This is a genomic window from Parvimonas parva (assembly GCF_016552165.1).
In the GTDB taxonomy this organism is placed as follows: Bacteria; Bacillota; Clostridia; order Tissierellales; family Peptoniphilaceae; genus Parvimonas; species Parvimonas parva.
The window spans coordinates 1-115,343 of the sequence record NZ_JACVDA010000001.1; the positions used below are offsets into that span (position 1 = coordinate 1).

Annotated in this window: 93 protein-coding genes, 1 rRNA gene, 1 riboswitch and 1 other annotated feature (1 of these 96 running past the window's edge); of the genes, 31 read left to right on the top strand and 63 right to left on the bottom strand. The window is 29.9% G+C overall.

The genetic code is table 11. From position 1 onward, the window contains the following. The 18 genes from IBJ83_RS00005 to IBJ83_RS00090 all read right to left on the bottom strand — a co-directional run. Window positions 1–267 (bottom strand): 16S ribosomal RNA (locus IBJ83_RS00005); the annotation flags it as partial. A gap of 464 nt (window positions 268–731) precedes the next feature. Next, window positions 732–2,222, bottom strand: coding sequence for a glycerol kinase GlpK (gene glpK / locus IBJ83_RS00010; RefSeq protein WP_201274835.1), 1,491 nt, complete (start codon window positions 2,220–2,222; stop codon window positions 732–734). Between the two features lie 8 nt (window positions 2,223–2,230). Further along, a complete protein-coding gene (locus IBJ83_RS00015) occupies window positions 2,231–2,890 on the bottom strand; it encodes a hypothetical protein (protein ID WP_201274836.1) in 660 nt (219 codons plus the stop codon). Window position 2,891: 1 nt separating this feature from the next. Continuing rightward, on the bottom strand, window positions 2,892–3,743 hold the full coding sequence (locus IBJ83_RS00020) for an ATP-binding cassette domain-containing protein (protein WP_201274837.1): 852 nt from the start codon (window positions 3,741–3,743) through the stop codon (window positions 2,892–2,894). Between the two features lie 2 nt (window positions 3,744–3,745). Beyond that, window positions 3,746–4,432: a 5'-methylthioadenosine/adenosylhomocysteine nucleosidase gene (locus tag IBJ83_RS00025; RefSeq protein WP_201274838.1), complete on the bottom strand. Its 687-nt coding sequence runs from the start codon at window positions 4,430–4,432 to the stop codon at window positions 3,746–3,748. Window positions 4,433–4,741: 309 nt separating this feature from the next. After that, window positions 4,742–6,529, bottom strand: a complete 1,788-nt coding sequence (locus IBJ83_RS00030) for an oligopeptide ABC transporter substrate-binding protein (protein ID WP_201274839.1) — start codon at window positions 6,527–6,529, stop codon at window positions 4,742–4,744. Between the two features lie 543 nt (window positions 6,530–7,072). Continuing rightward, window positions 7,073–8,839 carry an oligopeptide ABC transporter substrate-binding protein gene (locus IBJ83_RS00035; RefSeq protein WP_201274840.1) on the bottom strand — a complete coding sequence of 589 codons (1,767 nt, stop codon included), beginning with the start codon at window positions 8,837–8,839 and terminating at the stop codon, window positions 7,073–7,075. Between the two features lie 580 nt (window positions 8,840–9,419). Further along, window positions 9,420–10,334 carry an ABC transporter permease gene (locus IBJ83_RS00040; protein ID WP_201274841.1) on the bottom strand — a complete coding sequence of 305 codons (915 nt, stop codon included), beginning with the start codon at window positions 10,332–10,334 and terminating at the stop codon, window positions 9,420–9,422. A gap of 16 nt (window positions 10,335–10,350) precedes the next feature. After that, on the bottom strand, window positions 10,351–11,307 hold the full coding sequence (gene opp4B / locus IBJ83_RS00045) for an oligopeptide ABC transporter permease (protein WP_201274842.1): 957 nt from the start codon (window positions 11,305–11,307) through the stop codon (window positions 10,351–10,353). Between the two features lies 1 nt (window position 11,308). Next, the gene (locus IBJ83_RS00050; RefSeq protein ID WP_068473234.1) at window positions 11,309–12,244 is read right to left on the bottom strand and encodes an ATP-binding cassette domain-containing protein; all 936 of its coding nucleotides are present in this window, start codon (window positions 12,242–12,244) and stop codon (window positions 11,309–11,311) included. After that, on the bottom strand, window positions 12,244–13,248 hold the full coding sequence (locus IBJ83_RS00055; RefSeq protein WP_201274843.1) for an ABC transporter ATP-binding protein: 1,005 nt from the start codon (window positions 13,246–13,248) through the stop codon (window positions 12,244–12,246). The genes IBJ83_RS00050 and IBJ83_RS00055 overlap by 1 nt, the downstream gene beginning before the upstream one ends. 531 nt (window positions 13,249–13,779) lie before the next feature. Beyond that, entirely contained in the window at window positions 13,780–14,217 is a 438-nt protein-coding gene (locus IBJ83_RS00060; RefSeq protein ID WP_201274844.1) for an MOSC domain-containing protein, read from the bottom strand. Then, window positions 14,198–14,701, bottom strand: coding sequence for a cyclic pyranopterin monophosphate synthase MoaC (gene moaC, locus IBJ83_RS00065; protein WP_201274845.1), 504 nt, complete (start codon window positions 14,699–14,701; stop codon window positions 14,198–14,200). Before moaC ends, IBJ83_RS00060 begins: the two co-directional genes overlap by 20 nt. 1 nt (window position 14,702) lies before the next feature. Continuing rightward, a complete protein-coding gene (gene moaA, locus IBJ83_RS00070) occupies window positions 14,703–15,644 on the bottom strand; it encodes a GTP 3',8-cyclase MoaA (protein WP_201274846.1) in 942 nt (313 codons plus the stop codon). Window positions 15,645–15,666: 22 nt separating this feature from the next. Beyond that, entirely contained in the window at window positions 15,667–16,710 is a 1,044-nt protein-coding gene (locus IBJ83_RS00075; protein ID WP_201274847.1) for a sulfate/molybdate ABC transporter ATP-binding protein, read from the bottom strand. Window positions 16,711–16,729: 19 nt separating this feature from the next. Continuing rightward, window positions 16,730–17,392 carry a molybdate ABC transporter permease subunit gene (gene modB, locus IBJ83_RS00080; RefSeq protein WP_068473250.1) on the bottom strand — a complete coding sequence of 221 codons (663 nt, stop codon included), beginning with the start codon at window positions 17,390–17,392 and terminating at the stop codon, window positions 16,730–16,732. A 46-nt stretch (window positions 17,393–17,438) separates the two neighbouring features. After that, window positions 17,439–18,272, bottom strand: coding sequence for a molybdate ABC transporter substrate-binding protein (gene modA, locus IBJ83_RS00085; protein ID WP_201274848.1), 834 nt, complete (start codon window positions 18,270–18,272; stop codon window positions 17,439–17,441). Window positions 18,273–18,472: 200 nt separating this feature from the next. Next, entirely contained in the window at window positions 18,473–19,162 is a 690-nt protein-coding gene (locus IBJ83_RS00090) for a Crp/Fnr family transcriptional regulator (RefSeq protein ID WP_201274849.1), read from the bottom strand. A 190-nt stretch (window positions 19,163–19,352) separates the two neighbouring features. Continuing rightward, window positions 19,353–19,579, top strand: a binding site (T-box leader). A gap of 78 nt (window positions 19,580–19,657) precedes the next feature. Here IBJ83_RS00090 and brnQ point away from each other — a divergent pair. After that, entirely contained in the window at window positions 19,658–20,989 is a 1,332-nt protein-coding gene (gene brnQ / locus IBJ83_RS00095; RefSeq protein ID WP_201274850.1) for a branched-chain amino acid transport system II carrier protein, read from the top strand. A gap of 153 nt (window positions 20,990–21,142) precedes the next feature. On the opposite strand, the gene IBJ83_RS00100 is transcribed toward brnQ, so the two are convergent. From IBJ83_RS00100 to IBJ83_RS00110, 3 genes are read right to left on the bottom strand one after another with little or no spacing between them, the layout of a single operon-like run. Further along, window positions 21,143–22,036 (bottom strand): DMT family transporter, encoded by an 894-nt coding sequence (locus IBJ83_RS00100; RefSeq protein ID WP_201274851.1) that lies wholly within the window; start codon window positions 22,034–22,036, stop codon window positions 21,143–21,145. Beyond that, a complete protein-coding gene (gene thiI, locus IBJ83_RS00105; protein WP_201274852.1) occupies window positions 22,026–23,198 on the bottom strand; it encodes a tRNA uracil 4-sulfurtransferase ThiI in 1,173 nt (390 codons plus the stop codon). The genes IBJ83_RS00100 and thiI overlap by 11 nt, the downstream gene beginning before the upstream one ends. Continuing rightward, on the bottom strand, window positions 23,198–24,334 hold the full coding sequence (locus IBJ83_RS00110; protein ID WP_201274853.1) for a cysteine desulfurase family protein: 1,137 nt from the start codon (window positions 24,332–24,334) through the stop codon (window positions 23,198–23,200). Before IBJ83_RS00110 ends, thiI begins: the two co-directional genes overlap by 1 nt. 288 nt (window positions 24,335–24,622) lie before the next feature. Between IBJ83_RS00110 and IBJ83_RS00115 the strand changes: the two genes are divergently transcribed. Then, window positions 24,623–25,072, top strand: a complete 450-nt coding sequence (locus tag IBJ83_RS00115; protein WP_201274854.1) for a hypothetical protein — start codon at window positions 24,623–24,625, stop codon at window positions 25,070–25,072. Window positions 25,073–25,538: 466 nt separating this feature from the next. Here the strand turns inward: IBJ83_RS00115 and IBJ83_RS00120 are convergent, their stop codons facing one another. From IBJ83_RS00120 to IBJ83_RS00130, 3 genes are all read right to left on the bottom strand, one after another. Then, complete coding sequence (locus IBJ83_RS00120; protein ID WP_201274855.1) at window positions 25,539–25,715, bottom strand: hypothetical protein; 177 nt, start codon at window positions 25,713–25,715, stop codon at window positions 25,539–25,541. Between the two features lie 139 nt (window positions 25,716–25,854). Further along, on the bottom strand, window positions 25,855–29,169 hold the full coding sequence (locus IBJ83_RS00125; RefSeq protein WP_201274856.1) for a leucine-rich repeat domain-containing protein: 3,315 nt from the start codon (window positions 29,167–29,169) through the stop codon (window positions 25,855–25,857). A 178-nt stretch (window positions 29,170–29,347) separates the two neighbouring features. After that, window positions 29,348–34,258, bottom strand: coding sequence for a S8 family serine peptidase (locus IBJ83_RS00130; RefSeq protein ID WP_201274857.1), 4,911 nt, complete (start codon window positions 34,256–34,258; stop codon window positions 29,348–29,350). Between the two features lie 430 nt (window positions 34,259–34,688). On the opposite strand from IBJ83_RS00130, the gene IBJ83_RS00135 reads away from it, so the two are divergent. Further along, window positions 34,689–36,539 (top strand): SHIRT domain-containing protein, encoded by a 1,851-nt coding sequence (locus IBJ83_RS00135; RefSeq protein WP_201274858.1) that lies wholly within the window; start codon window positions 34,689–34,691, stop codon window positions 36,537–36,539. Window positions 36,540–36,647: 108 nt separating this feature from the next. Here IBJ83_RS00135 and IBJ83_RS00140 read toward each other — a convergent pair whose 3' ends face one another. The 15 genes from IBJ83_RS00140 to IBJ83_RS00210 form a co-directional block, all read right to left on the bottom strand. After that, window positions 36,648–37,694 carry a Fic family protein gene (locus IBJ83_RS00140; protein ID WP_201274859.1) on the bottom strand — a complete coding sequence of 349 codons (1,047 nt, stop codon included), beginning with the start codon at window positions 37,692–37,694 and terminating at the stop codon, window positions 36,648–36,650. A 688-nt stretch (window positions 37,695–38,382) separates the two neighbouring features. Beyond that, on the bottom strand, window positions 38,383–38,976 hold the full coding sequence (locus IBJ83_RS00145; RefSeq protein ID WP_201274860.1) for an AbiV family abortive infection protein: 594 nt from the start codon (window positions 38,974–38,976) through the stop codon (window positions 38,383–38,385). A gap of 412 nt (window positions 38,977–39,388) precedes the next feature. Beyond that, window positions 39,389–40,102 (bottom strand): restriction endonuclease subunit S, encoded by a 714-nt coding sequence (locus tag IBJ83_RS00150; RefSeq protein ID WP_201274861.1) that lies wholly within the window; start codon window positions 40,100–40,102, stop codon window positions 39,389–39,391. A gap of 58 nt (window positions 40,103–40,160) precedes the next feature. Continuing rightward, on the bottom strand, window positions 40,161–41,510 hold the full coding sequence (locus IBJ83_RS00155; protein ID WP_201274862.1) for a restriction endonuclease subunit S: 1,350 nt from the start codon (window positions 41,508–41,510) through the stop codon (window positions 40,161–40,163). A gap of 143 nt (window positions 41,511–41,653) precedes the next feature. Continuing rightward, window positions 41,654–43,639, bottom strand: coding sequence for an N-6 DNA methylase (locus IBJ83_RS00160; RefSeq protein ID WP_201274863.1), 1,986 nt, complete (start codon window positions 43,637–43,639; stop codon window positions 41,654–41,656). Between the two features lie 268 nt (window positions 43,640–43,907). Further along, window positions 43,908–44,675 carry a SigB/SigF/SigG family RNA polymerase sigma factor gene (locus tag IBJ83_RS00165; protein WP_068473269.1) on the bottom strand — a complete coding sequence of 256 codons (768 nt, stop codon included), beginning with the start codon at window positions 44,673–44,675 and terminating at the stop codon, window positions 43,908–43,910. A gap of 4 nt (window positions 44,676–44,679) precedes the next feature. Next, window positions 44,680–45,027, bottom strand: coding sequence for an ATP-binding protein (locus IBJ83_RS00170; RefSeq protein ID WP_201274864.1), 348 nt, complete (start codon window positions 45,025–45,027; stop codon window positions 44,680–44,682). Between the two features lie 2 nt (window positions 45,028–45,029). Next, complete coding sequence (locus IBJ83_RS00175; RefSeq protein WP_201274865.1) at window positions 45,030–45,335, bottom strand: STAS domain-containing protein; 306 nt, start codon at window positions 45,333–45,335, stop codon at window positions 45,030–45,032. Between the two features lie 11 nt (window positions 45,336–45,346). After that, window positions 45,347–47,776: a DNA gyrase subunit A gene (gene gyrA, locus IBJ83_RS00180; RefSeq protein ID WP_201274866.1), complete on the bottom strand. Its 2,430-nt coding sequence runs from the start codon at window positions 47,774–47,776 to the stop codon at window positions 45,347–45,349. 9 nt (window positions 47,777–47,785) lie between these two features. After that, the gene (gene gyrB, locus IBJ83_RS00185; RefSeq protein WP_201274867.1) at window positions 47,786–49,702 is read right to left on the bottom strand and encodes a DNA topoisomerase (ATP-hydrolyzing) subunit B; all 1,917 of its coding nucleotides are present in this window, start codon (window positions 49,700–49,702) and stop codon (window positions 47,786–47,788) included. Further along, window positions 49,695–50,795 carry a DNA replication/repair protein RecF gene (recF, locus tag IBJ83_RS00190; RefSeq protein WP_201274868.1) on the bottom strand — a complete coding sequence of 367 codons (1,101 nt, stop codon included), beginning with the start codon at window positions 50,793–50,795 and terminating at the stop codon, window positions 49,695–49,697. The genes gyrB and recF overlap by 8 nt, the downstream gene beginning before the upstream one ends. Window positions 50,796–50,797: 2 nt before the next feature. Then, a complete protein-coding gene (gene yaaA, locus IBJ83_RS00195) occupies window positions 50,798–51,019 on the bottom strand; it encodes a S4 domain-containing protein YaaA (RefSeq protein ID WP_201274869.1) in 222 nt (73 codons plus the stop codon). 9 nt (window positions 51,020–51,028) lie between these two features. After that, window positions 51,029–52,135, bottom strand: a complete 1,107-nt coding sequence (dnaN, locus tag IBJ83_RS00200) for a DNA polymerase III subunit beta (protein WP_201274870.1) — start codon at window positions 52,133–52,135, stop codon at window positions 51,029–51,031. 375 nt (window positions 52,136–52,510) lie between these two features. Next, the gene (gene dnaA, locus IBJ83_RS00205) at window positions 52,511–53,926 is read right to left on the bottom strand and encodes a chromosomal replication initiator protein DnaA (RefSeq protein ID WP_201274871.1); all 1,416 of its coding nucleotides are present in this window, start codon (window positions 53,924–53,926) and stop codon (window positions 52,511–52,513) included. A gap of 749 nt (window positions 53,927–54,675) precedes the next feature. Continuing rightward, window positions 54,676–55,317, bottom strand: coding sequence for a hypothetical protein (locus IBJ83_RS00210; RefSeq protein WP_201274872.1), 642 nt, complete (start codon window positions 55,315–55,317; stop codon window positions 54,676–54,678). Between the two features lie 934 nt (window positions 55,318–56,251). Here IBJ83_RS00210 and rpmH point away from each other — a divergent pair. The 6 genes from rpmH (at window position 56,252) to mnmE (ending at window position 59,862) form a co-directional block, all read left to right on the top strand. Beyond that, the gene (gene rpmH, locus IBJ83_RS00215; protein ID WP_068473295.1) at window positions 56,252–56,386 is read left to right on the top strand and encodes a 50S ribosomal protein L34; all 135 of its coding nucleotides are present in this window, start codon (window positions 56,252–56,254) and stop codon (window positions 56,384–56,386) included. A gap of 67 nt (window positions 56,387–56,453) precedes the next feature. Further along, window positions 56,454–56,795, top strand: coding sequence for a ribonuclease P protein component (gene rnpA, locus IBJ83_RS00220; protein ID WP_068473299.1), 342 nt, complete (start codon window positions 56,454–56,456; stop codon window positions 56,793–56,795). An 8-nt stretch (window positions 56,796–56,803) separates the two neighbouring features. After that, entirely contained in the window at window positions 56,804–57,004 is a 201-nt protein-coding gene (yidD, locus tag IBJ83_RS00225) for a membrane protein insertion efficiency factor YidD (RefSeq protein ID WP_068473624.1), read from the top strand. A 9-nt stretch (window positions 57,005–57,013) separates the two neighbouring features. Next, window positions 57,014–57,712, top strand: coding sequence for a YidC/Oxa1 family membrane protein insertase (locus tag IBJ83_RS00230; protein ID WP_201274873.1), 699 nt, complete (start codon window positions 57,014–57,016; stop codon window positions 57,710–57,712). 16 nt (window positions 57,713–57,728) lie between these two features. After that, window positions 57,729–58,406 (top strand): RNA-binding cell elongation regulator Jag/EloR, encoded by a 678-nt coding sequence (jag, locus tag IBJ83_RS00235; protein ID WP_201274874.1) that lies wholly within the window; start codon window positions 57,729–57,731, stop codon window positions 58,404–58,406. Window positions 58,407–58,491: 85 nt separating this feature from the next. After that, window positions 58,492–59,862 carry a tRNA uridine-5-carboxymethylaminomethyl(34) synthesis GTPase MnmE gene (gene mnmE / locus IBJ83_RS00240; protein ID WP_201274875.1) on the top strand — a complete coding sequence of 457 codons (1,371 nt, stop codon included), beginning with the start codon at window positions 58,492–58,494 and terminating at the stop codon, window positions 59,860–59,862. An 80-nt stretch (window positions 59,863–59,942) separates the two neighbouring features. Here mnmE and fni read toward each other — a convergent pair whose 3' ends face one another. From fni to IBJ83_RS00255, 3 genes are read right to left on the bottom strand one after another with little or no spacing between them, the layout of a single operon-like run. Continuing rightward, entirely contained in the window at window positions 59,943–60,953 is a 1,011-nt protein-coding gene (fni, locus tag IBJ83_RS00245) for a type 2 isopentenyl-diphosphate Delta-isomerase (protein ID WP_201274876.1), read from the bottom strand. 11 nt (window positions 60,954–60,964) lie between these two features. After that, window positions 60,965–61,954: an LCP family protein gene (locus IBJ83_RS00250; protein WP_201274877.1), complete on the bottom strand. Its 990-nt coding sequence runs from the start codon at window positions 61,952–61,954 to the stop codon at window positions 60,965–60,967. Window positions 61,955–61,966: 12 nt separating this feature from the next. Beyond that, entirely contained in the window at window positions 61,967–62,509 is a 543-nt protein-coding gene (locus IBJ83_RS00255) for an isochorismatase family protein (protein ID WP_201274878.1), read from the bottom strand. Between the two features lie 291 nt (window positions 62,510–62,800). On the opposite strand from IBJ83_RS00255, the gene IBJ83_RS00260 reads away from it, so the two are divergent. The 4 genes from IBJ83_RS00260 to IBJ83_RS00275 all read left to right on the top strand — a co-directional run bounded on the left by IBJ83_RS00260 (window position 62,801) and on the right by IBJ83_RS00275 (window position 66,770). Next, a complete protein-coding gene (locus IBJ83_RS00260; RefSeq protein ID WP_201274879.1) occupies window positions 62,801–64,552 on the top strand; it encodes an NTP transferase domain-containing protein in 1,752 nt (583 codons plus the stop codon). A 1-nt stretch (window position 64,553) separates the two neighbouring features. Continuing rightward, on the top strand, window positions 64,554–66,080 hold the full coding sequence (locus tag IBJ83_RS00265; RefSeq protein ID WP_201274880.1) for a BCCT family transporter: 1,527 nt from the start codon (window positions 64,554–64,556) through the stop codon (window positions 66,078–66,080). A gap of 180 nt (window positions 66,081–66,260) precedes the next feature. Next, window positions 66,261–66,542: a BrnT family toxin gene (locus IBJ83_RS00270; RefSeq protein WP_201274881.1), complete on the top strand. Its 282-nt coding sequence runs from the start codon at window positions 66,261–66,263 to the stop codon at window positions 66,540–66,542. 12 nt (window positions 66,543–66,554) lie between these two features. Further along, window positions 66,555–66,770 carry a BrnA antitoxin family protein gene (locus tag IBJ83_RS00275; RefSeq protein WP_057257280.1) on the top strand — a complete coding sequence of 72 codons (216 nt, stop codon included), beginning with the start codon at window positions 66,555–66,557 and terminating at the stop codon, window positions 66,768–66,770. A gap of 70 nt (window positions 66,771–66,840) precedes the next feature. Here IBJ83_RS00275 and IBJ83_RS00280 read toward each other — a convergent pair whose 3' ends face one another. The 15 genes from IBJ83_RS00280 to IBJ83_RS00350 all read right to left on the bottom strand — a co-directional run bounded on the left by IBJ83_RS00280 (window position 66,841) and on the right by IBJ83_RS00350 (window position 82,989). Then, on the bottom strand, window positions 66,841–68,628 hold the full coding sequence (locus tag IBJ83_RS00280; RefSeq protein ID WP_201274882.1) for an MBL fold metallo-hydrolase: 1,788 nt from the start codon (window positions 68,626–68,628) through the stop codon (window positions 66,841–66,843). A gap of 134 nt (window positions 68,629–68,762) precedes the next feature. Next, the gene (locus tag IBJ83_RS00285) at window positions 68,763–70,757 is read right to left on the bottom strand and encodes an ABC transporter permease (protein ID WP_201274883.1); all 1,995 of its coding nucleotides are present in this window, start codon (window positions 70,755–70,757) and stop codon (window positions 68,763–68,765) included. Continuing rightward, window positions 70,747–71,511: an ABC transporter ATP-binding protein gene (locus IBJ83_RS00290; protein WP_201274884.1), complete on the bottom strand. Its 765-nt coding sequence runs from the start codon at window positions 71,509–71,511 to the stop codon at window positions 70,747–70,749. The genes IBJ83_RS00285 and IBJ83_RS00290 overlap by 11 nt, the downstream gene beginning before the upstream one ends. A gap of 163 nt (window positions 71,512–71,674) precedes the next feature. Continuing rightward, complete coding sequence (locus IBJ83_RS00295) at window positions 71,675–72,325, bottom strand: MmcQ/YjbR family DNA-binding protein (RefSeq protein ID WP_068473337.1); 651 nt, start codon at window positions 72,323–72,325, stop codon at window positions 71,675–71,677. A 520-nt stretch (window positions 72,326–72,845) separates the two neighbouring features. Then, on the bottom strand, window positions 72,846–73,124 hold the full coding sequence (locus IBJ83_RS00300) for a GIY-YIG nuclease family protein (protein WP_201274885.1): 279 nt from the start codon (window positions 73,122–73,124) through the stop codon (window positions 72,846–72,848). A 9-nt stretch (window positions 73,125–73,133) separates the two neighbouring features. Further along, window positions 73,134–73,739 carry a hypothetical protein gene (locus IBJ83_RS00305; protein ID WP_201274886.1) on the bottom strand — a complete coding sequence of 202 codons (606 nt, stop codon included), beginning with the start codon at window positions 73,737–73,739 and terminating at the stop codon, window positions 73,134–73,136. Window positions 73,740–73,756: 17 nt separating this feature from the next. Continuing rightward, the gene (locus tag IBJ83_RS00310; protein ID WP_201274887.1) at window positions 73,757–74,659 is read right to left on the bottom strand and encodes a sensor histidine kinase; all 903 of its coding nucleotides are present in this window, start codon (window positions 74,657–74,659) and stop codon (window positions 73,757–73,759) included. A 3-nt stretch (window positions 74,660–74,662) separates the two neighbouring features. Next, complete coding sequence (locus IBJ83_RS00315) at window positions 74,663–75,340, bottom strand: response regulator transcription factor (protein WP_068473343.1); 678 nt, start codon at window positions 75,338–75,340, stop codon at window positions 74,663–74,665. A gap of 285 nt (window positions 75,341–75,625) precedes the next feature. Continuing rightward, entirely contained in the window at window positions 75,626–77,362 is a 1,737-nt protein-coding gene (locus tag IBJ83_RS00320; protein ID WP_201274888.1) for a Na+/H+ antiporter NhaC family protein, read from the bottom strand. A gap of 101 nt (window positions 77,363–77,463) precedes the next feature. Beyond that, window positions 77,464–77,634: riboswitch (Lysine riboswitch) on the bottom strand. A 221-nt stretch (window positions 77,635–77,855) separates the two neighbouring features. Continuing rightward, a complete protein-coding gene (gene pta / locus IBJ83_RS00325) occupies window positions 77,856–78,827 on the bottom strand; it encodes a phosphate acetyltransferase (RefSeq protein WP_201274889.1) in 972 nt (323 codons plus the stop codon). 9 nt (window positions 78,828–78,836) lie between these two features. Then, window positions 78,837–79,715: a diacylglycerol/lipid kinase family protein gene (locus tag IBJ83_RS00330; protein ID WP_201274890.1), complete on the bottom strand. Its 879-nt coding sequence runs from the start codon at window positions 79,713–79,715 to the stop codon at window positions 78,837–78,839. Beyond that, a complete protein-coding gene (locus tag IBJ83_RS00335; RefSeq protein ID WP_201274891.1) occupies window positions 79,712–80,212 on the bottom strand; it encodes a DUF4446 family protein in 501 nt (166 codons plus the stop codon). Before IBJ83_RS00335 ends, IBJ83_RS00330 begins: the two co-directional genes overlap by 4 nt. Continuing rightward, window positions 80,212–81,360: an aminotransferase class V-fold PLP-dependent enzyme gene (locus IBJ83_RS00340; protein ID WP_201274892.1), complete on the bottom strand. Its 1,149-nt coding sequence runs from the start codon at window positions 81,358–81,360 to the stop codon at window positions 80,212–80,214. Before IBJ83_RS00340 ends, IBJ83_RS00335 begins: the two co-directional genes overlap by 1 nt. 1 nt (window position 81,361) lies before the next feature. Next, a complete protein-coding gene (locus tag IBJ83_RS00345) occupies window positions 81,362–82,195 on the bottom strand; it encodes a ParB/RepB/Spo0J family partition protein (protein ID WP_201274893.1) in 834 nt (277 codons plus the stop codon). Then, window positions 82,195–82,989, bottom strand: coding sequence for a ParA family protein (locus IBJ83_RS00350; protein WP_201274894.1), 795 nt, complete (start codon window positions 82,987–82,989; stop codon window positions 82,195–82,197). Before IBJ83_RS00350 ends, IBJ83_RS00345 begins: the two co-directional genes overlap by 1 nt. Before the next feature lie 355 nt (window positions 82,990–83,344). Here IBJ83_RS00350 and IBJ83_RS00355 point away from each other — a divergent pair, with 355 nt between their 5' ends. Beyond that, on the top strand, window positions 83,345–84,586 hold the full coding sequence (locus tag IBJ83_RS00355) for a C40 family peptidase (protein ID WP_201274895.1): 1,242 nt from the start codon (window positions 83,345–83,347) through the stop codon (window positions 84,584–84,586). 204 nt (window positions 84,587–84,790) lie between these two features. On the opposite strand, the gene IBJ83_RS00360 is transcribed toward IBJ83_RS00355, so the two are convergent. The 3 genes from IBJ83_RS00360 to mnmG are packed head-to-tail and all read right to left on the bottom strand — an operon-like array spanning window position 84,791 to window position 88,311. Continuing rightward, complete coding sequence (locus IBJ83_RS00360) at window positions 84,791–85,708, bottom strand: DMT family transporter (protein WP_201274896.1); 918 nt, start codon at window positions 85,706–85,708, stop codon at window positions 84,791–84,793. A 10-nt stretch (window positions 85,709–85,718) separates the two neighbouring features. Continuing rightward, window positions 85,719–86,432 (bottom strand): 16S rRNA (guanine(527)-N(7))-methyltransferase RsmG, encoded by a 714-nt coding sequence (gene rsmG / locus IBJ83_RS00365; RefSeq protein ID WP_201274897.1) that lies wholly within the window; start codon window positions 86,430–86,432, stop codon window positions 85,719–85,721. Further along, window positions 86,425–88,311, bottom strand: coding sequence for a tRNA uridine-5-carboxymethylaminomethyl(34) synthesis enzyme MnmG (gene mnmG / locus IBJ83_RS00370; protein ID WP_201274898.1), 1,887 nt, complete (start codon window positions 88,309–88,311; stop codon window positions 86,425–86,427). Before mnmG ends, rsmG begins: the two co-directional genes overlap by 8 nt. A 221-nt stretch (window positions 88,312–88,532) precedes the next feature. Between mnmG and IBJ83_RS00375 the strand changes: the two genes are divergently transcribed. Further along, window positions 88,533–95,207: a S8 family serine peptidase gene (locus IBJ83_RS00375; RefSeq protein ID WP_201274899.1), complete on the top strand. Its 6,675-nt coding sequence runs from the start codon at window positions 88,533–88,535 to the stop codon at window positions 95,205–95,207. Window positions 95,208–95,286: 79 nt separating this feature from the next. Here the strand turns inward: IBJ83_RS00375 and IBJ83_RS00380 are convergent, their stop codons facing one another. Beyond that, window positions 95,287–95,835: an RNA polymerase sigma factor gene (locus IBJ83_RS00380; protein ID WP_201274900.1), complete on the bottom strand. Its 549-nt coding sequence runs from the start codon at window positions 95,833–95,835 to the stop codon at window positions 95,287–95,289. 210 nt (window positions 95,836–96,045) lie between these two features. On the opposite strand from IBJ83_RS00380, the gene rpiB reads away from it, so the two are divergent. The 4 genes from rpiB (at window position 96,046) to IBJ83_RS00400 (ending at window position 100,197) form a co-directional block, all read left to right on the top strand. Beyond that, window positions 96,046–96,477 (top strand): ribose 5-phosphate isomerase B, encoded by a 432-nt coding sequence (gene rpiB / locus IBJ83_RS00385; RefSeq protein WP_201274901.1) that lies wholly within the window; start codon window positions 96,046–96,048, stop codon window positions 96,475–96,477. A gap of 8 nt (window positions 96,478–96,485) precedes the next feature. Further along, window positions 96,486–97,445, top strand: coding sequence for an NAD(P)H-dependent glycerol-3-phosphate dehydrogenase (locus IBJ83_RS00390; RefSeq protein WP_201274902.1), 960 nt, complete (start codon window positions 96,486–96,488; stop codon window positions 97,443–97,445). Window position 97,446: 1 nt separating this feature from the next. Then, window positions 97,447–97,872 carry a hypothetical protein gene (locus IBJ83_RS00395; protein ID WP_231698815.1) on the top strand — a complete coding sequence of 142 codons (426 nt, stop codon included), beginning with the start codon at window positions 97,447–97,449 and terminating at the stop codon, window positions 97,870–97,872. A 237-nt stretch (window positions 97,873–98,109) separates the two neighbouring features. Further along, window positions 98,110–100,197: a serum opacification factor gene (locus IBJ83_RS00400; protein ID WP_201274903.1), complete on the top strand. Its 2,088-nt coding sequence runs from the start codon at window positions 98,110–98,112 to the stop codon at window positions 100,195–100,197. Window positions 100,198–100,419: 222 nt separating this feature from the next. On the opposite strand, the gene IBJ83_RS00405 is transcribed toward IBJ83_RS00400, so the two are convergent. Next, window positions 100,420–101,580, bottom strand: a complete 1,161-nt coding sequence (locus IBJ83_RS00405; RefSeq protein WP_201274904.1) for a CD0519/CD1768 family membrane protein — start codon at window positions 101,578–101,580, stop codon at window positions 100,420–100,422. A 498-nt stretch (window positions 101,581–102,078) separates the two neighbouring features. On the opposite strand from IBJ83_RS00405, the gene IBJ83_RS00410 reads away from it, so the two are divergent. Continuing rightward, entirely contained in the window at window positions 102,079–106,344 is a 4,266-nt protein-coding gene (locus tag IBJ83_RS00410; protein WP_201274905.1) for a leucine-rich repeat domain-containing protein, read from the top strand. Between the two features lie 85 nt (window positions 106,345–106,429). Here the strand turns inward: IBJ83_RS00410 and IBJ83_RS00415 are convergent, their stop codons facing one another. Beyond that, window positions 106,430–107,116 carry a lysoplasmalogenase family protein gene (locus IBJ83_RS00415; RefSeq protein WP_201274906.1) on the bottom strand — a complete coding sequence of 229 codons (687 nt, stop codon included), beginning with the start codon at window positions 107,114–107,116 and terminating at the stop codon, window positions 106,430–106,432. Between the two features lie 246 nt (window positions 107,117–107,362). Between IBJ83_RS00415 and IBJ83_RS00420 the strand changes: the two genes are divergently transcribed. The 11 genes from IBJ83_RS00420 to pyrF form a co-directional block, all read left to right on the top strand. After that, window positions 107,363–107,548 (top strand): hypothetical protein, encoded by a 186-nt coding sequence (locus tag IBJ83_RS00420; protein WP_068473402.1) that lies wholly within the window; start codon window positions 107,363–107,365, stop codon window positions 107,546–107,548. 10 nt (window positions 107,549–107,558) lie between these two features. Beyond that, window positions 107,559–107,774, top strand: coding sequence for a DUF2922 family protein (locus IBJ83_RS00425; RefSeq protein WP_068473406.1), 216 nt, complete (start codon window positions 107,559–107,561; stop codon window positions 107,772–107,774). A gap of 48 nt (window positions 107,775–107,822) precedes the next feature. Beyond that, window positions 107,823–107,957: a YvrJ family protein gene (locus IBJ83_RS00430; protein WP_082713903.1), complete on the top strand. Its 135-nt coding sequence runs from the start codon at window positions 107,823–107,825 to the stop codon at window positions 107,955–107,957. A gap of 8 nt (window positions 107,958–107,965) precedes the next feature. Beyond that, window positions 107,966–108,751, top strand: a complete 786-nt coding sequence (locus tag IBJ83_RS00435; protein ID WP_201274907.1) for a peptidoglycan amidohydrolase family protein — start codon at window positions 107,966–107,968, stop codon at window positions 108,749–108,751. 149 nt (window positions 108,752–108,900) lie between these two features. Continuing rightward, window positions 108,901–110,442 (top strand): C69 family dipeptidase, encoded by a 1,542-nt coding sequence (locus tag IBJ83_RS00440; protein ID WP_201274908.1) that lies wholly within the window; start codon window positions 108,901–108,903, stop codon window positions 110,440–110,442. 145 nt (window positions 110,443–110,587) lie between these two features. Next, entirely contained in the window at window positions 110,588–112,135 is a 1,548-nt protein-coding gene (locus IBJ83_RS00445; RefSeq protein ID WP_201274909.1) for an ABC-F family ATP-binding cassette domain-containing protein, read from the top strand. Between the two features lie 162 nt (window positions 112,136–112,297). Next, window positions 112,298–112,492, top strand: a complete 195-nt coding sequence (locus IBJ83_RS00450; RefSeq protein WP_068473420.1) for a hypothetical protein — start codon at window positions 112,298–112,300, stop codon at window positions 112,490–112,492. Between the two features lie 63 nt (window positions 112,493–112,555). Next, the gene (pyrB, locus tag IBJ83_RS00455) at window positions 112,556–113,476 is read left to right on the top strand and encodes an aspartate carbamoyltransferase (RefSeq protein ID WP_201274910.1); all 921 of its coding nucleotides are present in this window, start codon (window positions 112,556–112,558) and stop codon (window positions 113,474–113,476) included. Beyond that, a complete protein-coding gene (locus tag IBJ83_RS00460; RefSeq protein WP_201274911.1) occupies window positions 113,476–113,919 on the top strand; it encodes an aspartate carbamoyltransferase regulatory subunit in 444 nt (147 codons plus the stop codon). The genes pyrB and IBJ83_RS00460 overlap by 1 nt, the downstream gene beginning before the upstream one ends. Continuing rightward, window positions 113,903–115,090, top strand: a complete 1,188-nt coding sequence (locus tag IBJ83_RS00465; RefSeq protein WP_201274912.1) for a dihydroorotase — start codon at window positions 113,903–113,905, stop codon at window positions 115,088–115,090. The genes IBJ83_RS00460 and IBJ83_RS00465 overlap by 17 nt, the downstream gene beginning before the upstream one ends. Continuing rightward, window positions 115,090–115,343, top strand: partial view of an orotidine-5'-phosphate decarboxylase gene (pyrF, locus tag IBJ83_RS00470; RefSeq protein WP_201274913.1) — the start only. It continues 601 nt past the right edge of the window; only the first 254 of its 855 coding nucleotides appear in the window; the start codon lies at window positions 115,090–115,092; the stop codon falls past the right edge of the window. Before IBJ83_RS00465 ends, pyrF begins: the two co-directional genes overlap by 1 nt.

The window sequence follows — 115,343 nt, forward strand, 5'->3', positions numbered from 1 at the left end:
CAACTAGCTAATCAGACGCGAGCCCATCTTACACCGATAAATCTTTGACCCCTTTACCATGCGGTTCTGTGGTCTCACGCGGTATTAATCGTCGTTTCCAACGGCTATCCCCCTGTGTAAGGTAGGTTGCTCACGCGTTACTCACCCGTTCGCCACTTTCATTCTATTTCCTATCCCGAAGGCTATTCCATAAAAATCACGTTCGACTTGCATGTGTTAAGCACGCCGCCAGCGTTCGTCCTGAGCCAGGATCAAACTCTCTATTAAAAGTTCGTCTGCTCTCGCTGACTTTTTGTTACACCAAATTATTGTTTTTCTTTGTACTCTCAAAGTTTCTATCACTGTTTACTTTTCTTGGTTCGTTGTCACTATCATTGCGACCTCTATATTATATCACTAACTTTTTGTCTTGTCAATACCTTTTTAAAAGTTTTTTTAAAGTTTTTTAAAGTTTTTTAAAGTTTTTAAAAAGTTTTACTAACAAGTTATTAATTCTATAACTCTTAAAGGCCTCCCCTCAAGTGCCTTAATATTATATCAGCCTTTACTCCTTCCGTCAATGCTCTTTTGGCATATTTTTTATCCTTTATTAAATTTTTTATGCTTTTTATTAAATTTTTTTTATGAAATAACATGGTTCTAGGGTGCCTTACTTTGTTTGTGCCTAAAGTTAAAGAAACCAATACTATAAACATCAACTAAAAAACGAGATGATTTACATCTCGTTCGTTTTAATCCCAATTTAATGTTCTTGATACAGCTTTATGCCAGCCTTTCAATTTTTCATCTCTAACCGTTTCATTCATTTTCGGTTCAAATTTTCTATCAAGTTCCCAAATTTTCTTTATTTCATCTGTACTTTCCCAAAAGCCGACTGCAAGTCCTGCAAGGAATGCACAGCCCATTGCAGTTGTTTCTAAAACTTTCGGTCTTGTAACTTCCGTATTCAACATATCGGATTGAAATTGTAATAAAAATCCGTTGGTGCTCGCTCCACCGTCAACTTTCAAATTTTGTATCTTTATATTTGTATCTTCTTCAATGCAATTAAAGACGTCAACGCATTGGTAGGCTATTGATTCCAAAGTGGCACGAATAATATGCTCTCTTTTCGTTCCCCTTGTAAGTCCGAACATCGCTCCTTTGGCGTTCATATCCCAATATGGAGCTCCAAGTCCGGTAAATGCCGGAACTATGTAAACTCCTTCAGTATCGTCAACTAAGTTTGCATATTGTTCGGATAGACTTGCATCGTAAAGCAATCTAAGTTCATCTCTTAACCATTGAATCCCTGCTCCTGCGATGAATATGCTTCCCTCTAAGGCATATGTTACTTCTCCGTTCAATCCCCAAGCAACTGTCGTTAAAAGTCCTTTTTTTGACTTCATCACTTCTTTTCCTATATTCATCAAAAGGAACGCTCCTGTTCCGTAAGTTATCTTCGCCTCAGCTTTTTCAAAACACGCTTGTCCGAACAATGCAGACTGTTGGTCGCCGATTACAGATGCAATAGGAATTTTTGCCCCTCCAAATGTGTATTCATCTGTATGTCCATAAACTTCACTTGAATTTTTAACTTCAGGTAACATCGCTTTTGGTATATTTAAAATCTCCAAGATTTCATCGTCCCATTGCAATGTATTTATATTGAAAAGCATAGTTCTTGAGGCGTTGGAAAAGTCGGTTATATGCACCTTACCTCTTGTCAAGTTCCAAACTATCCAAGTATCAACTGTACCAAAAAGAAGTTCTCCTCTTTCAGCCCTTTCTCTTGCTCCCTCTACATTGTCAAGAATCCATTTTATTTTTGTAGCCGAAAAATAGGCATCAAGTTTTAATCCGGTTTTTTCAAAAATTAAATCTTCATATCCCTTTTCTCTCAAATCCTCGCAAATCTCGGCAGTTCTTCTACATTGCCAAACAATCGCATTATATACAGGCTTTCCGGTTTCTTTTTCCCAAACAATCGTCGTTTCTCTTTGGTTTGTTATCCCAATCGCACGAACTTCTGTCGGTCTTATAAAGTTTTTTTCCAAAACTTCCCTACAAACTCCCGATTGTGTCGCCCAAATATCCATTGCATCGTGTTCAACCCAGCCGGCTTTTGGAAAAATTTGTCTAAATTCCTTTTGTGAAACGCCCTTTATATTTCCTAAATTGTCAAACAAAATCGCTCTTGAACTTGTCGTTCCTTGGTCAAGCGCTAATATATATCCGTCCATAAATCCTCCTAAGCTCTTATATCAACCTTCAAAATTATTCTTTTATTAATATAAGCAAGAAAAACTTGCAAAACAAAAACAACAACTAAAATCACAATTGACACTATATCATTATAGTACTTTTGAATAATTGGATAAATAAATCTATATGAATAGGCCAAGGCGATAAAAATAAAAGAGTAAATGTATCTATAAAAAGTTTTATTTATGCCTTTTCCCTTTTTTATAGAGATACTTTTGTAAATCAAATTCAAAAATGTAGATATTTCTGATACAAAATTTATAGAAAAATACACAACAGCCAAACGAATAATAGTGCCGGTATCTGTAATGTTAGAAATCAAATCTCCATAAAAAATTTCATACAAAACAAAAAGCAAAAAGAACAAAATATCGTAAATTATACAACTTAAAATCCTGATAGTACTTATCCTTTTTCTGCTACAACCATTTATAAACAAGTGATTGACTATATTTTTCTTCGAGAAGATATAAGTCAAAAAGCTTGCAACAAGTATCACCCAAAAAATTTCCACATCAAAATTGACATCTATATTTAAAAATTTAGTAAATTTTAAAAATACCAATTCAAACAAAACAGAAACTAAAATTCCCATTAAAAAAGTTTTAAATAGTAATTTTAAAGAAAGTGAAAGTCCTTTTTTCATACTAATGACCTCCTTCAACCATAGTAATAGCCTCGTAAATCTCTTTTAAAGATACAGTCCTACTACCATGCGCTCTAAGTTCGTCCTCATCTTTTGCTAAAATGTATGCAATTTTGAGTTTAGAAAAGTTTTTGAGAGTTCTAATCGCCAAGACATTTTTATCCTTAACAGCTGTACTTATGAGGTCAAGAGAGCCGGAAATCGAATAAACCATCTTTTCAAGCCTTTCACGACTTTCAAAAAGCACAACCTTTTTATCCTTTATTATAATTATATAGTCAAGATAGTCGAAGAAATAATTTACATTTTTGCTATGAATTATTGGAGTGTAGCCATTTCTCTTAACATTCCCCATAAGAATATCGCTAAGTTTTCTAATATCAAGACTTGAAAGTCCGATTTCAGGCTTATTGAAAAGCAAATATTTCTTTTTCATACAAATCGTAACGATAGTTTTAAAAATCGTACAATTTTGAACATTTTCCTCAGCCTTAAATTTCTTATCCAGCTCCAGCTTAAAAGAATCACAAAGCTCCAAAGCATAAGCCAAATCAAATTCATCATTAAAATCAGCAATAAAATTCAAAACCTGTCTTAGAGTGTATCCACTATAAAACTCCATTTTAGGACACATATATATCAAATCACGAGCATCTTCAGGCTCTTTCTCATCGATTAAAATAGTTCCATCATCTTTTAAAGTGTAATTACATAAAAGATTGAAAATCGTAGTTCCACCGGAATTAATCCTACCTAAAATGCCGTAAGCCTTCCCCTCTTCAATCTGTAAATTAAAATCCTCAATAGCAACAAATTTACCATAATTCTTTTTTAAGTTTTTAATTTCAATCATAGCTATATTTCCTTTATAATGTCTAAAATAATACTTTTAACCACCTTACTTGACTCTGCAACAAAAGTTTCAAAATCGCAGTCTGCCTCCTCATTTGCATTGTCGGAAATAGAACGCAAAGCCAAATACTTAACATTATTCAAATGGCAAGTATGCACGATTGAACAACTTTCCATTTCACAACAAAGTGAGTTAAAGTTCTTTTTAATTCTATCCTTTATTTCTTTTTTAGCAACAAAAATATCTCCCGTCGCTATAATCCCTTTAAAAATCTTGTCCTCAGACAAAACCTTTTTAGCCTTTTCATAAGAAAGGTCAACAAGCCTTTTATCTGCAATGAATTTAACGTCCCTAAGAGCAGGAATTTGTCCCATAGTGTAGCCTGCCTCAGTACAGTCAAAATCGTGGTAAAAATATTCAGTCCCTATAACCAAGTCCCCAATCTTTACAGCATCATCAGTAGAACCGGCAACTCCTATATTTATAATCGTATCAGGAGAAAAATTATCTATCATACTTTGAGTGTATATCGCAGAATTTACCTTACCAACACCACAAATACCAAGAACAACGTCCTTATCATAAATATTTGCAAGATAAAAAGTAAAACCTTTAACCACCTTCTTAGTTTCAATTTTATCTATAATTTCCATTAACTCCTCATTAAGAGCACTTATAATCCCTATCATATTTCCTCCTTGTATTCTTAATATTACTAATCATATTTTAATTATATCACAGTTTTCTTTTATACAATTAATTCAAAGTAAACTGATGAAATTAAAATAGGATTATTTCATAATCCTATTTTAATTATATCACAGTTGAAGTCTATAAAAAAGGGATATACATTGATTTTTTAGGCTTTTTTGATTTTTTTGTAGAAATTGGATATCTAAATTTTCACCTCATAGCATATAGCAAAGCAAAGTCCCCAACTTTAGCCAATTTCCCACAAAAAAAGTGCAGAATAATCTGCACTTTTAAAATTTTATTTTCTATTTATCCACTTCTGGAGCGTCTTTAGTTAATTCAATATCAGAAATTCTAAATGGAGCTTTATCTTTTTCTGGTAATGATACATCATGCTTTTTAACTCTGTTGTTTACAAATGCTTTTGTAGTGTAAGAGAAAGTTGGAATTACGATAGCTTCGTCAGCAACTAAGTATTGGCTAATTGCTTTGTAATGGTCTAATCTAACCTTAGGGTCAACATTGTCTAAAGTAACAACATCTTTTAATAATTTATCCAATTCAGGAGAAGCAAATCTCATCATATTGAAATTTTCATGTTTTCCATAGAATCCTGAAGGGTCAGGGTTAGTACCTGTATTCCAAGCTGCCATGTACATATCGATTTCTGGGTCATCAGCCATAAGCTTATCATAGAATGAGTTAAATTCGATTAATCTTCCTGTTGTAAGTTCAACGTCTAAACCGATTGATTTCCATTGTTGTATAAAGAAAGTAACAGTTGGTTCTTGAGTTGCTCCAGCTTGCATTGCAGCAAATTTAATCTTTAATGGTTTACCATTTTTATCTTCTCTTATTCCATCACCGTTTGTATCTTTGTATCCTGCTTCATCAAGAAGTTTTTTAGCTCCTTCTAAATCATAAGGGATACCTTTGAAGTCTTTATCATAAATTGTAGAAAAGAATGGTGGAATGATTTGGTATAGAGGATTACTTAAATTGTTAAGTAATTTCTTATTTATAGTATCTCTATCAACAACCATTGCCATTGCTTTTCTTAAGTTCTTATCAGCCATTTTAGCATTAGGGTCTGTTACAACTTCGTTCTTTTCTTTGTCCCATTTACCTAATTTGAATGAAATGTATTCATATCCACCTGCATAGTTAGTAGCAATTTTACCATTCTTTAATGATTTGAATTTTTCATATAAAGCTGAACCGAATGTATCGATAATATCATATTCACCGGATTTTGTTGCAGCAACTACTTGAGCTGATGGAACTAATTTAATTTGAAGTTTTGGAGTTTTTGGTTTTCCAAATGCATAATATGGGTTAGCTTCAGCTATAACTTGTTGTCCGGGTACGATTTCTTTAATTACATAAGCACCACATGATAAAGGATTCTTTCTTGTAGCGTCATGAGCTTCTTGTTCTTTAACAGGAATATCTTTAAAGATATGGTCTGGAACCGGGTTAAAAGGTATGCCTTTGCCCCAATATATTGAATGGTCAAATTCAATAAAGTTGATTTCTAAGTGTTTGTCATCAAGAACTTTAACACCAGATACATTATCTGCTTTTCCTTCATGATATTCTTTCATACCAACAACATTTTCGTAGTCAGAACCGAAACGAACACCTGTATAGTCTTTATGACCAATGATTAAGTAATATCTTAAAAAGTCCTTTGCAGTAACAGGAACACCATCACTCCAAGTCGCTTTTTCATGAATTGTAAGAATTGCTTTCTTTTCTTCCGGTTTGTATTCAAGCTTACCTTGACCGGTATCTCCATTTTTGAAGTCGGGGTCTGAATCAAAGAATCCTGCTTGACCTACCAATTCCATAATACGCATATCAAAACCGTCTTGAGCATAAGCCTCATGAAATACGCCTTTGAAAGGTGATTCTCCAATGATACCAATCTTTAAAGTACCATTTTCAATAGCAGTTCCTTCGTTTTCAACAACCGGATTTGGTTTAAATCCTTCAGCTTTCTTTTCTTCTTTTTTTCCGCCTTTAGCTCCACAACCTGAAAGTATCATTAAACTAGCTAAGGCTAAAGCTGTTAATTTTGATGCTTTTTTCATCATCATTCCTCCTTGAGAAAAATAAATATTTTCAAGATAAATCGTTTTCTAAGTTGTATAATACAAAAAAATCATACATACACATTAGATGAGCTAAAATCAACATCTAACAAACATATCTTATCTTTACATCAAAGATTATATCATATAAAAAATTAAAATAAAAGGCTTTTCCCGAAAAAAATAAAATTTAATCAATATTTTAAATTTGACTACTGTATTATCACTTAACTTAATCATTTAGATTTCTATTTTAAGTGCAAAAATTTAATAATAATAATGGCTTAATTTCAACGTTACAAATGTTTGTGTTTTTGTCAATTTTTTACAAAAATAAAATTTCTTTATTTTTTATAATCATTACATTTTTTTAACATTTATAACCGATTAACGTTATCATATATGATTTTAAAAAGTTTATATTCGGAAAATATTTTTCTAATGTAAAAAATAGGTTATTTAACTGATATACTCTCCTTAAGTTTAGCCAATTTTCCACAAAAAAAGAAACCACTTTCGTGGTTCCTTTTGGCCTTATTTTATTTATTTAACAGGTGCGTCCGCTGTTAATTCAACATCGAATAAACCAAAGTTCTTACCAGGAGTTGTATCCCATTTCTTAACTCTGTTATTTACAGCAACGATACCTTTTCTGAATAATGTAGGTACTACCGGTACATTTTCAAACATATAATTTGCAAATTCTTTGTATGCTTTTGATCTGTAATCTTTATCAACTGCTTCAAAAGAATTAATCTTATCTAAGATTTTATCTAATTCAGGAGTTGCAAATCTTGGGTAGTTAAATTGAGCTTTTCTTCCATAAAGACCTGTTGGGTTAGGGTTTGAGCCGGTTCCCCAAGCTGCTTGGTAAATATCTATTTCAGGGTCATCAGCTTTAACTTTTTCATAGAATGAGTTAAATTCTATAAGTCTTCCGGTAGTAAGTTCAACATCTAAACCAATTTGTTTCCATTGTTGGATATAGTATTGAGCTATAGGTTCAGCGATAGCACCACCAGACATTGAAGCGAATTTAATCTTAAATGGTTTGCCATTTTTATCTTCTCTTATTCCATCACCATTAGTATCTTTGTATCCTGCTTCATCAAGAAGTTTTTTAGCTTTTTCCATATCACAAGTATATCCTTTTAAAGACTCATCATAGAATTCTTTAAATTCAGGAATCATAAGTTGTGTTGCGTTTCTTCTTAAACCTTGGTAGAATTTTTCACCAACAGCGTCATTGTCAATCGCATAAGCCATAGCTTGACGTAATTTAACATCTGCCATTTTAGCATTAGGGTCTGTTACAACTTCTTCTTTTTCTTTATCCCATTTACCTAATTTAAATCCTATATAAGTGTAAGATAACTCATCTTTAACACCGATTTTAACATTCTTTAAATCTTTAACTTTGCTGTAAAGGTCGGAATTTAAACCAACAGTTAAATCATATTCACCTGATTGTAAAGCTGCAACGATTTGAGCTGATGGAACAATCTTCCAAACAACAGTTTTAACCTTTGGAGCACCTTTATAGTAATGAGGGTTAGCCTCAAAAACAACTTGTTGTCCCGGAACTACTTCTTTAATGTAGTATGGTCCAGGAGAAAGAGGATTCTTTCTAGTAATGTCATGTTCCTCTTGTTTCTTAACAGGAATGTCTTTTAACTTATGACTTGGAACAGGTTCAGGTGGAATTCCACCACCCCAAAGGATACTAGGGTTAAAAACTTTGAATGTAAGTTCAAATTTCTTATCACTTATAGTTTTAAAACCTGAAATTTCTTTTGCTTTTCCGTCGTGATATTCAACGATACCTTCAAGATTTTGCATATCATCGTCAAAACGAACGCCTGTATAATCTTTATCAGCTAGAATTTTGTAATATTCTAAAAAGTCTGCTGACGTTACAGGAGTACCGTCATTCCAAGTATATTTTTCATGAATAGTTACGATTGCTTTTCTTTCTTTTGGTAAAAATTCAATATCGGCTCCACCGCCATTTACTAATCTGTAGTTTTCATCAACAGCGAAAGTTCCATTTGTTGAGTATGTTAAAATTTCCATATCGGGATTACCACTGGCAAATGCTTGATGGAAAATTCCAGTAAATGGTGAATCACTTATGTATGCAATCTTAAGAGTTGCATCTTTAACAGGTGTTCCTTCATTTTCAACAACTAATTGATCTTGAACACCAACTTTTTTCTCTTCTTTCTTCTTTTCTCCAGTTTTACTACCACAAGCAGTAAATAAAAATGTTGTTGCTAAGGCCAAAGCAACGACTTTAGATAATTTTTTCATATCTTAATCCCCCTTTATGTATTAACACAATTTCATCGTGATATGCAGAAATCGGTAAAATGCGTTATCAACATCTCACTTTATTGTGTTTTATAGAAGATATAAAATTAAGAAGTATTTTACACTTCTTTTGTATTTCTTCTATTTAACTTTATCATATTATACTACAAATAAATATTTTTTGCAATACCTTTTTGAAAAAAATTGTAAATTTTTTTAACTTTTCTTTTATCTATGGAATAAATTAGAACAAATATTTGTTAATGTTGTGGTTTTTAGAACTTTAGTAAGGTTTTTGAGGTTGAAGTTAGGTATAAATTCATGTTTAAGTGATACAACTTTTTGGACAAGTATAATTCCGATTTAATTGTAAGGCAACAAATCTTTTGGATTTTTACCCTAGTTGTGTTCTATCATCAATTTTTATCTTAAATTATGTGTTCACTGCGTAGTAGGGATTTCATTTACCCTTCCACCATTTATACAAAGGTAATGGAATGTATCTAAATATATAACTTAAAAATGCAACAAAAAAGTCGTTGTTTCCAACGACTTTTTAAACTTTTTATTATCTTTATTTCTAACCTAATCTTTGTTTTGCATCTGATGCTCTTCTTAATGCTTGTCCAGCATAGTTGATTGAAAGCATTAGTACGAGTACTAACATTGATGCAGGGAACCAGATATACATTCTATCTCTTAATATTGTAGGGTCTAGCGCCTTATTAATAAGAGTTCCAAGTGATGGTGTTCCAGGTGGCAAACCGAATCCAAGGAATGTAAGTCCAATTTCAATACCCATATTTCCTGCTAATCCTAAGATTGCATCAATGATTAGGATTGAGCTGATATTTGGTAATATTCCTCCAACCATTATTTTCCATGATGGTGTTCCCATTGTCTTTGATGCGCTTATATAGTCACGTCTTCCTTCTGAAAGGGCTTTTGACCTAACAAGTCTGGCAATACCACACCAATAGAATACACTCATGATGAATACAAATGTAACCATATTGTATGATGGAACTAATGTTACGAATACGATGATAATCATAAGAACTGGTAATACTTGGATAAAGTCTATAATTCTCATTATGATATTATCTACTATACCACCGTAGAATCCGATAATCAAACCAACAATTATACCTGTAACTGTTGTTAAGAAAGTTACTGATGAACCGATGATGATTGAGTTTCTAGTTCCGATGAAAAGTTGTCCTAGAAGTGGACGTCCTGCTTGGTCAGTTCCTAAGAAGTATCCTTCTTCTCCAGGTCTTAAGAATGAGTCCATAAGGTTTACTCTCATAACATCTTCTAAGTTGAAGAACAAACTTCCGATAAATACTGTTAATAGTATTAATACAAACACTCCAAGTGAAAATGTTGCTAATTTATCTTTTCTAAATTCCCTAACAATTACTTTAAATGCACTAGGTGTAACATTTTTCTTATCTAGGGAAGTATCTTTTTTCATTTCTTTTTCTTTACTCATTTTATCACTCCCCCTATTATTCTATTCTTATTCTTGGGTCAACTATACTCATAATGATGTCTGATAACAAACTTCCTAGTAAAGTTAAAAATCCAAAAATCATAATCAATGCTGTTAATACTGAATAATCTCTTGATAGTACAGCTTCGATGAATAATTTACCCATTCCAGGATAACCGAATATTGTTTCCATAAATACAGAACCTGAAATCAAACCAGTTATTTGAAAACCGAAGAATGCAGCGATTGGTAAAAGTGAATTTCTAAAGATATGATGTGAATACACTTTATCGATAGGTACACCTTTACTTCTTGCAGTTCTTACATAGTCAGAACTCTTTGCATCTATAATTTCATTTCTTAAATATTGAACAGTTCCTGTTGTAGCAATTAAAGCGTAACAAATTGCAGGTAACAACATATGATGTAATCTATTTAATATATAAGAAAAACCTGATAATCCCGGGTCAACTGAACCTGATGCTGGGAACCAATGCAATGTATATGCAAATAACAGAATCATTAACAAATAGAAAATGAATCCAGGAATCGCATAGGTTACAAAGTTGTAGAATGTAACTGCTTTATCAAATTTTGAACCACTATATCTACCTGATAAAATACCTAGTGGTAATGCTAATGTGTACATAAATATCAAACAAAGTAATGCTAACCAGAAAGTATTTCCGATTCTTTGTCCTAAAAGAGCTGATACAGACATTTTAAATGTATAGCTTGTACCGAAATCTCCATGGAACATATTTGTAATCCATCTCCAATATTGTTGGTACCATGGGTCATAGAAACCATATTTTATTCTTAATGCTTCTATTTGTTTAGGGTCAGTTGTCGGAGTAATCATTCCTGTGAATGGGTCTCCCGGCATTAATTTAGCTAAAATAAACACTAAAATACTTAATATTACTAATTGAGGTATCATTAGAAGGAATCTTCTTAATACGGTTTTCCACATATTATTTTACCTCCTTTTTTGCTACATAGTGAGTATCTGAAAGTTTAATTAAGTCGAATACTTTACCATTTTCATCATAATACTCTTTTTCTAAAGCTTTATATTCTTCTTCTACTTTTATTCTGTTAGCGATTAATTCGTCTTTAACTCTTGGGTCAGTTCCAGGGATTGCAGCGATTAATCTCTTAGTGTAGATATGTTGTGGATTTTTGTAGATATCTTCCTTTGTTCCTCTTTCAACAAGTCTTCCTCTGTACATAATGTTGATATAATCACACATATGTTTTACAACCCCAAGGTCGTGAGAAATGAAAAGGTAAGATAAACCTAAATCCTTTTGAATCTTTTTCATAAAGTTCAATACTTGCGCTTGAACTGAAAGGTCAAGTGCTGAAACAGGTTCGTCAGCGATGATAAGTCTAGGATTTAAACTTATAGCTCTGGCAACACCTATTCTTTGTCTTTGTCCACCGGAAAACTCGAATGAATATTTATACAAAGCATCTTCCGGCATACCAACTATATCTAAAAGTTCTAAAATTCTCTTTCTTTCTTCAGTTACAGTCATCTTTTCAAAGTTTCTTAAAGGTTCTCCAATGATGTCTATAACTCTTTTCTTAGGGTCTAAGCTCGCCATATTATCTTGGAAAATCATTTGAACATCTCTTGTAAATTCTTTATCTTTTCTTACCATTCTTTTAGTAAGGTGTTTTCCGTCAAAAATAATTTCTCCACTTGTAATCTTTTCAAGACCGATTATAGATTTACCGATAGTACTCTTACCACTACCACTTTCTCCTATAAGTCCATAAGTTTTTCCCTTTTCAATAAACATATCAACACCGTCAACAGCATAAACATAGTCTATAATCTTATTGAAAAAACCTCCCCTGATTGGGTAGTGAACTTTTAGGTTTTTAATTTCTAAAAAGCTCATTAATTATCCCCCTTTTCATTAAAATGAAAATTTTTGTAACAAGTACATCTTACAAAATGTCCCGGTGCAACTTCGTGCATTGTCGGATTTTCTTCGTGTTCTTCATCTTTTATCCAAGGGATTCTAGCTTTAAATCTACAACCTTGTCTTGGTAAATTTTTAAGTGAAGGAACCATTCCCTGTATAACATATAAATCTTCATCATCTGCATCCATTTGAGGAATACTGTTTAATAAACTTCTTGTGTATGGGTGCTTTGGATTTGTAAATAGCTCTAAAACAGGTGCCTGTTCAACAATTTGTCCTGCATACATTACACAAACTCTATCTGCAAGTTGAGCAACAACTCCCAAATCGTGAGTAATCAAAATAATTCCGGCATTAATTTCCTTTTGAATAGAAACCAAAAGGTCTAGTATTTGTGCTTGAATTGTTACGTCAAGTGCAGTTGTCGGTTCATCGGCTATAATAATCTTTGGCTTACAAGCAAGTGCAATAGCGATGATAACCCTTTGTCTCATACCACCTGATAATTCATGTGGATATTGTCTAGCAACACGAGGAGGATTAGGAATACCTACTTGTTCAATCAATTCTAAAACTCTAGCATTTCTCTCTTCAGCATTCATTTTTGTATGATAAATCAAACCTTCCTCGATTTGTTTTCCAATTCTTTGTAAAGGATTTAAAGATGAAAGTGGATCTTGGAAAATCATTCCAATACCTTCTCCTCTAATTTCATTAAATTCTTTTTCTGACAAACCTACTAAATTCTTTCCTTCAAAAATAATCTCGCCTGTTGAACGAGTGAAGTTCGGATTATGTAAACCCATAATAGTAGTAGCTAAAGTTGATTTACCACAACCACTTTCCCCTACTATCGCTAGTACTTCATCAGAGAATAATTTCATATCAACGCCATCTACTGCGTCAAAATATTCATCACGGATTCTAAAACTTGTATGTAAGTTCTTTACTTCCAAAAGTAATTCTTTTTCATCCATTGATACTCTCCCCCTAAACTTGTGTTTTAGTATTATTCTCTATAAAATCATAAATACATTCAAAGCATTACTACATTTACGTAACAAGCTAAAGTTAAAAGAAATAAAAACTGAACTAAAATTTAAAAAATAAAAATTTTAGCAAAAAAATAAATTTCTTTAAAAGATAAAAATTAAATCGTTTTTTATCAATAAATGTATTTATGTTATAAATTTAGTTATAATTATACAATATTTATGAAGAATAATCAAGTACCTTGAAAACATTTTTAAAGTTTATTGTTCAAAATAATACATACTTTTCCATTTGTATATTTATTCATTTTTGCCCTTGATTTTTAGAAAAAAATTCATTTCTAATATCAATTTATCTAACTAACAAGCAACTTTCAACGGTTTATCTTGGTGCAATGTAAAAAGTTTTTTGAATAAAATTACAAATTGAAAAAATTTACACAAACAAGATTATAAAAATTTTTTTATTTTAAAATTTAGTTCTATATTAATTTATCTATACAAAAAAAGAACTGCCTAAACAGTTCCTTCTACGATTTGAATTTTATCTTCTGCTTTTATTTTCCCACCTTTGATTACTTTTGTAAAAATTCCCTCTCTCGGCATTACACAGTCGCCAACCAAATGTCTGATTTCACAGCCTAGATGGCATTCCTTTCCTATTTGTGTAACTTCAAGAGTACATTCGCCAATTTTTAAAATCGTTCCTATCGGTAATTTATACAAAACAATTCCTTCCGTTAAGATATTTTCTGCAAAATCTCCTGCTGAAAGTTCGGGAAGTTTCTTTTTCATTTCTTCCATACTTTCAACTCCAAGCAAACTTACTTGTCTATGCCATTTTCCTGCGTGAGCATCGCCGTCTATTCCGTAATCTTCTATTAATTCTATGTACTCTACGGGATGTTTTTTCGTTCCCTTTTTTTCGCTTATACTAACTGCTAAAACTTTCATCTTTCCCCCTTATAAAATCTCCACTTTTACCACCGGATTTTTCCAACAGTTTTATATCCGTTATTTCAATATCTCTTTGAACAGCCTTACACATATCATATATCGTCAAAGCTGTAATCGAAACGGCAGACAAAGCCTCCATTTCAACCCCTGTTTCTCCGACACATTTTGTAGTCGCAATGATTTCTATCTCAAAATTTTCGTAATTCATATTAAATTCAATATCGACACCGACCAAGTTTATCGGGTGGCACATTGGAATAATATCGGAAGTTTTTTTTGCTCCCATAATTCCAGCAACTTGTGCAACGGCTAGAACATCACCCTTTTTCGCCTTTTTGTTTACAACGATATTAAAAGTTTCTTCATTTAATCTAACTTTTGCAAATGCCTTTGCAATTCTTTTTGTCTTTTCCTTTTCGCCAACATCGACCATTTTTGCACGACCTTGATCATTAATATGAGTTAAAACTTTTTCTTCCATTCTATCCTCCGATTTTGTTCATATCTCTTGTACTTTCACTTTTTCCATCTTCAAGATGATGTTTTTCAGGTTTTTCGTAAATTCCTTTTTTAAAAATTTCTTCTAATTCTTTGCCACTAAGCCCTTTAAGATTTATTTCATCTCTTGAATGTAGGCAAGGCTTTAGTTTCCCGTCGCTTGTAAGTCTTATACGATTGCAATCTTCACAAAAAGAGCAACTTATTGGACTTATAAGACCGACTTTCCCCTTATAGCCTTTTATTTTATAAATTTTTGCAACGCCTGACACTCCTTCAAACTCCAAATCAGGAATTTTATCTAAAACAATCTTGTTTGAAATGAATTTATCCTTACTCCAATTTGCACTTTCACCTATTTGCATAAGCTCAATGAAACGCACTTCTATATCATAATCTTTGGTTAAATTCACAAAATTTTCTACCTCATCATCATTAAAGCCACCGATTAGAACGACATTAAGCTTTACCTTAAAACCTTTTTCAATCGCATAAAAAAGACTCTCCATAGCTTTGTCAAAATCATTTCTTCGAGTTATATCATTGTACTTCTCTTTTACCAAAGTGTCAAGACTAAAATTTATTCTTCTAACCTTATTTTCAAAAAGTTCATCTGCCATAGCTTTTAGATGAACTCCATTTGTCGTTATTGCAATATCTTCTATTTTATCAATTTTAGAAATTTCTTTACACAAATTAATAAAACCGCGACGAACCAAAGGTTCCCCGCCTGTCAACCTAATTTTTTTTATTCCGTTTTTCGATGCTATTTTAACTATTTCAACAATTTCTTCAATGGATAGAATATCACTATGACAAAGCCTTTCAACCCCACTTTCGGGCATACAGTATTTACATCTAAGATTACACAAATCGGTAACTGAAATTCTAAGGTAGGTGATATTTCTTCCAAATCTATCTTTCATATAATCTCCTATCTCGATTTATTTAATTATTTTTCTCTTCAAGCAAAATTAAATCTTCTTTTTTAAAAGTTATAAAAAGATTTTTTTCGTTTTCAACCTTTTTCCAAATATCCTTTGTTACTTCAACCCTTATGGATTTTCTTGCACCTTTTTTACGAACTAGGATTATATAATTAAATACATCTTCAATAACCTTATCAACTTCAACTTCAAATGAATTTTTATCTGACTTTATAAATTCAATAAAGTGAGCACGAATTCCTAAAAGTTTATGATTTTCTAAAATTGCATCGCTAGTTTCAAGTTCAACATTCCAATCTTTTGCAAAAAGTCTATTTTCTGAAATTCTTTCAATTTCGGAAAAGTTTTTGCAACCTGAAATAAGGCAGGACGAAAAAGTTTTTGGATTTTTAAAAAGCTCTTTTTTTTGCATAAGCTCTTCGCTTTTTCCACTTGACATTACACAAATTTCCTTACAAAGTCTATAGACTTCTTCTCTACTATGTGAAACTAAAATTGTAGGAATTTTATATTTTCTTAACACTTCCCCAACTTCCAATTCTATTTTCCATTTCAAATAGTCGTCCAAGGCAGAAAAAGGTTCATCTAAAAGTATAATTTCCGGCTTATTTATAAGTAATCTCGCAAGAGCAACTCTTTGCTTTTCTCCACCAGAAATTTCATAAATTTTTTTATCTTTTAAATGAGAAATCCTCATCTCTTCAAGTTTTTCTATAATGAATTTATCAAAATTCTCTTTTTCTCTTATACCCACTTTAATATTTTCATATACATTCATATTTGGAAAAAGGGCATAATCTTGAAATAAATAACCTATTTTTCTATCCTTTGGAGAAATATTTATCTTTTTTTCAGAGTCGAATAGTACTCTATCATTTAATATAATTCTTCCTTTATCGGGTTTTTCAATTCCTGCAATACATTTTAAAGTAAGACTTTTTCCACTTCCTGACGCTCCCAAAAGTCCCATTATTTCATTGTCAAATTCAAATTTCGTTCTTAAATTAAATTTTCCAAAATTCTTTTCAATATCAACATAAATCATAAATTACTCCAATTTTTATTTAATCTTTAACCGCTTTCTTTTCCAACATATTTATAACGACAAGAACTGTAAATGAAATTACAACATTTACAAGCACCCATCTATAAGCCAAAGCGTCATTTCCCGTTCTCCAAAGTTGATAAACAGTTGTTGAAATTGTTGCCGTATCGTTTGGAGTGTAGCCTGAAACCATACTTGTCGCTCCATATTCTCCCAAGGCTCTTGCAAAACTTAAAACAAGTCCCGCTAAAATACCCTGTTTACAATTAGGTAAAGTAATTCTCCAAAAAATCCAAGTATTACTCTTTCCAAGTGTTTGAGCAACATATTTTAAATTCATATCGAAATTTTGAAAAGAACTTCTGGCTATTCTATACATTAGAGGAAAAGTTACGACTACAGTTGCAAAGATTGCAGAATACCAGTTCATAACAAGTCTTATTGAAAATTTTTCCAAGAAAAAACTTCCGATTGCACTTCTCGGAGATAATAATCTCAAAATGAAAAATCCGATAACCGTCGGTGGTAATACTAAAGGAAGTGTTAGGATAACATCCAAAATTCCCCTTACAAATCTATTAAGTTTTGAAATATAATATGCCAAGAATATACCGATAAAAAAAGTTATCACAGAAGATATTAATGCAATTCTCAGCGAATTTAAAAGAGGATAAAGATCCATAAACACTTCCCTTTCGTACTACTATTTTTTAAAAATATTTTTTAAATTATTTTGCTATTGCAAAGCCAACTTTTTCAAAAATTGCCTTACATTCATTGCCTTTTAAGAATTCTAAAAATTCTTTAGCTTCTTTTGCATTCTTAGAATTTTTCAAAACTGCTGCAGGATATAAAACAGGAGTCTTAATCATTCCTTCTTTTGCAGTAGCAACAACTTCAAGTCCTGCTGAATAAGCATCAGTTGCATAAACTATACCACAACTTGCAACGCCTTCTTTAACCCAAGTTGTAACTTCTTTCACATTGCTACCTAAAGTAACTTTTGGTTGAATTTTTTCCCAAATGTTTAAATTTTTCAAAAGTTCTTCGGAATATTGTCCAACAGGAACATCAGAGTTTCCAAGCGCAATTTTTGTGATATTATCATTTGCTAAATCTTCAAATTTTTCAACTTTTGCAGGATTTCCCTTAGCAACTGCAAGTACAACTTTATTTTCTAAAAGATTAAATCTACTCGCCTCATCAATAACAACTTTCGCGTCCGCTGTTTTAGTTTTATCTAAAGCATTCATTTGTTTTTGAGCTGCTGAGATAAAAATATCAGCTTGTGCACCTTGTTCAATTTGTTTCTTTAATGTACCTGAAGAATCAAAAGTATAAACTAATTCAATATTCTTATGTTTTTCTTCATATACTTTTTTGATTTGTTCCATTGTTTCAGTCATTGAAGCTGCAGCAAAAACTGTAATTTTTTTCTTTTCAGTGCCTTCTTTTTTTTCAACCTTTGTTTCTTTCTTAGGTTCTGCTTGTTTTGGAGAACAAGCTCCTAACATTCCAACTGCCAAAGTCAGAACTAAAAATTTTTTTAAAAATCCCTTCATATAAATCTCCTTTTAAAATTTATTTGACTTTTATTAGTCAACTAAATTTTAACACCTAAAAAGAAATAAGTCAATAACTAAGGTTGAGTTATCTTAAAAAAAATCTAACGATATTTGTAAAAATAATCAATCAGTAAATTTTTTTATTTCTTTCAGAAATACTATTATCATTTTTTTACAAAAAAAGAGATAATTTTCCATTATCTCTCTAGTATATTTTTTAAGTAATCTACATCTTTTATTAGTATTTTTTTTGTTTCGATAAGCTCGATAACTCCATTTGCATTTAGTTCTGCAAGTTTACGAGTTACGGTTTCTCTTGTTAGTCCTGCAAAGGATCCCATATTTTCACGGCTTATATTTAATTCCAGTAAAATTCCGTCAATTTTTTTTACACCAAAATTTCTTGCAAGGCTTAGCAATAGAGATGCAACCTTTAGCTCTGCTCTATTTTCTATAAGTCTTGTTACCAAATCTTCTGCATGTCGTATTCTTAAAAATGACTCCTCTAAAAATTTTATCGTAACCTTTGGATATTTACTTATAATTTTGTCAAAACATTCCCTTGAAAGTGAAATTACCAAAGTATCCTCAATAGCTTGTCCGTAGTAAATATATGCTGTCCTCTTTAAAAGATTAAGTCCACCGATGAAATCATCTTTTTGATAAATATATAGCATTTGCTCAATCCCTGAATTGCTTATAGTAAAAACTTTTATCTTCCCACTTGCTATAATATACATTGTTTCAGCCTTATCTTCCGGTTTAAACAAAAAAGCATTCTTTTTATATTTTAATATATTAAGTTCTTTTTTAAAATCATCAATTTCTTCATCAGATAAATCAGAAAAAATATTCAACTTTTGTAAATTTACATCTTGTTTCTTCATTTAAACCTCCTAAAACTTTTGTGTGTCAATAATTTTATCACTAAATACAAATAAAATCAACAGATGAACATAAATTTTCACTTTATAAAAATTAAACCAAAGTATCAATGTAATATTGTTAAGTTATTTTTAAGAAAATCACAAAAATATATTGACAAATATTTTTTTAAGTGGTAAAATATCTAACATAATAATAAATTTGAAAGAAAGAGTAGAAAATTGAAAGTTTCAGAGAGTTAGTGTTTGGTGAGAACTAATACGGAAGATTTTTGAAAATCATCTTTTTTAAAGGATTCGTGAATTAAGTAAGGAATCCCGCAGTGGTTTGCGTTACAAAAACCCGACATTGTTAGATGTTTGAGTGTTTCATTTTTTGAAAAAATAAGGTGGTACCGCGGAAAATATTTCGTCCTTTGTTCTATTAGAACAAAGGACTTTTTTATTGCGAAGAAACAACAAACAATACAATTTCAAATTCAAATTCAGGAGGTTTTTATGAAAAACAATTTATCAAAACAACAATTTTTTAGTGTAGCAATAATGCTATTCGGTTTATTTTTCGGAGCAGGAAATTTAATCTTCCCTCCTCTTCTTGGAAAGCAAGCGGGAAGTTCTGCTTTTCAAAGTCTAATTTTCTTCGGTATAACTGCCGTTGTATTTCCAATCTTGGGTGTTGTATGTGTCGCAAAGACAAAAGGTCTTTCAAATCTTGCCGGAAAAGTTGACAAATACTTTGCGATAATTTTTACAACAATGATTTATATGGCAATAGGGCCTGGACTTGGAATACCAAGAGCCGGAAGTTTACCTTTTGAAATGGCAGTTGCTCCATTTTTACCGGAAAATGTTTCAGTAAATCTTTCAAGACTTGTTTATACTTTTGTATTCTTCTTTGTCGCTTATTTGGTTTGCTTAAAGCCAAGCAAATTAGTTTCAAGAATGGGAAAATTTTTAACACCCTCTCTTCTACTTTTAATAACTATAATGTTTTTAGGCGTACTTTTTAAAAATCCAAATGCCGTAACAAGCCCTGTTGGAGATTATGCAAATTCTTCAACTGTTAAGGGATTTTTAGAAGGCTACAATACAATGGATACAATCGCAGCGTTAAACTTCGGTCTTGTAATCTCTCTTGCGATTAAATCTTTTCAAGTTGAGGACGAAAACAAAGTTGTAGGTTATACTGTTAAGGTTGGTTTGGTGTCCGGCGCTTTCCTTTTTGTAATCTACGCAATGCTTGCATACATCGGAATGACAACTTCAGGCTTGACTGAAAATGCAAAAAACGGTGCTGAAATCTTAACAACTGTTTCTCAATATGTTTTTGGTAAATTTGGAATTGTATTACTTGCAAGTATCTTTACTCTTGCTTGTCTTACAACTTGTATCGGACTTATAACAAGTATAAGTAAATATTTTGAGGGCTTAACAAAGGAAAAAGTTTCATATAGTAAATGGATAATTTTTTGGACTTTAGCATCATTTTTAGTTGCAAATTTTGGACTTAACACTATCCTAAAAGTTTCCGTTCCGGTTTTAATTGCGATTTATCCTGTTTCAATAACTTTAATATTACTTGGACTTACTGAAAAATATTTTTCATACAATAAGTTCACATACAGACTAATCTGTTATGTCGTAACATTCATAGCCGTTGTAGAATCCCTACAAAGCGTAAATATAAACCTACCTCTTATTACAAATCTAGTTTCAAGACTTCCGCTTTACAACTTAAGTCTTGGCTGGGTTATCCCGATGATAATTGCCTGGTTTATAGGACTTAGCTCAAAAGTTTTGGAAAGCAAAAGCGACAAAGTTTTTGAATAAATGAATTACTATTCAAATAAAAAGAAAGTTTTTATAGAAGATATTTTAAAAATAACCGAATTTACTAAAACTTTCGGTAGAAAAATATATTACAAAAGGGGTCGAAAAGACCCCTTTTTGAGTATAAAATTAAATTATTCACTAGATTTCCTATTACTTTCCTCTCATTCCTAATTTCAAGATGAAAACTGTTGATATTATAAATGCAAAGCCGACAAAGTCGATTAATTGTAATTTTAAATTCAAAAGCACCACGCTAAATAAAATTGCAGACAACGGCTCGCAGGTATTTAAAAGACTTGCATTTATCGGGCCTATGAGATTAACTCCGCTCATATAAAGGAAAAATGAAATTACCGTTCCAATTACCACAAGTCCTAAAAATGCCATTATTGTTAAAAAATCCAATTCAACAGCAATATTCCACGGTCTTAAAATCAAACTCAAAAAAACTCCACCAAAAAACATTGCATAACTTAAAACAGAAAAGCAATTATGTTTTTTTAGTAGCACAACCGGTGTTAAGCTGTAAGTTACAAGTCCAACTCCTCCAAGAAGTCCCCAAAACAAAGCATTCGGATTTATGGAAAGACTGTTGATATTCCCACGTGTTGCAACTAAAAACGTTCCGATTAATGCAAAAACTAGGGAAATACTTTCAACCTTGCTTGGAAATCTTAAATTTCTTATACAAACATAGATAACCAAATAAGACACTCCCAAATATTGCAAAACTGTTGCAGTTCCTGCATTTGAATAGGAAATTGCCATAAGATAAGTAAATTGGGCTCCGACAAGCCCTGATATTCCAAAATTTATAAGTCGTAAAATGTCTTTTTTATCTTTTAAAGGCTCAAAAGTTTTTTTACCGACGACAAAAAGTGAAATTACAAATAAAATCACAGATGCCGTTAAAAGTCTTACCGGAGCAACCCAAAGTGGAGAAATTTTTTTAACAGAAAACAAATAATCTCCACAAAATCCAGAAAATCCCCAACAAATCGCCCCTAAAATCGTATATAAAAAACCTTTCGTATTATTGTTCATTTATTTCATACACTTTCTTATTTGCCAATGCTTCATCAATAAGTTTATCAACTTCTAAAAGAGATAAACTGTTATTTATATCTTCAATCTTTGGTTTTGTTACCGGATGTTTTGGTAAAAACACAGTACAGCAATCCTCAAAAGGCAAGATGCTTGTTTCGTAAGTGTCTATCGTTCTTGCAATATCAATGATTTCAGTTTTATCCATTGCAATTAAAGGTCTTAAAATTGATATTTCAGTAGATTTATCCACAACTGTAATTCCTTGAATAGTTTGACTTGCAACCTGTCCAAGACTTTCTCCTGTAATCAAAGCGTGATAATTTTGTTTTATCGCAAGTTTTTCAGCTATCTTCATCATAAAAATTCTACCTAAAATTGTAATTTCCTTTTCAGGACATTTACTTGCAATCTCTTTTTGAATAGGTAAAAGATTTATGCTTGTCATTGAAAATTTCCCAACATAATTTGAAAGAATTTTTGCAAGGTCCTTAACCTTTTCTTCGCCTCTTTCACTTGTGAACGGATAAGAATGGAAGTGTATCGCGCCGATTTCCATACCTCTTTTTCCCATAACAAAACCTGCAACGGGACTGTCGATACCTCCTGAAAGAAGTAGAAGTCCCCTACCACTTGAGCCGATTGGAAGTCCACCAAAACCTCTATATCTCTTAACATAGACATAAGCATATTCCTTAACATCAACATAAACAGGCATTTGTGGATTATGAACGTCAACCTTTAAAATATTGCCAAAATTTTTAAGAATTACACCACCAAGTTCTCTTGAAAGTTCCGGAGATTTTGGAGTAAATTTCTTATCAACTCTATTTACGAAAACCTTAAAAGTTTTTTCCTCACATATTTTTAAATCACCTATTAAAGTCTTTGTTGCCTCTTTTATACTCTCTACATTTTTTTCACAACGTAAAACTTCACAAATATAAAAAATCCCAAAAACTTTTTTTATTTGCTCAATCATTTCATCAAAAAGCTCTCTATCAGCCTTGATATAGACTTTTCCCTGCTCCTTGTAAAATTCTTCAACTTCAAAATCCGCTATCGCCTTTTTTATCTTTCTTATAATTCTATTTTCAAAATCTTTTCTATTATCGCCCTTTAAAGTAAGCTCTCCGAAGCTTACGCTAATTAAATAATCCATTATCTTCCCCTTCTCATAATCATTCTAATTTCATCAATATATTTTTTAAGTTTTTCTATAAAAATTTTAATTTCTTCCTCCGTATTGAACTCCGAAAGAGAAATCCTTACAACTCCGTCATTATATTTATTATCAAGACCTATTCCATCAAAAGTTCTACTCTTTTTACCCTTGCTACAAGCAGAGCCTGTTGAAATATAAATCTTTTCGCTTTCCAAGAAATGTAAAAGCACCTCACTTCTAATATTTTCAAAAGCTACCGTTACAATATTTGGAACGCCATTTTCATTAGTCAAAAATTTGTGATTTTCGATTTCTGAAATACCCCCTATTAAAAGTTCTCTTAGATGATGCAAATATTCTTTTCTTTTTTCAAGATTTTCATACATAAATTCAGTCGCAACCTTTAAACCCATTATACCCGCTACATTTTCAGTACCTGAGCGAAAGTCCTTTTCTTGACCTCCACCCAAAACAAAAGGTCTTAAATTTATATTTTTATTTACAAAAATTGCACCAATTCCCTTTTGAGCATGAATTTTATGCCCACTCAAAGTTAAAATATCAATCTTTGATTTTCTAACATCAATATTAACCTTACCAAAGGCCTGGGCAGAATCGACATGAAAAATACATTTCTTATTTTTTTCCTTAATCGCCTTTCCAATGCCTTCAACATCTTGAATAACCCCAAGTTCATTATGAACATAAGCAATTGAAACAATTTCTGTATTCTCGTCAACAAGATTTTTTACACTTTGAATATCGATATAGCCCCTATCATCAAGCTTTAAAGTCCTAATCTCTTTTTTCTCTTTTAAAGACTTAAACACATTATAAACAGAAGAATGTTCAATATCTGTTGAAACAATATTCTTTCCCTTTGCACTTGAAATCGAGCCAAAAATTGCAGTATTATTACCCTCTGTCGCACAAGAATTGAAAAAAATTTCCTCACTCTTTGCATTTATGTACTTCGCAATTACTTCCCTACAAGAATTTATATCCCTCGAAACAGAATAACCGAAATCATAAAGAGATGACGGATTCCCATAATTTTCTTTTAAATATTTTACCATAATATCTATAACTTCATCGCGAACTTTCGTAGTCGCGGCATTATCTAAATAAATCATAACAACTCCTTAAAAACATACTTCTTCTTATATTATTGTAATATAAATCCGTAAAATAAGCAATGAGTTACAAGATAAATTTATTCAATTAAAATAGTTGTTTTTTTCCTACATTTATGATATAATTTAGTTATAGTTAACAATAGGAAAAAGTCCTTTAGTATCTTTGAATTAATATATTAGGAGCTTAATATGAAATTAAGTATTAGCAGGTATAAAAATGGAGATCGGTATTTTTCAAATTTACAAATTTTAATTTATATGTTAGTTTAGAAAAGGAGTAAAATTATGAAAAAGAAAATCTCAACATTATTAATAACAAGTTTATGTTTAGGAATAGTTGTTCCTAGTTTAAAAACTAATGCAACAGAAACAAATGAAAACAAAAACGTAGTGTTAAGAGCATACGAAAATTGGGAAGATGGAGATATTGATGATGGAAGTTTTAGTAGTATAGGCTCATCTTCTGTACTTGCTGGAATTATTTCTGGAATAGTTCTTGGTGGCCCTGTTGGAGTTGCAGTTGGTGCTATAATCAGTGTTTTTGGATTAAATGCTCCCGTTACTTGTTACTATCGAAGAATTACTCAATATAAAATAAAAAACGGAAAGATGTATCGTAGATATAAAACAACTTTTTATAAAGATTCTGGACACTATGAATATATTTGTGGTCCTTTATATTCAGAAGAATTTGAAATTCATAATGGATATAGTGAAATTTATGATGAACAATAAATAAAAATAGTTAAAGGAATAAAAAATGAAAAGAATTAGTACAGGAGATTTATACAAATCATTTTTAGTTGTATTGTTTTCTGGTTTTATAATTGCGTTTTTACATTTACTAAATGTGAATAAATTTTATATTACTATTATAGCTGTAACTTGTATTTGTATAAGTTCCTACTTAGTATTTTTTACCAAAATAGGGAAATTTAAAATATTTAGAAATAAATCTTTTGAAAAATACTATGAAAATTATAGTATATCCGGAAGGCTCTTGATTTTAGGGATTATATTTTTCTTTGTATATATCAAAAATACCAATGGATTTTCTCTATTAGGAGTAATTTTTATACTGATAGGTTTAATCTTTCCTTATTTTTCAAGAAAAAATTGGGATAAATAATAGCGTGGTGCCCACCAACCTTGTTGTTTCACAATAACAATAGACTGAGTTAAACTCAGTCTATTTTTATTACTAGTCAACTAATACACTATTATAATCAAATGTGTATTCTACATTGTTGATTTTTATTGTCTTGTCTTGAACGATTATTCCGCCTTTTTCAGCATAATACCATTTTTCTTTAACAAAAACCCATTCATCATCCCTAGCATTAGTCAATCTATCCCTAACTTGTTTTCTTGCAAACATAGTAGGTCTAACACAAAGATTGTCCAAAACTTTGATTTTGTTACAATCGACTGTACGATATTCAAGAATTGTACTCTACTTCGCTTAAGCCAATTCCCCCACAAAAAAAGTGGCTACATCGTAACCACTTTTTCAAAAACTATTTATTTGTTCTTTTTTTGTTAACAACTAATGCTATTCCTAGTGATGCAACCGCAACGGCAATTAACCCTAAAACATTTGTATCAATATTTGTTTTCTTAAGTTTATCTTGTTCTCCGGAATCTTTTCCACCATCTTGTGGTTTTCCACCATCTTGTGATTTTCCGCCGTCTTGTGGTTTTCCACCGTCTTGTGATTTTCCACCATCTTGTGGTTTTCCATCATCTTGTGGTTTTCCACCGTTTTGGTCATTGTCCTCAGGTTTTTTATCGTCTTCCGTTTTCTTAGATTCTTCTTTCCCATAAGAAACTGCATATTCTGAAAAATGTTTTGTTTTAAACATTACATTCTTATCATCTTGAGTAAATTCAATATTTTCAAGAGTACCTTTATCATTTACATAATAAACTGCTTTTGCAGTCTTTCCTGTAGCTTTTACTATTGAAACATTGTATTCACCTTGAGGAACATTAACCTTATTTCCATTTTTATCAACAAAGTAAATGTCGTATAAATCAACATCTAGGTCTTTTAATTTTTCAACTTTATTCTTATCTTTTAATTCAGCTTTTAAAGTCCAATCTTCCTTTAATTCTGAGCCTGAAACTCTAACTGTAACTTTTTTACCCGTTTTATCAGTTATGTTTGCTTTTTTAATTTTACTATAATCCTGGCAAGCATCTTTTATCGCATTATAAATACCTTCTCTGTGATATTTTGCTTTTTCAACATTTACTATATTTCCAACTGTATCAACTGTTTTAGATAAAATATCTTTATAACCAATACCCTCATAATCACTTAGAGTGTCGATAGCAAGCAAGTGATAACCTGCGTTGTCCTCATCTACATTTTCAATAGCAATACCATGTTCAGACTTTTGTCCTTCACCAATTGTATAACTCATATCTAAAACATATAGAATTTTTCCATCCTTATCAAAATAAACATTTACTCCAATCCAATAAGAAGGAATAGGAAGTGGACTTTTCAATAAATGTTTCCCTTGAACCATAGTACAAGAAGAAATTTCTCCCGTATTATTTACAAGATCAGTTAAAAGTTTAAGTTCTTTTTCTAATCTTTTTACTTTCCTTTGTGTTAATGCACTATTTGCATAATTTTTTTGTGCATAATCTATTTTATCTTGAAGTAATTTATTTTTTTCTTTATCAGTTGATTTTGAAATACTTTCTTTTGCTTTTTTTACTAAAACATCAATATTTGATCTGTCAATCAAAAAGTTAGTTTCAAAAACAAATTTAAGCATCTCACCTTCTCTTAACTTTTCTTTAGCTAAAAGATTTTCACCTTCTTTTTTAATTTCTAAGAATAATTTTTTAGTTTCATCTTGTAAATTATCCAAATTTATTTTTCCAAGTTTTTCCAAAGTTTTATTTAATTCACTTTTATCTGTTGCCAACTCATCTAAATTTACTACAAAATTTTCTCCATCAGGAATTTTATTTGTATTTTTGTCTGAAAGTTTAATAATAACTTTCTTTAAAGTATCATCCCCAACATTTTCACTAAAAGCATTAAATGCAATTCTCTTTATACTATTTGGAATTTCTATTTTTTTGATTTCATTTTTTCTAAAAGATTCCTCTCTTATTTCCTCAATACTATTAGGAAAAGTAATATTATTTATTAAATTTCCAGCAAAAGCCTGAACTCCAATAACTTTTAAATTTGGAAGAGTTGACAAATCTAAATTTTCAATAGCATTACCTAAAAATGCCATTTCTCCAATTTCTGTAAGTTTATCAGACATTGAAAAAAAATTTTTAACTTTATTTTCTCTAAAAGCGGAAAAGCCAATTTTTTCAACATTTGAAGGTAAAAATACCGTATCAATATTATTTATATGAAAGGCTGCATCGTCAATGACTTTTAAATTATCATTCAAACTTAACATTTCTATCTTGTTATTCATAAATGCGCCTTTTCCGATATAAACTAAACTCTCATTATCTTGAACATCAAGTTCTGTTAAATTATTTGATTGGAAAGCAAAATCTCCTATTTTTTCTATATGAGTTGGAAGTTTAACACTTTCCAAATCATATTTTCTTAAACTTTCATTTCCAAAATCTACATTTCTAAAAGCATCTTTTTCAATCTCAGTAATTTTTACACCATTATTTTCTGTTGGAATTTCTAATTTTTTATTTCTTCTAACCTTTATTTTACCTCTTTGTGAAAAACCTTTAACAGCATTTCCTTCTTTATTGTATTCAAAATCTTTATTTTCCCAAATATTATAATTCATATCAAGTTTTTGCACTTTTTTATCATCACTTGGATCAACATAAAAAGAAGCTCCTGATAAATTATGTTTATTATTTTTTCCCTTAGTCCAAAGAGTAACAATATAACCATAATTTTCATCACCATAGTTACTATTAAAAGCATCTGTTGCTATCTTTTCTATACTATCAGGAATATTTATTGTTTCAATTTTATTATCTTCAAAAACTTTTTCGCCTATTATCTTTATCTTTTCACCCATAAATTCAACATTAGAAATAGAATTACCTTTAAAAGTTCTTTCTCCCAAATTTTCCAAATTTGCAGGTAAAATCAATTTTCCGGATATCGTACTATCCATAAAAGCAGAATCTCCTAAAGACTTCAAACCCTTAGGCAACTCTAAAGCACCTGAAATAGCAATATGAGCAAAAGCATAATCACTTATTCTTTCAATAGTTGATGCAATTTTAAGACTTGATAAATTTTTATTGTAAACAAAAGCATCTTGTCCAATGAATTTATAACCTTCAGGAATAACAACTGACTTTAATAATGTATCATTAAAACTATAACCTAAATTTTTAATTTCGTAGCCGTCAACATCTTTACTTGACTTTTTTCCTCCCTCTTCCTCTCTATCTAAATAGTTAGGAATCTCTTCATTTTTCTTAGGATAAAACGCAAAACTTGAAATTTTTGTAATTTTTACACCATCTTTTTCACTTGGTAAAACAAGATTTCCGTCTAACTTTAATTTTTCAAGTCCTAGCTTTGAAAAACCGTAAATAGTATCATTCTCGATAACAAAGTCTTTAACACCCCATTTTTTAGACTCTGCATTTTCCTTAGTTTCAACTTTTCCTCCACCTAAATTTTCATTAGGCTTTTCCTTTCCCTTATCTTTTTTTTCTTTATGATCATCCTCTCCAAACAAATCAGAAATTTCATCATATCCTTTATCTCTATTGTTCTCTTGAGCTAAACTTTTAAAAGTAAAATTTGGAACAATTAAAGAAATAACGAAAACTAAAGCCACAAATTTTTTAAAAAATTTTTTCATAAATCCTCCTAATTAATAACGCTAACCATAATGATAAATCATTTGATAAGAAATGTCAATATCTATTAACTTTATAAAAATATTATTAAGGAAAAATTTAAAATCCTAAATTGCAAGAATAAATCAGCCACATTAGCCCACAAAAAAAGTGGCTACATCGTAACCACTTTTTCAAAAACTATTTATTTGTTCTTTTTTTGTTAACAACTAATGCTATTGCTAGTGATGCAACTGCTAATACAACAAAACTTAAAACATTTGTATCAACATTTGTTTTCTTAAGTTTATCTTGTTCTCCGGAATCTTTTCCACCGTCTTGTGGTTTTCCATCATCTTGTGATTTTCCACCGTCTTGTGGTTTTCCGCCATCTTGGTCAGCGTTTTGTCCTGAATTTCCATTATCTTGTGGTTTTCCACCATTTTGGTCAGCATTTTGTCCTGAATTTCCATTATCTTGTGGTTTTCCACCATCTTGTGGTTTTCCACCTTGTTGGTCATTGTCCTCAGGTTTTTTATCGTCTTCTGGTTTCTTAGATTCTTCTTTTCCATAAGAAATTGCATAGTCTGAAAAATGTTTTGTTGTAAACATTACATTCTTATCATCTTGAGTCATTGTTCCTTTTAGGCTTTCAAGTTCGCCTTTTTCATTTACATAGAAAATATCGTCAGCTGTTTTTCCTTTAGTCTTAGCGATTGAAACTTTGTATTCTCCTTTTGGAACTGTAACTTTTTTTCCCATTTTATCAACAAAGTAAATGTCATATAAATCAACATCTAGGTCTTTTAATTTTTCAACTTTATTCTTATCTTTTAATTCAGCTTTTAAAGTCCAATCTTCACTCACATGATATCCTGAAACTGAAACTTTTTTAGTTTTATCAGTTAATTTTACTGCTTTTTTAATTTTAACAATTTCTCTAACTTTATCATTTGAAACTGTAATTTCAAAAGCATCTCTGTCAACTGCATATCCTTCTGGAACTTCCACTTTGACATTATACTTTCCATTTACAACATCAACATAGAACACTTTTTTATTAAACTTACTTTGTTCAAGTTTAACTTCTTCTTTTGAATCAGCATTTACCAAAGTAACCTTAACACCTTCAGGTAATTCATCTAATCCTTCAAATCCAATATTTACAACATCTTTAATCATTTCTTGAGCTTTGAAAATTACTCTCTTAGGTTTATTCTCTTCAACTGTAAATTTAATTGAAGTTGTTTCAAATTTTAAAATATCATCCATTGTTGTTAATTCAACAGTGTATTCTCCAACAGGTAGAACAGTCATAATATCTCTATGGAAATTAATTCCTTTTAGATTTCCTTGGTCAACTGCAGGTGATTCATATAATTTTGTATATTTCTTTATACTATCACTTTCAAGAACTTTTCCGTCTTTATCTTTGATTACATATGATGCGCCGGGTCCCATATAGTTATCTGGATAGTTATTAATTTGTAATCTGATATTAACTTCTCCATATCCTTTTTCTATTACTTCTTCTTTTTGTCTTGTTTCAAATACGACTTCAGCAATTTTTCCTTGTTCAACTGTTACATTTTTTGTATTTTCTTTTAGTGGCTCATAAACATTAGGTATTTCGGAAATAGAAATTTGATGAGTTCCTGGAGAAATATTAACTAATTCATTAATATAACTAAAATTACCCATTTCATACCATGCTTTACCCTCAACATTTATACCAACTTTTTCTCTCCAATTAATTTCAATTGGGAACATATTTAATTTTTCTGAACCTTCTATATGTTTTCCTTCAAAATCTTTGTAATTTGTTACTCTAAAAATTGGCTTAATATTTGCACCAAAATCTTGTGGAACAAATTGTGGATCAACATATTCTGAACCGTCTAAATTAAGAGATGCCATATTTCCGGCATAGTCAAATGTATGAATATAAATATTCTTATGGTCAATTCCGTTTGGAACTTCAAAATTACCATCAGCATTTGATTCTATCCAGCACATTTTTCCATCTGAATCAATATATCTCAAGACAGTTTCTTCAACACCACTTAAATTATCTGTAATTTCAGGTTTGTAGATATTTCCTTCTACTTTTGGTGTTGCAATCTTTGGAGCAGTAACATCAAGCTTAACTTCAAATTCTAATTTTTGGTCAGTCATAGCCTGGCCACCAACTTCAGAATTTGCCATAACAACATATTTATATTTTCCTTCAGGAAGTGGTTTATTATTAACCATTCCGTTCCAGTAAGTTGCCTCTATGAAAGTAGATTTTGGAACTTTTGGATTGTAGTTATTGCTGTTCTTTGCTCCATATCCTGAGCCATTTTTGTAAACTAATTCATTATTTTCATTAAATACTTCAACTCTAACATATTGTGAATTTCTAAAGAATACACCTTTGAACATAGCGAAGTCTTTGTTATTATCTCCATTTGGAGAAATTGCTAAATTATCTTTTGAAAATTCAAAATTTCTAACATTGAATCCTAGAGGAATTTCCCCCATATTTCCAACAAAATTATACATTTGTCTGTTATTATCTTCCCATTGTTTTGCTCTTGCAAATGGATTGTTTTCGACAGTTATAAGTGAAGTAAAGTTTCCGGTAAATACATTTTCTTGCATTGTATAAATTGGTAATTCTTTGTTTTTAATGTTAAAATCATAAACCGGTTTTTCCCAAAGAGGTACATTTGCCCATTTTCCTTTGAATCCACTAAATGGAATACTGATTTCTTTTCCTCCGTCTTTTGCGTCATTGAAGAATACAAAGCCTTCTAAGAAATATCCTTTTGGCATCTCTTTAATTAATTGAGCATCAAAACTACTTGCATCAACAGTGATTGTTACATTTACAGTTTCTCCACCTTTAACAGTAATTTCTTTTCCTTCAATTGTATCTAAAGTCTTTGTCTTTAAAGCAAATCTTCCATTTTCAGTAGCATCTGTACCTAAAACAGTTTTATATTTTAAAGTTTTTGTTTCTTTTCCAATATTTACAACTTTTAAATTAATATCAAATTTACTATCAACGTCATGTAACCAAACTTTCGGATTATCTTTGCTATCAACAACATAAATTTCACTACTTGTTGCTTTTTCAACATTTATAGCACCAGCACCTTGTTTTCTAGGAGAAACATAATTTTCAGTTCCTTTTTCCTTAACAGGATCAGCTGTACTCATCATCATAGCTTTTAAAATATCATACTCTTTTTCTCCGGTAATTTCAGGATGTCTTTTATTCAAACTTTCTCTTACAAGAGTAACAGCACCTGCAACATGAGGAGTTGCCATTGAAGTACCATTCATAGACATATAGTTATTATTATTTATTGAAGAATAAATAAGTCCGCCCGGAGCAGTTATATCCGGTTTAAAAGTACCGTCAGATGCCCAACCATAAGATGAGAAATCTGTTAATTCTCCACCTTTTGCATAAGGTACGACAGTTAATTGTCTTACAAATTTAACTTTTTTATTTATATTAGTTTTTAACAATTCTCCGGATTTATTTCCAACAAATACAGAAGGAATTTTAACTTGAGGTCTTTGTTGTCCAAAATCCATAAGCATAATATCGTCTCCACCTTGCTCGTGGTTATATATTATAACACCCTTAGCGCCATGTTTTTCAGCTAAAATGATTTTATCTGCAAAACTTTTAACCCCTCTTTTTACAACAACTATCTTATCTTTAACTTCTTTATTAGCATAGTCAGATTCTTCATTTCCAAGACCAACTTCAACCATATCATAAGTTTGTTCAGCTTGTCCCGGTGCAATGAAATCTTTATTTTCATCTAAATCACCTTTATCATCAACACCTTTGATGAAATCTGCTGTTCTAATTAAACCGTCAACACCTTCAATAGTGATTGTTCTAATTCTTTCAACAGTTGTATTCATAGCTGCAACGGCTAAAGAATCTTTTGCAACTGCAGGACTTCCAACAGTACCATAGTCAGGATTTGTTACAGGAGGCTTTTCAGTAAATGCACCGAAATGTCCGTCATTACCTGCCGCAATAGCAACGATAACTCCCATTTTTCTTGCAAACGAAATTGCTTTATCCATTGCCTTACCAACAGATGCAATTGAACCGTTAGCAGCTCCTAAACTCAAGTTAATACTATCTGCACCAAGTTTTACAGAGTCTTCAACAGCCTTTGCATACATATGTGAAAAAGTAGTTTCTCCTTGGAACACACCCATAAAAATAAGTTGTGCCTCAGGAGCTGTTCCTATAATTCTTTCTTTTTTACTATTTCCATTTTCATCATTAAATTCCTTTTCTTCTTTAGGATTACCAACAGAAATACCTGAAACATGCATACCATGAGAATCTTCTTTAATAGTTTCCTTTACATTTGTTCCGTTTGTATTGTAATTGTGTGCATAAACAACCTTATCATTTCTCCAACTACCATAATTAATACCAACTTCTTGCATTTTCTTTTCCATAGAATCTTTAGTTGGATATTTTCCTTTTGAAACATCAGTAACTCTTAAAATTTCATGGTCAACATCAAGACCCGTATCTAAAACAGCTACAACTCTACCTTGACCATTGTATTTTTTTCTAAGCTCATCAGTAACTTTCATCAAATTGTTTGAATCAATACTTCTTTTTCTTCTCTTAGGTCCAAATTCTTGACTGCTCTCTTTAACAGTAGGTTTTGAAAATTCATTTGAAATTTCAACTGATTCAACTAGAGCCATTTTTTCAATAGCTTTAATATTTTTTACCTTAGTCTTTAAAGCAATACCGGCGAATAATAAATCGTATTCATAAAGAGTTTCATAGCTTATATCAGCCTTTTTTAACTCTGCTTTAAAAGAATCCAGTAATACTTTTGATTTAGATTCCCTTGATTTTTTTCCTTCAGGCGTACTCAAACTAGCAAAATCTACATTTGAATCATCCTTTAAAACAACTATGTAAGACTTTTCAGCATTTTCATCCGGAACATACTTACTTTCTGTTTTACCAATTTTTGTGCCTATATTAACATTTTCATTTGCAAAAACAGCAGATGTACTACTTAACAATAATGAAAATGCTAATAACAGCGTCAAAAACCTTTTCTTCATAGAAAAATCCCCCTTAAAATAAAAATAATTAATTATGTTAATCCTAACACTTTAACAGTATAACATATTTAATTACTTTTGTATATACCATTTAAAGCATTTTTGTAAGAAATTATCAAACTACTAATATTTCTAAATTGCAAGAATAAAAAGTTGAACAAATAGCAAAAGAACTTAAAATTTCAAACTATGAATGTAAAAAATTATATAGCGTAGAACAAACTTTTAAAATACAAACACTTTGTGATTGTATATAACTATGTTATAAAGTTGAAGAAAATATAAAAACAAAACAAAACAAAACAAAGAAATATAGAATTTGAATTAGAACTTTTAATATCAAAAACGATAATTGGATAATTAAATTTATAAAATCTCTTGACAAATATATATATATAATATATTATATCTTATACATAAGGAGGAAATAATGAAAAAATTTAAAAGTTCACTAATGCTTATACCTTTAATTTTGACAACTGTAGCTAGTAGTAGTAACGCAAAAGAAATAAAAGAAAATAATATAGTTTTAAAAGATACAGTTAAAGATGAAAAAATAAATAAAAATAATGAAATAACTTGGGAAAAAGACGACTTTTTTACAACAAATAATGGAAAAACTTTAGGTGGAAGAGTTGAGATTCAAACACCACAAGGAACAGAAAATGTTACTCGTTATGCTCTAACAGATAAAGGAAAAGAAAAACTAAAAAAAAATCATCATGTAGTTATTCCAGAAGGAATAGAAATCATAGATTCTGTCGCTTTTAAGAGACCTGATCAAACGCCAGATGATGAATATATAGAGAGCGTAACTTTTCCAAGCACTCTTAAAAAAATAGGTTATGGAGCTTTTTTCTCTCAAAAAATAAAAGGAACTTTAGAAATTCCAGAGGGAGTTACTGAAATTTCTCCTGTTGCTTTTTCAAGCAATCAAATAGAAAAAGTAATACTTCCTTCTACTTTAGTTAATAATGGCTGGCATGGTATTTCTAATAGAGCTTTTCAAAATAATAAAATTAGAGAAGTTGTCTTAAACGCAAACTTTAAAAATGTAAAATTTCAAATAGATAAAAATGATAAGAATTATATGTCTGCAGGTCCTTTTGATAACCAAAATCTTGGTGAAATAACTGCTTCTGTTGGAAGTGAATTTAAAATGCCTTTTGTTATAAATCAAATTGGAGAAAGTGATATTCAAAGCATAGGTGGTTTTATGATAAATGGCAAACCTACTAGAATAGAAGATTGTGATTTTCTAACTAAAAAAGATGGTAAATATATAGTTACAAAAGCCGGTAAATATCAAGCACAATTTATATTTTACGATTCACATGGGAACCATCTACAATTTGGAAAAACACGCCCCGTTGCAACTATAAATTTTACTTATAACATAGTGCAAAATAACACAGTAACATTTACAGATGGTGATAAAGTTATTAAAAAAGTAGAAGTTGAAAATGGAAAAAGTATAGATAGTGATAATATAACAGAAGATAAAGGTCAAATGCCAAACAATCCAGCTAAAGAAGGATATACTTTTAAAGGCTGGAATACAAAAAAAGATGGAACAGGACAAGATTTTACAAAAAATACAAAAGTAACACAAGATATTATAGTATATGCAATTTATGATAAAAATACTTATGATGAAAATACTTATAAAGTAAATTATAAATTCAAATCAGAAGATGAAAAAAATTTGCCACAAGAAATTTTAAATTTATTACCAAAAGATGAAAACGAATATAAAAAAGGAACAAAAATAATACCAAAAGAGCCAAAAGAAAAAGAAATAAAAGTAAAAGATGAAAAATGGACATTTCTTGGATATAATAAAAAAGAACAAACAATAGAAGATAAAGATATAACTTTTACGGGTACATGGAAATGTACTAAAATAAAACCTATAAGTGTCTTAAATCACGCACCAGAGCTTGTTGTAATGGATAAAGAAATAACTGTTGGAGAAAATTTAGATCTTAAAGACTTAATAATAAAAGCAACAGACAAAGAAGATGGAGATTTAAAAGATAAAGTTAAAATACTAGATGATGGAGGATTTAACAAAGATAAAGTAGGAGTTTATAAAATTACATTTAAAGTAACAGATAAAGAAGGATTAAGTGTTAAAAAAATTTCCACAGTAAAAGTTGTAGAAAAAAAGATAAAAAATAAAAAAGAAAAATTACCAAAAACATCTATTTCTACATTTGGAGTATCTTTAACAGCTTTAAGTTTACTTGGATCTATAGTTTCTAAAAAGAAAAAAAGATAATTTAAAAACACCTACCGTCTATAAAAGGTAGGTCTTCATAGTGCAGACAAAGCATTAGTTTTGTCTGCACTATGAAAGCAACTGTTTCCGTTGATTTTCAACTTTTTACTATTTTAATCTTATATATTTTGTAGCTCTGCCTATTCCCTCTCTTTGGATTTCTCCTTCATCTACTAATTTTCTTAAAGAGCCCTCGATAGAACTTAAACTTAGAGTTGGGCAAAGCTCTCTAATATCTTGCTTTGTAAATCTTCCGATTTTCTGTGAAATTGCTTTTCTTACAAGCTCTATTGCAGGAAGCTTTTCTTCCACAATAGAAAATCTATCTTCAAATTCCTTATATCCTGCAAGAATTATACCTAATAAATATTTCATAAATAGAAAAATATCCTCATTTTCTTCATGCCAATTTAATCCTGATTTTTGAAGTGCTTCATAATAAGCTGATTTATCCTTTGCAATCAAAGCCTCTAAAGATATATATTTACCTACACAAAAACCGCTTCTATAAAGTAAAAGGGTTGTAAGTAATCTGCTCAATCTGCCATTTCCATCATTAAATGGATGAATACATAAAAAATCGTGAATAAAAATTGGAATAGCAATAAGCGGATCTATATTGAAATTTCCAATAACCTTATTGTACTCATTACATATATTTTCCAAAGCTTCAGGTGTTTCAAAAGGTGAAAGAGGTGTGAATAAAATTTCTGACTCTCCATTTGAATAATTTATAGTAATGTAATTTTGAATATTCTTAGTCTTTCCTGCAAGTGGATTATCCATATATTTAAACATTATTTTATGCATTTGCAAAATATAATTCTTTGAAATTGAAATGACATCAAAATTTTCATGAATAATATTAAGAACATCTCTATACCCAGCAATCTCCTGTTCATTTCTATTTCTTGGAGTCGTCTTTTCTTCAACTAACTTTTTAAGTCTTGCACTTGTCGTAACAATTCCCTCAATCTCATTTGAAGCCTCTGTACTTTGCATCTTTGCAATTTCAATAAGCTTATTTAATTCTTCAGGTCTTTGCTTTAAATACAATTCCTGTTTTCCTTGATACTTATAAATTGAAGCTACTAAAGATAGAATTTCAGAATCCCATTTTTTATCTTTAATTTTGGAATAATTAAAATTTCTCATTGAATTTCTCCTTAAAATAATTTTATCCCTTAAAATATATCATATTTTAAGGGATAAATCAATATTTAAGGGCAAAATTTTTATAAAAATTAATATACAATTTTTGAAGCTTATTAACTTTTAACGTCTAGCTATTAAACGAAGACTATTCTCTTATACGTCATCTCGACTGTAACGAAGCGAAGCTGAGTGTAATGAATCTAGCCCTAACTTAGATTATTTACTTGTAAATAATCTAAGTTAGGGCTAGATTCGCTTCGTTTCGCTTTGTTCAACTCCGGTCGAGATGACGTGTTGGGGGAGCCTTTATTCGCATAGTATTATGACGTGAAATATTTATTTAAAATCAACTATCTTCCCCCAAATAAAAAATCAACAGATTTCCGTTGATTTTTTATTTGATTACATACTCATTCGTTTGCACGATTATTTCCTATAAATAAATATATTGACATTTTGAAATATATTGGCATTTTGATACTTGCAAGTAGTGTATTTTTTCAAGTATCTTTTTTTAAGTTCTTATATTTTCGCACTATCCCTTAAATTTTAAATAATAATAGCTGCATGTTATTATTAATACTTACAGATACCAAATTGTCTAGAAATTCAAGTGGATTGATAAATCTACAAACTGATATTTTTATTTTTGTCATTAACTAATAAAAATCTATATGTGCAACAGAATTTATAATTTAGCAATATTTTCGAAAAGTATATCTGTTTTCTTTGACTCTTCCATGGAATAAGATGTATATCCTACTAGATTGTCATTAAATGATTCAATTGCAAATAAAAGCATATTTCTCGAAAATTCTTGGGAAATAGTATCTTGTGGTATTATTATATCATTATTCTCTCTATCACAATAAATAGCTTTTTCTCTCAATTCTTTTAATTTGCCAGAATAAGCTAATTCAAATATTTTTTCAAATTTCTCAATTGAAATTCCTTTATTAATTCTATCAGACATACTAATTGTATAGTTAGCTCCTACAATCTGTTTAGACTTATGGTCTCTAAGTTTATCTTTTTTTATAAAAGAATCTGAAGGTTTGATATAAATTCCCATGTGAACTTTACCAACTTCCTCAATAATAGCAATAGATAAAAAAGCAGAACTCGTAAATGAATTGTTTTTGTATAGAATGTATGAATCTGAAATCAAATTTGAAATATGCTTAATACATTTATTTAATTCTTCAGTTGTATCAATAAAAAAATTACTATTGCCCTCAACTATTGCTTTCACTTTTTCAATAGAAGTTTTTTTATCTGGCATTTACATTTTACCTCCATAAAGTCTTTTTTTAGAATTTTTTTATTTCTTATCTATATTAGAAAACTACCTTCTGTTATTGAGTAATTCTAAGGTGCTAAAGCTAACATATGTGAAAATTTTTCCAATAAGTAAGATGTGCTTCTTTAATCAAAGTAGGAGAATACTCGTCACCAGAATACTCTTCTTTCTTTTCCTTTGAATCTTTGATTAATCCTTTAAACGAATTTTTAAAATAACCTATAATTTTCTCCTTTGTAATTTATTAAAAACTTATAAGAAGTATATCACAATAATTGTGTAGATTCAATGGTTTTTGATATTAAAATAAATTACTCATTTTCAATTATTTTATTATCTGTCTATACAAATTTTTTATAAAAAAAGAGATAACATTACTGCTATCTCTTTAATTTTATTTAGAGTTTAAATAGTAAAGAGCTTTTTCTTCTCCACATTCAATCGCCATTTCTACCGACTTAACTGCTTTTTCCAAAATAGATTTACTTTCACTCCTTAAAGTTTCACTCTCTATTAATAGCTTGCTTATTTGCTCCTGTTTTTTCTTTTCGACAATCGGGATGATTACATTTTCTATTTCGCTCTTTTTCCAATGGTTAATGATTGAACCCCCAGCATCCTTTTCTGCTTGCATTTTGACAGCTACAGAATTTAGAACTAACGTCAGATAATCAGGTAGCACTCTCTTATCCTTAACATTGAGGTGTAGTATGGCAGATGATGTGATAATATCCTCGTCTTTATTCATCTTGTAGGCTATGCCGACAGTTCCATCTTTTGATAAAAGTATTGTGTCTTTCTTTGGTCTAATACAAGTTTTAAATTCATTCTCTGATAGATAAATACTCGTATCTGTTAAACCGAATTTCGTTAAGTCCTGTACTCTTATAAATGGTATTCCTTTTGTCTGATATCTTTCACTTCCAGGCTCAACTGACTTTTTGATTATAACAAGATTATATAACTTATCACAGTTGTTATATGATAGTTTTTTAAATAACCTGTCATATTTTTCTTGATAATATTCGCTATCCAATCTCCCGCTAATGCCAAATGTATCCTTAAGATTTTTAACAGTATAATTTACAGATTTCAAACCATCAAACAAACCGATTTCTTCATAAAGCCTGAATATCGCATGGTTAATATAGTAGCTTGCTTGCTCATTATAGTAGGCAATTAGTGTCTGTCTGTCTGTCTGTCTGTCTGTCTGTCTGTCTGTCTGTCTGTCTGTCTAAGAAATTATATGCCGTCTCTTCATCTTTGTCAATAGCTATTTCAACACTTTTTGTAGAAATTTCAAGTAATTCTTTTGCTTTCTTAGAATACTCCATACTCTGTTTGATATAACTTGCAATTTCATCTTGAACATTAGATTTTATAATCGGAATAGGTAAAGATAAAATATCTTCATCCGTTATTACAGGGTAACTTGTTCCAACATTAAATTTTAGCAACCAATCCGAATAAATAGGTGTTCTCAACAATGTTTTTAAAGTTTCTACCCTATAATCTGACTCTTTCTTCTCTCTTAAAACAGCAAATGCTCCGCTCACAACTAAATTACTATAATCTTCCTCTATTATAGATATTGCCCCTCGATTAGGTCGTACTTTAGATACTAACAAATCTCCTTTTTGGGGCAATATCTTTGCATTTGCTGGTAAATCTTTTTCATCTATTAATTTTGGACTAATTTTACCATCACTTACATTAACATCTCCAATTTCTACATAATTATAACTACCCAATCCATTTTTCATTTTTTCTTTAATTAACCCAAATTCATTGCTTATTGTAGTATGTTTATTTAGCTTTATTTTCTGTAAATATTCGTCATACTTAGGCTGATAATACTCACTATCCAGTCTGCCGGTCTTAAGGAAACTCTCCTTTAGAGTTTTAATAGATATTTTTTCATTTGACGGATTGAAATTCTCAAGTCCCAGTTCGGAAAGGAGAAGTTTTTCGGCTGAATAGTACAAGCCTTTGGATTTCTTTTCTTTGTTACTCGCACTAATTAAAAATTCTTTGAGTCTATTCTGCAATTTCATACTCAATATTGGAATTTGCATTTCTTTTACTTCTTCAGGGTTTACATTAGTTTGGTTTATTGATTGTCTTGCTCTTCGTTTTATATCCAATACTCCATATTTGCAATTTAAAAAAATATTTAAATACTCTGGTAAAATTATATTATCATTTGTATTAAATCTAACCAGATAAGAAGCAAAAACATAATCTCTATCATCTAATTCATTTTTATAATAAATTCCAGTTCTTCCAACCCATTCAAAAGAATTTGTTCTATTAAATAAAACATCACCGTCTTTCAATATAAACTTTTTAGCCTCTTTAAGAGCTATATCAGCATATTTATCCACTTCTAAATCACAAAGTAAATTATGAATCTCATTCATTCTATAAATAGGATATCCAATTCCTTCTTCATTCATTGCAATTGAAATTCCATATTGAGATTTTGTTAATATATCACCAATTTTTTTGTAGTCCAAGTGCTGATTATAATAAATTTTTGTAGTCCAAAATTGACTATCTACTCTGCAATCTTTATTTTTTTCAACTTCATTTAGTGAGATTTCTCGTACTTCAAGCCCGTTTAATAATCTTTCATATTTTTCTTTATCAAACGGGCTATTTAGAAAAAACTTAATTTTTCCTTTTTGGCAAATTCTGCAAAGGCTTCGGCTATGCCATCTTCTGTTACTCCATCATGATTAAATAGGTCATGCTTTACTACAAGGTGTCCGTGTGTATCAAGGATTGGCAATCCGTCTTTATCTTTCACAAAGATTTTATCGCCCGAGTTATCTTTGCTCGGCTCCCCCATTGTAGCAAAGAAGATAGGGTAATCCTCTTTTTTAGGGCAAAGCTTATCGTCCCATTTTTGGACGAAAAGAACCGATGTTTTCGTTCCTGTATGAGGTTTAAAAACATTTCCATGTAATCCGACAACAGCAAGTATTCGAGAGCGTTCCGTTATAAAATCTCTGATGTATTTATCAGATGAATTATTAAATCTGCCTTGTGGAAGCACAATTGCCATTCTTCCACCCGGTTTTAAGAAATTAAGGTTTCTTTCTATAAAAAGAATATCCCTACCGACTTTTGATTGATATTTGCCTTTGGTATTTTTACCAAGTTCGTATTTAGAAATTATTCTAGACTCTTTAATATCCCCTGCAAAAGGAGGATTAGCCATAAGAATATCAAACTCAAAGGAATAGTCGCTATTCTTAGTTGTTCTTAGTTTTTTAAGTTTCTTCCATCCCTCGTTATAAGTGTCTGTCCAATCTTCGGTCTTAGTGGTATCTTCCCAGCGTTCATAATCTAAGGTGTTTAAATGTAGTACATTCGTCTGTCCGTCCCCTGCAATTAAGTTTAGAGTTCTTGCGACCCTTACTGCTTTTTCATCAAAATCTATTGCAAAGATATTACTATTTACATAATCTGTACATTCAGCAGGTTTTTCTTGACTTGTAAAAAGATGACTTTGCTCAATACCTTTTTCTTTTAATATTTGTTTCCAAACATAAAAAATAGTATGTACAGGAAAACCACAAGAACCACTAGCAGTATCAATCATAGTTTCATCAACTTTGGGATTCAACATTTTGACACACATATCAATAACATATCTTGGAGTAAAAAATTGTCCTTTTTCTCCCTTTGAAGTTTTTCCCATTAAATATTCAAAAGCATCATCTACAACATCAAGATTTGAGTTAAATAATTTTACATCTTGAATTGAAGATACACAAACTGATAAATGAGAAGGACTAAGCAAAATTTTAGCATCTTCTGAAAATACACCATCCCACTTACTTTTTGCTTTATTAAATAATTTTTGTATCTTTTCTTTTAATTCACTTTCCGTATCTCCGTAGTTTCTAAATTCAAGATGTCTTGTAGTATTTCTTCCGCTTTCCATTTCATCATAAAGCTTTGTAAAAATTAATTTAAACACTTCTTCAAATACATCAACCCCAGCATTAGCAAGCACCTCATCTTCCATTTCTAAGATAAGATCCTTAAGATTCTTTTTCTCTGTAATAAGTTTATCTTTAGATATAAGATCTGCTATTGTCCAACGTCCACTTAAAATATCTGATAATTTTTCATTAAAAGTTGGAATATTAGGCAAGTCTTCAAAAAAATTAGGGTCTTTTCTATGATAAAAAGAAATCTGACCACCATTTGTCCAAACACCAATAGGAGCTCCTGTTGCATTACAGTAACTCTTTAACTGTTCTTTTCCATCCTTTAACTTTGGCTTTTTAAGTTCAACAATAATATAAGGAGTTGTTGTTGCAATCTTGTCAAAAATAACAATATCTGCTCTTTTCTTTTCGCGTCCAAAAGAAACGCTATATTCTAGTTCTATTTTATCTTTTGGATAGTTATAGGTTTTTATAAGTTTATTTAAGTATAATTGACGAACAAGTTCTTCACCAGTTAACTTAATATCCTTATTTCTTACTATACAATTCACATAAGGAACTTCTTCACCTTTATTATTTTTTTTTGTAAAAACTAACTTTTCTAGCTCATCAATTTCTTTTTGATTAAATTGGTCAATTCTATAATCAGAATCCATAATTATATTTGATATTATACTTCCCATGTAAAATATTCTCCTTTAATCTATTTTTTTTCTTCAGCAATGAAAATCAACTATTTATACTAAATATATTTTTCCTATTCTAAAATTTACATAACTATGCTAGTAACTTATTTTATGTTATAATAACTTCTTTAATTATTATAACATAAATATCATTAAAAATCTTTCATTTTAAATACTATATTTATACGTATTATTTATTATAAAATTTTCGACATTCCCCAACAAAAAAATCAACGTATGTCCGTTGATTTTTTATTTCATAAATTTACATATTCAACTCTTCTCTAAACTTGGCGAGTGCTTTTTTTTCAAGGCGACTTACGGTCATTTGAGAAATGTTTAATTCTTTTGCAAGGGCAACTTGCGTTTTTTCTTCAAAATATCTTCCGAGTATTATTTGTTTTTCTACTTCGGTTAATTTTGTTAAAGTTTTTTTGATGAAGTCTTGGTTATCGACAAAATCAAATTCTTTGTCGTCTTCTCCAACTATGTCGATTAGGTTTGTATCTTTGTCTTCGCTGTCTGAGTTTTCAAAACTTTGATCTAAGGATTGAGGTGTATAAACTTTACTAGCTTCCATAATTTCCAGTACGTCTTCTTCTGAAAGTTCTACATAGTCGGCAATATCTTTAATTGTTGGAGTTCTTCCAAGCTCTTGTGTTAAATGATATTTTGCATTATTAACTTTTTTAGAGTTCTCTTGTATTCTTCTTGGAACCCGAATTACCCAACCTTTATCTCTAAAATATCTTTTTATTTCTCCAACGATAGTCGGCATAGCGAAACTTGAAAATTCAAAGCCTTTTGAGATGTCATATCTATCTATGGCATAGATTAGTCCAAGGCTTGCGACTTGGAACAAATCGTCGTAGTCTATTCCACGATTTACATATTTTTTAGCTAAAATTTCAGCCATATATAGATTTTTTTCGATTAATTTATCTCTAAGTTGTGGTGTGGGATTTTCAAAATATTCTCTAAAAAGAGCTTTTATTTTTTCTGAATCTGGTTTGTTATATCCCTTTTTCTTCATATTTCTATCCTTTGTTTTTAACTAAAAATATACTTTTTTCTTTAAATTCTATTTTGTCAACTAAGCTTTCTAGGATTAGTAGAGCAAATTTATTTTCTTCTTGTTCTTGTATTCCTGAGATTGAAATGTATGAGCTTACTTCTATTTCCATTTTATCTTCAAGAACATTGACTGCGATTTCTACAAATTCACATTTTTCAACAAAGAAATTCATAACTTCAGAAATTGAAACTTTTAAATCTTCGATATTTTCAATATCCATAGCAATTGTATTGGCTATGGAAGAGATCAAAAGTCTTATTGTTGAGATATATTTTTTTTCTGAAGGAATTTTTACAAATATTTTATCCATAATTACTCCTCTATTTCAAAAACTTTATCTAAATCTGTAATAAGAAAGATTTTTTTGATATGTGGTTTTAATCCTCTTATTACAAGTCCTTCGCCTTTTTCTTTTATGTTTTTGTAAATGCTTATGAAAGCGCCAAGTCCTGTTGAATCAACATAAGAAAGATTTTCACAATTTACTATTATTTTTTTAACGCCCTCAACTGAATTAACTTTTTCTTTTAATTCTTTGTTTGAGTTAATGTCTAAATCTCCTTGTAAATCAACAAAAAGTGTTTCTTCTTCTTTTCTTAAATCAACTTTTAGTTCCACTTCGTACCTCCCTACTCAACGTCATTTACATATTTTGCAACTGCAACTATTTTGTCATCATCTTTATTTACGTCTTTGATGATAACTCCTTGTGTATCTCTACCTTTTACAGGTATATCTTTAACTAGAAGTCTTATGATTCCACCACTTTGTGAAAGCACGATAACTTCATCATTTTGATTTACGATTTTTGATGAAACGACATATCCCGTTTTGCTTGTTACTTTGTATGTCTTAACACCCTTTCCGCCTCTGTTTTGTACTTTGTAGTTTGAGGCTAAGGTTCTCTTTCCAAATCCGTATTCGGAAACTACAAGTAGGTGTTTTCCTTCAGAATCAAGATTCATTGAAACAACTTCATCATCTTTATCAAGTTTAATTCCTCTAACTCCTTGTCCACTTCTTCCTATTTCTCTAATATCTGAAAGGGCAAATTTGATTGCAAGTCCTTTTTTAGTTACTAGGATTGCAGAGTCCTCAACAGTTGAAACTCTAACTTGAATAAGTTCGTCGTCCTCAACTAAGTTAATTGCTTTCATTCCAACTTTTCTAATTGACTTGAAAAGTTCAACTGAAGTTCTCTTAATTGTACCATTCTTTGTAGCCATAATTAAGTATTCATCAGCTCCAGCATCTTTTACCGGTATTACTGCATTAACTTTTTCTCCATGCATCAATTCTAAAAGATTTATAATATTTTGTCCTTTGGCTTGTCTTTTTCCTTCTGGAATTTCGTAAGCCTTAAGTTTATAAACTCTACCTTTGTTAGTGAAAAATAAAATCATACTATGAGTTGAAGTTACAAAAAGACTATCTACATAGTCGTCTTCTTTTGTTGTAAGAGCGACAACTCCCTTTCCTCCTCTATTTTGTACTTTGTAAGTATCTTCAGGAATTCTCTTGATGTAACCTTGTTTTGTAAGAGTTATTACAACGTCTTCTTCTTTGATCAACTCTTCAATTTCGATTTCATCAAAGTTTGGTTTGATTTCAGTTCTTCTTTCATCTCCAAATTTTGTTTTTATTTCAGAAAGTTCTTCTTTGATTATATTTAAAATTAATCTTTCATTTCCTAAAATTTCTTTAAGTCTTGCAATTTCTTTGATTAGAGAATTGTATTCATCTTGTAATTTTTCTCTTTCAAGTCCTTGAAGTCTTCTTAAACGCATTTCAAGGATGCTTTCAGCTTGAATTTTAGTAAAGCCGAAACGTTCCATAAGTTTTTCACAAGCATCAGAGTAAGATGCTCTAATTATCTTGATGATTTCATCAATATGGTCGATTGCCTTTAAAAGCCCTTCAACAATATGTGCTCTATCTTCAGCTTTTTTAAGTTCAAACTTACATCTTCTTGTGATTACATCTCTTTGATGCTCAACATAGTATCCGATTAATTCCTTTAAGTTTAAAACTTTCGGCTCTCCATTTACAAGCGCAAGGTTTATAACCCCAAAAGTTGTTTGCATTTGTGTGTGTTTATAAAGATTGTTTAAAATAATATTTGGGTTTGCATCTCTTTTTAATTCGATTACAATTCTAATCCCCTTCATATTACTTTCATCTCTTAAGTCTGAAATTCCTTCAATTCTCTTATCCTTGATAAGCTCAACAATCTTCATAATCAAATTAGTTTTATTAACTTGATATGGAATTTCTGTAATTACAATTCTATTTCTATTATTATATTCTTCAATATTTGCAACTGCTCTTACAGTAATCTTTCCACGTCCTGTATGATAAGCCTGTTTAATTCCCTCAAGACCCATAATATTAGCACCTGTCGGAAAATCAGGACCTTTTACAAATTGCATAAGCTCTTCGATGGAAATATCGAAATTATCGATATATTCACAAGTCGCATCAATTACTTCAGTTAAATTATGTGGTGGCATATTTGTAGCCATACCAACAGCGATACCGGCAGCACCATTTACCAAAAGATTTGGAAATTTACTTGGAAGAACGACAGGTTCTTTTTCATTTTCGTCATAATTTGGAACGAAATCAACTGTATCTTTATTTATATCTCTTAACATTTCAAGAGCAAGTTTTTGCATTCTAACTTCGGTATAACGAGGAGCAGCTGCACCGTCGCCGTCAATTGTACCAAAGTTTCCTTGCCCGTCAACAAGAGGGTAACGCAAGTTGAAATCTTGTGCAAGTCTTACAGTTGCATCGTAAATTGCAGAATCACCATGAGGGTGATACTTACCCATTACTTCCCCAACAAGTCTTGAAGACTTCTTATAAGCCTTGTCAGGTAAAAGTCCAAGACCTTGCATAGCGTAAATAATTCTTCTATGAACGGGCTTTAATCCGTCTTTTACATCCGGTAAAGCTCTTGCCACAATTACACTCATCGCATAGTCAAGATATGAACTTTTCATCTCTTTTTCAATATCTACATCTATTACATTTAATTTATTTTCTATTTCAGCCATTTATTCCTCCTATGCGTCAAGATTCTTAACATATTTAGCATTTTGTTCGATAAACTCACGTCTTGGCTCAACCTTATCTCCCATAAGAGTTGAGAAAGTTTCGTCTATTGAAACAAGCTCTTCATCATCGATTTTAACTTGTAGGAAAAGTCTGTTTTCAGGATTCATTGTAGTTTCCCAAAGTTGTGCAGGGTTCATTTCCCCAAGACCTTTATATCTTTGAATTCTATGAGCATCACGACCAAGTTCATCTAAACCTGTTTGTAATTCTTCATCAGTCCAACAATATTTTACAACCTTAACCCCTTTGATGATTCCATAAAGTGGTGGTTGAGCGATATAAACATGACCTTGTTCGATTAATTCTTTCATATAACGATAGAAGAAAGTTAAAATAAGTGTTCTAATATGCGCACCGTCAACGTCGGCATCGGTCATAATAACTATTTTTCCGTATCTTAAATTATCTAAATTAAAATCTTTTCCGATTCCTGTACCAAAAGCAGTAATCATTGATTTTATTTCTTCATAACCTAAAATCTTATCTATTCTTGCCTTTTCAACATTCATAATCTTACCTTTAAGTGGTAAAACGGCTTGGAATTTACTATCTCTACCTTGTTTTGCAGAACCACCGGCAGAATCCCCTTCGACAAGATAAATTTCATTTACAGAAATGTCGCTCTCTTGACAGTCGGATAATTTTCCGGGTAGAGTTGTATTGTCAAGGATAGATTTTTTACGAGTTAAATCTCTCGCCTTTCTTGCAGCCTCTCTAGCCCTTGCACTGTTTTGCGCCTTTTCTATAATGATTTTACCAACCTTTGGATTTTCTTCCAAGAAAGTCATTAGGTTATCATAAAGGAAAGTTTCAACAATCCCACGACTCTCACTATTTCCAAGCTTAGCCTTAGTTTGTCCTTCAAATTGTGGATTTGGTAGCTTTATTGAAACAATACCTGTAAGACCTTCTCTCGTATCATCACCTTGAAGGTTTGAGTCCTTATCTTTTATTAGATTATATTTTCTTCCATAGTCATTTATCGCACGAGTTAGGGCAGTTTTAAAACCAACTAAGTGAGTTCCACCCTCCGGAGTGTGAATATTGTTAGCAAATGTTAAAATATTTTCAGAATATCCGTCTGTATATTGCATTGAAATTTCAACTTGTGAATTATTTTTTTCGCCTTGGAAGTAAATAACATCACTGTGAAGTGCATTTTTATTTCTATTCATATACTCAACGAATGACTTAATTCCACCTTCATAATGGAAAGTTTCATTAAAATCTTCTCTTTCATCTGTAAAAACAATCTTAACACCCTTATTTAAAAATGCCATTTCTCTAAATCTATTTCTTAAAATTTCTTTTTCAAAAATAGTTGTATCAAAAATTTCGCTATCTGGTTTAAAAGTTATAATTGTACCATTTTCTTTTGAAGTTCCAACAACTTCTAATTTTGAAGTCGCATCTCCTCTTGAAAATTTTTGCTCATAAAGTTTTCCATCTCTCTTAACATTGGCAACAAGCCATTCTGAAAGTGCGTTTACAACAGAAACCCCAACACCATGAAGTCCACCTGAAACTTGATAAGCATCATTGTTAAACTTACCACCTGCATGAAGAATAGTCAAAACTGTTTCGAGAGTTGATTTTCCGGTTTGTGGATGTACTTCAACCGGAATACCACTACCATTATCCTCAACGCTAACAGAATTGTCTTTATAAATCTTAACAGTTATCGTATCACAAACACCGGCCAAAGCCTCATCAATACTGTTGTCAACAACTTCGTAAACCAAGTGATGAAGTCCCTTTGCCCCTGTTGAACCGATATACATACCAGGTCTAAGTCTAACAGGCTCAAGTCCGGTTAAAACCTTAATATTTTTCGCACCATAATCTCTAATTTTTTCTTTACTCATATCTTCCCTTTCTAACATTTTCCATTTCTATGATATTTACATTGTTATAATTATTTACAAATGACAAATCAGTCGTCGTTATAAAGACTTGATTTTCAGTTAAATAGTCTAAAATCTCATATCTTCTATTCTCATCAAGCTCGCTGAACAAATCGTCAAGCAAGATAATAGGCTTTACACCTTTAAACTTTTCAAAGATATTTTTTTGACACATTTTAGTTGTAATTATAATATTTCTCTTTTGACCTTGTGAAGAAAAACTCTTCGCGTCATTTCCATTTAAAATAAATTTAAAATTCTCTTTGTGAACTCCAAAATTTGTAGTTTTATTCTCGCAATCAAATTTATAAGACTTTGAAAAATTTTCTAAAATTTCCTTTAAACACTCACTTTCAGACTTATTGTAATCAGATAAAATTGACTCATACTCTATGTAAAGAGTTTCTCCTGCTAACTTTTGATGAATGGAATTTATTTCTCTATTTATTAAGTCAATCATCTTTTTTCTCTCTAAGCCAATCTCATAGCATAAAAGTGCAGATTTTTTTGTCAAAGCATTCATCTCTTGCTTATAAAAACTTGACAAATTCATTCCTTTTAGAAGTAAATTTCTTCTAAAAATCACATTTCTATACATATTCAACTTTTGTTTATAGCCTTTAATCATTTTCATAATAAAGCTGTCAAAAAAATTTCTACGGTAATTCGGACTTTCCATAATGATTCTAAGCTCATCAGGGAAAAATCCTAAAACATTTGAAAAATCATAAAGCTCATTTACACTTTTTAGCTTAATATCATCTATTTTAAAAACTTTTTTCTTATCGTCTGTGTATAAAAAAGAAATTTTATTTTCAAATCCCTTTTCCTTAACAAAGGTATCAACCTTTGTAAAATTCTCTTTAAAACTTATAAAATCCTCTTGTTTTACAGCTCTAAAACTTGATGCAACAAGAGAAAAATAAATCGCCTCTAAAACATTCGTCTTTCCAATTCCATTTTTACCAACCAAGATATTTATATTTTCCTTAAAATCAAAAGAAATATCCTTTAAATTTCTAAAATTGGTTAAATGTACTTTTTCAACTATCAAACTTACCTCTTTTTAACAATTACAGTTTCTTCAGTTTCTAACATTACTCTAACAATCATTCCATCATAGATTTTTCTTCCACGTCTTGTTTCAACTTCACCGTCAACTAAAACCAACCCTTCAGAAATGAAGTATTTTGCATCAGTTCCCGTTTGAACAATCCCTGCAAATTTTAATAATTGGTCAAGTTTTATAAATTCGGTTTCAATAAAAATTTCTTCCATTTTAAACTCCTAATATTGATAATCTTGTAGTAAAACCGGTAAAACTAAATAAGTATAGTTAATATTTTCATCTTCCGGTCTTATGATACAAGCTCCGGCTCTACCGTTAAATGTTATTACAACAGTATCTTGTTCGATTGTCTTTAGACCCTCTAAAACATATTTTGAATTAAAGGCAATCTTTAAGTCATCTCCCTCTTTTTTAATGTCGATAATATCTTTTAAATCTCCAATTTCAGAAGAACCCTCAACTAAAATACTTGTATCGTCAATGCTGAAAGTAACTAAATCGCCTTTTTCAGCCTTGTAGATAATATTCGCTCTTTCAATCGCATTTATCAAATCACGTCTTGTAACAACTACCCTAGTCTTATGCTCATAAGAGAATAGAGCTCTGTAATTTAAATATTCTCCCTCTATTACTCTAGTTGAAAAGATTGTATTTTCAAAAGTGAAAATTGCACTTCCTCTAACCAAAGAAACGCCTACAATAGAACCTTCCGGAACAATCTTTGAAAGTTCATTTAAAGCTCTCGGAGGAATAATTACCTTATTTTCAACATTTTCTGAAATTTTAAAACTTCTCTTTGCAATTCTATGACCGTCAAGAGCAACAAAATCTACATTTTTGTTTTCAATTTCAACATCAACACCATTCAAAACAATTCTGTAATCATCAATCGCTGCTGCAAAAATAGTTTGCTTAGTAGCAACTTTAAGTAAATTTTCTTGAACAGTAAAATCAACCTTATTTTCAAAAGTTGGAAATTCAGGATATGAATAAATATCCATTGCAATAATATTGAATTTTGAATTTTCACTTTGAATAAAGACTTTTTCTCTATCAACCTTTATAGTTACCTCATCATTAGGTAATTTTCTTATTATATTAGAAATCATAGTTGCATTAAGTAAAACTTCTCCGTCCTTATCAACCTTACAATCAGTTGACGTTTCGATAGCAAGTTCTAAATCAGTTGACTTTAAAGTTAATTTATTATCCTTTGCGATAAATAAAATCCCTTCTAATATAGAAGTATTATTTTTTAAACTTATCGCTCTTAAAGATATATTTATCAAACTCAAAAGTTCGTTTTGCATTATCTTTATTTCCATCATATTCTCCTTTTTTCATACATAAAAATATATATATTTAGTAGTAATAGTAGTAGGGGCTGTGGATAACTCAAATATCCCTCTTTAACATTCAAATCAACACATTTCCCGACTGTATAACTACTGTATAACTTACAGATTAATCACAAACTTATTAACACAATTAACAACAAAAATTTTATAAAAAGTTATCAACAACTTATCCACCGACTTTTAAACAGTATAAGTTGAATAACTAAAAATTTCCTTAAAACAAAAATTACTTTTTTGTAACATATTACATTACCATTCTCTTACACTCTTAGCTCATTTCTAGCCACGAGTGAGTCGAAGGATTTTTGAACACGCTACTTTACTTAACTTTAGCAGGCTTTACTAATCTTCTAAAAGTTTTTTTATGTTCTCTACATCTTGTCTTACGGACTCTGTCGTCTTTATCTTTTCGTCAATTTTCTTAACACCGTGCATTATAGTCGTATGGTCCTTTTCAAAAGCAGAACCTATATTTCCCAAAGCACAGTCTAACATATTTCTGCAAAGGTACATCGCAACCTGTCTTGGATAAGCGATTGAACTCGCTCTATTTTTAGAGCTTAAATCAGAAATTTCTATTTTAAAGTAATTACTAACAGTTTCTTTAATCAAGTCGATATTCAATTCTTTTTTATTCATTTCATTTAACTTTTCAGATAAAATTCCTTTGACATAATCAACAGTCATCGGAGCATCTTTTTTCAGCTTGTAATGTGCCAAAACATTGATTAAAGCTCCCTCAAGCTCCCTGATATTCGTCTTTATATTCATTGCGATAAATTCTAAAATATCATTCGACAAAGCTATCGGCTCATATTTAATTTTATCTTGTAAAATAGCCATTCTAGTTTCAAAATCAGGTGGTTGAATATCAACTGTTAAGCCCATATTGAACCTACTTTTTAACCTGTCCTCAAGATTTTTGATTTCCTTAGGTGGTCTATCAGATGAAATGATAATTTGCTTATTTCTACTGTATAATTCATTAAAAGTATGGAAAAATTCCTCTTGAGTTGCAGTTTTTCCGGCGATAAATTGAATATCGTCAATAAGCAAAACATCAACATTTCTGTATTTTTTCCTAAATTCAGATTCGGAATTTTGATTTTTATCCCTAATTGAATCAATCAAATCAATCGTAAATTTTTCACTACTTAAGTATAAAACTTTACAATCAAAATGTTTTTGAATTTCATATCCTATTGCCTTCATAAGGTGAGTTTTTCCAAGTCCTGAGTTTCCATAAATGAAAAGTGGGTTGTAAGTTCCGGCAGGATTTTTGGCAACCGCCTCAGCTGCAGCCATTGCAAACTCGTTATTTTTACCCTTTATGAAATTGTCAAAAGTAAATTTATCAGGAAAAGAAGAAGAATTATTTGAAGAAGAAATCTTCTTTAACTTTCCTTTTTTAGTCCCCTTTTCACTACTAGTTGTAAAAAACGAAGTTTGTCCACCTGAATTTTTAATCGCATTTAAATAGACTTCATCTGTTGCAACAACAGGTAAAAGCTCGGATTTTTCTTGAGTCAAAGGAAAAAGTTGGTTATTTATTGCATCTTCAATATATTCCTTAAAATTACCATTTATAAAATTTTTAATATAATTCGATTGACAAAGCACCATCAACTTGTTATCCACATAACAAATTGGCTTTAAAACGTCAATCCAAGTAGCAAATCGGCTTTCCCCAAGTTTTGTTTTTAATTCATTACAAACCTCAAGCCATAAACTATCAACCATTATTTCATTCTCAAACATAAATTACTCCTCATAAAAAAGTTATTAACATATTTATCCACAGTGAATAAAATTTTTAAAAGCTTTAAATTTAAACATTTAAAAACTGTTTCAAAAAAATTATTTAAAGATTTTTAAAAGTTATCCACAAACATTTAAAAGTTATCCTGTTTATAAAAAAATGCTTAAAAATACAAATTTTAAAAAATTTTTCAAAATTTATTAAAAAATAATAAACAATTTATCCACATTTTTATTCCACTTATCCACATATTACGATTTTGTAAAAAATAATTTATAGATAATTTTCTAAAAAATTTTTAAATATTTAAACATTCTTTCACAGTTAAATTATACCAAAAATACAAAAAAAACTCAAATTTATTGCATTTAATGTGCAAATTATTGTAAATATATAAACAAAAATATTACGTTAAAAATTTTTTTGCATAAAAAATCCACTCACATTTTGCAAGTGGATTAAAAAATATTTATTATGAAATTTCACAGTCCAAAATAATACCAATGTATTTATCTGAAAATTTTATTTTTTAAATATATTTTCATAAAAAATATAAAGTATTAATAAAAAATTAAAAATACATATTAATATAATATTTATAGTTATAAATATTAAATATTTTTTATTACTTTTTTTTAATGTTTCATCCCTTATCAACTCAATAAAAGAATTAAAATTTATAAAAGTTAAAATAATAAACAGACTTCCTCCAACGTATTTTATTAGACTATATATTGAATTATACATTTTATTTTAAAATAAGTCCTCCCGTTATTATACTGTGTCCTGAAGTTTTCCAAGTTAATTTTACATACTTTATAGTAACTTCACGCTTCTTTGTATCTAAGGCTTTATATAACAAATCTCTTCCGTCCTTTAGCCATCTAGTCATGACACGTTTTTCGCTAATTCCAAGTAATTTTGGAGGTAATGTGGCAAGAATATAGATAATTGAAACTTTAGCTCCAAATGTTTTTTTTAGTATACTTAAGATAGAAGAACTTGCACCTTGTATAAGCGAAGAGATTAAAAATTTGCACTCTGTTTCTGTTATAGCATCTACATGTGCATCATATAAAGCTTGTTGAATATTATACATATATAATAATTCTTTCCAAGTAAAAGTAGTTGTCTCTATAGATTCAGATGGTATACCAATATGATCATCAAACATATATTGGTCATTTGAAAGAATTCTGTTAACAGCATCAATATCAATATTAGAAAATTCAACATCTGATGGGTCTACACCTAATTTTTTTGCTATATTTTCATCAATAGTAGTTTTGCTTTCTTTAGCAAAAGATGTAGATTTATTTATAGAAGTCAAAATTGGAGTAATTCCCAAAGACAGTACTAATAATAAACAAAGTTTCCTTTTGATGTTCATAAAAATCCTCCTAAAATTTTAGTACAACATTTGTTGTAATCATAATTTTTATTTTTCAAATATTTTTGTCAAAACTGATTTTTTAAAAATATCAATTGCAGTTAAATTATAAAAGATTGAATTTAAATAGTAAAACTACAGGCGTCTCCGTTTTTGTACCTTTGAAAATTTGTAAACATAGTAACCTCCAATATTATACACTTTATAAAATTATTGTATTATATTTGCACCTTTATTATAACATATTTAAAATTAACTGTAAATACTTATATTTTTTTGTAAAATATGATATACTAATAAGGTAAAGAAAACCCAATTACAAGACATAATGGCATAATATACAAATTTTAATCAACAATATTAATATATATTGATATTATCATATAAAAATTCTTATGTTTTATAAAAAGAATAGTTAAATATCTATTTTTTAACAAAATTGATACAGTAAAACTTTTTATTTTAACTAAATTTAATACGCAAATTGGAAATATTTTTAAAATTAATCAAAAAATTACCTTAAAAATATTTTTTTCCACAAAAAAATCCACTTGCAAAAAGCAAATGATTTAATTTTTTATTATTGCATTATATGTAAACTATAAAATACAATCAAAAATATAAAAAGCAAAAAGAGTATTCTTATTAATTTTCTAAATGTATAATTATTTTTCATTTTTTATCTCCAAAAACTTTATAAATATAATCTTTTATTTTCAATAAATTCCAATATCACTTTAAATTAATGATATCATCTTTTTTGTTAAATGTAAATACTTGTATTCTGAATTAAAAATTTTGCTTTGAATCTGTATAAAAATTTGTAATTTTTTTGTATTTTTACTTGACAATTACACTCTAAATAGATTATAATTTATGGTAGTGTTTTATTAAATAACCTAAAGGTGATTATAACAAGGAGGTGTCATCTATAATGAAAAGAACTTATCAACCAAATAGAAGAAAAAGAAGTAAAATTCACGGTTTTAGAAAAAGAATGAGTACAAAAGCAGGTAGAACTGTATTAAAGAGAAGAAGACTTAAAAATAGAAAAGTTTTATCAGCATAGGCCAACATTAGTGTGGCCTTTTTCTAAACTTCACATTTGTGCTTTTTAATGTATAGAAAGATGATGTATGAAAAAGGAAATTAGATTAAGAAAAAATAGAGAATTTCAAACTGTTTATAGACGTGGTAAGAATTTTTGGAATAAGGAATTCACTATTTTTATTAGACCAACAAATAAAAAAAGAGCTAGGTTTGGGGTTTCCATTACTAAAAAGTTTGGAAAGGCAAACAAGCGTAATTTGATTAAGAGAAGAATAAAAGAGATTATTAGACTTAATGTGTGCGATTTAGGTTTAGGTTATGAAATGGTAATTTTACCGAAAAAAAACACTTTAGAGATTGATTACATTGAACTTGAGAAGTCTTTATTAAGACTTATAAATTGTGCTTTGAAGAAGGTTTTAAATTGAGAAGATTAATGATTTTACTTATAAAGTTTTATAGAAAATATATTTCAGGACTTTTGGGTTTTGGTAAGTGTAAATTTACTCCAACTTGTTCGGAATATGCGATTTTAGCATATCAGAAATATAATTTTTTCAAGGCGACTTTTTTAGTTATATGGAGAATTTTAAGATGTAATCCTTTTGGAAAAGGTGGGTATGACCCACTAAAATAGGAGGAATTAATGGCGTTTTTAAGAAATTTAATGGGGTCATTATTGAAATTTATTTATGAAGGGGTAGCGTCAATTTTACCTACTGAACCGGCTAGTATTTCATATTTAGCTATTAGTATTATTATAATTTCAATAATTTTTAAGGTTGTACTTTTCCCTGTATTTTTAAGTACTATAAAAAATCAAAAGATTCAAGCAAAATTTGCTAAAGAACAACAAAAGATAAGAGAAAAATATAAACATGACCAACAAGCTATGAATATGAAGCTTATGGAGTTCAATAAGGAGCATGGAATTAAACAATTAGGTGGTTGCCTACCTATGGTTTTCAACTTGATTCTAGTTTTAGCTATGTTCTCAGTAATGAGAGAACCTTTGTTATATATCTTTGGGAATGCAAATGCTGATGTTATGAAAAATTTCTTTTGGATAAAGGATTTATCTGCACCGGACCCACTTTTATATGGACTTCCTTTGATAAATGCTGTTACTCAATATATTTATCTTGATTTGAGCAATAGGGACCAACAAGATAACCCTGCTGCAAAATCTATGGATACTATGAAATACATATTTCCTTTGATAATATTTATTTCAGCTAGAAGTTTCTCAGCAGGTCTTGCTCTTTACTGGGCATGTACAAATGTTGTTGAAATTCTATTAAGATTAGCTTTAACTGCTTATGAAAATAGAAAAGAAAGTAAGTAGTAGAAAGGGGCAAATGATGAGCGTTACAAAATCAGCAAAAACTATTGATGAAGCTGTAAAACTTGCGTTAGATGAATTAAAAGTTGACATTTCTTGTGTTGATGTTAATGTAATTGAAAAACCAAAGAGCGGTTTTCTTGGCTTTGGCTCAAGAGATGCTTTAGTTGAAGTTACATTAAAAGATGAAAAAATAGAAATGTCTAAAGAAACTTGTTGTAAAGAAGAAAACAATATAGATAAAAATGAAGATATAGAAAAATTAGAAGTTTTCTTAAAAGATTTAATTTCAAAAATGGGAACAGATTGCGAACTAATTTTTAGTGAAGATGAAGAAGCAATCAGTATAGATATTGAAAAATCTGAAGATTTCAAGATGTTAATCGGAAAATCAGGAGAAACTTTAGAAAGTATCCAATACATTTTAAATATTTTTGCCAGAAGAAATACTTCTTTAGAAAAAAGAGTTTATTTAGATGTAAATGGATATAAGAAGAGAAAAGAAGAATCTATAAGAGAAATGGCTATGACTTTTGCTAAAAAAGCTATTAAGTATAGAAAAGTTATGAGACTTAGACCTATGAATGCTTACGAAAGAAGAATTGTTCATGCAACTTTACACAATATGAAAGGTGTATTTACAGTTAGCGAAGGTGATGAACCTTATAGAAAGGTTGTAATAAAACCTAAATTTTAATATGCAACAAAAAAGAACGTTTAGGCGTTCTTTTGCTTTATTGTGAAACAATATTCCCGGGCACCCACCCGTTGAAGGAGAAAATATGGAAAATACTATTGTTGCTATTGCAACTGCTACCGGAGAGGCCGGTATTGGCATTGTAAGATTAAGTGGAGAAAATTCAATAGATATTGTAAAAAAGATTTTTATTCCTTTTGATAAAAAAGAAATAGATAAAAACTCCAACAGAATGATGAAATACGGACATATCTACGACCAAGAAGAACTTGTTGATGAAGTTATGACTTGTTTTATGTTTGCACCTCATACATACACTAGAGAAAATGTTGTTGAAATTTTCACTCATGGAGGGATTGTCTGTCTTAAAAGAGTTTTAAATCTATGTCTTGAAAATGGAGCGGTATTGGCTGAAAAGGGAGAATTTACAAAAAGAGCTTTTTTAAATGGTCGTCTCGATCTTTCTCAAGCTGAAGGTGTTATCGACTTAATAAAGGCAAAGACTGAATTTTCTCATAAGAGCGCTATCAATCAATTAGAGGGACATTTAAGTAAGAAAATTAAAGAATTTAGAGAAAAACTTCTTGATATTTTGAGTTTTGTAGAGTATTCTATAAATTTTACAGAAGATATGCAAGAGGAATTGCCACTTGATAATGTAATTTTAAAAACTGAAAACTTAATAAGCGATATGGAAAGTCTGCTTGGAGAGTCAAACAAGGGAAAAATCTTAAAAGACGGGATAAATGTTTCAATAATCGGAAAGCCGAATGTTGGAAAGTCCTCTCTACTTAACAGAATCCTAAGACAAGAAAGAGCAATCGTAACAGATATTGCAGGAACTACAAGAGATTTAATTAAAGAGGATATTGAACTTGCCGGAATCAAATTAAATATAAACGATACTGCAGGTATCAGAGAAACTGCAGATGTAGTTGAGAAAATCGGTGTTCAAAAGTCAATTGAGGCGAGCGAAAATTCAGATTTGAATTTAGTTTTGTTCGACATTTCAAGAGAATTGGACGAAGAAGACGAAAAAATAATAAATCTTGCAAATACAACTAAATCTATTGGAATTTTAAATAAGGTTGATTTGGATAAAAATTTGAATGTAGAAAAATTAAAAGAAAAAATTAATTTTGAGCTTATAGAAATCTCCGCACTTAAAAATGAGGGCATTTCAAAACTTGAACAGGCAATTATAGATATGTTCTTCGATGGAAAAATAGAAATAAAAGATAAGGCATTAATCACAAATGTTAGACATGAAAACAGCCTTAAAACTTCATTGGAATTTTTAAAATCTTTCTATGGAGATATTAAAAATATGGTACCCATCGACTGTTGTGAAGTTGATTTAAGACGTTCTTATGAATCACTTGGAGAAATAATCGGAGAAAATATTTCAGAGAATATACTGGACAATATATTTTCAAATTTCTGTATTGGAAAATAAGATTTACTACGGTCGAAATTGGTATCTTAAAGTCAAAATACTTTGACATAAACACAAAAAGAGAGCTAATCAGCTCTCTTTTAAAGTATATCTTTTAATTTTCCAAATGTTTTATATTCAACTTTTTTTAATTCTTCGATATTTTTTACTCCAAGTAGTAACATAATCATCTTTGTTTGGTATATCAAAGATTTTAAGTAATCTTCTGCGAATTTGTATCCTCCATGGATTAAATATCTTAATATTTCTCCTGCAATGGCAACTATATCGCTACCAAGCACGATTGCTTTTACAATATCCTCTCCGGTTTTTATTCCACCCGAGCCGATTAATGTAAAATCATCAGAAATTTTTCTGCAATCTATGATACATTTTGCAGTCGGTATGCCCCAACTGTAAATATTTGTAAAGTCCAAGTCTGTTCTTCTTAAATCTTCGATTTCAATAAAATTTGTTCCACCAAAACCGCTTACATCAATGTATTTTACTCCAACGCTAAGTAGTTTTTCACAAGTTTTCTTTGAGATGCCACAGCCCGTTTCTTTTACAATTACCGGTACATCAATATTTTTTACAATATTTTCAATATTTTCTAAAATACCGAAAAAATTTCTATCTCCCTCAAACTGAACGATCTCTTGAGCGGGATTTAGGTGAAGAGAAATTGCATCAGCATTAATCATTTCAATGCTTTTTTTGACATCATCAAGACTTGATAATGCAGAAAGATTTGAAATTAAAATATTTTTCTTGTCCAGTACATCATTTACCACCGTAAAGGTTTCAACAAGCTCCTCATCTTTTAGAGCTACCTTTTGGCTACCAACTTCAAATGCAAGATTGAAATTTTTACAAAGTCTTGAAAGATCCTCATTCACATCAAAAGAAGTTTCAGCGCCCCCTGTCATTGCATTTACAAGAAGTGGAAAAGATAGTTTTTTTCCTAAAAATTCAACCGAAGTGTCGATTTCATCGAAGTTTAAGTCTGTTAATGCAAAGTGTTCGATATATACATTTTCAAACAAAGTGTTCGATTTAAAATTACTCTTTAAAAAATTTTCTATATGTTCTTTTTTTCTTTCGTTTTCCATATCTAACCTAATTAATTGTTATTGTTGTTATTATTAGTATTGTTGTTTGTATTTTTGTTTTTATTAGTATTTATTTGTGAGCCGTTATTTTGATTAATTAAATAATCACCAAACATTTCTTTAACAATTGTATTTAATTTTGAACGGTTTGGAATAAAATAACTTATATTATTTATATAAGCAGGTTCACCCGGAACAATTTGTGTATTCATCTTATCTACATTTAAATTACCTGCTTTTAAAGCTGATTTTGCTATTGTAGAGAAAGGAATATTTGTATTTACAGTTTTCTTTACAACATCTAAAATTTCAGGAATTTTCGCAAGATTTTTAGGTTTAGTCAATTCTTTTACAAGAGCTTTTATGATTAATTGTTGAGATTTAACACGTCCCATATCTCCTTCAGCATATCCTGCTCTAAATCTTGCAAATTGTAGAGCTTGCTTTCCATTTAAAACTTGTTTACCCGGTTTTAAATGAACATTATCTTCTGCTACGTCAACTTGAACAGGAACATCTACTTCAATACCGCCAAGTACATCTACAATATCTTTAACTGAGAAGAAATTAACTCTTACATAGTAGTCAATATCCAAGTTTAAGAAATCTCTTGTAGTTTTCATAGCAAGTTTAAGACCGCCAAAGTGATGAGCGTGGTTAATTTTGTCTAACTGTCCTCTAACCATAACTCTTGAATCACGAGGGATGGATAAAATATCTACCTTTCCCGTTTCAAAATTAACTTTTGCTAAAATCATCGTATCTGTTCTGTTTTGCTCAGTAGTAGCACCACTAAAGTCATCGCTATCAAGTCCAAGAACTAAAAATAAAAGTTCATTATCAACAACTTGCTCAATAATGTTGCCTTCGCCTAAATCATGGCCTAAAAATTCTACCTTTGAAGTAACTTCCATAACATCTAAAACTTTATTAGCTACCCAAAATATTCCTGCAAATAAAGCTAAAGATATTACAAAAGTTATTATAAATTTCTTTTTCATATAACGCTCTCCCTATTTTATTAATTTACTAATTACCTTAAAACTACTATGCTCTGACGTTTTTATCAAATCAAAAAGGATAGTTTCAACATTAGTAACACTTACACCCAATTCTTTAATTAAATCCAAGCCATTTTTAAAATTTTCTTCACTTCTTGAGCCGACAGTTTCAAAAGGAACAAAAACTTCAAAATGCTCTTTTAAATCTCTAACTGTTTGATAAACACAAATATGAGTTTCTACACCCGTAACGATTATAGAAGTTTTTCCGTTTTCTTTAAGTTTCAAAAGCTCATCTTCAATAATCGGATAAGCAGAGAAACAATTTTTAGAAAAATATTTTGCATTTGCATCTAACAAAGAGGATTTAATTTCTGTAACAGTTTCTCCAATCCCCTTAGGATATTGTTCGGTATAAATTATCGGGATGTTAAGCTCTTTACAAGCCTTAATCAAAATATCTGTGTATTTTATTATTCTTTCATTATTTTTTATTACCGGCATTAGCCTTTCTTGAATGTCCAACACCAATAAAATCATATTTTCTATTTTCATAAAATTCTCCATTCTAAATTAAAATATAAACCATTGGTAACTATTTTATCATTTTATAGATATTTTTTCAACAGAAATGGGAAATTTTTTCATATTTTGTGAAAATATTGGTAAAATTCTATTAAAAAAAGCTACTATTTTAATTAAGATATTGTAAATATTTGTTATTAGAATTTTAAAGCAAAAAAATTTTATAATTTTTTAAATTTATTATTCAATTTTAGATAAAATTTGTTGACTTTTAGTAATATTTAATATATAATGTTCATAAAGTAATATTAAGAGGTGTTTATGAACAGAATTGATTTAGATATACTAAAGCATATTTATAAAAATAAATATACTAATCAAAGAGAATTGTCAAAGTTAACAGGATATTCTCTAGGAGCTGTAAATAAGGCTATAAAAAATTTATTGGAAAATGAATATATTGATGAAAATATCAATTTGACAAATATTTCAAAAAAATTAATAAAAGATAACAGTCCAAAAAGTGCCATTATTTTGTCCGCAGGTTTCGGTATGAGAATGGTACCTATAAATTTAGAAATGCCAAAGGCTCTGCTTGAAGTTAATGGAGAGGTTTTAATAGAGAGAACTATAAGGCAATTAAAGGAAAAAGGAATAAATAAGATATTTGTTGTTGTAGGTTTTTTAAAGGAAAAATTTGAGTATTTAATAGATAAATTTGGTGTTGAACTTATTATTAATCCGGAGTATGCTACTAAAAATAATTTATTTTCATTAAATTTGGTTTTGGAAAATTTAGATAATTCATATATAATTCCTTGTGATATTTTGTGTAAGGAAAATCCATTTAATGAAGTTGAAACATATTCTTGGTATATGGTTACAGATGAGCTTGATGAAAATAGTACTGTAAAGGTAAATAAGAAAAACAATCTTGTTTCTGCAAGTGAAACGGAAAATGGAAATAAAATGATTGGGATTTCTTATCTTTGTGGAAAAGAGGCTGATTTTGTAAAGAAAAGAGTATCTGATTTAGTTAAATTTAATAAAAATAGAAATTTATTTTGGGAAAGTGCATTGATTAAGGATAATAAATTTTTAATTTATCCAAAACTTGTTAGTTCAAAAAAATATTTTGAAATAAATACTTACGAACAGCTAAGAGAAATTGACAGCGGTTCTAATAATTTGCAAACAGATGCGATAAATATAATATGTGATTGTTTAAATGTTGGAATTGAAGATATTAAGGAAATTAAAGTTTTAAAAAAAGGAATGACAAATCGTTCATTTATATTTACCGTTAAAGGTGAAAAATATATTATGAGAATTCCAGGAGAGGGAACTTCAGAACTTATAGATAGAAAGCAAGAGGCCCAAGTGTATTCTGTTATAAAAGATAAAGGAATTTGTGATGATTTAGTTTATATCAATCCCGAAAACGGCTATAAAATTACAAAGTTTATTGAAAATTCAAGAACTTGTGATGACAAAAATAATGATGATTTAAAAAAATGTATGGAAAAAATAAAGCTATTGCATTCTTTGAATTTAAAAGTAAATCACGAATTTGATATTTTTGAAAAAATAAATTTTTATGAATCTTTATGGAAAAATAAAAAATCTATTTATTCTGATTACAAGGATACAAAGGAAAAAATTTTTTCTTTAAAAGATTTTATAGAAAAAAATGTAAAAACTAAATGTCTAGCTCATATTGATGCAAATTGTGATAACTTTTTGTTTTCAACAGACTCATCACTTCGTTTAATCGACTGGGAATATGCCTCTATGCAAGATCCGGATATAGATATTGCAATGTTTTGCATATACTCTCTTTACGATAAAAAACAGATTGATAATTTGATTGATATATACTTTGAAGGATCTGTTCTCAAAAATACTAAAATAAAAATTTATGCATATATTGCTTGTTGCGGATTACTTTGGAGTAATTGGTGTGAGTATAAGTTAGATTTTGGTGTCGAGTTTGGAGAGTATTCTCTTAAACAATACAGATATGCCAAAGATTATTATAAGATTGTAAAAGAATTATTAGGAGAGGATTTTTAATATGAAAAATAATTTAAAGAATCAAATAGACTGGATAGCTACGATTGTTCCATTGGTAGGAGTTGTAATAGTAAGTATATTATTTTTATTTCAATCTGAAAGTTCTACTTTTGTTTTGGAAAGTATAAGAACATTTTTAGGTGATGATTTTGGAATTTACTATGCAATTTTAGGTGTTGGAATACTTCTTTGCAGTTTGTATATTGCTTTTTCAAAATATGGGACAATAAAACTTGGAAAAAAAGACGATAAGATAGAATTTTCATCTTTTACTTGGGGAGTTATGATTTTTACATCCACAATGGCGGCAGATATTCTATTTTATTCATTATGTGAATGGGCTTTATATTCAAATGAAGCACATATTAAAAATATGGGTGGAATTCAAAAATGGGCATCTACCTATCCGCTATTTCATTGGGGGCCAATAGCTTGGAGTTTTTACATAATCCTTGCAGTAGCTTTTGGTTTTATGTTACATGTTAGAGGAAGAGAAAAACAAAAATTCTCAGAAGGTTGTAGAGCAATTTTGGGAAATAAGGTTGATGGAATTGTTGGTAAGATTATAGACTTGATAGCAGTTTTTGCACTTATAGCAGGAACGGCGACTACTTTTTCACTTGCAACACCATTATTATCTTCATCAATAGCAAAAGTTTTTCACATTCAAAACAGTACCATTTTAACCGTTTTAATTTTGCTTTTGATTGCCTTTGTATATACTTTTGCAGTTTTATTTGGAATGAAAGGAATCTCAACACTTGCAAATTTCTGTTCATATTTTTTCTTTGCACTACTATTTTACTTTTTGTTTTTAGGAGGAGAAACAAGATATATTCTAGAGACAGGTTTTAGTGCAGTTGGAAATTTATTACAAAATTTTATCGGATTATCAACTTGGATGGACCCACTTAGAGAAACTTCATTTCCACAACATTGGACAATTTATTATTGGGCTTATTGGATGGTTTGGTGTGTTGCAACTCCGTTTTTCATCGGAAAAATTTCAAAAGGAAGAACTATTAAACAGACAATTCTAGGTGGATATTCCTGGGGAATTTTAGGAACCTTTACCTCATTTATAATTCTTGGAAATTATGGAATGAGTGTACAATTAAAAAAAGGAATTGATATATCAGGATTTATATCAAACGGAGGAAGTCATTCAGATGCTATCCTTAAAATTTTTGACACATTACCTTTTACCGAAATAGGACTTTTGTTGTTGGTTATAACTATGATAGCTTTTTATTCAACAACATTTGACGCATTAACAATGGTAATAGCATCATATTCATATAAAAAATTACCAATAAACGAAGAACCTCATAGATTAGTAAAAGTCTTTTGGTCAATAGTATTTATACTATTTCCAATTTCATTGATATTTATGGAAAAATCTATGTATAGTTTACAATCCATTGCTATTATTTCAGCATTTCCGATAGGAATAATAGTTTTATTAATAGTTTTTAGCTTTTTTAAAGATGCTAAGAATTACTTAAACGAGAACAAAAAATTCCAGTAAAAAAACATCAAAATTTTGTGGTTAAGAGTAGATTTAAGGTAGATAAATTTAAATTTTGAAAGAATAATTTTATAAATATTTCCATATAAGATTGAAATCTATATGGATAAATGATTTAATTTGTAAATATATTATAATTATGATATAATTATAATACAATGGTTGAAAGTTGGTGATTTAATGATTTTTGAATGGGATGAAACAAAAAATCAAATAAATAAAAATAAACACGGAATATCTTTTGAACAAGTGAAATCAGTATTTGAAGATGATTTGGCTATTCTTTTTGATGACCCTGATCACTCACTTGACGAAGAAAGATTTTTAATAATTGGAATGAGTAATGAAAAAGGAGTTTGTATTGTTAGCCATTGTTATCGTGGAGCAGATGAAAAAATTAGAATAATTTCTGCAAGAAAAGCAACTAGAACAGAACAAGAAATTTACAAAAATGGAATTTAAGGAGTTGATAGTATGAGAAAAGAATATGATATTAGAAAATTAAATCCTAGAAAAAATCCTTATTCAAAATTAATTAAAAAGCAAGTAACAATAAAACTTGATGAAGATACTATCATATATTTCAAAAATCAAGCTGAAAGTACAGGTATTCCATATCAAACCTTGATTAATTTATATTTAAGAGATTGTGTTAAAAATAAACGTAATTTAGAATGTTCTTGGATTTAAAAAACAAAAAATTTTTAAAGATGCTAAGAATTACTTAAACGAAAACAAAAAAAGGGGATAGCCCCCTTTTTTATTTTATCCATCTTCCGTTTTTATCAACTTTGTAACCGTCAGGAGTAGTAGTATTAGTTAGCATATAGCCACCCTTACCTAGATAGTAATATCCAATCCATTCATTCTCAGCCATAGCACCACTATCTTTAAGATAGAACCAATCATTTCCTAATAGTTTCCAACCTGTTACCATATATCCTCCGGAATTGAAATAATACCAACTTCCACTAATATACTTCCATTCTTCTTTTAAATAACTTCCATCAGAGTATTCATACCACCAAATACCATTATATGATTTCCAAGCTCCTGTAATCCATCTTCCGTTTTTATCAACTTTATAACCGTCAGGAGTAGTAGTATTAGTTAGCATTTTTCCATCTTTACCTAAGTAATAGTCACCAATCCATTCATTCTCAGCCATAGCACCACTATCTTTAAGATAGAACCAATCATTTCCTAATAGTTTCCAACCTGTTACCATATATCCTTCGGAATTGAAATAATACCAACTTCCACTAATATATTTCCATTCTTCTTTTAAATAACTTCCATCAGAGTATTCATACCACCAACCTGTATCGTTCTTTTTCCACGTTGCTTGTCTTTCTTCTATCCACTTTCCATTTTTATCGACTCTGTAACCGTCAGGCGTAGTAGTGTTAGTTAGCATTTTTCCATCTTTACCTAAGTAATAGTCACCAATCCATTCATTAATAACAACTGAACCATTTCTTACATAATACCAATTATCTCTAGAGAACTCCCAACCACTTGTGTATTCACCTTTCCAATTTTTGAATTTTAATTTATTTCCGTCTTTATAAACACCATACTTTACTTTTGTTATATCGTTAATTCCGTTTCTAGTAATTTCAAAAGTTAAAGCTGTAACATCATTTCTTCCGGCATTTAAAACTTTAATTCCTTTAGAATCTAAAAATTTAAGATAATTATCAGCTACATTATAATTAGATGTTTTTAACATATATTTTGGATTTAATGTATTTATAAAGTTTTTTGAATTTGATTTAGCTGTATCTACATGATGATTAAATTTCATAAAATCTACTTTTCCGATTAACGGAGCATATTTATCTTCTAAACCATAAACATCATTTTGTAAATCTCCTCCAAAAAATAATCTCTTACCATTAACTTCTACTATAGAAAGAATGGAATTAAAATTATCATCATAAACTTTTTTTAAATTTTTATCTTCTTTTGGAAGATTAGGCTCATATTCATTTTCATAATTGAGCATAGAAATTTTCATATTTCCTAGATTAATTACAGAATCTTTTTTTGAAATATCTTGTATAACTTTAACATTATTTTCCTTTGCTGATTGTAAGGCTTTATCATATCCATATAAATTATCCCACAACCTAGCCTTATCAGTTATTCTTGAATCAGAATATCTTTTCAAATAAAGTTTTTCAGTAGGAATTTTTTTCATTACCTTATGACAAGCACCTATATGGTCGCTATGTGAATGTGTTACGATAATGAAATCGAATTTAGTAATGCCTAGCTCATTTATTTTATCAAATAATCTATCTTCAGTTATGTCATTAGGATTAGTAGTGATTCCTTTTCTAAAAGGATATTTTGGATTTGAACCGTCAGGATATTCATAATCCTCTCCGGTATCAATCATCGCAAAATGACCATCACTTTCTAAAATAATAGCATCTGAGCTAAGTGAAACAGTTATAACATGAATTCTATCTTGAGCAAAAATACTTTTTGGCAATATCATTAAACTAATAAAACATATAGTAAATAAAAAAATTTTTTTCAAAATAATCCCCTCCGCATTAAAAATAAATTTCAAAAGTATTTTATCACAGATAAATTTATATTTCAAGTAAGCAAAAAAATCACTATTTTCACAGTGATTTTTGATTGTTTATATAAAGATATCCACATCGAGTATTATTTTACAATTTTGTAATATATTCTTGAAGTTATTGTGTATATTATAAAGTATAAAACTGTAAAGGCTAATACGACTACCCCGAAGTTCATTGCAAATAGTTTTGAATTGTTTAATCCAAGTCCTTTTAGCATATTGTAAAGAATTGGAAATGCGAAGGCTGAATGTGTCATTGCAACGATGAGTGGTAAGAAGAATATCCAAAGTATTTGTGTTCTAAGGCTTTTTTTAATCATCTTGTCCGGAAGTCCTACATTTTTCATTATTTGGTAATTTTGTCTGTCCTCAAAGCCTTCTGAGATTTGTTTGTAGTAAGTTATTAAAATAGTTCCTGTTATGAAGATTAGAGAAATTATTGCTCCTAAGAATAAAAATCCTCCATTTATTTCATACATAATCTTTTTATTTATTTCTTTTGATGAAAAGCGTATTCTCATACCATCTTTTTTGTCTGTATCACGATAGGTAAAATTGTTTTGTAATCTTTCAAAAAATTCACCTTTATCTTTTACATTTTCGGTATCAAAAGAGAATCTTAGGTAATAAAAATATCCAGCTCCTTTTTCATACGCTTTTTCCATTTTGGCAAAAGTTTCATCGTCTTTTACTATAATTTTAATTGAATCGGCAGCTATGTGTTTTGGAGTTTCATCAGGGATTTTTACTAATTTGTAGTTTTGACCTGCTAATTCTAAATTATCAGGTTTGTAAAGACTTTTTAAATTTGATGAGTATAAAACTTCGTCATCTTTTAGAGTGTAATTTGTATTGTTTTTTTCGTTGTACTCATCTAGTATTTCAACGAATAAATATTGAGCTGTGGCTCTTTTTTTGCCTAGTGGAACAAGTTTTCCATTTTCATTTAAAACGGGTTGTAGGGAAATATGTTTGTAAATTTTCAAATCTTTAATTTTTTCGTCATTTTTTAGAATTGTATTTAGAAATTCAGTAACTTCTCTTTTTTTTCTATTTCCTATTTCAATCCAATCTTTCTGTCTATCATCGTCAATTTGAAATTCTACAAAAAAATCTTGAGGGTCGATTGACTTTGCAACTTCTTTTATTCCTGAGTTTATAGTCAAAGTTGAGGATAATGTAACGATGATTGAAGTTGCAAGGAGCGTAATACTTGCAAGTGAAACTGCATTTGACTTCATTCTGTATAACATTCCTGAAATTGAAAGGAAATTTTTTGCTTTGTAATATAAATTTCTATTTCTCTTTAACAGTTTTAAAATTAAAATACTAAAAGCTATAAATAGAAGATATGTCCCGAATATTACAAGAATAACTGCAGGAAAAAATTTGTAAAAGCTTTCCAATCTTCCTTCTGAAGTTATTGAAATATAATATCCGTAGCACAAGATGATAAAGCCTAAAGTTCCAAGGATAAATTTGCTTTTTGGCTCTCCCTCCGCCTTTTTTTGACTTGAAAGCAATTCGATAGGAGTTGATTTCCCGATTTTAAATATTGTCAATAAATATATAAAAATGAATGTAATTCCCAAAAAAGCGAACGTTAAAATAGCTGAAGGGGTTGAAAAGCCATAATCTATTACTTTTGCAGTTATATTTTTTGTTACTCTGTTGAGTATAACAAAGGATAATTTTCCTAAGACGAAACCACCAATTACTGAAAAAATACTAATTACAAAAAAGTTTAATATATATTCGATAAATACGATTTTTGCAATATGTTTTTTCTCTAAACCTAAAATTCCGTAGAGGGCAAACTCTTTATTTCTCCTCTTAGTTAAAAATCCATTTGCATATAAGATGAATATAAAAGTAAAAATTCCGGCTAAAATATTTCCAAATCTTATAAGCATAAGAATGTATTCAAAATTTTCTTCAACATATTTATTTTGTCCAAGAGATGACATTATGAAAAATAACGCACTCATAATACTACTTGCAATTAAAAATGGAGTTAATAATAAAGAATTAGCTCTCATATTTTTAAAAGCAAATTTAAAAGCCATTTTATTGTTCATAATCGTTCACCCCGTTTAACATAATTTGAGATTGATTTATTTTTTCTAAGAAAGTTAAATTATCATCGTCGCCTTTGTAAATTTCGTGATAAACTCTACCGTCTTTTATAAAAATTACCCTTTTAGCAAAAGAGGCACATTTCACAGAGTGAGTAACCATTAAAACAGTTTGACCATTTTTATTTATATCGCAGAAAGTTTTCATAACCACATCGGCAGATTTTGAATCTAAAGCTCCAGTTGGCTCGTCAGCAAGCAACAAGTCCGGTTTAGTTATGATTGCCCTTGCGATAGCAACTCTTTGCTTTTGACCACCTGAAACTTGATAAGGAAATTTATCCAAAAATTCACTTATCTTTAAAATAGGAGCAATCTCTCCGACTCTTTCGTTCAATTCTCTAGGCTTAACACCTGAGAGTACAAGAGGAAGATAGATATTATCTCTGTTTGAAAAAGAGTCTAACAAGTTAAAATCTTGAAAGACAAAACCCAGTTTTTCACGTCTAAAACTTGCAATTTGTGAATTGCTAAGAGAGCTGATATTCTTTCCTCCGATTAAAACAGTACCCTCTGTTGCCTTATCCAAAGTGGCAATTATATTTAAAAGAGTTGTTTTACCACTTCCAGACTCTCCCATAACAGCGATGAATTCTCCCTCCTCAACGGAAAAGTTTACATCTTTAAGAGCCTCAGTCTTAACACGACCCATTCCTCCATAAATCTTTTTTAAATTTTTAACATCTAATATATTCATAATTACCTCCAAAGTATTAATTTTGTTTACAATAATATTTTAGCAGATTTTTAAAAGCCAAACCTTTATCTAACATTACAAAAATAAAAATAACCTTACAATTTTGTAAGGTTATTGAAATGTTGGGGATAAAAACAGTTCTAACGACAAGGTTAGTATTAGACTATTTTTCAACTAAGTTAAAACTCTCGTCGATTAAGCTCTTGACTAAATTTAAATCAACATCTGAATCCAAAACAATTGAAATCCAGTATTTTTTATTCATATGGTAGGCAGGGAAAAAATGCTTTTTATCAATCAGACTTTCTATAAGTTCCGGATTAAGTTTTACATTTAAAACATCAATCTTTCCACTTTTATCAAGTCCCAAAGTCTTATAAGGAATGGACATAAAAATTCCATACCATTTTTTACTATTCGAAGTCTTTATCGTCGCATGATTATTATCTTCCCAAGGTTCTTCAGGAATTGTTCCGTATTTTTCCCTTACATAGTTTAGTAATATTTTTCTATAATCCAAAGATGTAAAACAGCTTTTTACAATATCCTCAATAAGTTCATTAACTTTTTTTCTAATTTGTGAAACGAATTTACCCTTGCTGTCTAAAACATTGAATAAAATATATTCTTCATTAAAAGGTAATTCAATAACATTTACCTCAAAAGAGTCCTTGCCTATTTTAACAATCACATTAAAATTTTCTACATCAATATCTGATTGTAAAATATAATAATCTCCAACCTTTGAAAAACCATATGCAATTGCAAGTTTAGAATTAAAAATATTTTTATCGAATATTTCATTGTAAAACATAAAAATCTCCTAATTAGTAAATAAACTTCAAAAATTTTTTAAAATTGCATAGAAAACAAAAAATTCACGTCAAAGTTCTTTGCAAATAAATTATCCCAACACGTCATTTCGACCGAAACGGAACATAGTGAAGTGAAGTGGAGAAATCTCAACTATTGCTTGTTTGCAATCAATAGTATTTATAAAAGAAATAAAAATTAAAATTTCTAAATGTATCTATGATACATTTACTTTTGCTAAAGCAAAAGTATGAGATTTCTCCACTCCGTTACACTCCGGTCGAAATGACGTATAAGGAGAAAACTTCGTTTAATATCTAGACGTTAAAAGTAAAGAAGTCTCAAATATTATTTAAAAGTTGCATTGAAAATTAAATATTTCACGTCATAGCACTTTGTAAAGAAATTTTCCTGACCACGTCATCTCGACCGAAATGAGTGAAACGAATGAAGCGGAGAGATCTCATTACAATTATTTGTTTACAAATAATTGTAAGTCCTGTAAAGGATTCGTATAAGAATCACCAATCTTCTGATAAATCTCTTAATTTAGGATTTACAGATTTAATCAAGACAAATTTTTTATCTCTATTCCACTTCTTCAACTGTTTTTCTCGAGCGATTGCATCTAAAGCATATTCTGTAGTTTCATAAAAAAGTAATACATTCAAATTATATTTTTTAGAAAAGCCATCAATTAATTTGTTTTTATGTTCATATAATCTTCTTTCAATATTTCTTGTGACACCAATATACAAAACATTTCTAAAATTATTAGAAATTATATATACATAAAACATAAAATTCTCCTAATCTATATTAAAATAGCTATCACAAAAATCAATCCACAATTTTTTATAATCACTATGAGATACAAGTTTTAAATCTTTTATTGTAAAAATATTTTTGTTTTTTGCTTGAGAAACAAAGTAGGCAGTATCCTTGTCAAAATCTGTTTCTATTGCATAAACATTTTTAAAATTTTTTAGCATAGCCATAAAAAGCCTTGTATGTCCGTCAACACATACATATTCGTCATTGTAATTCACGACTTGAATTACAATATCTTCCGACTTTTTTATAAAATTTTCAAGTGCATTGACTTTGTCTTTATCTACATAAAATTGAGATGGCTGAATTGTATTTATTTTCAATTTTAAAATATTTTCTTTTTCAAAGGAACAAATTTTTTTGTTTTCTTCATCAAAAAAATTAGTTATATGAGGTGAATAGTACCTAAATTCTTCAATAATTTTTTCAAAAAAATTACTATTTTTACCTCTAACAATAGCGCTATCATTTGAAATAATTTCTACCTCATAAGGCTTTTCATCAACTAAAAAAGCACCTCTCTGATTTAAAACAATTTGTGAGAATAATTCGTTTGTATAGTTATCAATCCTTTTGATTTTCATTTGTTTAAAATTCTCTCCTAATCCATATTGAAATAGACTTTTACAGTCGTTCCTTCGCCTATTTTTGATTCTAATAGTATTTTCTGTCCAAGTTTTTCCAAGATTTGTTTTACTAAAAACAGACCGATTCCGGTTGATTTTTGGTTTTGTCGTCCGTTAAAGCCTGAATATCCTTTGTCAAAAATTTTTGGAAGGTCGGATTCTTTTATCCCGATTCCGTTGTCCTTTATTTCAAGGTAATTTTCGTCTTTGTTAAAAGTTATTGAAACAACTCCGTTTTTACTGTATTTTATTGCATTTGATATAAGTTGCTCGATTACCACCATACACCATTTGCTGTCTGTAATTACTCTTGTATTCAGCTTTTTGTATTCCAGCTTTATATTGTTTGAAATGAAAAGAATCGCATATTTTTTGATTAACGGACTTATTATATCGTCTAAATTTACAAAAGAAATATCCATATCCGTATTGTGATTCATCATTTTTAGATAGCTTAAAGCCATATTTGTATAATCCTCAATGTAGATTAATTCTTTTTTTACATTTTTAGCATTTTCGTTTTCTACGTCGCTATCACAAATGAGTTTCCCGGCAGTTATCGGAGTCTTTATCTGATGAATCCAGATTAAAAAATATTCCTGTAATTCTTTTTCTTTTGCTAAAAATTCATTTCTAAGGCTTAAATTTTTCTTTTCCAAATATTTTATTTGCTGTTTTAAATTTTCTTCTCGATTGTGTAAAAATACCATAAATATTAAGTAGATGAAATAGAAGAAAACAATAATGTCAAAGGCTAAAAAATAGCCTTGCAGGTCTATATTTAAAAGTAAAAAAACAATCAAAAAAATAGATAATATTAGGATTGTAGCAACAGTTACGGGTAAAACTTTTACAAAATATTTTTTCAATTTATCCATTTTTTACTCCTTAAAATTTAGATAATATCCACTTCCTTTTTTAGTTTGGATAAAATCTTTCAACTCAATATCAAAAAACTTCTTTCTAAGTCTTGTTATATTAACCGCCAAAGTGTTGTCGTCTATATAATCATCTCCATGCCAACATTTTTCCATAATGGACTCCCTCGATGCAATAGAGCCTTTGGCTTTAAAAAGAGTTTCCAAGATTAATTTTTCTGTATTTGTCAATGAAATTTCTTTTTCTTTAAATTTTATTTTGTTTTTGTCAAGATATAGATAAACTTCGCCAAAGTTTAAAAAATCAATGTCTTTTGTGAAGTCGTAACTTCTTCTAAGAATCGCCTTAATCTTTGCCAAAGTAACATTCAAGTCGATAGGTTTTGTGATATAGTCGTCAGCGCCGAATTGAATACCCATAACAATGTCGATATTCTCGCTCTTTGAAGAAATGAAAATAATCGGAACATTGGAAAGCTTACGAATTTCTTCGCACCAAAAATAGCCATTATTGTATGGCAACATAATGTCCATTAAAACCAAATGTGGCTGGCAGTCCAAAAATTCTTCAACTATTTTATTAAAATTTGAAATACCACAAACTTCATAATTCCAAAGCAAAAGCTCCCTTTTTAGCATTTCAAAAATATTCTCATCATCTTCAACAATTAAAATCTTCACAAAATCACTCCTTTGTAATATTATATCATATTTCCATTCATATTAGTTATAAAGTAAATATGATGAAACTAATATAATTTTATACAATAACCATAAAATTATATTAGTTATATCACATTTCCAATTTAGATAATCTTTAAATGGTGAATATGATGAAATAAATACACTTTTACACAATGATAGTAAAACTGTATTTAATATCATATATGAGTAAATTAATGTAAATTTGTAATGTAATTAAAAAAATCTTAATATACAAAAAAGGCGATAAGTTAAACTTATCACCTAAATTTCAAATCCTTCTTTTCTTAATTTTTCTTCGAATTTTGTATCATCTATGTCAGTTCTCTTTCCTATAATTCTAAGTCCTGCAACTACAACAAATATTGCAACGGGTAGTATTACATACAAAGGTAATCCGAAACCAGCAGGGATATATCCACATAAAATAGTTATTATTGCAATATAAATCGCATAAGGCATTTGTGTCTTTACATGGTCGATATGATTGCAACTTGCTCCCATTGAGGATAAAATCGTAGTGTCGGATATTGGAGAACAGTGGTCGCCGAATATCGCTCCGGTTAAAACTGCTGAAGTTGAAACTATTATATAGTTCATATCAGGGGAAATTGAATGTGCAAGAGGTATTGCAAGTGGCATCAAAATTCCCATTGTACCAAAGGCGGTTCCCGTTGAAAAAGATATGATTGAGCCTAAAATAAATATTATGCTTGGCAATATGAATTTCGGTAAGGCTCCTGAAAGATAACTTATCAAGAATTTTGCCGTTCCAACTTCTTTTATTACAGAACTTAAAGACCAAGCTAAAACAAGGATAACTCCTGTAATTATCAATGTTTTCATTCCATTTATCCACTCATCAATCGACTCGGATAGAGTGTAAATATTTTTAACCTTAGCTAAGAAAATGGCAACTATTGATGAAAATACTGATGATTGGAAAAGAGCGTTTGAGGCGTCAGCTGATGAAAAACATTCTCTAATTGAGCTAAAAGAGAATGGATTTGTAGTTAAGTCCACGATTAATTCCTTATTTTCTCCAGCCAAAATTGTTGAATATCCACTGTAATAAAAAGCCATAAGTGAGCTTATGATAAGCACCCCGATTGGGATAATAGCATTCCAGATGCTAAGTTTTATTCCGTCTTTAGGTTTTAAATCATTCATTTGCTCGCTGTTTGTAGTTGTTTTTCCGTTGCCTTTTCTTCTTGCTATATATTCAACTTTTCTCATAGCACCAAACTCTCTAACCATTAAAGCGCTGGCAACGATAAAAATCAAAATTAAAATATTGTAAAATCTGTAAGGAATTGTGCTTAAAAATATACCAAAGGAATCCACTTCAATATTAAGACCATTAAAAGCATCGTGAATAAGTCCAACTTCAAGACCAATCCAAGTTGAAATGATTGCAAGACCTGCGATTGGAGCAGCAGTTGCATCGATAACAAAAGCAAGTTTTTCTCTTGAAATTTTTATTTTATCATAAACCGGTCGCATAATAGGACCTACGATTAGAGAGTTGGCATAGTCATCAAAGAAAACTAAAATTCCTAAAAGTATGGAAATGATTTGAGCTCCTTTTGAGGATTTTGCCTTTTTTGAAAGAGATTCGGCAACTGCTTTTGCACCACCCATTTTCCCAACCAAGTTTATAACTCCACCGATACATAAAACTTGCAAGATTATTCCTGCATTCCAAGGGTCAGCTAAAGAGTTTAAACAACGTGAGATTAAATCCATAAAAGCAAAAACAAGACTTGGCAAAAAGCTCATACCCGACCTGATTTGTAAAATTAATGAGCCGAATAAAATACCTAAAAATAGGGAAACGACTACATTCTTTGTGATAAAAGCTAAAACAATAGCTAAAAGTGGTGGAACTATCGTGATAATTCCATTTGCATTTACAAGCTCTCTAATTTGAGTTTCAAAAACATATACAAAAACAAAAATTAGAACAGCCGAAGAAATAAAAATTAAATTTTTTCTGTTCATATTGAACCCTCCTAAAAATATTTTGATAATTTGTTCATAGAGGATTCAATTCATAGGATAAAAAAACACCTCGAAGGACATTCGAGGTGTAAAATACATACTCCAATGATAGCCCAACACAATAAAAATCGTGACAGTCGAACACATATTCTGTGAACGCCCAGCAATATGACCCTAAAGCAAGCCATACACTTCGGCGAAAATTCCTTTCACTGTGGACGCTTTAATCCATTTAATCAGCTACTGATAAGTTTCGCTCCTCTATCTTCTATTAAATTATCTTAAAGCATTATACATCAAAAACAAAATAAAATCAAGTATTTTAAAAATAATATTTCACTTTGTAGCACTTTGCTTAACTTTAGCTACAAAATAGTAGTAGCTGTACCTTTAAGTGATGTTTTGCATCAGTTATATACTAAGGAAACCTTGTTGTTTAACGATAAAATTTATTCTATAAAAAAAGTAGGAATTTCCTACTTTTTTGTTTTTCCTATAAACTTTGAGCTGCTGTTATTATTGCAAGTTTGTAAACATCTTCTTCGTTACAGCCTCTTGAAAGGTCTGAGATTGGTTTGTTAAGTCCTTGTAAGATTGGGCCTATTGCCTCAAATCCACCAAGTCTTTGTGCAATTTTGTATCCTATGTTTCCTGATTGTAAATCCGGGAAGATAAATACATTTGCATATCCTGCAACTTTTGAACCTTTTGCTTTTTGTTCTGCAACTGATGGAACTATACTTGCATCAAATTGTAGTTCTCCGTCCAATGCTAATTCAGGAGCTAATTCTTTTGCTATTTTTGTAGCCTCTGCAACTTTTTCAGAGAATTCGTGTTTTGCAGAGCCTTTTGTTGAGAAACTAAGCATCGCAACTTTTGGGTCGATTCCAAAAATTTCGGCAGTTTTTGCAGTTTCAACAGCTATTTCAGCTAATTGTCTAGCCTCTAATGTAATATTTATCGCTATGTCGGCGAATACATATCTTTCTCCATTTTTTCCAAGCATAACCATTGCTCCACTTGTTCTTGAAACATTTGGTTTAGTTTTTACGATTTGTAAAGCAGGTCTTACTGTATCTCCTGTTGAGTGAATTGCACCACTAACCATTCCGTCAGCTTTTCCAAGTTGTACTAACATTGTTCCGTAGTAATTTACGTCTTTTATAAATTCAACGGCTTGTTCTTTTGTGTTCTTTCCTTTTCTTAACTCTACGAATTTATCAACCATTTCGTCAAAATCACTTGCTTTTAATGGGTCGATAATTTCTATATCATCAATAGAAACATTTAATTTTTCGGCAGTTTTTTTAACTTCTTCAACATTTCCCAACACTATCGGAGTTATAAGTCCGTCTTTTTTTAATCTAACACAGGCTCCTAAAACTCTTGCATCTTCTCCTTCCGGAAAAACAATTTTTTTGTTTGTTCCTTCGATTTTTCCAACTAATTCTTTAAAAATATCCATAATTTCCTCCTACATTATAACTTCAATTTTTTTATCACTTATTGCAAATTCAACCTCATTAATTCCCGTCATATACTCTCCGTCAAAGTTTATTTCAATATTTTCTGAGAAAATTTTGATTTTCTTAGCCTTGAAATATGAGGTAATGTCCTCCTTAACATGAGTTGCATTTACAATTGTTTTTATCTTCTTTATTATATCAAATTTTGACTTATATTTGATAGCACATATATCAAGAAGTCCGTCATACATATCGGCCAAAGGCAATATATTTATCTTTCCACCGTATTTGCTACCAATCCCAATAGCTATTAGAAAATAGTCGTCTTCATATTCTACATCATCAACGATTATTCTGTATCTCTTTCTCTTGTGTTTGAAAAGAGCCAAAACTATTGCAATTTTGTAAGAAAGACCACTTTTTATAAATTTTTTGACTTTTAAAGCACAATCATTAACTTCTGCATCAAAACCGACAGATGCAATGTTGAAAAACGACTTGCCTAAAAATTCTCCATAATCGACAAATCTTGTTTCACCCTTTATGATTCTTTCCATACAGATTATAAAATTACAAGTTTCGCCTAAACTGTTCATATAGTCATTTCCCGTACCTGCAGGGATTACACCAAGTTTAAGATTGTTTTTTACAACCACATTTCCAACTTCATTTATCGTTCCGTCGCCACCCACTGCAATTAATTCTGTAAAACCGTCTTTGACGGCATTTTCTGCTATTAAAACGGAATCTCCCTCTTTTGAAGTGCATTTGATTTCATATTCAAAATTTAATTTTTTACCCCTAAGATACTCTTCGATACCCTCTTTAAAATCAAATTTTTTAAAACCTGAGGCGTTCGGATTTAAAATAAACATTAACTTTCTCATTTTCTTTCTAAAGCCGTCCTTAGTGCTGTTTGTTCTTCTTTTGACAACTCTTGAGTAACAGAGCCTGCCTTTACTTCTTTTGCGTAAGTTATACAACTTTCTCTTCCGTAAATTGTAGTTAGCAATAGTCCGTTATTAAAGCTGTCCAACATAGCGATTGAGTAAGATAGTTTATTTTTTAAATCATAAAAAGCATCATATTTTACAAATCCGATTTTTTGGATTGAAAAGGCTGATTTGTTCTTTGCAAGTTCAATTTCAGACTTGAACTCATCAACTTTTTTGCTAAGCTCAAAAATATCTGAAGAATGTGCTTGAACCAATTCTCCCATATTCAAATCACCACGTCCTCTTAAAAGCATATCGTATTTTTTCTTTTGCAAACTTAATTTTTTATTAATTTGGTTGAATGTATATGCTATAAATATAAGGACAAATAACACTAATATTAAAAATATGCCTGAATATGAATTTAAAAATTCTAATATTGCATTCACTATTTTTTATTCCTTTCTATTATACTAATTAAAGCATTTACACAAGTTTCAATTTCTTCAATGGTATTAAAATACCCAAAACTAAAACGGACTGCACCTAATTCTTCAGTTCCAAGGCTTTTATGTGCAAGTGGTGCACAATGAAAACCCGGTCTTGTATAAATGTCGAATTCATTATTTAAAATGTAGGAAACCTCAGAGCTGTCCATATCTTTTATATTTAAGCTGACAACGGCACCTTGTCTGTCGTCTAAAGTTCCATACAAAATAATATCCTCATTATCTTTTAACAATTCTATAAAATGATTTTTTAAACTTATCTCGTGATTTCTGATATTTTCAAGCCCAACTTCGTTTATAAAGTCAATTCCCTTGCCTAGAGCCACGATTCCAAGACCGTTAGGAGTTCCACTTTCTAAGCTGTCAGGGTACAATTCAGGTTGGTCGATACTATGTGAATAGCTACCCGTTCCACCTTGTTTTAATGATCTTACTTTAATTCCTTCTTTTATATATAGAGCACCCGTTCCCATTGAACCGAATAAGGCTTTATGTCCCGGAAAAGCAAGCAAGTCTATATTCATATCTTGAACGTCAATATCCAAAACTCCGATAGATTGTGCAGAATCTACAAGATAAATTATATTTTTTTCTCTACAAAAAGCACCAATGCTCTTTATATCTACAATAGTTCCAAAAACATTGGACATATGAGTTGTTACGATTAATTTTGTATTTGACTTAACGGCATCAAAGATTTTTTGTGTATCCACATAGCCATGCTCATCTGCATATACAATGCTTAAATCGATTATACCGTCTTTTTTTAGCTGATTAAGAGGTCTTAAAACGGAATTATGCTCCATAGAAGTTGTAATCACATGGTCGCCCTTTTCTAAAACCCCCTTTATCGCCAAATTAAGACTGTCCGTACCGTTAAAAGTAAAGATTACATTAAGTGGCTCAGTTCCGTTTATAAGTTTACAAATTTTTTCTCTAGTTTCGTATATTTCTAAATCCATTTTCATAGCAAGTTTATGCCCACTACGACCGGGATTTCCTGCGTAATATAAAGAACATTCCATAATTTTGTCAGTTACTACTTTAGGCTTAGGAAAAGTAGTAGCTCCATTATCTACATAAATCATATTAATCCTCCAAATCGTAAATATTCATCAAACTGTCAATTATTCTTTGCAAATCTGCCTCATTTAGATAGTCAATTTCTATTTTTCCACCTTTTTTCTTAGCGTGAATTTTAACCTTCGCGTCCAAAACTTCAGTTAATCTCTCGCAAATATCTTTTACAAAAATATCTTCGCTTTTATTTCTAGTTTGTTTTGCCTTTTTCTCAACATCTCTAATATTTACTTCCTTAACTAATAATTTTTCAAGATATTTCTTTCTTTCATCTTCATTTTCTAAAGAAAGTAAAGTTCTTGCCTGGCTGGAGCTTAACTCTCCACGAATTAAATATTCTTTTATATAGTCGGATAGATTTAAAAGTCTTAAATTGTTTGCAATATATGACCTGCTCTTTCCAATTATTTCGGATAATTCTTGTTGAGTAAGTTTATATTCCTCCATTAGAGTTTTTAGGGAAATTGCCTCCTCAATAGGATTTAAGTCCTCTCTTTGTATATTTTCGACTAATGCAAGTTCTCTTGCCTTTCTATCATCAACATTTTTTACAACCACAGGTACTTTTTCAAGACCTGCAAGTTTTGAGGCTCTAAATCTACGTTCCCCTGCTATTATTTCGTATTTAGCTCCAACTTTTCTAACAACTATCGGTTGGATAACTCCGTCCGCTTTGATTGAGTCTGCCAACTCTTTTAAACTGTCGTCATCAAAGTTTTTTCTAGGCTGGTCTTCTCTTGCTACAAGTTTATCCAAATCAACAGTTAATAAATTTTCATCAGTAATAAAGTCTTCTTCTCTTAAAAGAGAGCCAAGACCTCTACCTAATCCTTTTTTCTTCATCACTTCCTCCTATTTTTAATTAATTCCTTAGCTAAAGATAGGTAACTTTCAGCCCCTTTAGAATTTTTATCATAATAGATTATACTTTCTCCAAAACTTGGCGCCTCAGCAAGACGAATATTTCTAGGAATAACAGTCTTAAATAATTTATCTTTGAAATAATTTTCCGTTTCGACCTTAACATCGTCAGATAGATTATTTCTTGAGTCGTACATTGTAAGGAGAACTCCCTCAATTTCAAGTTCAGGATTTAAACCTTTCCTTATTATATTAATAGTATTCATAAGCTGGCTAACTCCCTCAAGTGCATAATATTCACATTGAATTGGAATAAGCACACTTTGAGATGCAACTAAAGAATTTATACTTAAAATACTTAAAGACGGAGGACAATCTATCAGAACATAATCATAATTTTGAGGAATTTTTTCTAATTCACTTTTTAATAAAAATTCTTTCTTATCAGCACTTAAAAGCTCAATTTCAAGACCACAAAGGTCTGAATTTGAAGGAATTAAGTCAACATTTTCAGATTTTGTCTTATAAATAATTTCATTTATGTCTTTTTCTCCGGTTAGAACGTCATAAACAGTAGCATTAACATCTTCAACACCTAAGCCTGAAGTTGAATTGCCTTGAGGGTCCATATCTACAACCAGAACTTTTTTCTTGTTAAAACCCAAAGCCGATGCTAAATTTACAACGGTTGTAGTTTTTCCTACACCACCCTTTTGATTAAAGACAGAGATTATTCTCATTTCTTTTTTCTTTTTAAAAGCATCAAAAATTTTCATAATATCTTCCTTTTATAATTAATATACCTTTATATACTTAAAGCTATATTAATTATACCATATTTTCTTTTAAAAAGTTTAAATCCAAATAAAAATTTATAAAATGTTTCACGTGAAACATTCGGTTTTGTTTTTTATGAATAATATTCTTGTGATAGCACTTGATTAAAAACGTCATTAAATGATTGAATAAAAAATAGAAATTAAATTCTTTAAATTGTTTCACGTGAAACATTAAAAACAACAAAAAACAATTTTTGTAACCGATTTGTAACTTTTTGTAATTTTTTTGTAACTTTTTGTTGACTTTTTTCAATGCTTGTTGTAAAATAAGTCTATAAGTTAGGAGGTAATTATGAAACTAAAAAAAGTGTTAACAACATCTATGTTATGTGCATTAGTTTGTACTGCTTTACCGGTAGCAAATTCTTATGCAGATGAAATGGAAAAGGTTGAAGTTAAAATTCATAGTACAAGTATTGAAGAAATAAACAATTCGATAAGTAATAAATCAGAAAATTTTGTTACGGCTCCTTCTGTTTTAGGATTACAAAAATTATCAAATAGAAATGATATATATTCATTAGTTACTGAAGAAGATACTATAATGCCGGAATTAGAAGAAAATTCTTTTTACATAAAAGAAGATGTTGAATTAAAACCTGTTTTAGCCGAAACAGAAACACCAATAGCAAAGATTGAAAAAGGTGCTGTTGTTAAGGTTGAAATGAGTGGGGATAAAAAGGCAACTGTTTCTGTTGATGGAAAAGTTGGGGTTATAGACGTTTCAGTATTAACTAAAGAAAAAGTTGAGCCTGAAAAGAAAGAAACTGAAGTAAAACCTGAAGAAAAACCTGAAGAAAAGAAAGAGAAAGAAAAAGCTGAAACTCCAAAGGTGGAAGAAAAGAAAGCGGAAGAACCTAAACAAGCTCCTGTTAAAAAAGTAAGTCTTTATGCGACAGAAACTTTAAACGTTAGAGCTGAACAATCAGCAACTTCAAACAAACTTGGACTTTTATCAAAAGGTGAAAAAGTCAACGGTATTGATAAAGGAGACTGGGTAGAATTTGAATTTAACGGACAAACTGCTTATGTTATAAAATCATATCTTTCTGAAACTAAACCGGTTGTTGAACAACCAAAGGTAGAAGAAAAAGCTGAAACTCCAAAGGTAGAAGAAAATAAAACTCCAGCGCCAAAACAAGAAAATAAATCTTATAGCGCTGATATTGAAACAGTTGTAGATATTGCTTTAGCACAAGTTGGAAAGCCTTATGTTTGGGCAAGTGCTAATCCAAATGTTGGATTTGACTGTTCAGGTTTAGTATATTATGCTTACAAACAAGTTGGAATTAATTTAAGTAGAACATCATATACTCAAATTAATGACGGTACTAGAATTTCAGCATCAGAATTGAGAAAAGGTGATTTAGTATTCTTTAACAATGGTGGAGATAGTGTTGGACACGTTGGAATCTATATTGGAAACAATAAATTCGTTCACGCATCAAGTCCTGGAACAGGTGTTATCGTAAGTAATCTTTTTGGAAGTTACTTTGGAAATACATTCTGTGGAGCTACAAGAATTATAAAGTAATTAAAAAATAACTATGAATTGAAAGACGGTTTTTACACCGTCTTTTTCTATTGGAATTTGATAAGTAATTAAAAATAAAATTTTAATAAAAAAATAAAATTACACAAAAAAACGAGGGCAAAAACACCCTCGTTTTTTAAATATTTTTCATTAATTCATATAATTACATCAAAAACATATAAAATTTAAAATAAGTCTAATTTTTTACGATTTTAAACTATTACCCTTATTTCTTGCAAGATTGAATCCTATTGTACCAATTAGTACTGCAATTATTCCTATGTGATCATAAATTGTTAGCAAATCTCCAAAGATAAAAACTCCAACTAATATATTTACAACCGTTGTTACATTTTGAAATAGAGAAACTGTTGTTGACTCTAAATGTGAAAGAGAAAAAGCTACAAGTATCATAGTTAAAAATGTAGTTATGACTGAAAGATAAAATAATGAAATCAAAAATTCTACATTTGTAAATCCGTTAAAAAATAAATGCAAATTTTTATTCATTATTCCATCTCCAACTGCAACTACATTAAAAAACACAAATCCACATAAATTAACTACATAAGCTATTTGAATAGGGGAGTATTTGCTTGATATTTTTCTAACAAATACATTATATATCCCAAATGCCCCTGCTGAAATTAAAATTATAATATTTCCAAGTAAATTAAAATCCGCACTGTTTGAATCTTTCATTAAGTTTATAAAGGCTATTCCTAAAATAGAAAGAATCATAAATAAAAATTGTTTTAAATTGTTTTCTTCTTTTATGAATATTTTTGCAAATATAAATGTTAAAATCGGAGTAAGTGCATAGATTATTCCTGATTGTGATGAAGTAACCATTGTGTAACCGACTGTTTGGTTTAAGAAAAATATAATCGGAAACGCTAGACTAAGTGGGGCAATGCGTTTTAAATCTTCCATTTTTATTTTCAAACTTTCTTTTTTAAAAAGCATAAATAATATCATACAGATTAATGTTACTGTAAATCTATGAGCCAATAAATTTATGGTATTTGTACTTTTTAACGCTATATTTATGAATAAAAATGAAAAACCTATAGAAACAGATTGAATAAGCATTGCTAAATATGATTTTATTTCGTTACTCATAATACCTCCTCTATAAAGTTTTCTTCTTTATTTGTCCCATATTCCTTGGGAATTTTTCAGAAGTTTTTTCTATTTTTCTTATAATTAAAATATTTCTTTCAGAAGTTTCTCCGTTTTGTGAAATTTTAAAATTCAAAACTTTTTCCAATTTGCAATTTAATTTTTTTAATGCGTTTTTAGAATTTTCAACTTCTTCAAGATATGACGGACCTTTCATCGCAAGGAAAAGTCCACCAACTTTTAAAAACGGGATTGTAAATTCTAAAAGTAAAGAAAGAGATGCAACCGCTCTTGAGCTAACTATATCAAAATTTTCTCTATAGCCTTCTTGTCTGCCAACTTCTTCTGCACGTCCATGAATTGCAGAAATGTTTTTTAAATTCAAATCACCAATTACAATATTTAAAAATTTGATTCTTTTATTCAAACTGTCAAGCATTGTTACATTTAATTTCTCGTTATAAAGTTTAAGTGGTATTGCGGGAAAACCGGCTCCTGTTCCAACGTCTAAAACTTTTTTATCATCTTCAAAAAATCCCGTTTTTGTAAGCAATAGGCAATCTAAGAAATGTTTTATATTCATCGATTCTTCGTCAGTTATTGCCGTTAAATTTATTTTTTCATTCCACTCAACAATTAACTTTCTGTAAGTTTCAAATTTTTCTAAAGCCTCATCACTTAAAATTATATCCTCTTTTTGGGTCAAAGTTTTTAAATTATCCATTTTTTCTCCTCATGGTTTCAAGATGTATAAGCAAAACATTTATATCTGCCGGGCTAACTCCTGAAATTCTACTTGCCTGTCCAACTGTTTCGGGTCTGAATTTTGAAAGTTTTTGAACAGCCTCGATTCTAAGACCTGATAGGGAATTGTAGTCGATATTTTCAAGTTTTTTGTTTTCAAGTTTTTTGAAAGCCTCAATTTGATGACTTTGTTTTTCGATATATCCCTCATATTTTATCATAGTTTGGACTTGCATTTTAATTTCTCTGTCCAAAGGCTCACGAGTTGTATCCAAGTCTTTTATCATTTCGTAGTCAAGCTCAGGTCTTTTGATTAAATCGTAAAGACTAACAGCTGTTTTTAGTTTCATACTTCCTAAGGATTCCAAAGTGTTATTGATATTTTCCTTTGGAGTTAGGATATTTTCTTTTAATCTTTTGATTTCATTTTCGATTAAATTCTTTTTATTTATACATTTTTCAAAACGTTCTTTAGTAGCAAGACCTATGTTAAAACTCTTTTCTGTAAGTCTTAAATCTGCATTGTCTTGTCTTAAAGAAAGTCTGTATTCAGTTCGTGAAGTCATCATTCTGTAAGGCTCATCAGTTCCTTTTGTAATCAAATCGTCAATCAAAACACCGATATATGCATCACTTCTTGTAAGAATAAAAGGCTCTTTTCCTAAAATATTCAAAGACGCATTTATTCCGGCAATGATACCTTGACTTCCCGCCTCTTCATATCCCGAGCTACCATTTATTTGTCCGGCAAAGAAAAGATTTTTAATGTCTTTGTGTTCAAGTGTCGCTCTTAAGATAGTAGGGTCGATACAATCGTACTCAATCCCATAAGCAGGACGCATTATCTTAACATTTTCAAGACCTAAAATGCTCTTATACATTTGTTTTTGCACCTCAAGAGGTAGGGTACTGCTAACCCCTTGAACATACATTTCGGCCGTATCCAAGCCCTCAGGCTCAATAAAAACTTGATGCTCATCTTTTTCGTTAAAGCGAACAATTTTGTCCTCAATAGACGGACAATATCTAGGGCCGACACCCTTAACAATACCCGCATACATTGGACTTCTATGAAGATTATCCTCGATAATTTTTTTAGTTTCCAAAGTCGTATAAGTCAAAAAGCAATCTTCCTTATGATTTCCAATATCCTTTCCCTCATTCATAAAAGAAAAGGGAATTATATTTTCATCGCCTTTTTGAATATCCATTTTTGAATAGTCGATACTATCTCTATGCACTCGGGCAGGAGTTCCAGTTTTGAAACGTCTAAGAGGAATACCTAAATTCTTTAGACTTTCGCTTAAAAAAGCCGAACATTTCCAGTTGTTTGGACCACTTTCATAACAATTTTCTCCCATTAAAATCATAGATTTTAAGTAAGTGCCCGTACAAACTATAACAGCTTTTGCAGGGAAAATCTCGTTTGAAGTAGTCAAAACTCCTGTTATTTCATTGTTTTCAGTTAAGATTTCCTTAATCTCTGCTTGAATTAAGTCTATATTTTTTTCGCTTTCCAAAACTTTTTTCATCTCTGTGTGATACATTTTTTTGTCTGCCTGAACACGCAAACTGTGAACGGCAGGACCTTTCGAAGTATTTAACATTCTGGATTGGATAAAAGTTTTGTCGATATTAATCGCCATTTCTCCACCAAGAGCGTCGATTTCACGAACTAAATGTCCCTTTCCTGTACCACCTATATTTGGATTGCAGGGCATATCTGCAACTGAATCCATACTTATTGTAAGAATCGCTGTTTTAAGACCAAGTCTGCTACTTGCAAGACCCGCCTCACAACCGGCATGTCCAGCACCGATTACAACAACATCATATTTTTCATCTATAAAATTTGTCATTTTTTCTCCTTAAAAATTTAAATAAATATACATATTATATTGTACCATATTTTTGTAAAAATTTCATAGAAAAATTATCGTTATATATTTATAGAAATCTTATTTTTTTTCTATGGAATTTCATCATTTGTTATTTCTTTAGTATTGACAATCATTCTTAAATCGTATAAAATGTTTTTGTTAGTTTATGCTAATTTTATTTTATTTTTAGGAGGAATTATATGAAAATTTTTAAAAGGGTAATATCTTTTGTGGTATTTTGTTCTTTGATTTTTACAAGTTTTAGTGGTGTTTTTGCTACTGAAAGTAATTCTTTAGATTTTCGAAAAAAGATAGAAGATTTAAAAGATTACAAAGATGACGATTTTGTCGATGCAATTATCAAATTGAAAAAACAAGTTGATGTTTCAAAAATTAAAGATGTTGTTAAAAAAGAAAATGTTAATGCATCTAAGGAAGAAATTCAAAATGAGATAAGAAAGGATATGGTAGATAAGTCTATAAAGTTAAAAGAAGATAGTCAAAAGTCTATTATAGAAATTCTTGAACGTGGTAAAAAAGATGGTAATGTAAAGAATTATGAACAATTTTTTATTATAAATTGTATAAATGTAGTTTGTAAAAAAGAAGTTTTGGTTAAGATTTCAAAAATGTCTGATGTAGAAAAGATTTCTATTAATAAAAAAGTGAAGATTCCAAAGCTTCCAAATAATGTTCCTGAAGATAGAAATGCTCTTTTTAGTATGGAAAAAAAGCATATCCCTTGGAATTTAAAGATGATTAGTGCAGATAAGGCACAAAAAGAAGTTGAAAATTCTAATAACGATGTTGTTGTTGCAGTAATTGATTCTGGTGTTGATGGAAGTCATCCTGCAATTAAAAATAATTATAGAGGAAATGACCAAAATTTAAAAAAATATTCTTGGTATAATGTTGTAACTGAAAAGACTGGAGATAAAGAAGAACCTTATGATGATAGAGGACATGGGACTCATGTTTGCGGAACTATCTTGGGCCAAAGAGAAAACTCTCTTTTAGGTGTTTGTCCAAGTGCTAAGTGGATGGCTGTAAAAGTTTTTGATTCAAATGGTGAAACAGATAATGCTAAGCTTTTAAAAGCTGGTGAATGGATTATGGCACCTAAAGATGAAAATGGTACACCTCATCCAGAAATGGCTCCAAAAGTTGTAAATAACTCATGGGGTGGTAATTCAACAGATGGATTTTATCAAGATATGGTTAAAAAATGGAGAGAAGCAGGAATTTTTCCTGTATTTTCTGCAGGGAATGTAAGTCAATTTAATGATGGAGGGGAGGATTCTATAGGGACACCTGCTTCATATCCAGAAGCTTATGCAGTTGGAGCTATTAGACAAGATGAAATAGTTGCAAAATTTTCTCTAAGAGGGAAATCTAACTATACAGAAAATTTTAAGCCGGATATTGTTGCGCCTGGAGTTAATATTTTATCTTCAATTCCTGGTGGAAAATATACAATTTATACTGGAACTTCTATGGCAAGTCCTCATGTTACAGGTGTTGTTTGTTTGATGCTTAAAGCTAATCCAAATTTAAGTGTTGATCAAATTGAAAAGATTTTAAATGAAACTGCAACACCTTTAAAAGACAATAACTATACAACAACTCCAAACCATGGTTATGGGCATGGAAAAGTTGATGCTCTTAATGCAGTTAAGCTTTCTGTAGGTCAACAAAAGGGAAAAGATATAGATATTTCAAATATGAAACTTTTACAAGGTCGTATTCTTACAAAGGGAGTGGATAATGAAAAACCAGTTATAAATCACACTCCGATTAGTAAGATTTTTACAACATATAAAACAACTTTTGATGCAAATGTAAAAGATAATGTTGGAGTCGATAGTGTAAAACTTTATTTAAATGTTGGTAGTGAATATAAATCTTATGATATGCAACTTAAAAATGGAAATGGACTTTCTGGTTATTATAGTATAAATGTTCCAGTTAGTACATTTAAAAATGTTAAAAATGGAAAATATTATATCGAAGCTACAGATATTAATAAAAAAATAACTAAGAGCGATGAAATTTCTTTTGAAGTTCAAAATGGAATTGGAATTGGTTATACACAAGATTTTGAAAAAGATACTTCAGGTTTTGAGTTGGGCGGACAATCAAAATTATTTAAATGGGGAAATATTAAAAAAGATGAAGCAAATAAAAAATTAATAGGGATAGAACCTTATAAAAATGTTCGTGGAAATTCTATTTTTGTTATGCCTCCAATAGATTTAACAGAAGAAACTAGAAATCCGGCTTTAAGTTTTAAACATTTTTATGACCTTGGAAATTACGAATCTGCCTTTTTTGATACTGCTGAGGTTTGGATTGCAGAAGCTAAAGAAGATAGTGATCCGGATAATTTAAAATGGGAATTAAAAAGAATTTATAAAAATTCTTCAAAAGAAAAGTGGGCCTATGAATACATTGACCTTTCAGCTTACAAGGGTAAGAAAATTTGTGTAATGTTTGGATTTAGACCTAATGGAGAATATAAAAGTAGTGGTAATGGTTGGTATATTGATGATATAAAAATAGAAGAAGCATCAAAAGAAATACCACAAACTCCAAGTAAAGATTTAAATTTAAATAATAAAAAAGATGGTAAATTAACTTACACATTTTCTCCTATAAAAAATGAAAAGATTACATCTTATGAATTATATAGAGCAACAAATGAAAATGGACCTTTTGAACTTATAAAAAAAGTTGAAAAAGGAGATTCTAAAAATGGATTTGGAAAATATTCTATTGATTTAGTTGATACTCCAAAGCCACAAAAAGGAACTTATTATTACTATGCTGTTGCAAAGATTGGTGAAAATAAAAGTGAACCTTCTAAAATTTTATCTCATACTTTTACAGAAGGGAAAGAATTCAAAAGTTTTGATTTTGAAAAAGAACAAGATGGATGGACTAGTGTAGAAAGTGATAAAGAAACGAAATGGGATTTTGGTAAATTAGAATATGGAGATCAATATAGTACAGAATATAAAAAACCTACTATTAATCAATCCTTAGGTAAAAATGACGGTATGAATGTTTGGGCGACAAATTTAAATGATCATAGAAAGCCTAACACAAAATATTCACTTATCTCTCCAACTATGGACTTGTCAACTTTAAAAGATGCTACGCTTTATTACCAAAACTGGTTTGGTTCAAGTGGAAAAAGAAAAATTGATGATTATGGTTCATATAATCAAGATATAGGAGAAATTTATTTTTCAAAAGATGATGGACAAACTTGGGATAAAGTTTATACTTTAGATGAAAATGAAGTAGATAAGCATATAAAACATGCTTGGTTTACAAATGGTGTTGAAATTAAAAAAGAATATTTAACAGATAAATTTAAAGTTAAATTTGTTCTTGATGCAGGAAGTGATAAAGGAAATGCAGATCCTGAGCAATGCGGAGGTTGGTATATTGACGATGTTACTATAAATACTAAAGATGTAAAAAATGACAATATATCTCCATTTAAGCTTTTAAATATGGAAAATTTAAGTGAAGAAAACAACAAAAAAGATATACTTTCATTAGTTGGAAAAATTACAATTAAAGAAACAGGAAAAACTGTTAATACAGAAGCCGGAACAGGTAAATTTAGTATAAAGCTTCCGGCCGGTAAATATACTGTAGTAGCTAGTGCAGATGGCTATAAGGACAAAGAAGAAGTTATAGACCTTACAAATGATGTAAATAAAGATTTTTATTTAGATAATTTTAAAAAAGTTTCTATATCAGTTAATGTAAAAGATTCTAATTATGAGTCAATAAAAGGAAATGTAAAACTTTATAAAGAGGGAAAATTAGAACCTATAGCAGAAAAAAACGGAGAAACTGTTAGATTTACAGACTTAACATCTGGAAATTACACTTTAGTTGCAACAAGCGATGGTTATAAAAGATTAGAAAAAAATATTAAAATTCCTGGAAATGGAACTGTAACTATGTCTTTAGAAAAAGTTTATTCAGAAGGTCAGTTAAATGTAGGTTATACAGATGAAAACGCAACTACGCTTTCAGGAATGGACCTAAAGGATAGAGCATTTGCAAATAAAATTTCAAATGATAAACTTGTAGATATAAAAGAAATTTCATATTTTATTACAAAAACTAAAGATGTAGATTTAGCTAATAGTAAATATAGAATTTCTATTTATGATAAAAATACTGAAGATGAACTTCCTGGTAATATTTTATTTTCAAAAGATTTAACATTTGAAAAAGAAGGCTGGAACAAACTTTCTATTTCAAATGTTCAAGTAAATGGTGATTATTACATTGCATTTACAAAACTAGATGGAGAAATTGCACTTGGAATGGATGATGGTAAAGATGGAATTAATTCTTTCCAAATGTTTAACAGTGCTTGGGATGAACCTGAAACTAAAGGAACATATATGATAGGAGCCAAGGTTAATACACTATCTGATAAAGAAGTGAAACAAGTTACAATTAGTTTTGATAAAAACGGTGGTAGTGGAGAAATGCAAGCTGTAAAAGTAAAAGCTAATGAAGATTATAAATTACCAGAGTGTACTTTTACAGCTCCGGACAATCAAGAGTTTGACGCTTGGCAAGTAAATAATGAAAGAAAAAATGTATCAGATACAATAAAAGCAGATAAAGATTTAACAATAAAAGCTCTTTGGAAAGATAAGAAAAATGAAAATCCACAAGAAGAAAAACTTGACCCTATAATGCCAAATCCACTTTTAATGACTACAAATGTAAATGATTTTACTCATTTTATAACTTATTCTAATGATAATAAAACAGATGAGTATTTAAAATCAGTCCAAAAAGTTATTGTAAATCACAAAGGAAAGATAAGTGAAATAACTGATGTTAAAGGCTTTGACTCTACAGATTTCGCATCTAATCCAAATAAAAAACTACAATTTTCATTTACTGGAAAATTAGATAAAGATGATACTATAACTATTGTTTCAAGTAAATATAAAAATGTTGTTGTAAAAATAACAATGGATACCCTTGTCGGAAATGACATCTATTACTCAATAAGTGCAAATATTGAAGGTAAAAAGGTAGTTTATAAAGTTACTTTTGATAAAAATGGTGGTAGTGGAGAAATGAAAGATGTAGAAGTTGAAAATGGAGGAATTTTTACAGTTCCACAATGTACTTTTACAGCACCTTCAGGTATGGAGTTTGATAGTTGGGAATATATGAATGAAAAAACAGAGGTAGGACATCAATATCAAATTACTAAAAATATAACAATAAAAGCTCTTTGGAAAGAAAAATTAACTAAAAAAGCTACAATTACATTTGATAAAAATGGTGGTAGTGGAGAAATGCAAGAGGTTAAAAAATTAGTAAAAGAAGAATATGAACTTCCTGTTTGTGAATTTTTAGCTCCAAGAGATATGGAATTTGACGCTTGGGAAATTAACGGAAAAAGACATCTTCCAGGAGAAAAAATTACCATAAATGAAGATATAACTCTAAAAGCTTTATGGATAAAAGAAGATAAATCAAAAGAGCCTAAAGAACCACTACTTGGAGAAATTTCATCTGAAGATTCATCAGCTATGAAAGTTAATTGTATTAATTCAATCGGCTATAAAAAAGAAGATAGTGAATATGTAAATAAAATAAATCTTATAACTATAAGAAGAAATGGAAAAGAAATAAAACATTATCTATTTACAAAAGAAGATGGAAAATATAAAAATCTTGATAAAACTTTAGATAAGGTAAGTATTGCATTTAAGGATAAAACTTTCTTTAATAGAGATGATGAAATTATAATTTCTGCAAGAGGATATAAAGATTTAAAACTTCATATTATATCAGCTGATGATATGGTAATGAGTGCTTTATATACTACAGAAATTGTATCAACTGTTAAGTTTGAAACTTTTGATGGAAGTAAAATTGATGATCAAATTATAAAAGTTAATCTATTAAGTGCAAATAAATTAGCTAAAGTAGAAGATCCTACTAAAGATGGTTATACTTTTAAAGGTTGGTATGAAGATAGAGAATTAACAAAAGAGTTTGATTTTAATAAAAAAATAATAACAGATACTACAATTTTTGCAAAATGGGTTAAAAATACACCAAATACACCATCTGAAGAAAAAAATATAGAACTTGAAGTTAAAAATGTTACAATACATCAACACGATACATTAGATCTTAAATCATTAATCGTTAAAGCAAAAGATAATAAAAACAACGATTTAAAAGAACAAGTTGAAATTATAGATGAAGGTGGATTTAACAAAGACAAAGTAGGAACATATACAATAACATTTAAATTAACAAATAAAAATGTAAGTGTAACAAAAAAAGCTACAGTTACAGTTGTAGAAAAAGAAAACTCTACTGTAAATCCTGAAAATCCTACAAATCCTACAAATCCTACAAATCCTACAAATCCAGGTCATGAAGACCCTAAAACACCAAATGAAAAAACACAAATAAAATTTTTATTTGGAGAAAATCAAGGGCTTGATAAAAATAAAAACAAAACATTAATATTTAAATTATCTCCAAAAGTAGAAGATTTTAAAGATGTTTATGTAGATGATAAACTTGTTGATAAATCTATGTATGATGTAAAAAGTGGAAGTACTATAATTGAGTTTAAAGATGAATTTATAAAACAACTTTCTTGTGAAAAACATAAATTTAAATTTAACTTTAAAGAAGGAAGTATTGAAACTTATATTTTAGTTAAAGACTCTAAAGAAGAACAAGATAAAGATAGAAGAAATAATCCTTCTCTTGTAAAGACTTCAATACAAAGTGCATCTTTTATGCCTTTAATTCTATCTACTATGGCTTTAGTAGTAGTTAAGAGAAAAAGAAAATAAAAAAATAAAAAAGTGTTAGAATTGTTCTAACACTTTTTTTGTTTACAGTCCGAAAGCACTCCGTAGAGTTCTTTAAAATTCACAAAACATCGACGTCATTTTCTAAAAACTTTGTTTTTAGTTTTTTCTTTGCGATTTTGTAATATTCTTTGACTGTGTCTTCTTTTATTTTCATTTTTTCTGCGATTTCTTTGTTTTTTAAGTTTTCATAAAATTTATATTCTATCACCTGTTTTTGTTTTTTGGGTAGGGTATTTACAATTTCTTTTACTTTTTCGCTCATTTCATTTTCTGTTATTTCATTTTCGGTGTTGGCACTTTCATCTACAATTAGGTCTAAGACTTCGATTGTTTCATCGTCTTTTGTTTGATAGATTTTTGTGATTGTTTTTTCTGTTTCTCTTTTTCTTTTGGCAAATTTTTGCATATAAAAAAATTTTAATTGATATTTTAAATAACATTCAAGTGAAACTTTTCCACCACCAACATAGCTTTCTAAAAGCTCTAAAATTTTTACAACTCCGTCCTGATACGCATCTTCATAGCTTGTGTGATTTTTGAAATATTTTTTTATACTCGCTTTTATCAAAGGGCTAAAGTCTTTTACAATTTGTTCTTTATCGTACATTTTTCCTCCTAGATATGACGGCATACAGTAGTTGGGTTAAGTTTTGCTAATTCTATGACATAATTATACTCCTTTTTTTATATTAAGTCAATTATAAAGTTACTTAAATTTATATTTTTATATTTTAGTATCTTTATAAGTTACTACTTGACTATAACTTGGAAATATATTATTATAAGGTGAGTAAATAACATATTTAAGGAGAGTTTTATGAAGATAATAATAGGTAATGACCATTCAGCGGTTGAAATGAAAAATGAGCTTGTAAAATTTTTGGAAGAAATGGGCCATGATGTGATAAATGTAGGAACAGATGAAACTAAAAGCGTGGACTATCCACTTTTTGGACAAGCTGTTTGTAAAAAAGTTTTAGAAAACGAAAATTCTTTGGGTATTGCAATCTGTGGAACGGGAATCGGGATTTCTATTGCTTGTAACAAGGTTAAAGGTATTCGAGCAGGGCTTTGTAGCGAAAGTTTTTCTGCGAAAATGACTAGAAAGCACAACAACGCAAATGTTCTTTGCTTGGGTGCAAGAGTTACGGGGATTGAACTTGCAAAGGATATTGTCAAGACTTTCATTGAAGAGGACTTCGAGGGTGGTCGTCATCAAAGAAGAATTGATATGTTAGAAGAAGTTTAGGAGTTTTTATGAGAATAGGTGTTATAGGCTGTGGAAGATGGGGAAGTTTTATCGCTTGGTATTTGGATAAGATAGGCAACGATGTAACTTTATATGGTAGAGAAAATTCAAAAAATATGCAAAATTTTTTAGAAAGTAGAAAAAATAATTTTCTTGAAATTCCAAAATCCATTGCTTTAACTACAAATATAAAAGATATTTTCGATAAAGATTTAATCATAATCTCTGTTGGAACTCAAGGCCTTAGAGATTTGCTTATCGAAAATGAAAAACTTTTTAAAGAAAAAAATATTCCAATCATTCTTTGTATGAAAGGAATTGAAATAAAGACGGGCTTTACTCCAACTGCCGTTGTAAGGGACATTTTGGGAGAAAATTACTCTTGTGGCGTTTGGATTGGACCGGGACATGTTCAAGACTTTACAAATGGAATTCCAAATTGTATGGTAATAGATTCTGATGATAGGGAATTGGTTAAAAATTTAGTTGACAGTTTTTCAAGTGATTTAATCAGATTTTACTACGGAACTGATCTTTTGGGAAATGAGATTGGCGCAGGTGCTAAAAATGTTATAGGTATTGCTGCCGGAATGCTTGACGGAATGAATTTAAGCTCTTTAAAAGGTGCGCTTATGTCAAGAGGAACGAGAGAGATTGCAAGGCTTATCGGCAAAATGGGTGGCGATGAAACTTGTGCTTATGGACTTTGTCATCTTGGTGATTATGAGGCGACTGTTTTTTCTGAATTTAGCAATAATAGAAAATTTGGAGAAAAGTTTGTAAAGGGTGAAAAGTTTGAAAAACTTGCAGAGGGATATTTCACAACGAAGGCTTTAATGGATTTGTCTAAAAAGTACGATGTTGAATTGCCGATAACAAATGCAGTTTACGAAATAATATATAATGAAAAGAATCCAAAGGAAGTTTTGGAAAATCTTTTTAAAAGAAGTATAAAAATGGAGTTTTAGTATGTTACCGATAATTTTATTACCTTTGCTTTTGTGTGTTTTCAATATGTATAGAAGACTAACTTGTGTAGTAAAGGCGAAATTTACAAAATTTACATTCTTTACCCTTTTAATCGTTTTGGTTGTAATGCTCTCTTTAGGTTACAAATTTAGAAACGACTTGAGTGGCTATGTCGTTATAATGTCTTGGTGGCTTGCGTTCTTCACAAGCATAATGAGTGCAGGAATAACTGAAAAAGGACTTGTTCACCCATGGCAATTAATCGCAAAGCTATATAAATGGGAAAAGATTAGAACTTTTTCGATTGAAAAAAGGGAAAATACAGTAATGGTAAATTTCAAAGCGATAAGAGATTTACGCCAAGAATACGACAAAAGCGATTTGGAAAAAATTAAAAAAATTGCAAAACAAAATAAATTGATTTAAAAGACTCATCGAAAGATGAGTTTTTTAGTATAACAATCACTTTAAAACGACTCACAGATATTACAAGACCGTCATCCCTTGAAATTAATGTGAAAATATATTATTATATTACGGAGAGTATATAAGGTTTGAGATTTTATTTATAATTAATTAATTATTTATTTATTGATAAATAAACTTTTAATGGTTTTAAGCTAATTTTTTATATAAAAATTTTTTAAGGAGTAGATTTACAATATGAAAAAATCAAAATTATTAGTACTTATTTTGTTGCTAAGTTTTGTAATTAACTTTTTACCAAAACAACTTTTGGCAGATGAGGGTAATTTGTCAAAAAATAAAGTTGTAGAAGAAAAAAAGGAACTTGTGGTAAAGAAAGAGGGAACTGATAAAGAAATATCTGATAAGGACAAAGATGTAAAGAGAAGAGATGTTGAACATACAAAACTGTTCGATATCGAAAAATCTGCAGTTGTTGAAAAAGATAAGTCTGTAACAGTTACAACAACAATTACGCCGAAACAAATTCATAACGGTTCAGATGTCATTATCCTTTTAGATGTTTCTAAAAAGATGACTGAAGAAACAAAGAGAGGTGCAAAAGAGAAAATTAAAAAAATAGTTAAAACTCTTTTGAAAGATGACAAATACAGCAATCTTAATTCAGTACGTTTAATCAGTTTTTATCGTCAAGTTAAAGATTCAGTTGAATTAAAACCTTCAAATGTAGATGAAAAAATTGAGAATGCTTTTAATGAAGCCCAAAATAATTACAATTATGGCGTTCGTATGCAAGAGGCTATTTATAAAGCTGAAAAGATTTTTGACAATGAGCAAAAATCAGGGAAGCGTCAACATATTGTACTTTTATCTCAAGGAGAAGCAACTTTCAGTTATGATATAAAAGATAAGGAAAATGCTAAAACTACAACAATCAAAGGAGATGTTGTGGGTGAAAGTCCATTTTTTCCATGGCCTTTTTATGTTGAAAAAACATTTAAAAAAGCTAATATGATTAAAGATTTTAATGCTTTTATAACTATGTTGAATAGACTTGGAATTCATAATTTTGACAATATAAAAGATAAACTTGGATTAGCTGATTATTTTAAATTTTTTGGGTTAGATTCTGCTTTTGACTATATAAAACTAAAAGAATTTGAAAGTAACAAATTAGATTCTTCAAAGTTTGATTATTCAAAAACTGTTGGAGAGGGATATCATAATCACAGTTATCAAAGAATAAAAGTTGTAAGTAAGGAATTTCCATTTAAAAAGACTATTATGGATGCTTTGAGGAACAAAATAGAAAAAGAAGATGCAAAAGGTGTAGATAAATTGCTTAATAAAGCAACTGTTAAAGTGATTGAAACTGCAATGGACACTATTTTTTATCCAAGAGAATATATCTTCTACAATCACAATTTATCAGCCCAAGGAGAAGCAAAAATTGCTAAAAATAAAAATATAAATTTTTATTCTGTTGATGTTATAGATAGAAGCCATAAGGAAAAAGACAAATTAGAAAAATACTTAAAAGAAATGTCTGAAAATGGCAAATTTTTAAATACTGATGACAACAAACTAGCTGAAAAATTTAAAGATATAATAAAAGAAATAAGCATAGAAGATAAACTTCATAAAAATTTCGAAGCACAAATTCTTGAAAATGATGGCAAAGCTGAATTTAAAAAAGGAGGAGGTTGGCTTATATCAGGTTCTCCTAAAGTTAATTGGAATTTAAGTGAAGAAGATATAAAAAATGCATTTGAACAAAATAAAACTTTAAAATTGGTTTATAAGTTAAAAGCTACAAAAGATAACGGAACAGCCGACATCACATTAGCGGAATCTACTGCGAAATATAAAATAAATAACAATAGGCAAAAAACTGAAGATGTAGGAAAATTATTGTTAAAACTTCAAGATGTTGTTGTAGAATCGAATGTAGTTGATACAGATGAAAATTCAGCAAACGGAACAAAAGGATCTTATCCAGGCGGAACTGATTTATCAACTGTTGAGGACACTAAGCCGGAAAACAATAACAAACCGGATAATAACAAACCGGACAATAACAAACCGGACGATAAAGAAGACAACAAACCGGATAATAACAAACCAGACGATAAAGAAGACAATAAAGACAATAACAAAGAAGATAATAAACAAAATTCTGAAAATGCAGATAAAAATAAAAATCCTGAAATTAATAAAGAAAAGGAAACAAAAATACCAAAAACCGCAATCGCAGGGTCTTCTACATTACTATTAGCGGTTGGATTTTTGGGAATGTATATTTCTAAAAGAAAAAATGACAGATAGGACAAACTAAATAAATATAGAAATAGATAAAGGAGTGAATTTAACTCCTTTATTTTATATTGTTTTGAAATAATACTTCTAGTTCTTTTAATATTTGTTCAACTTGTTCGTTTGATTTTAAGTCTTCATCAGATGATATAGATATAAAGGATAATTTTATTAAATATAAATTAAGGCATAAAAAAGGTAGCATTTGAAATGCTACCAAAATTTTTTATTTATTTAGAATAAATTGAACAACATATATAGAATATGTGCGGCAACACCTGCAACAAGTCCGCCGATTGTATGGCTGATTAATGCTTTTCCTGTTGCTTCTTTTGTTCCAAGAGCGTCCATCATTGCGATATGTGTTGAGATATATCCGCTCCAACACATACAGATTGCTGTGAATACTGCGATGTCGTTTCCACTAACTCTACCAACTTCTGCCATTTTTGTAACGGTTCCGATTGCAGCACCTGTTGAGCCAAGAGCAGTTATAGGAACGGCAATGGCCTCCGGTGAACTGAAACCGAATAATGGAGTTAAAATGAAGGACAATTTTTTTCCTATCCAAGGAAGAACTTCGACACCTTCATTAGCTGCTCCGGTATAAATACCGTTTGCCCCCGGCCCTTTTGTTAGGATAATAACTAAAGTACAGATTATTACAACACCCGGAATGATTGAAACTCCCATATCAACACCAACTTTTCCTCCGTCAAGGATAGATTGGATAAACCTTGAGCCGACACTTCCTTCTCTTACGATTCTTGAATTTTCAGGAATTTCAACTTTGCTATTTACTTCTACAAACTCAGTTGTTCCATACATTTTTTTACAAGAATGAATCATAAGTCTAACAGAAACGATACTGCCAACAATGGCTCCTAAATTTCCGATTAATGCACTTGTAACAGCACCTTTAACATTCATTCCCATCATTGTAGTTGTAGTGATAAGTCCCATACCAAAAGCAGTTCCAAGATTTGTAAGAGCAGGCATTTGGTATTTTTTGAAATAACGTCTAAAGTTATCATCATGAGCTAATGTTAAGATAGCCGGATTATCTGAAAGGTAGCAATTTAACATACCAAGAGATGATGCACCTGGTAAATCATAAATAGGTTTCATAACTTTTGACAGAAATTTATTTACAAGTGCTATAACTCCAAATTCAGAGAACAGTCCTGAAATTGCTCCAGCCAATACGGCAATCGCCATTAAATAAAGACATACATTAATAAGTAGGTCAAAACCTGTATTCATCATAGTTTTAACCATATTTATTCCACCCATTTTTCTACCAATCAAAATGAAAAATGTTAGAAATAAACCGAGACAAAGGAAGTTTTCCAAACCAATGTCCTTTTTAAATTTTCCGAAATTTTTTTCTTCCAATATAAATACCTCCAACAAATAATTACTGAAATTATTTTATCATATTTCCATTTTAATAAATTTAAAAAGGTAAATATGATAAAATAAATATTCTTTTACACAAGAATCGTAAATTCATATTTATTTTAACATAAAAAAACTAAAAACACAACGAAAAAATTTTTTGTTGAAATTTACTTTTAATTATATATTGCGACATTTCGATTAAAAAACTATAAAGCACAAAAATTTTAAAAAAAAATTGAGTGTTAAAATCTTTATATCATTTAACTTTGGTTGAAAAAGAGTAAGAGCCACACCTTTAAGTGTGAGATTCCTCCAAGCACTGCGTTTGGTCGAAATGACGTACAAGGGCATTTTAGCCCCAGTATTACCATAATAAAATCTTATTAATAACACTCCTTCTATTAACATTTTCTATTTTACTAAAGTTTGTTTTAATGATATAATTCTTATTGTATATATAAAATATTGACATATTTAATTTAGGAGGTAATTATGAAAAATTCAAAAAGAGCAATTGCGCTTTTATTAAGCCTTTGTTTTGTTTCTCCAATTTCTCAAGGCATTTCAAGTTACAGATATGTAAATGCACAAGAAGTTGATGAAATTGTAGATGTACCGGATATTAATCTAAAAAGAGGATTGTTATCTGTTATAAGAGCATCAAAGGGAAATCACACACCTGTTGAAAAATCAGATGCTCAAGTACATACTTTTAAAAAATCGGAACTTGCAGGAATCAAGGCACTTAGTCCTGAGATTTGTGCTCCACATAATCCACAAGAGGGAACTGTTAAGATTGCAAATTTAAAGGGAATTGAGTATTGCAAGGATATTGAAAAACTAAGCCTTGTTAATCAAAGAATTATAAATATTTCTCCATTAACAGATTTAGTTAAGTTGGAATATTTAGACCTTAGAAATAATGCTGAAGGAAATAAAGTTATTGAAGATATTACTCCTTTGGAAAAATTGACAAGTTTAAAGACTTTAAACTTAAACCAATCCAGAATTACAAATACTAAACCTCTAGAAAAACTTGTAAATTTGGAACATTTATCTTTATTTGGTACAAAGATTACTACAATCGACTTTGTAAAGAATATGCCAAATTTAAAATATGCAGATTTGAGTTATTCAAGACTTAAAGATATTTCTGCTCTTGAAAATTGTAAAAAACTTGAAACTTTAAAACTTGAAACAAATAAAAAAGATAATGCTCAAGGAAATTTTGAAAGAATTGAAGATATTTCTTCCCTTTCAGGTCTTATTGAGTTGAGAGAACTTGCTTTAGGAAATAATAATATCAAAGATATTAAAGCGTTGAAAAATTTAAAAAATCTTACAAGAATTGAGTTAACTCGTAATAAGATTGATAATTTTGAAGTGCTTTTAACTCTTCCAAGTTTAAACGAAATTTTTGTTACAGGAAATGACGTTGAATTGGATAATAATATAGAAAATTTTAGAAAAGCTAAGTCTTATTTTGAAAAATTATCTAAAGATGAACTTAAAAAAGAAGATGCTAAGGTTATTGAAGAGCTTTTAAAAGAAGAAAATAATGTTAAAAATTATTTCTCAAAAGATACTTTGAAAAAATTCGAAGAATATAAAAATAAATTAGCAACAGCTGATTCAGTTAAAAATGATTTATTTAAAGATATTAAGTCTGAAGAAATCAACGGAGATTTGATTAAAATTTTCAATAAAAAGCTTACAACAACTGTTGGAGCCGACGTTACAAAAAAATTACCTAATATGTTAAAAGTTCAAATCCAAAGGGATAAAGAAAAAGTTACAGGTAAAGTAACAAAAGACGCAAAGGGATATGATGTTTTAAACTTTGCAATAATTGATGAAAAGGGAGATTTAGTAACAGAGGCTATTAACTTTAAAACTTCAACTGGAAAGACTATAATTTCTGAAAATGGATATTTAACTGTTGATGGTACAAAGATTAATCCTGTTACTTTTATCAGTACAACTATTAAAATTGACAGCGAAAAGTTTGAAACTGAAAGAGATTTAACTGTTGAAAAACGTACTACTACAACTATCAGATATATAAATAATGAAGATTTGTCAGGTCTTTCTGAAACAGAGCTTGGTAAAAAGCTTGTGATAGTGGTTAGAGCAAAAGGTTCAGGCCCTATTGTTCCTCCACAACCGCCAAAACCAGAACCAGACCCTGATGTACCACAACCACCACAACCACCAAAACCAGAACCACCAAAACCAACAGGAAAGAAAGCGGGAGTTGTTGGGGATAAATTATATATCAAAGTTGTTGACAACAGCAATAAAGTTGTTAAAAAAGATGGATTATTTAAATTTGATTCAGATTACGGAACAAGTTTAGAGCCAAAATTAGAAGATGGACTATATGTTATTAACTTTAATGGAGAGCAATATTCATACAGAATTAACTTTAAAAATGGAGATTATACTTTAGTTGGAAATTATGAATTTTCTACTGAATATGATACTAGCACTCGTAAAGGAAAACTTGATTCAATTAACTTTAATGGAGAAAGCTTAAAATTAAAAGATTTAACAGAAGAACAAATTAAAAATCTTGACGAAAAATACTTTACAATAAAAGTTAAAAATAACAAACCTGGTGGAGAAGAAACACCTGATACTCCAAAACCACCAAAACCAGATCCATCACAACCAAGTGAAATTAAAGGAGAACTTAAAGACAAGAGATTCTATGAAATTTTAAAATTTGCTGTTGTGAATGAAGAAGGTAAATTGGTAACAGACGCATTAGATTTTACAGCTGGAAACTTAACTGGAAAAGCAACTAATGGATATGTTGAATTTACAATAGATGCGAAAAATAAAGAATATGTTGTAGGTTTAAATAGCGATAAATACGAATTGAAATATGATTTTAAATTCAAATCTAATTATCATGATAAAATGTTAGGAAGTATATATTCATATAACGATGCTACTAAAGAATATCAAACTATATATACAACTAATGAAGTAAAATCATCACAAAAAGACTTATTGGATAAATGTTTAGTTTTAGTTGTAAAAGCTAAAGGTAATACCACTCCAGTAGAGCCAGAACCATCACAACCTGCTGAACCAAAAGTTAAAGCTAAGGGTGAATTGATTAATAAAAGGGATTATGAAACTTTAAAAATCGCCATTTCAGATGAAGAGGGAAATCTTTTAAAAACTCCTGTAACAATTAAATTTGGAGAAAAGACTTTACAATCAAAAGACGGTTTTATTTCATTTGATATAGACGCTAAAAATAAAGAATATAGAGCTACAATAGAAAGTAATGATTATGATTTAAAAGAAGAATTTAAGTTTAAATCTGCGCCGTTAGATAAAAAATTACATTCATTATATTTAACTGAAAACGGAAATTCTGCTTGGTATCCATTTACAGAGGGATATAAGACTAAATTTAAAGATGCAATCAATGAATGTCTGGTTATAAAATTAAAAGCTAAAACAAGTACAACTCCTAGAAGTATAAATTCTCTTTTACCTACATCTGTTATGGGCTACGGTTTTGAGGATATTCCATTTAATGCAATGTTAAATACTGACTTAGTTGAAAAAGTAGATGCTAAAGAAAATACTGATATAGTTGAAACTTTTGTTCCAGTTAAATGGGACTTCTCAACACTTGGAACAACAGCAGGAACATACACTGTTTATGGAGATTTAGTTTTACCAAACGGCGTTAGAAATCCTAAGAAATTAAGAGCTAAAGTAGTTGTTGTTTTAAGAGAAAAGGCTGAAAAACCAAAAGAAGATGAGGAAGTTTTTGGAGAATTAAAGAAATCTAAAAAAGATATATTGAAGATTGCAATAATCGATAAAGATTTTAAACTTGTAAAAGAACCAATCGGATTTAGCGACAAAAACAAATCATACTTATCTAAAGATGGATATATCGAAGTTGATGTAAAAGACGGAGAAAATACTTTTACAATTCATAAAGACGGATATGGAATTTCTAAGAATATAGTTTATAGTGGATTTGGAACAAAATTAGCCAAAATAAATGGAAAATTCTTAAATGAAATTTCTGAATTAGGTTTGAAACGTCAACTTAGAATTCAAATTGGAGAACTAAAAACTTTAAAATCTGAAAAAGTAACTGTTGAATCTCCAAACATTACAGACGGTATTAGCTTGAAAGTTGAAAAAATTACTGAAAACGAACTTATTAAAGGCAATTCAGAAATATTCGATATTTCTTTAGTAAATGCTAAGGGAGAAAAAGTTGACTTAAATGGAAGTTTCAAAGTAACTATCGAGAAAGAAAAAGGAAAGACTGCACAAAAAGTTTATTATATAAACGAAAAAGAAAATAAACTTGAAGAAATTGCATTTACTCAAGATGAAAAGTCTGTAACATTTGAAACTACACATTTTTCAAAATATGCAATAGTTTATGCAGACGAACAAAAGCCTAATGAACCAAATAAACCTGATGACACAACTAAGCCGGATAATACAAATAAGCCTGGTAATAAACCGAACGATACAACAAAACCGGAAGATAATAATAAACCAAATGATTCTATAAAACCTGATGACACAACTAAGCCAGATGATAATTTTAACAACAACGGAAAAGATAATAATGGTAAAAAAGATAATAATGGAAAAGTGAAAACTGAATCAAGTAAAATGGTAAAAACTTCAATCGCCGGAGCAAGTATCGGCACATTAGTTGCAAGTGCTATTTTAGGTGCTTATGCATTAAAGAAAAAAGAATACTAAAAAACAAAAAGCATTGAGCGAAGAGCTTAATGCTTTTTTTATGTGTATATTTAACTTAGCCACAAAAAAACGACTATCTAGTCGTTTAAATTAAAAATATTCCAAATCCTATAATTATTAGTAATTGTGAGATTGAGTAAATTAATGTAGCACATATATTAAAAAATCTATTGTTTTTTATAAATATCGAGTAGGAAAAAGCTGAGTTTGAAAGTAAAAATAAATTACTTCCTAAAATCAAATACCATATTCCGTTTTGATAAGCAGAAATTGCTGTTAAAATTGTAAATATACATAGTATTGAGTTTAAACCTGCAAAAATGTATAAAAATATTATATCTCTTTTAAAGTATTTTTTAGCATATTCATAGGAAATTGCAATTTCAAAAAATACAAGTCCAGAGTACAAGATGATAATAAACAATGTCATCAAGTAGTTTAGGTTTGAAATTTTTATTAGAGTAGCGAGTTTTACTATGTAAAAAATTATTCCAATAAAAAATAAATTAAAGCCTAAGATTATATTTTTTTTGATTTTTTTTGTGAAGAATATATCTCCAAGCCAAAAAGAAAAAATTGCCAAATATATAAAAATACTGTGGTTTTTAAATGCTAAAAAATAAAATAATGCCAATAACGGCATTAGAAAAACGTTGAAAAAACTTCTTTCTGTATCTTTTTTTTGTAATATCATATATAAATTAAGGGTTGTAAAAATCGTATAAATAAATAAAATTATATAGGAAAAAATTCCGAGCAGTCCTTTGTTCATATTGCCTCCAAATCTCTTATTATCAACTATTTGAACATATTTCCTTTTTGATAAATTTAAAGGGGTAAATATGATAAAATAAATATTCTTTTACACAAGAATCGTAAATTCATATTTATTTTATCATATTTATACTAACCAAACAAGTTAAAGGAATAATATTTTTTTATTTATCCCCCCTTTTTTATTCTAAATTTTATTATATAAGTGTAAGGCTTACAACAAAATAAAAAAAGGAGAAAAGATATGGCTAAAAAGTATTTAAAGGTTAGTTTCAACCTTGCTAATTCTAAAAAAAGAAACATAACAGTAAAAGATGTTCAAAGTGAATGTTCTGATGAGAATTTAAAAAAATTAGGTGAATTTGTTGAAAAATTCATCGATGGAACAAAAACTGCAACAATCAAAGTTGTAGAAACAACTTTAGCTTAGGAGGTAGAATATGAGAAAGACATTGAGCTTAACTCTAACTTTAGAGGACGGAAAAAATGCAAAATTTTCAATTGCAAATATTAAAAATATTTCAGCTGATGAGGCTTCTGATATTATAAAGGCTTTTGATTTTAAGTCTGTTTTAGCAAAAGACGACTTAAAAGTTGTTGGAATTAAAAAGGCGGATATAATTTCAACAAGTCACGAAGAAGTTACAGTGCTTTAGTAAAAAAGACCTTTTGGTCTTTTTTTACTATAAACGAAAGGGGTTAATATGGAAAATATAATTTCAAATATCTCAAATGTTGGTTTTCCAGTAGTTTTATCTGTATTTTTGTTACTCAGGTTTGAAAAGAAGATTGATGAGTTGACAAAGGCAATAAATGAATTGGTGGTTAAACTGAAATAGGAGATTTTATGATAGATATAGAAAAGACGATACAATGGTTTGAAAATAGAAAAGGCAATGTTTCCTACTCCATGCAAAACAGAAACGGACTTTATAGTTACGACTGTTCATCTTCGATTTACTATGCTCTTAGAAGTGGTGGAGCAAGTAGCAATGGCTGGACGATAGATACGGAGCGTGAACATTCTTGGCTTTTGCAAAACGGTTTTGAAAAAATTACGGACAATGTTCCTTGGAATGCTAAAAGAGGTGATATTTTTGTTTGGGGAAGAAAGGGAAATAGTAGTGGAAGTTTTGGTCATACGGGAATTTTTATTGATGAAAATAGAATTATCCACTGTAATTATTCTGCAAATGGAATTTCTGTGGATAACCACGATAGATTGTGGATAAATGCAGGAAAACCACATTTTTATGTGTATAGATTAAAGGAACAACAAGGAGAGGAATATATGGAGCTTTTGAATGTAAAAAGCAAGGTAAAAGGAGTCTATTCGATAGATAGTCTGCCCTGGTTTTGTGAAGATAAGAGTATGATTGGAACGACTGAAAAACACCAAAACGAAGAAGTAACTCTAACTCGAAAATGGGGAAGTTATTACTATGTTAAGGAGCTTAAAGGCTGGGTTGATTACAGAGCTTTCATAAACGAAAAAGCTATAAATGACATAGCAAAAGAGGTCATACAGGGAAACTGGGGCAACGGAGAACTAAGACGTGCAAAACTTGAAAATGCAGGTTACAACTATGGAGAAGTTCAAAAAGAAGTTAATAGATTATTAAAAAATAAATAGTTTTATATTATGAAAGACAATTAATGGAGAAACCGTTAATTGTTTTTTTTTTGTGAAACAACAAAAATATTTTTACTTTTTTGTAAATTTGAGTTATAATATAAGTATGGTTAATAATTATTATTAACATAATTTTAAGGAGGTTTGTTATGTGTACTACAATTCTTATCGGAAAAAAAGCAAGTTATGATGGGTCAACTTTAGTTGCTCGTATTGAAGATTCTTCAGCAGGAATGTTTAAATCAAAAAAATTTATTGTTGTTGAACCTAAAGATCAACCAATTCATTACAAATCTGTTCGTACAGATTGTGAAATTGAATTACCTAAAAACCCTATGCGTTATACTTGTCTTCCAAATGTAAAAAAATGGCGTGGAGTTTGGGGAGCTTGTGGCGTTAATGAAAAAAATGTTTCAATGACTGCAACAGAAACTATTACTACTAATGAAAGGGTTTTGGGAGCGGATCCTCTAGTAGAATTTGAACCGGGTATTATAAAAAAAGGTGGAATAGGGGAAGAAGACTTTGTTGTAATTACTCTACCATATATAAATAGTGCTAAAGAAGGTGTTGAAAGGCTTGGCGCTCTAATAGAAAAATACGGAACTTATGAAAGTAACGGAATTGCTTTTCAAGATGTTGATTCTATTTGGTGGTTTGAAACAATAGGCGGTCATCATTGGATAGCAAGAAGAGTTCCTGACGATGTTTATGTTGTTATGCCGAACCAATTCGGACTTGATCATTTTGATTTTGAAGATGCTTATGGAGAAAAGAATGACTTTATGTGTTCATCAGATTTGATAGAATTTATTGAAGAAAATTTCCTTGACTTATCTACTGAAATGTCTCTTGAAAAAATTCTTGATGATTTTGAAGAAGGTCTTGACTATGATGAAGATAAAGACTATAAAGATCCTTTCAATCCGAGAATTGCTTTTGGAAGCCATTCCGATGCGGATCATACTTACAATACACCTCGTGCTTGGGTAATGCTTAAATATTTTAATCCGAATACTTTCGATTGGAGTGGAGCAAATCCTCGTTTTAGACCGGATAGTGATAATCTTCCTTGGTGTATGATTCCTGAAAAGAAGATTACAATAGAAGATGTTAAATATATTATGTCTAATCACTATCAAGGAACTCCTTACGACCCATATCTAAAGAGTGGAGACTTATCACAAAAAGGAAAATTTAGACCTATAGGTATAAATCGTAATGATGTTTTGGCTTTAGTTCAAATAAGACCATACATGCCTGAAGAAATCAGAAGTATTGAGTGGCTATCTTTTGGATCAAATGTATTTAACGCAATCGTTCCGTATTATGCAAATATTACAAAAACACCTGAATATTTGGAAAATACAACACTTACTCCAACAACAGATAATTTCTATTGGATAAATCGTATTATCGGAGTAATTTGTGATGCACATTTCCCATCAACTGCATCTCATATTGAAAGATATCAAAATGCAGTTCAATCAAAATGTCGTACAATTTTAAATAAATATGATAAAGAATTTTTAAAGAAAAAATCAAAGATAAAGAATGTTCACGAATTTTTAGAAAAAGCAAATGATGAAATAACAGACTTTGTAAAAGACCAAACAAATGATTTACTTGATAAAACACTTTTCACAGCAAGTTGTGAAATGAAAAACGGATTTTCAAGATCAGATGCTTAAAAGACTTTAATTAAAAAAATTGCCGTCAGAAATGACGGCTTTTTTTGTTGGAATATACTTTCTTTTAAATCAGTCCTTAAAATTTTTACTTAAATGAAAAAATATGGTAAAATATGTAGAGCTATAACATACAAAGGAGAAAAAAATGAGTATCTTAACTGTAAAGAATTTAAGCCATAGTTTTGGTGGGCGTCAAATACTTAAAGATGTAAATTTTAGACTTTTAAAAGGAGAGCGTATCGGTCTTGTCGGTCCAAACGGAGAGGGAAAGAGTACCTTTTTAAATCTTGTTACGGGAAAACTTGAGGCTGAGGAAGGAACTATTGAATGGGCAAAGCGTGTTAGAATCGGTTATCTTGACCAACATTCTGTAATTTCTTCTGAAATGACTGTTCGTGATGTTTTAAAATCTGCTTTTTCATATCTTTTTGAAGTTGAAAGTGAGCTTAATGATATTTATATGAAGATGGGCGAATTAACCGGTAAAGAGCTTGACGATATAATGCTTGAGGCTTCCGAGCTTCAAGAACTTCTTGAAACAAATGACTTTTATATGATTGATTCAAAAATTGATGAAATTGCTCATAATATGGGACTTAAAGACTGGCTTGAAAGACTTGCATCAGATCTTTCAGGTGGGCAACGTTCCAAAATTCTACTTGCAAAATTGCTTTTAGAAAAGCCTGATATTTTACTTCTTGACGAGCCTACCAACTACTTGGACGAGGAGCATATAAATTGGCTTAGAAGATATTTACAAAACTATGAAAATGCATTTATTTTGATTTCTCACGATATTTCATTTTTAAACTCGGTAATAAATTTAATCTACCATGTTGAAAATTGTGAAGTAAATAGATATGTTGGGGATTATGATGAATTTTTAAGATTAAAAGAGTTAAAACAAAGACAATTGGAGTCTGCATATAAAAAGCAACAACAGGAAATTCAAGAGCTTGAGGACTTTGTTCAACGTAATAAGGCGAGAGTTGCTACAAGGAATATGGCGATGTCAAGACAAAAGAAACTTGATAAAATGGAAAAAATTGAACTTGTTAGAGAAAAACCAAAGCCTGAATTTTATTTTGAAACTGCTCCGTCAACGAGTAGGTTGATTTTTGAAACAGAGGACTTGGTAATCGGATATGATAAGGCGATAAGCAGACCCTTAAATCTTCGCATGGAAAGAGGCGACAGAATTGCAATTGTCGGTGCAAACGGACTTGGGAAAACAACTCTTATAAATACTATTTTAGGGAATATCAAAGCTATTTCAGGCTCTGTTCATTTCGGACAAAATTTATCTATCGGATATTTTAAACAAGAAGAAAATTATGATAACAACAAGACTCCAATCGATGAAATGTGGGAAAAATTTCCAAGCTGGGAGCAATTTAGAATTCGTGCCGCCCTTGCAAAATGTTCGTTGACAACTGTTCATATTGAATCACAAATGAGGGTACTAAGTGGTGGAGAACAGGCAAAGGTAAGACTTTGTAAAATATTAAATGAAAAGACAAATATATTAATGCTTGACGAGCCTACAAACCACCTTGACCCTGAATCAAAAGAGGAACTAAAAAGAGCTTTAAGAGAATATAAAGGAGGAATTTTCCTAATCTCACACGAAAAAGACTTTTACACAGACATAGCAACAGAAATTTGGAAAATGGAGGACTTTTCATTGCTTTAAATTGATTTGATTACAATCGAATATAGTGTTTGATTACTTAAATATAGAATGTTGGGAATAATTTTTTTCAGATTATTTTTTGAAAAACTGTCAAAAATGTATTGACAATATAATTTTATTGGTGTATAATAATCAAAGAAAAATTGAACGGAGGTAAAATTTATGTCAAATACAGTTAAAAAATTGGTTACTAATATCAATAAGACTTACTTAACCGACTTTTCTGTTTTTGGTTTTAAATTTTCTCATTTTAATAATTTTAATATATTAGCCGGAAATTCATTTTTTAAAAGTTGGATTACCGGCTTTTCTTTTAATTCAATATTTGTCTTTAATAATTTTAATTTTAGGAAATAACTTTTGTTATTTCCTTTTTTTTGTAACAAAATATGATTAAATAAATTTAATAGGAGGAAATGTATGAAAGAATTTAGAAATTTGGTTAGTAGTGAAGATTTTTCATGTGAAGAATTACTTGAGCTTATGAAGTTAGGGGCAGAAATTTTTAACAATCCTGAAAAATTTTCTGAAAAATGTAGAGGTAAAGTTTTAGCATCTCTATTCTTTGAACCTTCAACAAGAACAAGACTTAGTTTTGAGGCGGCTATGCTTAGACTTGGTGGAAGTTGTATAACAGTTCCTGACCCAAAGGTTTCATCAGCAACTAAGGGAGAAAGCCTGCAAGATACTATAAGAACTGTTGGCTCTTATTCAGACATAATTGCTATGCGTCATCCGCACGAGGGTTCTGCTGAACTTGCAAAGGAAGTAACTCCTGTTCCTTTCATTAACGCAGGGGACGGCGGTCATCAACACCCAACTCAAACTCTTACAGATTTACTTACAATCTCTCAAACTAAGAAAACTTTGGAAAATATGACTATCGGTCTTTGTGGGGATTTGAAATTTGGGAGAACTGTTCACTCTCTTGTAAAGACTCTTTCAAAGTTCAAGGGAAATAAATTCATCTTCATTTCACCTGTTGAGCTTGTTATTCCTGAATATATAAAAATGTATCTAAACGAAAAAAATGTTGAGTTTATAGAAGTTAGAACTATTGAAGAAGTTATGGATAAGCTTGATATTTTGTATATGACAAGAGTTCAAAGAGAAAGATTTTTCAATGAGGCTGATTATGTAAGACTTAAAGATACTTATATTTTAGATAATCAAAAGATGAAAAATGCAAAAGATGATATGATAATTCTTCACCCACTACCAAGAGTAAATGAAATTGCAACTGAGGTTGATTCTGACCCGAGAGCAAAGTATTTCAATCAAGTTAAATTTGGGATGATAATCAGAATGGCGCTAATCTTAAAATTATTGGAGGTAAAATAATGTTAAATATAAATAGTATTTCAAACGGAATTGTAATCGACCATATTAAACCGGGTCTTGGTTATGAAATTTTTAAACTTTTAGAATTGGATAAAGCTGATTACACAGTGGCACTTATAATGAATGCCGATTCTAAAAAATATGGAAAAAAAGATATGATAAAAATTGAAAATGTAATAGATGTTGACCTTGCGATTTTGGGATTAATCGACAGAACTTTAACTGTAAATATAATTGAAAATGAAAAAATTAAAGAAAAACTTTCAATGATTTTACCTGAAAAGGTAGAGGGCTTTATAAAATGTAAAAACCCACGTTGTATAACTTGCCACGAAAATGTTCAAAATAAATTTATATTAGTTAATAGAGAAAAGGGAATTTACAGATGTAATTATTGTGATAACTTATATACTTGTGGAGGGAATGTTGAAAAAAATAATTAAAAATGCTGTTTTAGTGGATAAGGATACAAATAAATCCGGAGAAATTAAAATTGAAAATGGAAAGATTATAGAAATTGGAGAAAATTTAAGTTTTGATGAAAGTTATGAAATTATAGATGCAAATGGAAAGACTGTTATGCCGGCTTTTGTGGATTTACATGTTCACTTTAGAGATCCGGGCTTTACTTATAAGGAAGATTTAAAGACGGGCTCACTTTCTGCACTAAGAGGTGGTTATACAACTGTAAACACAATGGCAAATACAAAACCGATTTGTAGCGACCTTGAAACTTACAACGACATAATGAAAAGAGCTAAGGAGCTTGACTTAGTTGATATAAATCAGATTGTTGCAGTAACTCAAAACTTTGACGGAGAAAATTTAGTTGATTATTCAAAATTTGAAAATGCAAAATTTTTATCCGATGATGGTAAAGGGGTGCTTTCTGAAACTACAATGTATAGGGCGATTTTGGAGGCGAAAAAGTTTGATAAGGTGATTATGATTCACGCCGAAAGTGAACTTTCAAAGGTTGATTACAGAATTGCAGAGGACTTAATGACTTTAAGGGATATTTACCTTGCAAAAAGACTTGATGGAAGAATACACATGTGCCATGTAAGTACGGTTGATTCGTTAGAGGCTGTAAGACGTGGAAAAAAAGAGGGCGTCCGTGTTACTTGTGAAATAACTCCTCATCATATTGCGCTTTGGGATAATTCATACAGAGTTAATCCACCGATAAGAGAAAAGGCTGATGTAGATGCTTTGATAGAGGGAATTTTGGACGGAACTGTTGATGCTATCGCAACAGACCATGCACCACATACAATGGAGGATAAGGCAAACGGAAGTCCAGGACTTGTTGGGCTTGAAACGGCATTTGCAATCTGTAATACAAAGCTTGTAAAAGAAAGAAATATCGATATGAGAGTGCTTTCAAAAGTTATGTCCTACGGTGGAGCAAATTTAATGGGAATTAAAAAAGGCTTAATCAAAGAGGGATATGACGCAGACTTGGTTATAGTTGATGAGAATAAAAAAATTGTTGTAGATGCAAGTAAATTTGCATCAAAGAGTAAAAATACACCATTTGATAAAATGGAGCTTTACGGAGAAGTGCTTATGACAATTAAAGCCGGAGAAATAAAATATAAAGGAGAAATGTAATGATAATAGATAAATTATATGAGGCAGTAAAAGAAAAAGGATTTGTTTGTGTTGGTCTTGACAGTCATTTGGACTACATTCCAAACTATATAAAACAAAAACACGAAAAACTTTCAGACATAATTTTTGAATACAACAAGGAAATAATTGATGCGACCTGTGATATTGTTGCAATCTACAAGCCACAAATCGCATACTATGAGGCAAACGGACTTGAGGGTCTTATCGCATATCAAAGAACTTTAAGATATCT

Bases quoted from the DNA above. Each gene is read 5' to 3' on its own strand.
- glpK (WP_201274835.1), bottom strand. From the start codon at position 2,222: ATGGACGGATATATATTAGCGCTTGACCAAGGAACGACAAGTTCAAGA.
- IBJ83_RS00015 (WP_201274836.1), bottom strand. From the start codon at position 2,890: ATGAAAAAAGGACTTTCACTTTCTTTAAAATTACTATTTAAAACTTTT.
- IBJ83_RS00020 (WP_201274837.1), bottom strand. From the start codon at position 3,743: ATGATTGAAATTAAAAACTTAAAAAAGAATTATGGTAAATTTGTTGCT.
- IBJ83_RS00025 (WP_201274838.1), bottom strand. From the start codon at position 4,432: ATGATAGGGATTATAAGTGCTCTTAATGAGGAGTTAATGGAAATTATA.
- IBJ83_RS00030 (WP_201274839.1), bottom strand. From the start codon at position 6,529: ATGAAAAAAGCATCAAAATTAACAGCTTTAGCCTTAGCTAGTTTAATG.
- IBJ83_RS00035 (WP_201274840.1), bottom strand. From the start codon at position 8,839: ATGAAAAAATTATCTAAAGTCGTTGCTTTGGCCTTAGCAACAACATTT.
- IBJ83_RS00040 (WP_201274841.1), bottom strand. From the start codon at position 10,334: ATGAGTAAAGAAAAAGAAATGAAAAAAGATACTTCCCTAGATAAGAAA.
- opp4B (WP_201274842.1), bottom strand. From the start codon at position 11,307: ATGTGGAAAACCGTATTAAGAAGATTCCTTCTAATGATACCTCAATTA.
- IBJ83_RS00050 (WP_068473234.1), bottom strand. From the start codon at position 12,244: ATGAGCTTTTTAGAAATTAAAAACCTAAAAGTTCACTACCCAATCAGG.
- IBJ83_RS00055 (WP_201274843.1), bottom strand. From the start codon at position 13,248: ATGGATGAAAAAGAATTACTTTTGGAAGTAAAGAACTTACATACAAGT.
- IBJ83_RS00060 (WP_201274844.1), bottom strand. From the start codon at position 14,217: ATGAAAGTTTTAGCAGTTAGTATAAGCGAAAAAAAGGGAACGAAAAAA.
- moaC (WP_201274845.1), bottom strand. From the start codon at position 14,701: ATGGAAGAAAAAGTTTTAACTCATATTAATGATCAAGGTCGTGCAAAA.
- moaA (WP_201274846.1), bottom strand. From the start codon at position 15,644: ATGAAAGATAGATTTGGAAGAAATATCACCTACCTTAGAATTTCAGTT.
- IBJ83_RS00075 (WP_201274847.1), bottom strand. From the start codon at position 16,710: ATGATTTATGTTGATATTGAAAAGAATTTTGGAAAATTTAATTTAAGA.
- modB (WP_068473250.1), bottom strand. From the start codon at position 17,392: ATGGATCTTTATCCTCTTTTAAATTCGCTGAGAATTGCATTAATATCT.
- modA (WP_201274848.1), bottom strand. From the start codon at position 18,272: ATGAAGGGATTTTTAAAAAAATTTTTAGTTCTGACTTTGGCAGTTGGA.
- IBJ83_RS00090 (WP_201274849.1), bottom strand. From the start codon at position 19,162: ATGAAGAAACAAGATGTAAATTTACAAAAGTTGAATATTTTTTCTGAT.
- brnQ (WP_201274850.1), top strand. From the start codon at position 19,658: ATGAAAAACAATTTATCAAAACAACAATTTTTTAGTGTAGCAATAATG.
- IBJ83_RS00100 (WP_201274851.1), bottom strand. From the start codon at position 22,036: ATGAACAATAATACGAAAGGTTTTTTATATACGATTTTAGGGGCGATT.
- thiI (WP_201274852.1), bottom strand. From the start codon at position 23,198: ATGGATTATTTAATTAGCGTAAGCTTCGGAGAGCTTACTTTAAAGGGC.
- IBJ83_RS00110 (WP_201274853.1), bottom strand. From the start codon at position 24,334: ATGATTTATTTAGATAATGCCGCGACTACGAAAGTTCGCGATGAAGTT.
- IBJ83_RS00115 (WP_201274854.1), top strand. From the start codon at position 24,623: ATGAAAAAGAAAATCTCAACATTATTAATAACAAGTTTATGTTTAGGA.
- IBJ83_RS00120 (WP_201274855.1), bottom strand. From the start codon at position 25,715: ATGTTTGCAAGAAAACAAGTTAGGGATAGATTGACTAATGCTAGGGAT.
- IBJ83_RS00125 (WP_201274856.1), bottom strand. From the start codon at position 29,169: ATGAAAAAATTTTTTAAAAAATTTGTGGCTTTAGTTTTCGTTATTTCT.
- IBJ83_RS00130 (WP_201274857.1), bottom strand. From the start codon at position 34,258: ATGAAGAAAAGGTTTTTGACGCTGTTATTAGCATTTTCATTATTGTTA.
- IBJ83_RS00135 (WP_201274858.1), top strand. From the start codon at position 34,689: ATGAAAAAATTTAAAAGTTCACTAATGCTTATACCTTTAATTTTGACA.
- IBJ83_RS00140 (WP_201274859.1), bottom strand. From the start codon at position 37,694: ATGAGAAATTTTAATTATTCCAAAATTAAAGATAAAAAATGGGATTCT.
- IBJ83_RS00145 (WP_201274860.1), bottom strand. From the start codon at position 38,976: ATGCCAGATAAAAAAACTTCTATTGAAAAAGTGAAAGCAATAGTTGAG.
- IBJ83_RS00160 (WP_201274863.1), bottom strand. From the start codon at position 43,639: ATGGGAAGTATAATATCAAATATAATTATGGATTCTGATTATAGAATT.
- IBJ83_RS00165 (WP_068473269.1), bottom strand. From the start codon at position 44,675: ATGAAGAAAAAGGGATATAACAAACCAGATTCAGAAAAAATAAAAGCT.
- IBJ83_RS00170 (WP_201274864.1), bottom strand. From the start codon at position 45,027: ATGGATAAAATATTTGTAAAAATTCCTTCAGAAAAAAAATATATCTCA.
- gyrA (WP_201274866.1), bottom strand. From the start codon at position 47,776: ATGGCTGAAATAGAAAATAAATTAAATGTAATAGATGTAGATATTGAA.
- gyrB (WP_201274867.1), bottom strand. From the start codon at position 49,702: ATGAGTAAAGAAAAAATTAGAGATTATGGTGCGAAAAATATTAAGGTT.
- yaaA (WP_201274869.1), bottom strand. From the start codon at position 51,019: ATGGAAGAAATTTTTATTGAAACCGAATTTATAAAACTTGACCAATTA.
- dnaN (WP_201274870.1), bottom strand. From the start codon at position 52,135: ATGGAAATAAAGATAATGCAAAACGAACTTTTGAGTTTGATAAATATA.
- dnaA (WP_201274871.1), bottom strand. From the start codon at position 53,926: ATGTTTGAGAATGAAATAATGGTTGATAGTTTATGGCTTGAGGTTTGT.
- IBJ83_RS00210 (WP_201274872.1), bottom strand. From the start codon at position 55,317: ATGAACATCAAAAGGAAACTTTGTTTATTATTAGTACTGTCTTTGGGA.
- rpmH (WP_068473295.1), top strand. From the start codon at position 56,252: ATGAAAAGAACTTATCAACCAAATAGAAGAAAAAGAAGTAAAATTCAC.
- rnpA (WP_068473299.1), top strand. From the start codon at position 56,454: ATGAAAAAGGAAATTAGATTAAGAAAAAATAGAGAATTTCAAACTGTT.
- yidD (WP_068473624.1), top strand. From the start codon at position 56,804: ATGATTTTACTTATAAAGTTTTATAGAAAATATATTTCAGGACTTTTG.
- IBJ83_RS00230 (WP_201274873.1), top strand. From the start codon at position 57,014: ATGGCGTTTTTAAGAAATTTAATGGGGTCATTATTGAAATTTATTTAT.
- jag (WP_201274874.1), top strand. From the start codon at position 57,729: ATGAGCGTTACAAAATCAGCAAAAACTATTGATGAAGCTGTAAAACTT.
- mnmE (WP_201274875.1), top strand. From the start codon at position 58,492: ATGGAAAATACTATTGTTGCTATTGCAACTGCTACCGGAGAGGCCGGT.
- fni (WP_201274876.1), bottom strand. From the start codon at position 60,953: ATGGAAAACGAAAGAAAAAAAGAACATATAGAAAATTTTTTAAAGAGT.
- IBJ83_RS00250 (WP_201274877.1), bottom strand. From the start codon at position 61,954: ATGAAAAAGAAATTTATAATAACTTTTGTAATATCTTTAGCTTTATTT.
- IBJ83_RS00255 (WP_201274878.1), bottom strand. From the start codon at position 62,509: ATGAAAATAGAAAATATGATTTTATTGGTGTTGGACATTCAAGAAAGG.
- IBJ83_RS00260 (WP_201274879.1), top strand. From the start codon at position 62,801: ATGAACAGAATTGATTTAGATATACTAAAGCATATTTATAAAAATAAA.
- IBJ83_RS00265 (WP_201274880.1), top strand. From the start codon at position 64,554: ATGAAAAATAATTTAAAGAATCAAATAGACTGGATAGCTACGATTGTT.
- IBJ83_RS00270 (WP_201274881.1), top strand. From the start codon at position 66,261: ATGATTTTTGAATGGGATGAAACAAAAAATCAAATAAATAAAAATAAA.
- IBJ83_RS00275 (WP_057257280.1), top strand. From the start codon at position 66,555: ATGAGAAAAGAATATGATATTAGAAAATTAAATCCTAGAAAAAATCCT.
- IBJ83_RS00285 (WP_201274883.1), bottom strand. From the start codon at position 70,757: ATGAACAATAAAATGGCTTTTAAATTTGCTTTTAAAAATATGAGAGCT.
- IBJ83_RS00290 (WP_201274884.1), bottom strand. From the start codon at position 71,511: ATGAATATATTAGATGTTAAAAATTTAAAAAAGATTTATGGAGGAATG.
- IBJ83_RS00295 (WP_068473337.1), bottom strand. From the start codon at position 72,325: ATGTTTTACAATGAAATATTCGATAAAAATATTTTTAATTCTAAACTT.
- IBJ83_RS00300 (WP_201274885.1), bottom strand. From the start codon at position 73,124: ATGTTTTATGTATATATAATTTCTAATAATTTTAGAAATGTTTTGTAT.
- IBJ83_RS00305 (WP_201274886.1), bottom strand. From the start codon at position 73,739: ATGAAAATCAAAAGGATTGATAACTATACAAACGAATTATTCTCACAA.
- IBJ83_RS00310 (WP_201274887.1), bottom strand. From the start codon at position 74,659: ATGGATAAATTGAAAAAATATTTTGTAAAAGTTTTACCCGTAACTGTT.
- IBJ83_RS00320 (WP_201274888.1), bottom strand. From the start codon at position 77,362: ATGAACAGAAAAAATTTAATTTTTATTTCTTCGGCTGTTCTAATTTTT.
- pta (WP_201274889.1), bottom strand. From the start codon at position 78,827: ATGGATATTTTTAAAGAATTAGTTGGAAAAATCGAAGGAACAAACAAA.
- IBJ83_RS00330 (WP_201274890.1), bottom strand. From the start codon at position 79,715: ATGAGAAAGTTAATGTTTATTTTAAATCCGAACGCCTCAGGTTTTAAA.
- IBJ83_RS00340 (WP_201274892.1), bottom strand. From the start codon at position 81,360: ATGATTTATGTAGATAATGGAGCTACTACTTTTCCTAAGCCTAAAGTA.
- IBJ83_RS00345 (WP_201274893.1), bottom strand. From the start codon at position 82,195: ATGAAGAAAAAAGGATTAGGTAGAGGTCTTGGCTCTCTTTTAAGAGAA.
- IBJ83_RS00350 (WP_201274894.1), bottom strand. From the start codon at position 82,989: ATGAAAATTTTTGATGCTTTTAAAAAGAAAAAAGAAATGAGAATAATC.
- IBJ83_RS00355 (WP_201274895.1), top strand. From the start codon at position 83,345: ATGAAACTAAAAAAAGTGTTAACAACATCTATGTTATGTGCATTAGTT.
- IBJ83_RS00360 (WP_201274896.1), bottom strand. From the start codon at position 85,708: ATGAGTAACGAAATAAAATCATATTTAGCAATGCTTATTCAATCTGTT.
- rsmG (WP_201274897.1), bottom strand. From the start codon at position 86,432: ATGGATAATTTAAAAACTTTGACCCAAAAAGAGGATATAATTTTAAGT.
- mnmG (WP_201274898.1), bottom strand. From the start codon at position 88,311: ATGACAAATTTTATAGATGAAAAATATGATGTTGTTGTAATCGGTGCT.
- IBJ83_RS00375 (WP_201274899.1), top strand. From the start codon at position 88,533: ATGAAAATTTTTAAAAGGGTAATATCTTTTGTGGTATTTTGTTCTTTG.
- IBJ83_RS00380 (WP_201274900.1), bottom strand. From the start codon at position 95,835: ATGTACGATAAAGAACAAATTGTAAAAGACTTTAGCCCTTTGATAAAA.
- rpiB (WP_201274901.1), top strand. From the start codon at position 96,046: ATGAAGATAATAATAGGTAATGACCATTCAGCGGTTGAAATGAAAAAT.
- IBJ83_RS00390 (WP_201274902.1), top strand. From the start codon at position 96,486: ATGAGAATAGGTGTTATAGGCTGTGGAAGATGGGGAAGTTTTATCGCT.
- IBJ83_RS00395 (WP_231698815.1), top strand. From the start codon at position 97,447: ATGTTACCGATAATTTTATTACCTTTGCTTTTGTGTGTTTTCAATATG.
- IBJ83_RS00400 (WP_201274903.1), top strand. From the start codon at position 98,110: ATGAAAAAATCAAAATTATTAGTACTTATTTTGTTGCTAAGTTTTGTA.
- IBJ83_RS00410 (WP_201274905.1), top strand. From the start codon at position 102,079: ATGAAAAATTCAAAAAGAGCAATTGCGCTTTTATTAAGCCTTTGTTTT.
- IBJ83_RS00415 (WP_201274906.1), bottom strand. From the start codon at position 107,116: ATGAACAAAGGACTGCTCGGAATTTTTTCCTATATAATTTTATTTATT.
- IBJ83_RS00420 (WP_068473402.1), top strand. From the start codon at position 107,363: ATGGCTAAAAAGTATTTAAAGGTTAGTTTCAACCTTGCTAATTCTAAA.
- IBJ83_RS00425 (WP_068473406.1), top strand. From the start codon at position 107,559: ATGAGAAAGACATTGAGCTTAACTCTAACTTTAGAGGACGGAAAAAAT.
- IBJ83_RS00430 (WP_082713903.1), top strand. From the start codon at position 107,823: ATGGAAAATATAATTTCAAATATCTCAAATGTTGGTTTTCCAGTAGTT.
- IBJ83_RS00435 (WP_201274907.1), top strand. From the start codon at position 107,966: ATGATAGATATAGAAAAGACGATACAATGGTTTGAAAATAGAAAAGGC.
- IBJ83_RS00440 (WP_201274908.1), top strand. From the start codon at position 108,901: ATGTGTACTACAATTCTTATCGGAAAAAAAGCAAGTTATGATGGGTCA.
- IBJ83_RS00445 (WP_201274909.1), top strand. From the start codon at position 110,588: ATGAGTATCTTAACTGTAAAGAATTTAAGCCATAGTTTTGGTGGGCGT.
- IBJ83_RS00450 (WP_068473420.1), top strand. From the start codon at position 112,298: ATGTCAAATACAGTTAAAAAATTGGTTACTAATATCAATAAGACTTAC.
- pyrB (WP_201274910.1), top strand. From the start codon at position 112,556: ATGAAAGAATTTAGAAATTTGGTTAGTAGTGAAGATTTTTCATGTGAA.
- IBJ83_RS00460 (WP_201274911.1), top strand. From the start codon at position 113,476: ATGTTAAATATAAATAGTATTTCAAACGGAATTGTAATCGACCATATT.